The sequence below is a fragment of the Paenibacillus sp. B1-35 genome, from assembly GCF_050474385.1.
In the GTDB taxonomy this organism is placed as follows: domain Bacteria; phylum Bacillota; class Bacilli; order Paenibacillales; family Paenibacillaceae; genus Paenibacillus_B; species Paenibacillus_B alvei.
This window is the reverse complement of record NZ_JBCHVJ010000006.1, coordinates 1-115343: the sequence shown is the minus strand read 5'-3', so window position 1 is coordinate 115343 and position 115343 is coordinate 1. Positions and strand designations below refer to the sequence as shown.

The window sequence follows — 115343 nt, the reverse complement described above, 5'->3', positions numbered from 1 at the left end:
ACCATTTTATGTAACAGAAATTGAGCCGTGGGAGCGGGAAGAACGGTGTCAGATTACACCGGATGAGTGCATTATGGACGATGAATATTACTATATACACAGCAGATTGACCGTCCCGTTCCGCAATGGAAGAGGGCAAGTGAGTTGGGACGTATGGGTTCAAATTGAGCCGGAGCATGCGCAGCATTCTTCGTCCAGCAAGGTGCGCCATGTGAAGGGCCGCTTATCTTCCGCAATTCCTGGTTACCCAGACACGCTGACCTTGCCTGTGCAATTGACATTCCAAGGCTCATCGAACCTGCCAGAGGCGCATCTTGGCGAGACCGAGCATCCGCTCTATGATGAGCAGCGGGATGGTCTATCGTTCCAACGCTGGCTGGAATTGCGTCCGCTGCATAGCCAGTATCATCAACTGTCAGATGCCCGTTAGAGGAGCAGCAGCACAACAAGTAGAATGTCACTTACCTAACTGAAAACCTATACCGTGCATTCATACAACAAGGCACCTGATCTTTTGCTTTTGCAAATAAGATAAGGTGCCTTGCTGTCGTTTATATATAACAATTTGTTCGAAGCCAGCTTTATTGTTGTGGCTGCTGCTTTCCTAGCACGTAAGCTGCAATAAATCCGAGTATCATCGTAATAACGCTCACAGCCAACGTTCCAAGCGAGCCATTAAGCCCAGGATAGACCACGACTAACGAGCCGACCACCATCCCAATAATAATGGCATACATAATAGACGGGAATTTGGCAAGCAAGAATCGGATGAACTTGGTGCTGACAACAAATCCGACTATGACACCCGCACCAATAATGGCAATGAGCGGCAAGTTCAGCGTAGACAAGGCGTGAATAGCCGTCGGATATGCGCCAAGCAGAAGCAATACGAACGATCCGCTTACACCAGGCAGTATCATCGCCATGCTGCCAAGCCATCCAGCGAAAAATAGAAATATACCAGACGATGCAGTAAGCTCGATAATTGTGTTGTGATCGTCTGGTTTGAAAAATGCAGTACCCGCCACGGCCGCAGCTGCAATAAGCAGTAAAATATAGTGGATAGGCTTAAAGTTACGGGATCCATCAGCTTCTCTCCATAAAAACGGCAATATACCAACGATTAGTCCAAGGAAAAAGAAGAAGGTTGGCTGAGGATGTTCCGCCAAAAGCCATTTCATCACTTTGCTAAGCAGCAAAATAGCTGAACCAACACCGATACCAAGCGGGATAAGGAAGCCAAGATGCTTCTTCCATTCCCGGCTGAAGAACCCGCTGATCGAGGCGATCAGTTTCTCATAAAATCCGAGTACAACCGCAATTGTACCACCGCTTACTCCGGGAATTAGGTCACTTGCCCCTATTAGAATCCCGCGAATAATATTTTTCCACTCAAACACGTATCTATCTCCTTTTCTAGTACTTATCACTCCATTGTACATAAAAAGGACGCCGAGTCCAAACGAAGGGTGACTCCTATTAGAAAACTTTACTTGAGTTAATTTAAATACTTAGGTATATTTATTGTATTGCCGGCAAGAAAGGATTGAACTACCCGATGGGGATGACGAATATCCCGCTGAGAGAGCGGAAAAAAGCGAAAATTAAAGTCGCTCTATATGAAGCTTGTTTAGATATGAGCATAGAGCAATCATTTCGCGACATGAAGGTGGAAGAAATTTGCGCTCGAGCAGAAGTGTCGAAGGTTACCTTTTTTAAATGTTTTCCGAAAAAGGAAGATGTGCTTGTTTATTACATGTGTGTCTGGTTGACGAAGCGTTGGCTGGAAATTGATGAGCAAGGTCTTCAAGGATGGGAAGCAGCGAAGCATTTATTCGCCTGCGTAGCAGAAGATGACCGTCAAAGGCCAGGTATTATGCTTCGCTTAGTTGGACTGCTCGCTGAAGAGAAAATGCATCCATCTATGCCCCTTTTGTCGGATGCAGAGATATCTCTGCTTTTTCCGGAAAAAGAACAGCAGGCCCGGGAGATAGATCCGAATTTATATATTCTCATGAAGCGGATTGCGGAGGAGGCGATTTCAAAAGGAGAAGCCACGGAACGTTACAGTATCAAGCAGATGACGGAAATGTTGTTTACGATTTTTTATGGAGGGTATTTAACAGCCCATCTCATGATGAGGAGTCATGAGATTATGGCTTGTTATATGGAGCATTTAGAGGTTCTTGCTAAATAGGGGGGGAGAGAATATGGGGATTCATGTAGGTCGTTTTGCTGCAAGGATGGAAGGATCGTTCGTCGTATTCATTATTGGAATGCGGGTCAACCGCTGGTTTGCCATTCATAAATGGCTTCCGGTCATGCAAGCAATGCCGCGCATGATGAAGGAGCTGTATCAGGATAAGGAGCACGGATTTTTGCATGCTGAATATTTTATAGGTCGAAATGGTCCGATGCTGGTGCAGTACTGGCGATCCTTCGATCACTTGGAGCAGTATGCCAAAAAGGGATTCCATAAGGAAACATGGCGCAAATTCCATCAGACAGGCAAGGGTGGGAAGGTCGGTATTTTTCATGAAACCTATCGCATTGAACCTGGGCAGTACGAAGCGGTATACAATCATATGCCAGCATTTGGGCTAGGAAAGGCAGGCCAGCTTATACCAGCGGATGGGGAATATCATGGAGCTCGCCAGCGTATGAGCCAACCACGCGAAAAGAAATAAGTGCGTAAGAAAGACGCCGTATAAAATTTAGTATGAAATACATAATTGTTCCTCCTGTTCACATACTAACATCGTGCGCCGTGAAGATGAGAACGGCATGCGGATAAGATGAGAACGTATAGGAGGAATAGGCAAATGTCGAACGAATACTACTTGCGTCAGCCAGGTCAACAGCAATTTCGGGATTTGGAGCAGCAAGTGAACGCAAGAACGTCCAACCCGGTATCTTATACAAGCGATAGCAGCAACAGCTATGGTACGGGAACTACTTCGGGTTACGGAATGAGCAACTATGCGGGGACAGGAAACTATGGAACGTTAAGTGGTGGCGTGGCTAGAAATAGCTCACAACAGTCGACTGGATATGTACATAGTTATACTGCGCAAGATTCGCAACAAAGCGTGGTTCCAAATAATTTTCAAACAAGTGGTTATGTTGGCAGCATTACAGCGCAAACGCATGGGGCGCATCAAAATGTAGTGCCGAACAGCTTCCAGCCAACAGGCCAAGTGCAAAGCATTACAGCGCAAACGCATGGAGCGCATCAAAATGTAGTGCCGAACAGCTTCCAGCCAACAGGCCAAGTGCAAAGCATTACAGCGCAAACGCATGGAGCGCATCAAAATGTAGTGCCGAACAGCTTCCAGCCAACAGGTCAAGTGCAAAGCATTACAGCGCAAACGCATGGAGCGCATCAAAATGTAGTGCCAAACAGCTTCCAGCCAACAGGTCAAGTACAAAGTATTACAGCACAGACGCATGGAGCGCATCAAAATGTAGTGCCGAACAGCTTCCAGCCAACAGGTCAAGTGCAAAGCATTACAGCGCAAACGCATGGAGCGCATCAAAATGTAGTGCCAAACAGCTTCCAGCCAACAGGCCAAGTGCAAAGCATTACAGCGCAAACGCATGGAGCGCATCAAAATGTAGTGCCGAACAGCTTCCAGCCAACAGGTCAAGTGCAAAGCATTACAGCGCAAACGCATGGAGCGCATCAAAATGTAGTGCCGAACAGCTTCCAGCCAACAGGTCAAGTACAAAGCATTACAGCACAAACGCATGGAGCGCATCAAAATGTAGTGCCAAACAGCTTCCAGCCAACAGGCCAAGTGCAAAGCATTACAGCGCAAACGCATGGAGCGCATCAAAATGTAGTGCCGAATAGCTTCCAGCCAACAGGCCAAGTGCAAAGCATTACAGCGCAAACGCATGGAGCACAACAAAACGTGGTTCCGACTCAATACCAATCCAGAGGCCCAGTAGGCAGCATTACAGCTTCCACTCAGGAAGCTGCGAATGAGTATAGCTCATCGAGCATTGTCCAAAGCGTTTCCGATCAATCGTACACTTCGTAATAAGCAAGAAAGACGGTTCAGAAATGAGCCGTCTTTCTTTATGTAAATGTATGTATATGAAGTTATTTATATATAACTATTTACATTGACTGAGATGTTGTTATAATAGTTGTTATGACAAATTATTAGTTGTTGTAACAACTAATTCAAACGCAAGTGAATGGTTAGGAGGAACATAACATCATGATATTGCATTTGGAACGTAGGGTAGGGTATATGCTCGGTCAAACCCACAGAAGGCTATGTGCAGAGTTAGGGGCACGATTCCGTCCATATGATATGACGATTGAGCAGTGGGGAGTGCTGATCCGACTCATTGAAGAGGAAGGCATTACGCAAAAGAAATTAGCAGAACGATGCGGCAAAGATCAGCCGACTTTAACGCGAATTATACAGTTATTGATGCGCAAAGGCTGGGTAGAACGAGCGATCTGTAAGCAGGATCGACGTGCATATCGATTAGCAGCTACCCCTGCTGGCCGAAGTGTTGTGGAGCAGCTTGTGCCGATCGAGCAGGAATGCATCGCACAAGTAATGGCGGGGTTCACAAGTGAAGAGGAGCAGCGATTGCTGGAGTCTCTGCAGCGAATCCAGAATAACGCAGCATTGGCGGAGAAGGAACGCTTGACCGCTTCCAGTAACGAAAGCGGTGAGGATAGATGAGGGCAAATATTGAAAAATGTAATCCCCAGAGCGAGGAAAGGCAGCCCTTATGGACAAAGTCCTTTATTGTGTTAGCCGGATCGAATTTTCTAGTGTCGTTGAATCTGCTGATGATTACCCCAGCTCTTCCAGCTTATGTGAAGGAAGCTTATCAAGCAGACAGCATGACCGTAAGCTTCGTCGTGAGCTTATTTGCGTTATCGGCTATCGTAACCCGCTTGTTCGCAGGGCGATTTTTTGATCGATTCCAAGCAATGAGCATATTGATTGTAGGCCTGCTCATTTATGCGTTGTCGACGGGTGCCTATGCATTTGTTCCATCCTTAGCCTTGTTCATGTTAGTTCGCATGATTTACGGCGCTGGATTTGGCATTGCGAGCACCGCACTAGGAACGCTGGCCACTCGCATTATTCCGCCACGCCGAATAGGTGAAGGAATGGGTTACTATGGCCTATCCAATAGCCTATCGATGGCAATTGCTCCAATTATCGGCTTGTGGCTGCTGCAAAGCTTCGGGTATGAGTACTTAATTGGAACGACGTTTGTACTAATCATTATTATTTTTCCAATGCTGCCCTTGTTGAAGAACAGAAAAACAGCAAAGAGCCATGCAACGGTTCGAGCGACAGGTTCATGGATTGACCGAAGGGCATTGCTGCCGTGTATTCTTAACTTTCTAGTCACAATAACATACGGAGGCATATTGTCATTCATCACGATGTTCGGTCAAGAGAAGGGGATTGGCCATGTAAGTCTTTTCTTCTTATTCAATGCTATTTCGATATTGGTTGTTCGTACGTTTGCTGGCAAACTGTATGACAGTAAGGGCCATATTGCAGTGGTACCTGCGGGAGGAATTGTTTTGGCTGTCTCGCTTGTCGTTCTAGCTTACAGTACATCCACTTGGATGCTCTGTGCTGCCGCTATCCTATATGGACTTGGTTATGGAAGCCTTCAGCCGGCATTTCAAGCATGGGCTGTTCAGCGAGTGCCTGCCGATCGACATGCTGCTGCTACAGGGATGTTCTATAACTCCATCGACCTAGGTGTTGCGATTGGCTCATTAGCGCTCGGGGCAATTGCTTCTGTAACGACGTATAGCAACACATATCTGGTGTCTTCCATGTCCGCTGTAATCTTGCTTCTTATTTATATGTCCGTAGTGATACGTGATCGGGCTTCACAGTTTGGTGGAAAGGAAAGCACTGATGGTACCTCCATAAGTGCAGCAAAATAACAATTAAAGATTCTCAAATGGTTCATTGCTTTGGTCGTGAAAATAAATTTAACTCATTTACTTGACAAAAGTAAGTATGGAGTTTATTATACTTACATAAAGTAAGTAAATGTTATTAAATAGGCGGACAATGCTGAGTCAACATCAACAATTTGCCGCATGCTATGAGTTGTCTTATCGGAATGAGCATGTATCCGTAAGTTAACGAAACAAATCCATTTTGAGGTGAACTGATGAAAAAGGTACTTGTTATTAACTCCAATCCAAAACCAACTGAATTGTCTTTCGGTCTTCGTCTTGGTGAGCACTATTTGGCTGCTCTTCAAGCAGAAGCTAATGTTCAAGTCGAACGCGTAAATTTGTATGAAGAAAACATTCCATTGATCGACGGCACAGTATTGGATGCTTGGGGTAAAGCTGGAGCAGGCGAAGCTTTGTCTGCTGAACAAACAAACACATTGGGCCGCATGAATGAGATTTTGGAGCAATTTATTGCAGCAGATGTTGTTGTATTCATTACTCCAATGTGGAACTTGAGCTATCCGCCGCTTCTTAAAGCATATATCGATAACGTGATTATCGCTGGCCGTACATTCAAGTACACAGCAGAAGGCCCACAAGGCTTGCTCGGAGGCAAGAAAGTGGTACACATCGAAGCGCGCGGCGGCGTATACTCCGAAGGTCCTACAGTTGGTCTTCGCTTCGCAGACACTTATCTGCAAGCGATCATGGGCTTCATCGGCATTAGCGATTACGAAAATATCGTTGTAGAAGGCATGGCTGCGACACCTGATCGTGCAGAAGAAATTCTTGCTTCCGCGAAGCAACGTGCTGAGCAAAGCGCTAAAAGCTTGGCAGCATCTATGAAATAAATAAATTGTAACAAATGATGAAAGTTCGCACTTCACTATAAGTCGGCTCCAATTGGAGCCGGCTTATTTTTCGTTGTCACCAAATGGGCTCTTGCACATATGATGGTATCGAGTGACAGGAGGAAGGAGGTTGCAGATGGCGGTCATTAAGGTGAATTCAGAAGATGTCAGGCTCCTTGCACGCTTATGCGGGCTGAAGCAGAAGATGAGGGGGAGCCTGGCATGCTCACGGTAGGCAATGTCGGGTAAACCGAATCCGTGGGGACTGCTTAGATTTCCAGGATATTCGCTCAATGAGGGATATGGTATCAAAATCCAGGGGATTGAGGCTGCGCAGAAGGGTTATTCCGATCAGCGTGCCCGTGATGCCGATATTCGGTTGGCGCAGCGAGCGATTAATGGAAACGCACCTGGCCTGCTTCATAATGCACTATGTTCTTCAGACCAGTTGGAGATTGCCCGGATACGTGGTTCAATCAACAAAATTCAGGTCGCTATAGGGCACATAGTTTCTTTTCTCCATCTGGAGACGACTGTCCAGAAGTATACAGTGGGCAATGGTTAGTCATTATAAAATCAGTCCATGTAGAGACTGTAAAGGAGAGAGTGTTGCATGAATTACATGAGTTATGGTAATCCAACTCCAAACCAATCCGATTTTCATTCGATTTCTCCAATGAGCATGTCAAAAGGCGGGTCTTGCTGCGGCTCAACAGCTCCGACTAGCCCAACACCGACACCATATCCTGCTCCGTGGACGCAAGGTGTAACGATGCAGCATATGGCAATGCACCACCCTACTGCAAATCAGCCTATGGCGATGCAGCCGATGGGAATGCAGCCCATGTCAATGCAGCCTATGGCCATGCAACAGCCTATGTCAATGCAGCAGCCTATGGCGATGCAACAGCCTACGACAATGCAACAACCAATTGCTATGCAGCAAGCTACACCGCCTATGGTTTCCAGCGGAGATTTGATGACACCTTCCGGCACAATTACGGGGCTTCCTCAAGAGCAATCTTTCATCGAAAATATTTTACGTTTGAACATTGGCAAGGTCGGGACGTTCTATATGACATATGAGAACAACTCGGAATGGAACGCTAAGATATTCCGTGGAAAAATTGAGGCTGCTGGCCGTGACCATCTCATTATTAGCGATCCAAGAACAGGTCAGCGCATTATGCTGTTGATGGTTAACTTCGATTATGCCACATTTGATGAGCCTCTTAACTATCAGTATCCTTTCCGTGAGACTGAATCCACAGAAGAGCAATAATCAATGAATAGAAGGTAAATCCGCCAGCAAGCCGCCGCCTCTCAGAGGGACTGGGCGGCTCTTTGCTTTCTATTCACAAAACATCCAACTTCCGTTAAATCTCTGATGAGGATGAAGCGTTATAATCCGAAGGAAAGGAGAGAAAAATAAAATATCCGAAGGAAAGGAGGAAAAATAAAGAATGCAGAATGCTGCTTACAAGATCATGATCTTAACGTCCCGATTCGGGGAGGGGCATTGGATGGTTACACACGCACTCAAAGGTCAGTTGGAAAGGCTGGGGGCGCAGGTTATCGTTGTAGATTTAATGGCAGAGGCGCATCCGATGATGGATGCGATGTTTCGTTTTTTATTTGTGCAAAGTCAGACGTTGTCGCAATACGGCATTCATTATTATGGATGGAGCTACTATTCAACCCGTCGAATAGAACGAACACATCCTCTTGTACGAACTGGCTTTACGCTAGGCAAGCGAAAACTCAAGCAGCTTCTGGTGGAGCATCGGCCAGATGGCATTATTAGTACTTTTCCCTATTTTGATGTATCCTCTGTTGTCCGCAAAATGAACAAGCATATCCCTACGTTTACAGTAATAACTGATTATGATCTGCATCATCGCTGGATATTGTCCACAACGGATCGGTACTACGTCGCTACGGACGATCTAGCTGAACAAATGATTCTCTCAGGCATCTCTCCAGAGCTTGTGCATGTAAGTGGGATTCCCATTCGCGATGAATTTGAGATGCAGCCAGCAGCCTCGAACAAGCAGCATTTTCTTTGTTCTAGCCATTTGAAATCAGAAGCTATGTTCCGTAAATATGGATTAAATTCGAATCTTCGCACCACTTTAATCATGTCAGGTGGACTCGGAACTCAGGCGTTATCGAATCGATTTCTTCGCTTGCTTGAAAGAATACCGAATCATCAGACTGCGATCGTATGCGGCAGAAATGAACGCCGGGAATCAGAGCTTCGGGCGAAGTTTATCTATGCTGGGAATGTCCATATATTCGGCTATGTGACAGCAATTCACGAGCTTATGTCTTGCGCCGATGCGATGGTGACGAAGGCAGGAGGCGTTACGTTGACCGAAGCACTTGCCCTGCAGGTTCCGCTATTTATTGCACGTCCCCAACCGGGTCAAGAGCGAGAGAATGCTCGATATTTCGCCCGACATGGGGCAGCCCTTGTTGCGCGGCAAGATATAGAGCTGGCGATAAGATTGTGCGATGCGTACAATCAGCCTTCACTGCTAGAAACGATGAAACGCAGTATGGCGAGTCTAACGCACCCGCATGCTGCACAGCGGATCGCAGTTGACATCCTGGATACGATTACGACGGAACGGCCGTACTCATTCTTGTTTGCGGGCAAGCCAATGCTTAGCCGCAATGGTCAATAAAGCTACACATACAAGCAGCGAAGAAACGGCGAACGCGGCAGAAAATTGATATTCGTTATATAGAATTTCAATATGGAGCGGCATCGTGTTCGTCTCGCCTCGTATATGACCCGATACGACGGATACTGCTCCAAATTCCCCCATTGCCCTTGCATTGCAAATGATTATACCGTACAACAGCCCCCATTTTATGTTCGGCAACGTTACGCGCCAGAACATGCGCCATCCACTAGCTCCTAAGGTTGCGGCTGCCTCTTCTTCCTGTATGCCCTGCGTCTGCATAAGCGGGATGAGTTCTCTTGCCACGAAGGGAAATGTAACAAATAGAGTAGCTAGCACAATGCCAGGCAGCGCAAATACGATCCGAATGTTATGATCATCCAGCCATTCACCGAACCACCCGTTAGCGCCAAAGATCAGAATAAATAAAAAACCTGCAATGACAGGCGATATAGAGAAGGGGAGATCCATTAAGGTAATAAGCCATTGTTTGCCGCGAAAGGAGAACTTGGTTATGCACCAAGCTGCAGCTAGACCGAATAGGGCATTCAAGGGCACAGTAATTGCCGCAGTGAACAGCGTAAGCTGGATAGCTTGCAAGGCATCCGGATCAAGAAGTGCTGCCAAATAGACATCCGCACCTCGCTTGAAGGCTTGCACGTATACAGCCGCTAATGGGAGTAGCAGGACGAGACTAATAAAACCAAGTGCAATCACAATAAGTGTATATCGGACGACGGGTGATTCCGTGGTGCAGTTGTTAGTTTGAGAGGCTGACGGTAGGCGATGATTGCGATGCGACTCCAATTCCTGCAGGAGTTTGGGCTGAGACTTGGAATGGCCGTGCAGCAAGGGAATATGCGTCATTCAGATGTTCTCCTCCTTAGGAAATAGATTTATGAAATAAGACAGATCTGGGTAATTTGTTCTAGCTGAAAGTTCGAGCGCTCATCCGCCATTGAATCAGATTGATCAGGAAGAGGAGGATGAAGGAAATGACCAGTAAAATAAGCGCGATTGCAGTGGCTGCGGCATAGTCGTATTGTTCCAGCTTCGTCATAATGAGCAGCGGAGCAATCTCGGTCTTATACGGCATATTGCCGGATATGAATACGACAGAACCATATTCGCCAATTCCTCGCGCGAAGGCGAGCGCAAAGCCTGTCAGCAGCGGTGGAACCAACTCGGGAAGAATAATTTTCATAAATACGGAGGAGCGCTTGGCGCCTAATGTGGCAGCTGCTTCTTCGACTTCTGTACCCCATTGTTCCAGAACAGGCTGAACCGTGCGAACGACGAAGGGAAATCCAATAAAGGTAAGTGCTATCATAATGCCAAGCAGTGAATAAGCGCTGTGAATGCCGAGTGGGTACAGCAGTTGGCCAACCCAACCGTTCTCCGCGTAAATGGATGTAAGAGCAATGCCTGCTACTGCGGTAGGCAGCGCGAACGGCAGGTCAATCAGTCCGTCGATCCACCGTTTTCCGGGAAATGAATAGCGGACAAGCACCCAAGCGACGATGAGCCCAAATCCAACATTCAAGAGCCCCGCGGCAAAGGAAACGATAAAGCTGATTCGATAAGCAGCGATGACGCGCTCATCAAGAATCGTGTTCCAAAACTCATTCCAGCTCAGTTCCGATGTTTTCAAGACAATCGCTGATAATGGGATAAGCACAATAAGGGACATATACAGTAAAGTATAACCCAATGTAAAACGGAAGCCGGGAAGCACGGAGTAGGGGCGCTTCCGCGGCGGTTCTGGAGAGCGGCTCAGGGCGGTGGAGTGTGAGGTCATGATTACCGTGCTCCCTTCTACTTTTTATAGATTTGATCGAATAATGCTCCATCCGCGAAGTGCTTTTGATGTGCCTCTTCCCAACCGCCAAAGTCATCTTGCATGGTCAACAGCTTCAACTCTGGGAACTGAGACGTATGCTTGGCAGCAACAGCCTCAAGCCGTGGACGATAATAATGCTTCGCAGCGATCTCTTGTCCTTCCTCTGAATAGAGATACGTTAAGTATGCCTCTGCAACTTTACGTGTTCCTCGCTTATCGACGGTTTTGTCGACGACAGATACAGGCGGCTCTGCCAACACACTCAGCTTCGGCACCACGATTTCGAATTTGTCCTGCCCCAGCTCGTTCGTGGCCAGAAATGCTTCGTTTTCCCATGAGATGAGAACATCGCCAATCCCTCGTTCGACGAAGGTGGTTGTTGCCCCGCGCGCTCCCGAATCCAATACAGGGACATTGGCATATAGAGCTGAGAGAAATTGCTTCGCCTTTTTTTCATCCTGATTGTTCTCTGACAACGCATAGCCCCATGCAGCAAGATAGTTCCAACGTGCTCCTCCGGAAGTCTTGGGGTTCGGCGTGATTACTTGAATACCGGGCTTGATTAAATCATCCCAATCATGAATTTCCTTCGGATTGCCCTTACGCACCAGAAATACAATCGTGGAGTAATACGGGGCGCTATTATGCCCAAATTGGGACTGCCAGCCGTCCTGGATTAGGCCAGCCTTGCGAATTGCATCGATATCGTACGCGAGCGCCAAGGTTACGACATCGGCCTTTAAGCCGTCGATGACAGCACGAGCCTGCTTGCCGCTGCCGCCATGAGATTGCTTTATGACGACATTTTGTCCAGCGACCTCCTTCCAATGTGCAGCAAAAGCTTTATTGAAGTCTGCGTACAACTCGCGAGTCGGATCGTAGGATACGTTCTGCAGTTCAACCGTCTCCTCGGAGGCAGGCTGCTTGGCGCCTTCCGCTGCTTCCGGCTTGCCTGCTTCTGTTCGGCCGCAGGAGGCGAGAAAGGCTAGCGTCAATACGGACAGCATGATTACGAAGCGCACCGGCAATCGTTGTGTCTTCATCGAGAATGCCTCCTTCCCTTCGTACTTTCCAGCTCGAAGCGGGTGCGTTCTGTACGTTCCATTTGTACAATGTGGCCGTCATGAATCGTAATGGTCAGTGATCCGTAGTTTAAGCCTTTCAATTGTTCTGCGATGCGATCCAGCCATTTCGGATGGATGCTGTTCAATTCAAGCTGCGATGGTTGACTGTTCATGCATGTTCCTCCCTTATCGTTGTAATAAATACAAAAAACCGAAGACACCCCTAATCATGCAGTTAGGTATGCGTCTCCGGTGATCCGGTCGACTGAAATCATAAGTCGTCGTTGTTGGGAATTATTATATTTCCTATAAGATAACTGAGGTATTGGTGTTATGGCAGTATGTTATCAGCATCCGATTGGGAAGTCAATGCAGTAGTCTACTTATTTCCAAAGTTATATGAAGTTCTTCAGATGTGCCGGGTGCAACGATGTTGTACGCATTTGCCATATCTTTGTAAGGAGATCCGACATGATGGTTTGCACCAGACTGCGGTTTAATACTATACTAAAATGGATGAATCAATCTGCTTGGCGGTGCCTAGAGCGATTCAAGAAGATGGAGCGGATAGGTCGGATTAATGACCGAGTTCGTTACAGGGATGAAGGAGGCAATGAACATGCAAATTACGTTGAATAATGGCTTGAGCATGCCGCAGCTAGGACTTGGGGTATGGCGCGTAGAGGAAGGACAGCAGGTGAAGGATGCGGTGAAGACTGCATTGCAAACAGGCTATCGCTTGATTGATACGGCCGCTATCTACAAGAATGAAGCAGGCGTTGGCGAAGCGATTCAAGAGTCAGGCGTGAAGCGCGAAGATATATTCTTGACAACGAAGGTATGGAATTCTGATCAAGGATACGATGCTACCCTGAAGGCATTTGAAGAGAGCTTACATAAGTTGGGGACAGACTATCTTGATTTGTATTTGATTCATTGGCCAGTACCTTCTCAAGATTTGTATGTAGATACGTACAAAGCGTTGGAGAAGCTGTATGCAGACGGTCGCGTACGTTCGATCGGTGTATCCAACTTCCATGTTCCGCATTTGGAACGCCTCATGCAGGAGTGCAGCGTGAAGCCGGTTGTGAACCAGGTGGAATGCCATCCTCGCTTGGCTCAGAACGAACTCCGTGAATTTTGCCAACGCCATGATATCTATTTGGAGGCTTGGAGCCCTCTTATGCAGGGCGGAGACATTTTGCAGAACGAAAAAATCACAGCAATTGCTGCCGCACACGGCAAAACACCAGCTCAAGTCGTGATACGCTGGCACTTGCAGCACGGACATGTCGTGATTCCAAAATCAATTACACCGTCGCGCATCCGCGAGAACTTCGACGTATTTGATTTTGAGTTAAGCAGCACGGAGCTGAGCAGCATTGATGCACTGAATGAGGACAAGCGAGTGGGCCCGAATCCGGATGAGTTTGCAGTTTTGTAAAAGCTAAAAGCAATCACACTGAGACGGAATCATAGATATAACATTTAAATAAAACACGGTTTGCCCCATATGTTGGGACAAACCGTGTTTTATTTGTCTTCTTCGTCCTTATTCCAATTGGCAAGCGCTGCGAAAGGATTGTCTCGCTCTTCGTCGCCTGTATCGTCCCGGTATACGACATTGCTTTCATAGCTTGGATGCTCTTGAACTTCATTGCGAGTCAGTTGTATGTGTTCCTGCATGCGGATATATATGAGTGCCGTGTTGTAGGCATCATCCAGCGCCCGATGCTGATTACCGACGAACGGGACGTCCAATGCCTCCAGCGCAGACTTGAGTCCAATTTGCTGGTTATGCTCACGCTTCATAGCGGTCGATACTTGCTTCTGCAAATTGTTATGGTTGCGCAGCCAGTGCAAAGGAATCTTCTTCTGGCGGCATTCTTTAAGAAATTGTGTTTTGTCATCAGGGCCCCAGGAGCAGAGTGCATAGTCATCTGTATCGATCCATGCGATGAATTGATCCAGTACATCCTGCAGGGTTGATGCGTTTGTAATATCCTCTTGTGTAATACCTGTAAAATTAACCGTATCTTCCGTCAACTTTGGGGAAAGAGTCGGTTTGACGAAGGCTTGAAACGTATCGGCAATGACGAATTTATCGTCGCTCTCCGTTACCTTAACCGCTCCAATTTCAATGATTTCGGCAAACGCCCCTTTTTTACGCTTCACGGTCATTTCCAAATCATAAATAATTGCTAACATGATGCCGCTCCTATCCTTTTTGACAGCGTATGATGGTTCTATTGTAACACAAGTTGCGCCGGTCGTTGGAGGAACTACTTGGATTCCACTGTCGCCCGGAGGGGAAGCAATTGATTGACATCGTGAACGATGCTTACTACAATGGAGTTGCATAAATAGAACGGTATGCACCAAACTCTGTTCGCAGCCCCGGCAGCGGAGAGAGAGGCGAAATTTTGCAAAGGCGTGTGAATGGCCGCGTTCTCAGGTATAACGTACTGACTCGTAATGCCATAGCCCGATCCCTTTGGTTTCGTTCGCCCCCTGCCAATAGCGCAGGGGGCTTTTTTGCGTGCATATAGTGAGAGGAGCCTAACATCATTATGAAATTGCTTCAGTATGCACTTCTTGTATTCCTTGGTGCTTGCAGCTATGGAACCTTATCATCGATCATGAAGCTGGGAATCAGAGAAGGATTTACTGTTCCAGAAATTGTAGGGGGACAATATTTCTTTGGATGGCTAATGCTAGTTGGAATGGCATTACTTTTCTCACGGTATAAGCTTCGTTGGAAGCAAGCAGCGGTTTTGCTGGCTTGTGGTTTGTCTGTTAGCTGCACATCAATTACGTACGGTCTTGCCGTCGGGGAATTGCCAGCATCTATCGCTGTTGTATTTCTATTTCAATTTACATGGATTGGTGTATTGCTTGAGTCTATTGTTACGCGGACACGCCCTGAGCGCATGAAGGTCATTTCGGTTGTCATTTTGCTTGTGGGAACTGTCTTCGCGGGAGGTTTGGCTGATCATGGACTGTCTGGGCTGAGCTGGAAAGGGGCGATATTCGGAATGATTTCCGCGATCTCCTTTGCCGTTTATATTTTCGTAAGTGGAAGGGTTGCAACCGATGTACCAATTTTAACGAAAAGCCTGTCGATGATTACTGGAGCGATGCTGGTTGTATTCGTTATGTTTCCTCCAGCCTTCATTTTTGACGGCACCCTGAGCAGTGGCCTGTGGAAGTTCGGCCTGCCAATGGGCTTGCTCGGCATTATTATTCCGGTCATCTTTTTCGGAATCGGAGTTCCGAAGATTGGATCTGGACTAGGAACCATATTGGGAGCGGCTGAACTGCCTGCGGCGGTAATTATGTCTGTACTTGTTCTTAGGGAGCAGGTAACCGTATTGCAGTGGGCAGGGATCGTGCTTATTTTTGCAGGTATTTGTTTGCCGCAGTTGACGCTATTCCAACAGAAAAGATTGAATACCGAAGACGTGACAGAACGTGCAGGCGCATAATTAGGAAGTATATGGCATAACTTCGCAGCAATGTCAAGTAGAGTGAGAAGGGGAAAGGGGACACGCTGTCGAAATGAAAGCTAAGTAACTGAACAACATGTGGAAAAGGGAGAAATGCGAACATGCATCATGTGGTGTATCGGAAACAAAAAGCAGTTGCCCAATTGTTCATTGCACTTATTTGTATTCTATTTTCGGCAGGCCTCCTTACTCTGGCCATTCTCGATTTCAAATTGACGCTCAGCTTGCGGATTGCTCTTGCAGCTGCTGCATGCATTGGGTTTGCCTATTGCGGCAGCAATCTTGTTGTATCATTACGGGCATTGACTGCACGAAACAATAAGATATTGTCCTACGATGACGAGACTATATGGAATGAATATGGGCTTCGTGCCGCGTGGACTGATGTAGCAGATATTCGTATAGAGCAAGGACGTGTAGGAATTTTGTTCATACCCGTATTTCCTAAGTTCGTCGTCCTTTTCAAGGACGGTTCAAGCAAGAAAGTAGATACCTTCCACACATTGTCTGACCAAGAGATGATCGAATGGAGAATGCACATGAAGCGGCATCAAAAGTCGATTCAGGACAATTTGTAGACGGGGAGTCTTCTTGGAAAATGAAACGAGAGAAGATTAATGCAATTAATTAACTATATATCTAATGTTGGAACGTTAAAGAGGCTGGTGCATTCCTTACGAGCAGGAGAGCAGCAGCCTTTTTATTTGTCCATTATTTTTTGTTACAAGAGCAGATGTCTTAGCTTATCATTCTGTTTCGAGCCATAGCTCTACAGGGCGTTTCACTTCTGCATGGAACGGCAGCTCGATCTTGCGGCCTAATCTGGCGGATGCATAAGCCGCATAGATGATTTCGAGTACGGCTCGCCCGTCCTCTCCTGTCACGCAAGGCTCCAAATCATTTTGCACGCATGCAATGAAATGCTTCAGCTCCTGTGGATATCCTTGATTAAATGCTTCTTCATAGATCGTAAATGACCACCCCTGCGTGGAGCCAGCCTTCTCCATCGCATAGTCATATCCATGCTCACTGTAGGTCAGCGCAGAGTTGCCTTGAAACAAGTCTGCATAGCTAACCCCTTTCGTACCATATACCTCTATGTTGTCCGTCATGCCGCCAGGTTTCGCCCAGCTATCCTCCGCTATGGCCGTAACGCCATTCTCGAACTCCACTATCGTGATCGCATTATCTTCTCCCTTCGTTATCGCTCCATGCCGTACCGTAGACATTGTTGCATATACGCTTTTCACTTTGGCTCCGCCCAGCATCCAGCGGAACCACTGCAGTGCATGGCAGCCCAGATCCATGAGTACGCCGCCGCCTGATTGCTCGATATCATAGAACCAGTCGCTGTGCGGCCCCGAATGCTTTTCTGTTTGCTTCAGCATATAAACATCACCAACAGCGCCCAACTCAACCAGCTTGCGTACCCGCTCGAATTTCGGCGCGAAGCACAGTTCCTCCGCATACATAAGCTTTACCCCAGCGCTTCGGCAGGCATCGATCATATCATCGGCTTCTTCCAGGGTGACGCAGAGCGGCTTCTCCACAATGACATGCTTGCCGGCCTTTGCGGCTGAAATGCATGCGCGATGGTGAAGGAAATTCGGCAGACAAATATCGACCACATCACATTCGGAATGCGATAACAGTTCAGCTATAGCTGTATACACCTGCGGAATTCCATGCCGAGCTGCGAAGGCCTCTCCTTTTTCACGATTTCGGGCATATACAGCAACAACCTCTGCTTCTGGAACGAATCGAGCATAGGATTCCATATGTATATCTGCCACGAAGCCCGCTCCGAAAATCGCTACTTTTACTTTTGTACGATTCATTTTGTTCCTCTCCTTTCTAATGTAGCACCTTGCTGATGTGCAGCAGGTGCTGCTTCTTTCGACTTGAATAGCAGCAAGAACAACAGCGCTACGACGAGCGCAGCTCCAGCTGGATACAACCAGAATCCCTTCCATTGCTCGAGCGCCGCCGCTCCGTTGGTCGTCACGGTCTGATTGAACAGGCTTCCGGCAATGAGCGAACCGAAGTAGATTCCGATGCCCTGGGTGAAGAGGAGCAACAAGCTTTGCGCTTGGCCTTTTACTTTGTCGCCTGCTTGCTGCTCTGCATAAATAAAACCGGTTACAAAGAAAAAGTCATAACAAATGCCGTGAAGGGCAATGCCTATTATCATGAGCGGTGCAAGCTGATCAGGCGCGCCGAAGGCAAACAGTGCGTATCGGAGTGTCCAAGCAAGCATGCCTACCAAAAGCATCACTTTGATGCCGAAACGGAGAAAAAAGAAGGGAATGAGCAGCATGAAGGCGATCTCTGACATTTGGCCAATTGTCATGACACTGCCCACATTGGCGAATCCAGCGGCCTCTAAAAATGGGGAAGCGAATGAATAGTAGGCGGCCAGCGGGATGCAGATCAACATGGAACAGACGATAAAGATACAGTAGCTGCGATCCTTCAGCATATAGAGTGCATCCAGGCAAAGCAGATCGCGGGCAGACAAAGGCTTCCCTTTAGCAGGTGCGGGGGTGTGAGGCAGTGTAAAGCTAAATACGCCCTGAAGCACGGAAGCGATGGCGGAAATATAGAAGATGACGGAGCTGTCCGAATAGCCCAGTTGTCCAATTAAAATGCCTGCGACAATCCAGCCGATTGTGCCGAACACGCGGATCATAGGGAACGTCTTCGCAGCATCCGCAATATGGTGAAAAGCTACATTGTTGCTTAACGCGAGAGTGGGCATATAACACAGCATATACAAAAATAATATCCACAGCAGCGTCGTTCCGCTGCCAGCTTCGACTTGCTTGCCAACTACCCAGAGAAGCAGGCCTCCAACGCAATGAAGGAGCCCCATTACTTGCTCCGAGGCGAAAAAGCGGTCAACAATCATGCCAAGAAAGAATGGAGCAATAATGGATGCAATCGCACCAACGGAGTAAGCGGTTCCAATAATGGACGACAAGCCGTATTTGCTGAGCGCGAGGCCCGCGGTTGCGTACCATGCTCCCCACACAAAAAACTGCATGAACATCATGACGGATAAGCGTGGAATGACGAGCCTTTGCTGCATGTGTATCCTCCTCAACATGGTTTTCAAAGGATGAATGTCTAGGCTGTAACGCTATTAATATTCATATTCAGCATCATTGTCTACTAGGCATGAAACGTATAACTTGGCTTTGTAGGGGAGATAGCGGCAGTGTTGGACGCTGGCAGCAGCTTGTTATGAAGCAAAAAAAGATAAAAAATAAAAATACGAAATTTTAGGAAATTTACGATTGACAATTTGTAAGCGCATACAATAAACTATCTCCAACAAGACTTTGTTAATAATTTTAACTAACTTAGATGGGAGGGGGAGGGCTTTTTGATTGGCAGGGGCCAAACGGGAAACGCAAAATTGGTGAAGCATATTAACCGTGAGGGAATTCTTCATCAATTGCGAGATAACCCTCGAGTATCGCGAGCCGATTTGGCGAAGTTAACGGAATTAAGCCGGCCATGCGTATCCGCACTAGTGGATGAAATGATTATGGAAGGCTTGATCAGCGAAGTCGGCTACGGCGAATCGAAGGGCGGCAGAAAGCCGATTCTTCTGGAATATAACTTCGATGCATATGGTGTCATCGGCGCGGTATTTGAAGGCAGCACTTTGCAATTGGCGATTGCGAACTTAAAGGGGGAAATGCTCGTTTCGCGCACGACGAACTTACAGCATTCCATGAATGGCGAGACGGCAATTCAGAGCATTCGGCGGGGCCTAGACACACTGCTTGCCGCAAGCGGCTTTCCGAAGGAGCGTCTGCTTGGAATGGGACTTGGTCTGCCGGGAATTACCCAACGTACTGCCGGAACCGTCAGCTACGCCCCCAGTACAGGCTGGATGGGACTTCCGGTGCAGAAGGAGATCGAGGAAGCGCTGGGTCTGCCTGTTGTCATTGAGAATGACGTAAACTTGATGACACTGGGTGAATTTCATAAGGGGATCGGCGTAGGTCATTCCAATCTCATCTACATGTATGCAGGTACGGGAATCGGCGCTGGCATGATTATTGACGGACAGCTATATCGAGGAGCTAATGAGGCAAGCGGCGAGATTGGATACATGATGATCGGGCCCATTGGCAATCAAGTCAAAGGCGAGTATGGCGTGTTCGAGCGCAATTATTCGGTAAGGGCGATCTACGATAAAGCTATTAAGCTTCTCCCTTCTATGGAGACAGGAACAAGCATCATCAAGCAGATTGTTGATTTGTCCAATCAAGGAAACGAAGCAGCCCAATTGTTATTCGATGATGTCTGCCGGCATTGGACATATGGGATTGCGAATGTAACAAGTGTGATGGATCCGGCGCTGCTTATCTTAAGCGGTGAAATGCTGCATATTGGGGACGAAGGCATTCGCAAAATGCAACATTGGCTGAATGAATGGGTTCCTTCTGTTCCGATCATGAAGATGGCATTGCTTGGCGATCAGGCCGGCTTGATCGGGGCTATTCATTGCACGCTGGAGGCTTTCCCCTCTACGGCCAAATTTCAAAGATAAATGATGCGATATTTCCCGCACATATTGCTTTATGACATAGCTGGCTTCAGAATTTGTAAGAATCACACCTATCACATTGACATCAAGTCAACTCTACTTCTAGCGCAGAAATCCAACTTAGATGGATGCACTACTCACAAATGCAACTCTCCCTTTTATCAACGTAGAACGACTACTCATTTGATCGATATTCTACTTAGTCACTTTACCACCTTACGCATCTTACATATTTTACACATACACACACTTCGCATTTACTCACACCGACACTCATCATAGAGAAAAAGCAGATCATCCCTGTATTCCTGCAACAGCAAGGCGAATTCAATCGTGATTTTTTAGGGTGAAAAGGGATTGCCCGCATGACGAATAACAAGCACACATGGCTGTTTAGTTGGATAAATTCAGGCTATTGTATTGTGCATTCGCATAGCTTTTATCCATATTGCTTAGATTCATTTCGTCCATTGAAGATGAATTCATTCGATACAGTGCGAAACCAGAATCAAAAAAATGAATGGTAGGGGGAACGTCATGAAACATTCGAAGGGGAACGCAAAAACTTGGTTGATGAGCTCTGTGCTTGTCCTTGCAATGCTGGCACTTACGGCTTGCGGCGGCGGTTCCGGGACTGCATCTGAAGGCGGACAACAAGCGGGAGAAAAAGCATCATCAGGCAAAGAAAAGCTGGTTATCTACACAGCGAGAGACAAAAACGTCGTTGATGAAATTATCCCGAAGTTCGAAGCGAAATACCCGGATATGGAAGTAGAAGTGCTCACGATGGGTGCGCAGCAAATCTTGGAGCGCGTACGTGGGGAAAAGGCGAACCCGCAGGCGGATTTCTGGTGGGGCGGTACGCAATCGGCGCTGATGACCGCAGCAGGTGAAGACCTGCTGGAAAGCGTGAAGCCAAGCTTCGCTGACAGCATTCCTGCTTTGTACAAGGACAGCCAGGATCGCTGGTATGGAGAGATGCTGCTGCCTGAGGTCATTATGTACAATTCCCATGCCTTGAAAAAAGAAGACGCCCCAAAAGACTGGGACGATTTGCTCGATCCAAAATACAAGGACAAAATCATCATTCGCGGGGTGCTTGCCTCCGGCACGATGAGAACGATTTATTCGTCGATGATTTATAAGCAGGATGCCAATGACCCGGCGAAAGGCTTTGACTGGCTGAAAAAGCTGGATGCCAATACGAAGGAGTACGCTCAAGATCCGACTAATCTGTATTTGAAGTTGGCTCGCGAGGAAGGCACCCTGTCACTGTGGAATCTGCAGGACATTATGATTCAGAAGGAATTGCAGAATCAGCCGTTTGATTTTATTTATCCGGCTAGCGGAGCGCCAATTTTGGTTGACGGCGTCGGTGTGGTGAAGGGGGCCAAGAATAAAGAGGCAGCTATGAAGTTCTATGAATTCCTCTTTGACTCTAAATTGCGGGTAGAGCTGGCTGAGAAGTTGTTCCAGATTCCAACGCGTACAGATATCAGCAAGGATACGCTTCCCGCTTGGCTGAAGGACTTGGAATTGAAGCCGCTTGACATGGATTGGGCGGTAATGGCGCAGAAGGAAAAAGAATGGATGCAGCATTGGGACGAGAACATCAAGGGCAAAGGTTCAAAATAAAGTGTTCAGGCGGAGGATGGGCCCTTCGCCTGACCTTGATCAGTTTACCGACAGGAGGGAGCCAGCTTGATAGAGGTTGCACTAGAGCATGTAAGTAAGCAATTCGGGAACGTTAAGGGAGTTACGGACGTGAATATCCGAATTCAGCCGGGGGAATTTTTTACTTTCCTCGGACCGAGCGGCTGTGGCAAAACGACAACACTGCGCATGATTGCAGGATTTTATTTTCCGAGCGAGGGGCGAATCGCATTTGGCAATCAGGATGTGACAACGGTTCCGCCGAATAAGCGCAATACAGGAATGGTATTTCAAAATTACGCTTTATTTCCGCACATGACTGTGTTTGAAAATATTGCATTTGGCCTTCAGGTGCGAAAGGTTCCAAAATCAGAAGTCGTGGAGCGCGTGGAACGCGCGCAGCGGCAGGTTCATTTGGAGGGCTACGGCAATCGCCGCATCGACCAATTGTCCGGTGGACAGCAGCAGCGTGTTGCCTTGGCGCGAGCGCTGGTCATAGAACCGCAAATTTTGCTTCTTGATGAGCCGCTGTCCAATCTGGATGCGAAGCTCCGTGAAGAAACGAGAATCGAAATTAAGAGACTGCAATTAGAATTGGGGATCACGACTATCTACGTCACTCATGATCAGGCCGAGGCAATGGCAATGTCTGATCGCATTATGGTGATGCAGGGCGGGGTTGTGCAGCAGATAGGCAGTCCTGAAGAAATATATAATCGGCCTGTTAACCGATTCGTTGCCTCCTTTATTGGGGAGTCCAATCTGTGGGAAGGTACGGTAGAGCAGATTGAAAATGATGAGGCGGTCGTTCGCGTAGCACCCGGGCTGAGCTTGAGAGGGCTCGCAGCGAATGTATCTCCAGACTGCACGTTGGAAGCAGGCAGGAAGGTGACATTGTCGATTCGCCCAGAATCGATCCGCGAGGCGCGGCAAGATGACATCGGCGACAACATCGTAACGGGCAATGTGGTTATATCTGAATTCACTGGTGTTAGCGTGAACTATGTATCGCAGGTGGCGGATCAGCAGCTGAAGGCGATGTTCGTCAATCAAGGGCATCGGGTTCGCGGGCGTGGCGAAGCCATCTCCCTGCTCATTCCGAAAGAAAGCATTTACTTCTTAGGATAGAGAGGGGATGAATGATGATAACGAACACACCTAACGCGCCTCGTCCATCCAAGCCAAGAGTGGGCGTACTCCGCCGATCGGGCCCGATTACGCAATCGCCGTATTTTGTATATGTACTCGTAGCGCCGCTCTTTCTTGTTCTCTTGGCATATGTCGTCTATCCGCTATTTCAAACATTTGTACAAAGTATTCAAGTCGAGGACGCATTTTCGCTGGCGAACTACACGAGATTTTTCAGTCTGGAGCATACGTCTAATTTGGAAGCATTGTGGACCAGCATTTATATTTCGGTGTTAAGTGTGATTACGTGCGCGATTGTGGGTGTATCGATGGCATTTTTGCTGGAGCGGTATGAGTTTCCCGGCAGGAAGGTGCTGGCTGTGCTTGTGCTCGTTCCGATGGCGCTGCCGCCGCTTGTCGGCGTATTGTCATTTACGTTCTTATATGGGGAGAGCGGGATCATTCCGCGCGCACTTAAGGAACTGCTGCATCTCGACCAAGTTCCTTTCTATTTGAAAGGGATTTGGGGCGTGCTGGTGGTACATACGTTTACAATGTACACCTATTTTTACATGACGGCTTCATCTGCAATTCGAGGGCTCGATCCTTCGCTCGAAGAAGCGGCAGCAAGTCTTGGCGCTGGGAGATTGTATATTTGGCGGCGAGTAATCCTGCCGATGCTCACGCCGGCACTCGTTGCGTCATCGCTCCTTGTGTTCATGATCGCTATGGCATCATATACAGCGCCGCTCATTTTCGGCATTGAACGAACGATGACGATGCAGATTTATTTGTCCCGAACGAACGGCAATTTGGATATGGCTGCTGCGCAATCGACGATTCTTTCCGTTGTTTCCATCGTATTTCTGCTTGTCATGCGTTGGTATCAAGGATTGCGCAACTACCAGAACATGAGCAAGGGCATCAGTGTTCACCGTACTGAGGTGAAGAGTGCATTCGGCAAGTACATGGCGATGATTTTATCGATTATTGGTGTCATCATTTTGCTGCTTCCGATCTTTGTGCTGGTGCTGATCTCTTTATCAACGAATGGCACATGGACGACGCAAATATTACCGCCAGAATACACATTTGAGCATTATATGAAGCTGTTCACGGACAGTAAAACATGGAGACCAATAGCGAACAGCTTCCAGATGAGCTTCGTGGCGACGATCGGAAACGTCATTTTTGGCGTCGCAGCTGCATATGCGATGGTTCGCTTAAGGTTTAAAGGAAAGACGCTGCTGGATGTCTTGATTATGCTGCCATGGGCACTACCGGGTACCGTCGTCGCGGTCAACCTGATTGCGGCCTTTAGCGAGCCTACTGTATTCAGCTTTAATCAAGTCCTGATCGGAAGCTTCTGGATTTTGCCGCTGGCGTATTTCGTGCGTCACTTGCCGCTTGTGTTCCGTTCGACTTCGGCAATCTTGGTGCAAATGGATGCATCTGTCGAGGAAGCGGCGCGCAATTTGGGCGCATCGTGGTGGTACAGCTTCCGGAGAGTCGTGTTCCCAATGGCATTAAGCGGCATCTTGGCGGGAACGCTGCTCGCTTTCGTTCAGGGGATTGGGGAATTCGTTTCTTCCATCTTGCTCTTTACTGCCAAGAGCACGCCGCTTTCGGTCGAAATTTTCCAACGGATGTATTCATTCGAATTTGGCACGGCTTGTGCCTATGGTGTTCTGCAAATTACATTGATCATCATTGTGCTGTTCGTATCCCGCAAAATAACGGGCGACAACACGGCTATATAATCGATGGTCATTGCGTGGGAACCGCCTAGGGGTTCACTTTCCACGTTATGATATACAGCTGGGAAATGGCCATTTCCAGCAGAATAACTATTCCACCATTCGAGGAGGGATTTGATGATCAAAGGTAAGTCGGCCTCAACGTTCTGTTCCATCGTATTAAGCGTTGTATTGGGAAGCAGTGTGCTGCTGTCCACGCAAGCCGAGACCGTATCAGCGGATCGGGGGATTGTTGATTTATGGAAGTCGATCAAGCCGCTGACGACGATCGCAAGTGCGATGAACACGGGAGCTCACCCTGATGATGAGCACAGCGCGACCTTGGCGTACCTTTCCCTGGGAAGAGGAATCAATACGTCAAGTGTGATCGCTGTCAGAGGGGAAGGGGGACAGAACGAGATTGGAAGTGAGCTTGGACAGGGTCTTGGGGTTATACGAACTCGGGAACTGCAGGAGGCATCCAAGATCACGAATGTGACATTGGGAATGCTCGGCGAGCAACTGAATGATCCAATCTTCGACTTCGGGTTCTCGAAGAGTGTAGAGGAAACGCTGGAGAAATGGGGGGAATCAGTTGCGTACGAGCGCTTAATTCGCAAAATACGCGAGCTTCGCCCAGATGTCATCATTCCTGCATTCTTGAATGAAAACTCTACACATGGTCATCATCGGACGATTAACGTGCTTACGGTGCGTGCGTTCAAGGATGCAGCAAATCCTGACGTATATCCTGAGCATCTGAAGCAGGGGCTTCAGCCGTGGCAGATCAAGAAGCTGTATTTGCCTGCTAACGACAAAGATTATACCGTAAGAGCGCCAATTGGGGAGTACAACAACATCTATGGGGCCTCTTACCTGCAGCTCGGGGAAGAGTCGCGCTTCATGCACAAGAGCCAAGGAATGGGAAGGGTGTATGACGAGGGGGCCACTCAAGGGGATAGCTACTATAAGCTCGATTTGAGCACGGTGAAGACGAAGGAAAAGGAGCAAGATTTCTTCGACGGCATCGCATTTACCTTTGCAGATTTGGCGAAGGAAATTAGCATGAAGAGCAAGGACAATCAAATTGCGAAGGATTTGCAAGCTCTACAGCAGGATGCAGACAGGATTGTGGCGGCTTACCCAAGTTTCGCCAACGTCTTGAAGGAAGTCCACGGCATGAAGGCAGACGTGCAGACTGCGCTTGCTGATGTCAAGAAATCAAGCTTGGATGCAGTGACGAAGGAGGATTTGCTCCACCGCCTTCATGTGAAGGAAGAGCAGTTGAACAAGGCGAGTATGGAAGCGGCATCTGTTGTGGTGAAGGTTAAGCCAGATGCCAACGAACTTGTAGCTGGCCAGACGACGAAGGTCGTCGTCACAGCATTTAATGGCGGTTCTACCCAGTTGAACAGCTTAAAGCTCAGTTTGAACGTGCCCGCAGGCTGGACAGCAACGCCAGTCGGAACGACCAGCGTAGGGAAGCTTGGCTATAATGAGACAGCTTCAGCTGTATTCGAGGTCAAGGTTCCGGCAGATGCTCCATTATTCAAACCATACGAGGCTTCAGTGTTCCAAGGGAAGGTTGATTATGAAGCGTATAAGACGGCAACAACCTTGCAGGCAACACCGCAAAATGCAGTTGCGGTGCTGCCTCCATACTCAATGACACTCAGCCCAAGTGCTACGATTCTGAATACGCTGAAGCCGGGAGAGCCGATTCCTGTGAAAGTTACGGTACGCAATTATACGCCGGGTGCATCTAAGGCGACTGTCTCTCTAAATGTTCCAGCAGGCTGGACATCCGAGCCTGCCGCTGAGGAGCTAAGCTTTGCAGCGAAGGGAGAGACGAAGTCTGTTGCTTTCTCTGTTAAGGCAGCGTCGAATGTAAGACCAGGCAAGTTCACGGTTACAGCAACTGCAAAGAACGGCAATGTGCAGAGCACGCAAGGCACGCAGGTCATTCAATATCCGCATATCGGCAAGACCTATCTCGTGCAGCCCGCAGAGCTCCAAATTCAAGCCTTCGATTTGAAAACACCGGAGAAGTGGAAGGTAGGCTATGTATCCAGCGGCTTTGATAATATTGATCAATATTTGCGTCAAGTAGGCGTCAATGTGGTCAATTTGGATGCGAAGGATATTGAGTCTGGCGATCTCTCTCCATACAATGCGATTGTGCTTGGCATTCGCGCCTATGCCTTCCGTCCAGAGCTGATTCCGAGCAACCAGCGCTTATTGAATTATGTGAAAAATGGCGGAAATCTGGTCGTGCAATATCATAAGCCGGAGGATAAGTGGTCGCCGGATCTTGCACCGTACCCAATCAAGATCGGCTCGCCGCTCATTCAATGGCGGGTGACGGACGAGAATTCCAAGGTTACAACGCTTGCTTCGGAACATCCAATGTTCAGCGCTCCGAACAAAATCTCAGATCAGGATTGGAACAACTGGATTCAAGATCGCTCGGCCTATAATCCGTCGGAGTGGGGCAAGGAATACACGGAGCTTATTTCCAATGGCGATCCGGGCGAGAAGGAATTTACAGGTACATTTCTGACCGCGAACTATGGCAAAGGTGTATATACGTACAGTTCACTCGTGTGGTATCGCGAGATTCCGGCACTGGTTCCGGGCTCTATTCGCATGTTTGTGAACATGATTAGTCAGCACCAGTAATCGTGGTTCTTCACGAATCACTGGAATCGGATAGTAAATTGTCTCATTGAGCTTTATCCATCAGGATATCGGCAGGGAGATCCCATGGGCCGGGGCTACACGCGTACTACAATGGCTGGTACAACGGGAAGCGAAGCCGAGGCAGGGGTTCTCCCTGTACGATGCAGACGCAGAGGGGGAAGGAGCATATGGATGTAATATCGGAGTTCATGGGCCCATCACGAACGGTTGCAGAATCAGCAACTGGAGCCTATCCCGATGCCAGCTTCCTTCTGATCAACTAGTAGCAGATGGAAATTGTCGAATATACGCAGCGATGCGGACTGTTCAAAGGCCAGGCAGGAAGAGGATATGGCGGGCCGTATGAAATGTCTGCCGTGAAGGCGCTGCATCCGGAGATGGTAACCGTGAAGGAGTCGGACTTGGAATTAGATTCATGTCCTCCTTTATCTTCACTGCCTTATGTATTGGTAAAAGGAACCCCTCAAGGCTGGGATGGATATACCAGAAATATACATCAATGCTCTTTAGAGTCAGGCCAGCTTATTGCAGAAGAGGCTAACCGAAATATGAACCTGCTCATACGAGAGTGGCTCGATAGGAGAACTATGTTACAGATGAACAAGGAGGCTTATTAAGCGATGGGATACCGTGAGACATGGATGGAAACAGAAGGGACTGCTTTCCCGGGGAAAACATATACCGAGGTTGTGCTTGAACCAGCTTTTAATGAAGCAAAAGCTCACCTGCTTGATCCCATGATGGCGATCAATAAGGCGCATCTGATCATGCTGGAGAAGCAGCAGCTTATTACGCATGAGGAAGCGGAAGCCATTGCTCGGGCCATTCAGTCGATTGACCTTAAGGCGCTCCAGCAGGCCAGCTATACGGGACAATTCGAGGATTTATTTTTTCAGGTAGAGCATCAATTGCTTGAACATGCAGGCGATATCGCGGGCAACCTGCATTTGGCTCGCAGCCGCAATGATATGGGAATTGCAATTTATCGAATGGTGTTGCGCGAGAAGCTGATCGTCACATTATCTTCCGCGCTGCAGCTTAATGAACAGCTTCTTTTGTTTGCTAAGGAGCATCAGGATACGCTCATGATCGGCTATACGCATACACAGCAGGCGCAGCCAACGACGCTTGCTCACTATTTCATGGCTGTTGTCGATTCGCTCAATCGCGACATTCGACGAATGATTGCGGCATACAAGAATTGCAACCGAAGCAGTATGGGAGCGGCGGCGCTTACGACATCAGGCTTTGCGATCAGCAGAGAGCAGATGATGGAGTTGCTCGCCTTCGATGAGCTCATCGATAATTCATACGATGCGATCGGAGGCGCCGACTATTTGGGTGAAGTAGCGACTAGTGTTCAACTGGCAGCGATTAATTTAGGCCGTGTCGTTCAAGATATGCTGCTGTGGTGTACGCAGGAGTTCAGTACGCTGAAGGTGGCTGCCCCTTACGTACAGATCAGCTCCATTATGCCGCAGAAGCGCAACCCGGTGTCGTTCGAGCATATGCGCGCATTGCTGTCAAGCTGCGTAGGGAATGCGAATACGGTGCTGACGATGATTCACAATACCCCGTTCGGAGACATCGTCGATACGGAAGACGATATGCAGCCTTATGTGTGGAGAAGCCTGGCGATTATGGATAAAATGTACCGGCTATTCGCTGCTGTTATCGGTACGATGGATGTGAATAAAGAGGTGCTGCGCGAACGGACACGGGGCAGCTTCGCAACGGTAACAGAGCTGGCGGATACGCTAGTTCGGACTGATGGATTGTCCTTCCGCAAGGCTCATCATATCGTGAGTGATGTCGTTCAGCATTCCGTGGCGCAGGGCTTGGCAGCCAATGAAATTACATTGTCGATGGTCAATGAAAGTGCTCGTCATCATACCGGACGGGATACTGCACTAACGGATGAGACACTGCGCGAAGCACTCGATCCAGATCATTTTGTAAATATACGCTCCTTGCCAGGCGGGCCGAGTCCGAAGGAGATCAGCCGTATGATCGAGATTCGATGGAAGGATCATAGCGGTTATGCGAATTGGCTCGGTCAAGCGGAAGGAAGCATACAAGCAGCAATGAGCCATCTGGATCAAGTCATCATGAAGTGGAGTGGTTCTTGATGGAGACATACCGCATTCCTCTGCTGGCGGTAGATGGCGGAGGAACGAAATGTCTGGTGAGGCTGCTGGATCGAGAAGGGACTGTTCTTGGACAGGGCAAGGGAGGATCCTCGAACTATCAGGGAGTTGGCGGGGACGAAGTCATTCGCGCGTTGTCTCATGGTATTGAAGCAGCACTGCATGATTACTGCCGCAGGCATGAATACAGAATGTCGTACGAGGCTGTTGCGATCGATTGTGCCGTATTCGCCCTAGCTGGTCTGGACACTGAGCATGATCGCCAAATCATAACAGGCCTTGTGCAGAGCGTATTGAATAAGCTGTCCCTTGAAGCGGATCACGTTATTGTGGAGAATGACGGCTATGCAGCTCTTCTTGGCGCGACAGGCGGTGAGCCCGGTGTATTGGTCATTGCCGGGACAGGCTCGATTATTTTTGGCGTCAATGACGATGGGCAGACCGCTAGGGCAGGCGGCTGGGGTCATCGCGTCGGAGACGAGGGAAGCGGATATTGGATCGGCAAGGAAGCGATACGAACCATTTTGAAATCGTATGACGGTAGAGAAACAAGCACAGGGCTCGGAGAATGGATTCTTTTGCATTTGGGGGTGAACAACGAGGAGGAGCTGTTTAATTGGACGTACAGCAAGGAATATTCCGTTGACAAGGTAAGTGAACTAGCGGAAATTGTGAACCGAGCTGCGATTGCAGGCAATCGGGAGGCATCACAAATCCTTGTAGCGGCAGCAGATGAGCTATTTCAAGGTGCAGCAGCGGTAATAAACCACTTGTCCTTGTTGAATACTCGGTTTACAATGGTTTTACAGGGCGGCGTCCTTCGACATGAAGGACACGTTCGCAATCGACTCATGCATAAGATAGAAGCATATGTGCCGAAGGTATCCTTTCACGAAGCAAGCAGGGAGCCCATTGATGGCGTAACAGCCATGGGAATTTCCTATTTGCAGAAGAAGATGCCTGCTCGGTCATAAGGAAGATAAGAACAGCAAGGGGCTGAAGGAACATGAAGAAAAGATGGCTATTCGTTTTCGCCCATCCCGACGATGAGACCTTCGCAGCGGGTGGGACGATTGCCAAGCTTAGCAGTACAGGGCATGAAGTATATTTGGCATGTGCCACATCGGGATGTAAGGGGAAATCAGGCGAATTCCATTTTTCCTCCCGTGAAGAGCTCGCCCGATTTCGAGAACAAGAGATGCGCAGTGCCTGCTCGATTTTAGGCGTGGCCGATATTGCACTGTATCGTTATCCTGACGGCGAATTACAGTCTCTCGATATAAATGAATTGGCGCAGCGCATCACATCGACGATTATCGAGCTGCAGCCGGATGCGATTGTGACCTTCCCGCCAGATGGAGTGACCGGACATCTCGATCATATAGCAATTTCCAAAGCAACGGTGATGGCAGCACAGTTGGCGGAGGCCCATTTTCCGCAAAATAAGCAGCCGTCGCTATATTACACGTCAATCCCGCATTATTATGATTACTGCAAAGAATCGGGCCCGAAGGATAAGTGTCCAATCACGGCCAGAATCGATATTAGCGATTATCGCGAGCATAAGGGTAAGGCGCTTCAAGCATATCGAAGCCAGATTTACTCCGTGAATCGCGCCTACCCAGGCGTCATGGAGAACGATTATTCCGTCATTTGCAATTATGAATTTTATACGTTAGTCCGTGCGAACGGTCAGCCTAGACAGGAAAAGACAGCACTTCCGCTGGATGAGCTGCCGATGCTGGATTTGATGGATTGATGGATATAAAAATTCAATATTAGAGTTAATAAGAAACTGGTGCTTTCATTAGAGAAGCATCAGTTTTTTTGTTTTATCATCCTAATGTTCGATTTTGCATGTCAAGTGTAAGATAATACGTGGTACTATAGAACTAGAAAATAGTAGATTTCCATCATTAGGATGAGGTGAGCAACCATGAAGGCTTCGGAAACGAATTTCCTGAAGTTTTTGCAAGGAACGAAGCAATTTATCATCCCGATATACCAACGTAAATATAGTTGGACCCTCAATCAATGCAAACAATTGTGGAACGATATTCTGAGAGCTGCACACGACGAGAACATGAAAGGACATTTTATTGGCTCAGTTGTATATGTAGAAAAAGGAATATATCAAATCTCCTCCATCCCTCAGCTACTTGTTATCGATGGACAACAGCGGTTGACTACACTAACGATATTGCTGAGAGCATTTGCGAAGGTAATCGAAGAGCGGAATGAAGAATTCGAGATGACGAAAAAGAAGCTTATCAATTACTATTTGGTTAACAATGAAGAAGAGGGCAATTTGTATCATAAATTAGTATTGACTCAAACGGACAAAGAGACGTTAATTCGGCTCATTGGGGACAAAGAACTGCCGGCTTCCCCATCACAACGCATTATAGAGAATTATCAGTATTTTTTGGACGAGATAAGAAAAGTGAATATGAGCCTGAGCGTCTTATTCCGTGGGCTTACGAAATTAATTGTTGTCGATATTTCGCTTGATCGCGACCATGATAATCCTCAACTCATATTTGAAAGCTTGAATTCTACCGGACTTGATTTGTCACAGGCTGACTTGATTCGCAATTATGTGTTGATGGGATTGGAAGCTAAGGAGCAGAACGAACTTTACCAAAACTACTGGTATCCCATGGAGCAAGCTTTTGGAACGGCCGATACCGAAATGTTTGACCGTTTTATACGAGACTATTTAACCCTGAAGACAGGGCGTATTCCTAACAAAAACAACGTATATGCAGACTTCAAATCTTTTGTCTACAGCCAAGAGGGAAGAAGTCTTGATGAAATTGTAAAAGATATTTATCGATATTCTAAATATTTCGCCATTCTAAGCTTTCAACAGGACCCGGATAAAGAAGTCACCGAAGCGCTAATAGACATCAATGCATTACGGGTAGAGGTCTCTTATCCGTTTTTGCTTGAAGTGTATGATGATTATGCCGCAAATAAGATTGATAAACAAGAATTGATATCGATTCTTCGGTTAGTTGAATCCTACGTGTTCCGGCGAGCCATTTGCGGAGTTCCGCCCAGCTCATTAAATAAGACATTTGCAACGCTAAGCAAAGAAATCAATAAAGATCATTATTTGGAGAGCATACAGGCAGCGTTGTTGCTGAAAAATTCCTATAAACGAATGCCAAAAGACGAGGAGTTTACGCGAGAATTCGTTGTAAAGGATATCTATAATTTCCGAAATCGCAATTATTTGCTCCGCAAGCTGGAGAATGATAATCGGAAAGAGATTGTCAATATTGAGAGCTACACGATCGAACATATCATGCCTCAAAATGAGAACCTTTCGCCCGAGTGGAGACAAGAGCTTGGTTCCAACTGGGAAGAGGTACATAAAACATATCTACATACGATCGGTAATCTAACCTTAACACGCTATAATTCAGAATTAAGTGATAAGCTGTTTAAGATCAAGCGTGATCAAGCAGGAGGATTCGCCGATAGTCCGCTTCGTTTGAATCGTGAGTTGGCGCAATTCCATACCTGGAACGAAGCAGATATTCGTAAGCGCGCAATGTCATTGTCAGAGCAGGCACGCCATGTGTGGAAACTACCTCATCTAGATGCTGACGTATTGATGAAGTATACTAAAAAAGGAACTGAAAAAGATCAAATTTACTCGTTAGCCGATCATGCTGAATACCTTCAAGGGGACATGCTGAAGCTGTTTGAGCAATTGCGAACAAGAATTTGCAATTTGGATAGCTCAGTTCGGGAGGAATTCAAGAAACTGTACATTGCGTATAAAGCCACCACGAACTTTGTGGACATTGTTCCGCAGAAAAGCCGGTTGCGGTTAAGTTTGAATCTTGCGTTTCATGAAATTAATGATCCGCGTGGAATATGCAAGGATGTTACCAATCTTGGACGTTGGGGCAATGGAGATGTAGAGGTAGGGATTTCCTCTATCGAAGAGCTGGATTACATTATGTCCCTCATTGAACAAGCATTTAAGAAGCAAGTCGAAGACTGATATACATGTAAACAAGCCGAACAATCATATTCTACTGGAGGAATAACAACCGAATGAGCAAGTTGACACAACAAGAAAAGTAGTAGAACTGATCGTGAAGCTAATCAAACCTGAGGAAGACATGCGTGTATATGATCCAACTTGTGGTTCGGTTGGTATATTGATTCAATCGATTGATTACGTGAAGGAGCAGAACGTGGCAAGTCTAGTACTTCACTGATATACTGGTTCTGCATCTGTCTATTCCTTTGTTGTGGTTGGGAAATTACAACAATACAGGATTAGCAGATGTTTTTCCATTTTCATCCTTAGGTTATTTCTCGTCAGATATAAGTGTGATGATATATGTTTGGTACTTGATATAGTCGAAATTATTGAGCTAAAAAATAAAAAAATCAAGGGAGTATACGAAGTGATTACATCAGAAGAAATTAAACGCAGATTATGGGACGGGGCAAATGAACTGCGTGGTTCAATGGATGCCAGCCGATACAAAGATTATATGCTCGGGTTAATGTTCTACAAGTTTTTAAGTGATAAGACTTTAGAAACATTTAGAACGTCCAGTGGTTTAGGAAAAATGAATGAATTCGAATTAGTTGAGGAATACGCAAAGGCAAGAGCAGAATACGGCGAACAGCTAGATAAAATGATTCAAGGTATGTTAGGTTACTATGTTTCGCCTGAGTATCTCTATCAGACTTGGTTAAAAGACATCAATTCAGGAGATTTTGAAGTTCAAAAAGTAACGGATAGCCTTAATAACTTCGAACGTACAATTGCCGTGTCTAGAGATGCGGATGATTTCAAAGGCTTGTTCTCAAGTTCTGCGCTTGATTTAACGGATACTGCTTTAGGTAGCAGCTTAAATGAACGTAGCAAAAATATTAAGGCATTGATCTTGCTGTTTGCAGATTTGAACATGGTAGCCTTACAAAAAGGCGATGTTCTGGGTGATGCATATGAATACCTCATCGGTCAGTTTGCAATGGAGTCGGGGAAGAAAGCCGGTGAATTCTACACGCCACGACAAGTCAGTGAAGTTATGGCACAGATCGTAGCGAAAACATCTGACATCAAGTCCATCTACGACCCGACTGTCGGTTCTGGTTCACTACTATTGACGGTAAAGAAGCATTTAGATGCAGATGCACAGAAGGTTTTAAGCTATTACGGGCAAGAAAAGAATACAGCAACCTATAACTTAACTCGTATGAACTTGTTGCTTCATGGTGTTCGTCCTGAGAAGATGACCGTTAAAAACGGCGATACACTTTCTCAAGACTGGCCTGAAGATCCAGAGCGTCCAAATGAAGGCGTGCAATTTGATGCGGTGGTCATGAATCCACCCTATTCTGCCAAAAATTGGAATAAAGCAGGGTTGAAAGTCAGCGACCCTCGTTTTGAAATTGCAGGGGTGTTGCCACCAGACTCTAAAGGCGACTTTGCATTTCTTTTGCACGGATTATTCCACTTGGGTCAACACGGCACAATGGCAATTGTCTTGCCTCACGGGGTTCTATTCCGTGGTTCATCGGAAGGCGAAATTCGTGAACGATTGCTTGAGAAGAACTATATTGATACCATCATCGGCTTGCCAAATAATTTATTTACCAATACAGGCATACCAGTCGTTGTAATCATTTTGAAGAAGAATAGAAAAATCGGTGAACCTGTCTTACTCATTGATGCTTCTCGCAGCTATATGAAAGTAGGAAAACAAAACGTTCTAAGAGAAAAAGACATCGCTAAAATTGTGGATACGTATGTGGAACGTAGAGAAGAGAAAGGGTATAGCCATTTAGCAACTCGTGAGGAAATACTGAAAAATGAGTACAACATGAATATTCCTCGCTATATTGAGGCAATTGACGAAGAAATTCCTCATGATGTGGATGCTCACCTACTTGGTGGAATTCCTCGAACGAACATTGACGACTTGAAGATTTTGCAGTCTATAGTGCCAGATGTGTTAAGACAATCTGTGAGAGAAATTCGTGACGGCTATGTTGAACTTTTGAAACCAGTTGCTGAAATTTCTGTGGATATATTGAACGACTCGCGCATTGTTGAAAGATCAAAAGAAATCGAAAGCAAGGTAAAATCTTATATCGATAAATATTGGGATGTTTTACGAAAGGTAGACAAAAGCAGTCGTTTGACTCAGTTGATGGATGAAATGCTTGTTGAAATCAAGGTGATTTTATCAGCGTTCCAATATATTAATATCTATGACGGATATCAGGTTGTGGCTGAGATTTGGAAACATGCACTGACGCATGATACGGAAATCATCGCCTTAAGTGATTTCTATACAGCAGGACGCACTCGCGAGCCGAATATGGTAACGAAGGGAACGGGAAATAATAAACGTGTAGAGCAAGACGGCTGGGTTGGTAGTATTGTACCCAATGAGTTGATAGCGAGACGTCTATATAGTGATGAGTTAAAAGAAATCGAGTCAAAGAATATGCGCATTCAAGAGATGGAAACGGAGCTGTCAGACTTGGTTGAAGCTGCAAAAGTTGAAGACAGTGATGAAGCTAATGCTTTAGGTGAAAGCCTGAATGAAGCTGGTGAGGCTTTTGACAATAAATCAATCAAAGCTGAGTTAAAAAAGGCAAGCAAAGGAACAATTGAATATAACCTACTGAAAAAAGTGGAGAAGTTATTGGCTGATAAATCAGCGCTGAGCAAAGCCGTGAAAGCGGATGAAAAAGCGCTCAAGGAAGCCGTGCAAGAACACATCTTAACTCTGACAGACGAAGAAATAGACAACTTGATGTATGAAAAATGGTTCGGTAACACCGTGGACGCTATGGTTGGTTTAGTAGTGATACCGATAAAAACAGAGCTGAGCACGCTACAAATGTTGCACAATCGCTATGCCGATACGTTGTCAGCGATTGACGAAGAAACTCGTAGCTTGGAATCAGCGTTAGAAGCATTGATGAGTGACTTGGTGGTGGGATAATGACGGAACAAACAAATGCAGTGCCACAAAGGCGATTTAAGGAGTTTCAAAATACTCGTGCTTGGGAACAGCGTAAGTTGAGAACCATTACGGAGTTTAATCCGAAAGCAGAACTACCAGAAACATTTGAATATGTAGATTTGGAGTCAGTCGTAGGCACAGAAATGATTGCACATAGGGAGGAAAAAAAAGCCACTGCTCCATCAAGGGCACAGCGACTTGCACGCCAAGGCGATTTGTTTTATCAAACAGTTAGACCATATCAAAAGAATAACTATTTATTTGATAAACCGTGTAATAACTACGTTTTCTCAACAGGATATGCTCAAATGCGTCCTTATGGTGATGGATACTTTTTGCTGAGTCTGGTACAAAACGAACAGTTTGTCAGTGCGGTATTAGATAGATGTACTGGTACAAGTTATCCCGCAATCAATTCAAATGATCTGGCTGATATGAAAGTATCTGTCCCAGCGGAAGGAGACGAACAAGTACAAATTGGTAAGTTTTTTAAGTGTATTGACAACCTTATCGCCCTTCATCAGCGTAAGTTAGAAAAGATGAAAGCATTGAAATCTGCTTATCTTTCTGAAATGTTTCCCGTTGAAGGTGAACGTGAACCTAAACGGAGATTTGCAGGATTTACTCAAGCTTGGGAACAGCGTAAGTTAGGGGAATTAGCTGATATTGTACGTGGTGCGAGTCCTCGTCCAATTCAAGACCCGAAATGGTTTGATAATAAATCTGATATCGGATGGTTACGAATTGCTGATGTAACAGAGCAAGCCGGACGTATTCATTATCTTGAACAACGTATATCAAAAGCTGGGCAAGAAAAAACTCGTGTATTAACTGAACCACATTTATTATTGAGCATCGCTGCAACGGTTGGAAAACCTGTTGTGAACTACGTTAAGACTGGTGTACACGATGGATTCTTAATCTTCCAAAATCCAAAATTTGATCGTGAATTCATGTTCCAGTGGTTGGAGATGTTCCGCCCGAAATGGCAAAAATACGGACAGCCTGGTAGTCAAGTTAACTTGAATTCTGATTTAGTAAAAAATCAAGAGATTATGCTACCAAGTGAAGAAGAACAAAAGAAAATAGGTGACTTCTTTGCACAACTCGACAACCTCATCACCCTTCATCAGCGTAAGTTGCAAAAACTACAAAATATGAAAAAAGCATACCTACATGAGATGTTTGTATAGAGGGGGGCGTAAGTCATGAGCAATGTGCCGAAAAGCGCAGCGGAGAAAACGTTTCAAGAGAATTTTGTCAAAGAACTGCAAAAATATAAATGGGAAGCGCCTGACTCTCTTAACGGGAATATTCAAAAAGTAACCGTTGCTGATTTAGTCACTCACTGGCGCGGTGAACTCAACCGTATCAATGTCGATCAACTGGAAGGTATTGAATTGACAGATAACGAATTCCGTCAAGTTATGGCAAAAGTCAATCAAATCAGCAACAGCTACGAAGCCGCGAAGATATTAGCCATTGAAGAATCAAAAGGAAAAATTGACGGCATTTACCGTGATGACAATCCCAAAATCACAAGAAAACAAATCACGTTGACGATTTTCAAAAAAGCCGAAGTGCGAGGCGGGGACTCAAGCTATAGGATTGCAAGAGAAGTACAGACACCGAACAACAACCGTTTTGATATTGTCTTACTTATCAACGGCTTACCTTTAATCAATATTGAGCAAAAACGTACGGACAAAACGCTAGATGAGGCATTTGGACAGTTTATGCGCTACTATCGTGACGGCGAATATAGCAATAACTTTATGGCTTTTTCGCAGATGATGGTTATCACTTCTGAAATTGCCACTCGATATTTCGCGACTCCAAAAACAGAGGGAGACTTTAACCCTAGTTTTGTCTTTCATTGGGCGGACAAAGCAAATAATGTAGTAAACGATTGGGAAAACGTGATTAAGCAATTCTTGATGATTCCAATGGCACATCAGATGGTCGGAGATTACTTAGTCATTGACGAAGCGAAAGAAGAAGAAAACAGGCGTCATATGCTGATGCGCCCCTATCAAGTCCACGCTTTACAAGCGGTTGAAGGGGCAGCATTTGGATGGGATAATGATGAAAAAATCCCTCACGGCGGTTTTGTGTGGCATACTACTGGTTCGGGGAAAACGATTACGAGTTTTAAGACGGCTTTGTTTCTATCGACTAGAGCCGGATTTGATAAAGTCGTCTTCCTTGTTGATAGGCGCGAGCTAGACAATCGTACCAGTGAAAACTTCAAAGCATACGCTGCATACGAGTCCGTCTCCGTTGATGATACGAAGCACACCTACCAACTAAAAAAGATACTTAAGTCAGTTAAAAACGGAATAGTGGTAACGACAACATTCAAACTGAATTCTTTAGTGAAAGAACTGGAAGAAGCTCATGATGCTAGTTTAGCAGTTAAGAAAATCGTGTTTATCATCGATGAAGCCCACCGTACGACAATGGGGCAGATGATGGGAACCATTAAGCGCTATTTCAAGAAAAATGGGCTCTTCTTCGGCTTTACTGGTACCCCTTTATTTGATGAAAATAAGATCAAAGGAAAGGTTAATGAACAAAGCGAAGTCATCAATACGACTGAAAAGTTATTCGGACCTAAGTTACATCAATATACGATTGATGAGGCGATAGCGGATAAAAACGTATTAGGATTTCACGTTGACTATATCAACACTGGGGAATTCAAGAGTTATGATGATTTAAGAGAGCAGCTAGCTGAGAAAATGAAGGAAGAGCACCCTGAATTGACTGACAGAGAAATTGAACGCCAAGTTCAAGAATTGTCAGAAGCTGACCTTGAAAAGCAAGCTAAAAAACGAGAATTGTTTAAATACCAAGATGAAACACATATCCCGCGTGTAGTTGAAGAAATTCTGAGTAACTGGGAATCACAATCACAAGGTAGAGAATTTAATGCTATTTTGACAGTTGCCTATAAAAATCGTGTGATTGCTTATTATGAAGAGTTCAAGAAACAACTGACAGATCGTGGAGAAAAGTTAAACGTGGCGATGACGTTTAGTTTCGGTAACGAAAATGATCCTGCGCCACTAGACCCTAAAATTGTCAAAGGTATGTTTAAGGACTACGCTGCATTTACTGGCATTGAGTTTATTGTTGGTGATAAAAAGCATGGCGAGGATGCTTACTTTGAAGATGTCGTGGAGCGTGGTACTCGAGGCGGCAGCGGACGAAATCCTAAGAATATAGACCTAATAATTGTGGCGGATCAACTGCTGACAGGTTACGACTCTAAGCGTTTGAATACGCTTTATGTTGACCGTACACTTGAACTTCAAGGTTTGATTCAAGCCTATTCACGAACAAATCGTGTGTTTGGCTCAAATAAAGAGTTTGGAACAATTGTCAACTTCCAATACCCACGGCTTACCGAGCAACTCGTAAATCAAGCTTTGAAGCTGTATGGAAGCGGTGGTAAGAGCAGTAAGGCAATTGTTGATACCTATGAAACGGCTGTAAAGAAATTGGCAATAAAAGTTGCGGAAATGATTTCGACTTTACCTGATCCTACTGAATGGCAGACCATTGAACATGATGAGGAGAAAAAGGAAGCATTTATCCTTGCTTTTAAAGATGCTGCTGAGCAGTTGAATTTGGTAGAACAATACTATGAATTTAAGTGGAATGATATATTATTTGGTATTGATGAGCATACATGGTTGCAGTATGTTGGTGCGTATAAAAACTTAACGTGGAAGCCAGGAACTCCACCTCCACCAACACCGGTTAATACGCTTGTTGGGAAAACGAAGTTAGCGGGAACACAAGTAATCGACGCGAATCATATTCTTCGTTTAGTTGGTTCAAAAGTTACTTCACCGAACGGCGTGCAAACGGTAGATAGTGAAACACTCCGTATTATTTATGAACAAATTCAAGAGTTGAGTAACATGGGGGAATACGAGCAAGCACAGTTATTGAAGGAATTTGTGGATACTGAGCTTGTGCCTGGTCACTTATCGAGCGATTTAAACTTTGACGAGGCATTTGAAGTTTGGAAAGCAAGTAAGCTGCACAAAGCGGTTATTGATTTTGCTTCGGAGTGGGGGCTAGATAGAAAATTACTTGGCAAATCAGTGAATTCATATTCTATTTCACAGCCCGATGTTGTTCCTTACATAAATGAACTCATTAGCAGTGTTAATTTTAGTACGGCAACTAATCAAACGGCTGGCAATTTGTTAAAGCATAATATGACGCTAACTTCCAAACTTCCAGCGTGGATGGCTGAAATCAAGCAAAAATATAGTTAACTTGAAGATGGCTTTGAAGTGACTGAAAACGAAGAATAACCAGTAAAAACAGAATATGTTTGATTATAAGAGTGGGACTGACCCCATAACGTGAGACAAATCAAAACACCTTTAAGAGAAATATCCTTATATCGTAAGATAAGGGAGACAATCTTGGAGGTGTTTTTGCGTTGGCAACTAGAGTGAGTTACCCGGCGGAAGTGAAATTGAAAGCAATCGAAATGAGATTAGCTGGTATTCCTGTGAAAGAAGTAATGAACGAGCTAAACATCAAAAATGAGACTCAGTTAAAAGTCTGGATGAAATGGTATCGGGAAGGTGAACTCTATCGCCTGGAGCAGCCAGTAGGTAAGCAATACAGCTACGGCAAAGGCCCAGAATATCTATCAGAGCTTGAAAAAGTGAAAGCAGAGAATCGTTTTCTTAAGCAGCAGTTAGAGGTTCTAAAAAAGTACAAGGAGTTGGAAAGGAGGTGTCACCTGAAGTAGTCATCGCTTGGATGGAGTCCATTCGAGGAGAAATAAGTATTACTCAAGCCTGTGCATGGTTAGGGATTCCTCGATCTAATTATTATCGTTGGAAATCATCTTGCAGAGCTAAGCGTGTAGATAATGCCGTAGGGAAAATTCGAGAGCTCTGTACGGAACATAAATTCCGTTATGGGTACCGAAAGATCACGTCACTCCTTCGAATGGAACAACAAATTAATCACAAACGTGTACAGCGAATTATGCAACGTGAAGGACTACAATGCCGAGTTAAAGTGAAGAAACGCAAACCTACTGGACAGCCAGCACATGTCGCGGAACACCTGTTAAAGCGTCAATTTCAAGCAATTGCTCCGATGCAAAAACTCGTGACTGATATTACGTATTTGCCTTACGGCGGAAAAACACTATACTTATCAAGTATTTTAGACTTGTATAACGGAGAGATCGTGGCTTACAGTATAGCAGACAAGCAAGACACTTCTTTTGTTCTTGATACGCTGAATCAGTTTCCGCTACGTTCAGATATGATGCTTCACAGCGATCAAGGAAGTGTATATACGTCTCAGGTTTATCAAGAAGCAATAAAAGCAAAAGGCATTACCATGAGCATGTCCCGCAAGGGAACGCCCGCTGATAATGCCCCCATCGAATCGTTTCATTCCACACTAAAGTCTGAAACGTTCTATCTCGAAAAAATTACCTGTACAACGACCGCCATCGTTGAGCAGATCGTTCGAGATTACATTACTTACTATAACTCAATTCGCATTCAAACGAAACTAAATAACCAGTCGCCGATTAATTTTCGACGACTGGCTGCTTAAACTTGTAAGGTGTTTTGATCCCTGTCTCACAAACGGGGGTCAGTCCCAGTCGTGGAGATACACTCCTCGGCTCTTTTTAACTTGAGAATAGCATAAACTTGAGGATGTTGTGCAAATTACTATGGGTCAATCGCCAAACTTCGAAAACTATACAAACAATCCTAGCGACATTTGAGTTATCCTCCAAGTTGATTGGGACGGATCTTTATTCGTATATCCAGAAATCAAAACTCTTTGTCATTGTAAAGTAGCCAGTCCTCGAAAATAATCGGGAAAAACGGGGGATTTGTGGTTATCCAAGAAGAAGTTCCAGGCAACCAAGAAGAATTTAGAATGTTCAATCATACTACTGTCCCTGACTGGCCGGAAGAAGGATAAGCGCGGAATATATCGGTATGATCGGAAGAAAGGCAACGTGGAGCTGCTGGAGGAGCCGAAGATGGATGGAGCCATTAACACCTTTACGATCGTGGTGGAATAATGTCGGTAACCAACAAGACTGAGCAATGTTATCGCAGCCTGTACGAAGGTGGACCGAGAAATGATGTATTGGGTCTACGTCCTGCTGTTCAAACTTAAACCCGTAGAAGCCAACTTTAGGGAGTTGGCTTCTTCATTTATTAGCCGTAGTCATAATTTGAGAGGTGAACAATGAAATAAAAAAATACGGCTCAAAACCAAAATCAGTTCTTGATGAAATAATCTAAGGCTGAAGATGGAAAAACATCTGCTAATCCTGTATTGTTGTAATTCCCCAACCACAACAAAAAGGAATAGGAAAATTAAGAACCAGTATATCAGTGAATTATTGCCAGAACTTAAGATTCAACAGGACAACTGATTAAAGGGGATAGTGGAGCAGGAAAATGAAAAGACCAACCTTTAGCAAAAGCTTTTGGGTTGGTCTTCATTATACGTTCAGGAGAGTACCGTTCAATCGAAGCCATTCTTTTTCCTCTTCATAATCAGATAGAAGCATGCGAACCGTATCCCGAAATGATGTAAGTAAAGATTCATGTGGAAGATTACTCAGTACATCTTTCGAGCAACGAAAGATATTCAAAGGATAGATTTTATAAGGCTTCATGCGAGCTAGGGCTACTCAGCGTAGCTTGTCCACAGCACACGATACTTACGATTTGTCATGTAAGACCTCATCTAACAATTGAGCAAATTTTTCTTCGCCATCACTACAAGTTGAGATTCCTTTATGACGATCATCGTTGGCTTGTTTGAGTTGATAAAGCACATGCGGATTTTTGAAGATAACGATGTCAGCTTCTGTTTTTGTTCCTCTGAAAGGGGACGGTATCAACTTTTTTGCTTAGTGTTTCATGATAGCCAAAGTGATCTTCGATGAACTGTACGAGATCTTCGAGCTCTACGACAGATTTATGTTTAAAGTTTTGTTCCAAAGTACCTTTAGGGATAGACATATTAATTACCTGACTTAATTTCCGCAAGATCAAATAATTAAGCGGTGAATGCGATGAAAAGTTAGGCTCAGATTCAATTTTCCATTGAGATATTTGTTAAAAAGCTGGCCCCTTTAAGGAGGCCAGCTTCATTGACTTTTAAGGCTAAATAAACTTCCGTGACACCTTCTTGCCATCGTAGGTGAATACAACATGCTTGTCATCGACGGTCGTTTCTACGTGTACTGGCTTGCCCCACAGGGTAAACACATAAGGCAGCGTCCGCTCTACGTATTTCAAATCCAGCTCAACGCCTTCATATTGATGCATGAGATACAGCTCGCCGGAACGCTGGTAGTCTCCATCCTCAACTGTAATGTAGGGGAATCCCCCGTTGACGCGTGAATAGACGAGCTGATCACGAATATTTTCCCAGGACTTATCGGTTATTTTCCACTCTGGCCCCTTTTTCTCAAAGATGTACAGATCCAGTTCCTCGGTCAGCTTCTTCGTCAAATAATTGCGAAGGAACGATTGATCGGATTCGAGCTCACGCACCTCGAAGATTTTGGCGCGGCCTTGGCCGGGCTGACGGCCATACCGTTCCCGTTCTTCCTTGGTAGGATTATCCCAGCGCTTCTCTATATCCTCGAACAGCTTGATTCCCAAATAATAAGGGTTCAGGCTATGGCGCGACGGCTGTACGACGGAGCTGTTCAGCTTTGCATACTCAATCGTTTCTTCGCTGCTTAAATCAAGTTCGCGGATAATACGCTGATGCCAATACGAAGCCCAGCCTTCGTTCATGATCTTTGTCTCGATTTGCGGCCAGAAGTAGAGCATTTCATCGCGCAGCATGGACATCATATCGCGCTGCCAATCCTCCAGAACGGGCGAGAACTGCTGAATGAACCAGATGATGTCCTTCTCCGGCTCTGGAGGGAAAGGGCGGTTCGCAAACTCATGGAGATTTGACTTGGATGGTTTAGCAGCAGAGCCTCCATTGTCCAGCTCCCACAAGTCATCGTATCGGCCAGGCTTGCTTGGCTGTGCTTCCCGCAGCTCGCGCTGCTTCAGCTCCATATAACGCTCCTTATCGAGATTGCGCGGCTTGACGACATTCGGATCGATATGCTCCTGTATGCCGAGCACTGCGTCGATGAAGCTTTCCACCGCTTGCGTGCCATACTCCATCTCATATTGATTGATACGTTCAGCCGTAACGGACATGCTCTCTACCATATTACGGTTTGTATTCGAGAAGCGGGCGTTATTTTTGAAAAAATCGCAGTGAGCGAGCACATGCGCCACAATTAACTTGTTTTGGATGAGTGAATTGCCTTCTAGCAGGAAGGCGTAACACGGATTAGAATTAATGACGAGCTCGTAGATTTTGCTTAGCCCGAAGTCATATTGCATCTTCATTTTATGGAAGGATTTACCAAAACTCCAGTGACTAAACCGGGTAGGCATGCCGTAAGCCCCAAATGTATAAACGATTTCGGCCGGGCAAATTTCATAGCGCATCGGATAGAAATCGAGTCCGAAGCCCTCGGCGATTTCGGTAATTTCGTCGATGGCATACTCTAATTCCTGCATGTTATTTGCACTCATGTACGGCTCCCTCCCGGCTGTTTTTTAAAAAAGTGCTTCAGCGCCCGGTACACCTCTCCCTTTTCCTTAATGACATAGTGCATAAAATGGGGCAGTTGAATATTGCGGTAGGCAGACATGAGGGTGCTGCTGCGGTTGTATTGATTTACTTCGCCGTAGCCGAACATGTTGGCTCTCTTTAGGATTTGGCCGATCAGCTTCACACAGCGCTCGTTATCGCTCGTTAGGTTGTCACCGTCAGAGAAATGGAATGGATAAATATTGTAGCTGGCAGGCGGAAAACGTGAATCGATGATCTCCAGCGCCTTCACATAAGCGGATGAGCAGATCGTGCCGCCGCTCTCGCCACGTGTGAAGAACTCCTCTTCGGTTACTTCCTTGGCTTCGGTATGGTGGGCAATGAATACCAATTCGACCTTCTCATACTGCTTGCGCAAGAAGCGCGTCATCCAGAAGAAGAAGCTGCGCGCACAATACTTTTCGAAGCTGCCCATGGAACCAGAGGTGTCCATCATCGCAATAATGACGGCACTCGATTGCGGCTTAATGATTTCCTCCCACGTCTTGTAGCGCAGGTCGTCAGGGCTGATGTGGTGAATGCCAGGCTTGCCGGTTAGGGCATTGCGCCGCAAATTTTCTAAAATCGTACGCTTCTTGTCTATGTTGGACATAATGCCCTTCTTACGGATGTCATTGAATCGAATATCGGTAACCTCGACCTGTTCTTTGTCTTTCTGCTGAAGATTAGGCAGCTCCAATTCGTCGAACAGCATGGTTTCCAAGTCTTCGATACTGATCTCAGCCTCAATAACATCCGCACCGGCCTGATCGCCAGCCTGCTTTCCCTTTCCTTGCCCTTGAGATGAACTGTCCGTGCCGAGCACATCTCCAACCTCACTGTCACCGTCTCCCTGACCGACATGCTTCTTCTTGTTGAAGTTATAGACGAATCGGAATTCGTCCAGACTGCGAATAGGAACTTTAATGATTTGCTTGCCATCGGACATGATAATGTTCTCTTCGGTAACAAGATCGGGCAGGTTTTGCTTTATCGCTTCACGCACCCTCTGTTGATGGCGCGCTTGATCTTGATAGCCTTTGCGATGGAGCGACCAGTCCTCGCGGGACACAATGAACGTCCGTTCATTCAATGGCTGACACCTCCTGTTGGACGTATTAACTAATGCCTGTGCTGCTAGTTATGATCAATATATTCACGGGTTGCCGGGATAATGAAACGAGTGCTGTGCCAGCAGCGCGATCTCAGCATGCAGAGTGTCGTATGCGTACGATATTTACAAATGAGGTAGACGAACAGGTTGTGATACAATACAAGGTACTTGACAACCTATTTCAGAGTAAGATGTAAATGAAGAAAAGGAGGGACATAGGATGACTGTTGGTTCAGAAGAAGAAGTACAAGGATTGAAGGAAATCGGCAAAATTGTAGCGTTGACTATACAAGAAATGAAGAAAAGTGCAAGACCAGGGATGACGACCAAGGAGTTGGATGAAATCGGCGGTGAAATTCTGGCCCGCCATGGGGCAGTGTCTGCACCAATGAAAGATTATAACTTTCCCGGACATTCGTGCATCAGTGTAAATACAGAAGTTGCGCATGGAATACCTGGCAAGCGGGTTCTAAAACCTGGGGATTTAGTGAACGTGGATGTATGCGCGAAGAAGAATGGATTTGTGGCCGATTCGGGACAATCGTTTCAACTTGCGCCTCTAGATACGAAAATTACTGCATTGTGCCGATATACGCAAGAAACGATGATGAAGGTCATTTCTTCATTGAAACACGGGGTGAAAATAAACACAATTGGGAAAATGTTTGAGAAGGCTGCTGAACAAGGAGGATATACGGTCATTCAAAATTTGTGCAGTCATGGCGTAGGCAGAGCGGTGCATGAAGAGCCAAGCATTCTTCCGATCTATAATCGACTTGATACGAGGATCTTGAAGGAAGGCATGGTCATTACGATTGAGCCATTTTTATCAACAGGTGCGGATCATGCAGTACAGCAGGCTGACGGCTGGACATTATGCACACCGGATGGAAGTATTGCCGCACAATTCGAGCATACGATTATTATTACGAAGCAAAAGCCTATTATTGTCACGGTTGCATAGCGCTTCGCACGAGACTTCGAACGATCCAGACTTGCTTCATGTATAGAAGCAGCTCTGGGTCGATTCAGCTTAGCTTCCTTAAAGCTTGCAGAGTAACGAAAAATCTACATTTATAAAAGTGGGAGAGAATGCTAGGTTTGACATGAAACCATTTGGTATCCTATAATCATAACACCAATACGAAACCATTTGGTTCCGTAATAATGTACTTATCGTTGGTACATGCTGACAATACAATGATGAACTGGAGGACTGACATCCATGACAAATCAAGCATCTCAATCTCCACAAGATATCCGCAAAACGATTACATTGAACGCACCGATCCAGAAGGTGTGGGACGCAGTAGCCACATCGGAAGGAATAGCTGCCTGGTTTATGCCAAATGATTTTCGGCCTGAGCTAGGTTATGAATTTCATTTGAATGCAGGGCCGTTCGGGAATTCACCATGCAAGGTGACAGAGCTAGACCCGCCAAATCGTTTGTCATTCCGTTGGGGCAAAGACTGGACGCTGACGTTTGCCTTGGCCGAAATGAACGGGGCAACGGAATTTACCTTAATTCACTCTGGGTGGAGTCCAGAGGGAGTTACAGAGTTTGGCGAATCGCATGCGATCGTACGCGAGCGCATGAACAGTGGATGGGACGGTCTGGTTCAGAAGCTGCGGTCCTACATTGAGGCGTAACATGGGAGCATCTGCACCGAAGCATGATGTCTTTCAGGCGATAGCAGACCCTACAAGGCGCAAGCTGCTGGAACTGCTCGCAGATAACGAGCTTCCAGTTACAGTCATAAGCGGGCATTTCCCCATGACTCGAACTGCAGTGTCCAAGCACTTGCGAATTCTTGCAGAAGCGGGACTTGTGAAGGATCGAAAGATCGGCAGAGAGGTCAGATACCGGCTCGATCCGGATCCGCTGTTGGTATTGAAGCGATGGCTGGCCTATTATGACCGTTATTGGGATAATAAGCTGTCCATGCTTCAGCATTATGTAGAGAGTATAGGGAATCCGGAACGGACTGAGGAGAGTGCCGGCTTGCAGGAACTGATTAATAACAGCAATAGTAACAGTAACAATCGCAGCGACAGCGAGAAATAAACCGTGATGTAGCTGTTTACTAAAAGTTTCGACCAGTCAGTACAAGTAAGTACAACTTCGCAATCCGCCAATCCGCAGCAATCTGCTATAAGCAGGGCGTTGCGGATTTTTTTATATTGAACGGGAATGTCTATATGATGTCCACCTTCTTTCTCACCTTGCCAAACTGACTAAAATGATCTAACAAAAATTTGAAAAACAACCGATAAATAAGTAAATAGTTCTGAAGAGGACGTACATGTGAATTGTGCCGACAGCGCATCTGTAGATCACGATGGATCGAGGAATTGCTGTATGGACAACCCTTGTCCATACTTATGTTATCAATGTCATATGATGTGTTCCTCCAAATCGATATGATTACCTCATATATATAATGAAGCGAAATGTTGAGGTCGATCAAAATGACAAAACAACACCAACCACAAGAAAGCATGCCCCTGCCTCCAGTGCCGCATACAGCGCACGATAGCACCGAAGGGCCGAGAATACGGAGAGAAAAGCGGACTGTTCTATTGATGATTCGCATATATTGTCGTAATCATCATTTATCAGAAATGTCTCATTATGAAAATGGAGATCATGGGCATTGCAGTTTATGCCCCAACTGCAATGAATTGCTCGCCTATGCATGGAAGCGACTTACTCATTGCCGATTCGGTGAGAGCAAGACGACTTGTGAGCGTTGTACCGTGCATTGCTACAAGCCAGATAAGCGTGACGCCATTCAGCGTGTCATGCGTGAAGTAGGACCCAAAATGCTGTATAAACATCCGATTGTTGCTCTCCGGCATGCATGGGATCATTTCCGCCCATCTAAAAGAGGAAAATAAAACCACAGGCTGAGAACGCCTTGTCCCACTTGAATTGTTAGTGGAAAAACCACAGTAATTCAGATAATATAGTAACGTATCTAATATAGTTAAAAATTGCCGAAATGTGGCATGAAGGGGCGAACATCATGTTGCGACGCTATACAATTATAGGAAGTATAAATATGCTTTTATCTGTCGCTCTTGGGGCATTTGGGGCGCATGTCATGAAGGGGCTGCTGACGCCGGAGCGGATGGCGACTTTCGAGACAGCTGTTCAATACCATATGGCGCACGCGCTTGGATTGCTTTTTATTGCAATATTGGCAGATAAACTGGCTGATCAGAAAAAGGCTGCATGGTCAGCAAGGCTGATATTTATCGGTATCATTGTGTTCTCTGGCAGCTTGTATCTGCTTTGCTTTACGGGGATCAAAGTGCTAGGAGCGATTACACCGATTGGAGGAGTTGCATTCATCGCTGGTTGGTTGATGCTTGCTCTTGCTGCACGTCGATGATCGTTCGTATTGACTTCAACGCTGGAAGGAAGATACTTAGTGAGTGACCGTAAGGTACAGAATGAACGGCAATTGCAGAAGCGGGATCGCTCAATTCGATGTGCTTTAATTGTAATGGCTGTCTCTTTAATTACGGCAATCGTATGTACAGGGTTGGCTTTGCTTCAGCTGGAAGGAACGGCGCGATTGTGGATGCTTGTGCTATTAACAGCGATGCTTGGATATGCTGCAGCTGCGAAGCTTAAATCTTCTTACGACCAGGGGCTCAAACAGGCACATCATCCTTCAGATGCAAAGATTGCGCCGGATTCCTCCGAGCAGCCAACTTGGAAGTCTTATTACGATCATCTGCCTGTTCCGATGCTATTTGTTCGCCAAAATGGAGAGGTTGAGGGGATGAACCCTTCCTTTCAAGAGGTGACTGGATTTGATGTGCCACCCCGCTCGATTAGTCAATGGATGGAGGAACGGGATTGTACGAAGCTCCTTCGGGCAATGCCTCAGGCGATGAGCGGGCAAGAAGTGGAACTGGAAGTTGTTAGTTGTTCTAAGGATGGATTTCCTCAGGACTGGGTCATTCAAATGGCTCAGCTGCCTTTATTGTCACATTACTCCGAGCAGGATGTGATCTTTTCAGTAAGCCTTCGAGATCCAAGTCCGAATCGATATATGGAAGAACGCATTCGTTACATGGCTTATTATGATGATATGACAGGTTTACCGAATCGGCGCATGTTCATGCAGCGGTTGGAGGAAGCACTTGAAATGGCCGCTTATGCCTCATTTTCCGTTGCAGTGCTATACATGGATCTTGATAGGTTTAAGCGCATTAACGATACTTTTGGCACGGACTTCGGCGATATGCTTCTTATGCAAATTGCGGATAGATTGCTCAGGTCGATGACAGAAAATGACGTCATTGCCCGGATGGAGGGCGATGAATTCATCTGCTTCATGACGAATGCAGGCTCTGAGGACGAAGTAACTGAACGTATTCGTCTACTATTATCGGTGTTGGAGGAGCCGTTCGAATTGAACGATATCCCCGTTCACGTTACGATGAGCATTGGCGTGAAGCTTATCCATGAAGATATGCGCATTCATGATGCAGGTCTTGCCGTTCAGCAAGCGGATTATGCCTTGTCCCGGGTAAAGGAACTGGGGAAGAACGGATACCTTTTTTTCGTTCCAGGCATGAACGATCGTCCGCTTGAGCGCATTACATTAGAGCATGACATGCGCAAGGCACTCACAAGAGGCGAATTCGAGCTCTATTACCAGCCGCAGGTAGATATGTCTACTTGCCGCATTGTAGGGATGGAAGCTCTTGTACGCTGGAACCATCCTGAGCGTGGGCTTATTCCTCCGGGGGAATTTATTCCCTTGGCCGAGGAGAACGGCTTCATCGTATCACTAGGAACTTGGATCATGGAAGAAGCCTGCAGACAAAATAAGAAGTGGCAGGACAAAGGGCTTGAACGTATTCCAGTATCCGTCAATCTGTCGGTTAGACAATTTGAAATGAACAACTTAACGGAGACGGTTCAGGATGTACTGCGGCGCACCGGTTTGGAGCCGCAATATTTAGATTTGGAAATTACAGAAAGCATGACAATGGAAGTGTCTCGTGCATCTCAAACATTGCGCAAATTGAAGGATATGGGTGTGGCAATCAGTATTGATGATTTCGGGACAGGTTATAGTTCTCTTCACTATTTGAAAAATTTCCCGATTCATCGTTTGAAAATTGATCGATCCTTCGTCCGTGATTTGCAGCAGGATCCGAATGACGCTGCAATTGTATCCGCAATTATTGCCTTAGGGCACAATATGAACATGCAAGTGATTGCTGAGGGAGTAGAGACGAAGGAACAGCTGGTATTTTTACAAAATAACCACTGCGACAATATACAGGGCTATTATTTCAGTCCTCCATTGCCGCGAAGTAGCTTTGAATCGCTATTCCGCAAACATTCGCAGCATGCTGGGAACAGTACAATGCTGAATACATAAGTGAATCAACGAGAAATGCAACAGCCGCAATGGGAGTCGACTGATCTGACTTCATTGCGGCTGTTGTGCATTCATGAGCTATAGAATTAGGGCTGCATGTCTTCTATTTCATTCAGATTAAAAGCGTATACCTGCTTTTCATCGACATGGTATACGTTCAGCAGCTGATTCGAGGCGTCATAATTGAGGATTCGGCAGGGGAGACTCATCGTTATGCCTTTTCCTTTGTTAATGCGCAAGCGCAGTAAGCAATTCTGATCGATGTAGTTCCGAAGCTGCTTTTCAACATCCTGCAGGCGGGCATCATCGGCTTGTTGCTTGTTAGTCTGTTTAGGTTCATTGGCTGCGTTTTGTAATGCTTTGTCCGCTGTGGACCCGGAGCCTGTTGCATTTTTCTTGCTATGAGTCCGAGCTGCGGGGCTGTCCATCCGAGTATCAACAGTCGTGGAACTGGCCTGAGCTGCATGCGTCTGAGTCAGCTTGTCAAACGGTGATTGCTTCATATTATGCTGCTGCATAGCTTCGGCAAGCTCCAACAAAGAACCGAGCTCACTCCCAGATTGGACACGAGCATCCAGAATGTCAGGGTGCTGCTGCAGCAGTTGCAGCAAAGCTTCTAGCGCAGCCACGTTGGATTCGCCTTGTACAAGGATGTCTACATTGAACTTGAAGACGGATCGTTGAGATGAAGTAGGATAAAGCATGATCTGTAATTCCTCCAACCTGGACATTTTGCCTAGATGATTACATTATAATACGGGAGAAATTCCGACAAATATAGTTCATTAGTACTAAATATTGATTCTCGACTCATTCGTTCCAAAAATACGGTAAATGCATAAGATGATACCATCCTGTTATGACAAGAAGGAGGCATTTGGAGTGATACGGTTAATACCCATGCATATTGGCGAACAAACCGTGTTGGGCGTAGAAGTATTGTTGCCCAAAACGACACTATTGTCTATCTCTACAGATAAGGGGTACATCATGTGCGGGGCGCTTGATGTAGAGTTGTTGAATACGAAGCTGCAAGATCGAGGGATTATTGCAGGGCGCGCCGTTGGTGTGCGAACACTGGAGCAACTGCTCGAAGCTCCGCTTGAATCCATTACCCATGAAGCGGGAAATTTGGGCATATTTGTAGGCATGAAAGGCCGCGATGCGCTGCAACTGATGTTCTAATCTACATCTAAAACAAGGGTATGATCTATGCGCTAGGGACACATAATATTGGAGAATTTTCAATTTTGCGTGTATGAAGTGTCATAGCTGATTGGAAGAGCTTGCGTTACACTAATGGCCTCAAGTCCTTATGGGACGCCGTGTTGCGATGATTCATTTCACGTGGACACGGGTACATATATAGTAGCCGAGCAGTATCCTTGGTAAGGAAAAGATACAAGTTTCACCAGAAAATATTACCAAACAGGTTTGTGTAAGAAAGGCTTGAAAAATAGTTAATATTACTTTAGAATTATTATCAATAAGAAATTGATATCAATTAGGAGGCGTATCGATTATGGCAAATAACGAAAAACTTCAATCTCTGTTGAATCAACAAGTGGCAAACTTGAATGTATTGTATGTGAAGCTTCATAACTACCACTGGTATGTAAAAGGTCCATTGTTCTTCACCCTGCATGAGAAATTCGAAGAATTCTATAATGAAATTACGGCGAAGATGGATGATGTAGCTGAGCGCTTGCTTACAATTGGAGGCAGACCATACGCAACAGTGAAGCAATATTTGGAGCATACAACACTGCAAGAAGCGACAGGCAATGAAACAGGAGAAGAAATGGTAAAGCAGCTTATTAAAGACTTCAATCAATTGATTGCAGAATGCGGCGTAGCTCAAGAAGCGGCGCAAGCTGCTGGGGACGAGCCTACAAATGATTTATTCATCGGCATTCAATCCGATCTTGAAAAGCATGTATGGATGTTGAATGCACTTCTTGGGTAAGCAAGGCTGCATAATATAAATGACTAACCTTGATGATAAACATATAAGCGCATCCTGAGAAGGGTGCGCTTTTTACTGAAATTATATATAAAATTGGCAGGCGATGTGACTCTAGCAGATTGCGCGCTTTTGTAACGAATAAAGGAGTTATTTGGCGAAAGATAGAGGCAGCATGGGTGGGGCGCTGGTTGATTTATACAAATGATTGTTTTAAAATTATATTGAGAATCAATGATAATCATTTTATAATGATTACAATGTGATAAATCTTATAGCGTGGATAAAGATTTATTGTTCTTTCAGTATACATCTTTTCTACAAATCCATCAATCTGGAGGTTACAACACAATGTCAACTCAATTCGTCATTAATGGTTTAAAGGCGACCATTGAAGGTAAAGAGATTCTGAAAGGAATCAATCTGGAAATGAAGGGTGGCGAGGTACATGCTATCATGGGTCCTAACGGAACTGGTAAAAGTACACTCGCTTCTGCTTTGATGGGCCATCCTAAATATGAAGTAACAGAAGGTTCTGCTACAATTAACGGAGAAGATTTGCTTGAGATGGAAGTTGACGAGCGCGCTCGTGCGGGTCTGTTCCTTGCGATGCAATACCCAAGCGAAATCGCAGGTGTAACGAACTCCGACTTCTTGCGCAGCGCAATCAATGCTCGCCGCGGTGAAGGCAACGAAATCTCCTTGATCAAGTTCATTCGTCAAATGGAAGGCAAGATGAAAGAACTGGAGATGAATGAAGAATTCGCTCATCGCTACCTGAACGAAGGCTTCTCCGGCGGGGAGAAGAAGCGTAACGAAATCTTGCAAATGATGATGCTGGAACCGAAAATCGTAGTCTTGGACGAAATCGACTCCGGTTTGGATATCGACGCATTGAAAATCGTTGCAAATGGTGTAAATGCTATGCGCAGCGAAGATCGCGGATTCTTGGTTATTACGCACTATCAACGTTTGCTGAACTATGTGAAGCCTGACTTCGTACACGTTATGATGCAAGGTCGTATCGTGAAATCCGGCGGTCCTGAACTGGCTGAGCGTCTTGAGGCCGAAGGTTACGACTGGGTGAAGGAAGAACTCGGCATTACAGACGAAACAGTTGGACAAGGCGAGTAATTCATTCTAGCAAACGATTGACAGGAGGAGCGATAGACCGATGAGCACGAATACGACATTGCCAGTGAGCCGTGAAGCGGTCGCTGCGCTTTCGAGCCGCAAGAGTGAGCCTGCATGGCTTGCTGAATTGCGATTGCAAGCGTTGGATCAAGCAGCGGCACTGGATTATCCGATATTTGAAAAAACAAAAATTGAACGCTGGGATCTTCAAGCATATGGTGAGTATGTAGACAGCCAACAAGTTTCTGCTTTTGCTGATATTCCGAGAGAAGTTCGTACTATATTGACTGGGGATGAGTCTTCCGCACAGGTAGACAACGTACTGGTTCAGCACAATTCCGGGGTAGTATATCGTCAATTGCAAGCAGAACTGGCAGCGAAGGGCGTTATCTTTACAGACTTGGAAACGGCGGCTCGTGAGCATGAAGAGCTGGTGAAGCCGCATTTGATGCAAGCGCTGAAGGCTGACGAGCATCAGTTGGCAGCTTTGCATGCCGCAGTATGGAATGGCGGCGTATTCTTATACGTGCCGAAAAACGTAGAAGTAGATATTCCGCTTCAAGCATTGTTCTATACAGATAATGCAAAGGCTACATTCGCACCGCATGTATTGATTGTTGCGGATGTGAACAGCCGTGTAAACTATGTAGACAACTACGTATCTGGTGCTTCTACTGATGCTTATGTTCATAATGGTGTTGTTGAAGTGTTCGTGAAATCCGGAGCGAAGGTAACTTACGCATCTGTACATCATTTGGATGAGAAAGCAACGGATATTACGATTCGTCGCGCAGTAGTTGAAAATGACGGCCGCATTGAGTGGGTTGTAGGCGAAATGCACAACGGCTATGCAGCGTCTGAAACGAACTCCATTCTCGTAGGCAACGGTTCTACATCCGATACAAAAGTAATATGCGTAGGAAATGGCGATCAAAAGCTGAACATTACGACGAAAGCTGTTCACTTCGGTAAGAGCTCTGACAGCCAAATGATTACACGCGCAGTTATGCGCGAAAATGCTTCCGCAATCATCAACGGAATTACGAAGATTGAAAAGGGAGCAACCAAAGCAAATGGTGAGCAAACAGAGCGCGTACTTATGCTGAGCCCGAAAGCGCGTGGAGATGCGAATCCAATTTTGCTTATTGATGAGGACGATGTAACAGCGGGTCATGCTGCTTCTGCTGGTCAAGTGAACCAAGAACAGGTTTATTACATGATGTCGCGCGGTATTGCTCGTGAAGAGGCGGAGAACTTGATTATCCGCGGATTCTTGGCACCAGTTGTAGCTGAACTGCCAGGAGAGCATTTGCAGCAATTGCTGAAGCGTTACATCGAAAGGAAGCTGGGACAATGATTGGACGCGAGCTTCGTGAGCAATTCCCGATTTTAAATCAGGATGTTAATGGTCATCCGTTGGTGTATTTAGACAGTGCGGCAACCTCACAGAAGCCGAGATCCGTAATTGATGCGATACAAGCGTATTATGAAAAGGACAATTCCAACGTACACCGCGGCGTCCATACGCTCGGTTCCCGAGCGACAGACGCTTACGAAGGTGCGCGGGAGAAAGTTGCCCGGTTCATCAACGCGAATCGTACGGAAGAGATTGTATTCACTCGCGGTACGACAAGTGCGCTTAATCTTGTTGCATCTTCCTATGGACGCAGTGTATGCGGCGAGGGTGATGAAATTGTCATCACACAAATGGAACACCACAGCAATCTGATTCCGTGGCAGCAGGTCGCGAAAGCGACAGGGGCTACGTTGAAATATATCCCGATGCAGGAAGATGGCACGCTTTTGCTTGCAGATGTGGAGCAGACGATTACGGCTCGAACGAAGATTGTATCGATTGCGTATGCATCCAATGTGCTCGGAATCGTAAATCCAGTCAAACAAATTGCGGAGATCGCACATCGCTATGGGGCAGTTATCGTGGTAGATGGCGCGCAAAGTACGCCGCATATGCGGATCGATGTTCAGGAGCTGGATTGCGACTTCTATGCATTGTCAGGGCACAAAATGTGCGGACCAACTGGAATCGGGGCATTATATGGGAAGATGGCACTGCTCGAGAAAATGGAACCAATCGAGTTCGGCGGCGAAATGATTGACTTCGTTGATTTGTATGAATCAACGTGGAAAGATGTTCCTGCCCGATTTGAAGCGGGAACACCGATCATAGCAGGTGCTGTCGGACTAGGCGCTGCGATTGATTTCCTAAACGAAATAGGGCTGGACAACATTCATAAACATGAGATGCAGCTTGGCGCCTATGCGGTCGAGCGTTTGTCTGAGATTGATGGACTCTCGATCTATGGCCCTCGCCGCGAGCGGATCGGGCTCGTTACATTCAATTTGGATGATATCCATCCGCATGATGTAGCTACCGTTCTGGATGCGAAGGGGATTGCCGTACGTGCCGGACATCACTGCTGCCAGCCGCTGATGCGTTGGCTCAAGGTAAGTGCGTCGGCACGCGCAAGTTTCTATTTGTACAACACGGAAGCAGACATTGACCGGTTGGCGGAAGCCTTGCGGGAAACGAAGGAGTATTTCAGCGATGCAATTGGATGATCTGTATCGCCGAGTCATCATGGATCACTACAAAAAGCCGCGCAACCGCGGCACGTTCGAGGACGACACGGTTACCGTTGACCTGAACAATCCGACTTGTGGTGATCGCATATCTCTGCAGCTTAAGTTGAACGATGGCATTGTTGAGGATGCCAAATTCACAGGCGAGGGCTGCTCGATAAGCATGTCTAGTGCATCAATGATGACGGAAGCGGTCAAAGGTAAAACGTTGGAGCAAGCACATGAATTGGCTGAGCGCTTCTCTGCCTTGGTAAAAGGCGAGAACGCTACGTTTGATGAATATGAAGATATCGAGGCTCTATCTGGTGTAAACAAGTTCCCAGCCCGCATTAAATGTGCGACATTGGCTTGGAACGCGCTTCGCAAAGGGATCGATAAGCCTGAATAGGCGATCAAGTGCGACGTTCGCACAGAGGAGGTACAACAACTATGGCGAAAAAGATGCCTGAAATGGAAGAGTATAAATATGGCTTTCGCGATAATCACCAAGCAGTCTTCCAATCCGGTAAAGGGCTGACGCCGGAGATCGTTACTGAGATCTCCCGTATTAAGGGCGAGCCTGACTGGATGCTGGAATTCCGCTTGAAGTCGCTTGAGCAATTTAACAAAATGGCAATGCCTCGTTGGGGCGGCGATTTGGATGAGTTGGACTTCAACGACATTCAATATTATGTGCGTCCTTCTGAGAAGCAAGGTAAGACATGGGAAGAAGTTCCGACTGAGATCAAGGAAACATTCGATAAGCTCGGCATTCCAGAAGCGGAACAAAAGTTCCTTGCTGGTGTATCGGCTCAGTACGAATCTGAGGTTGTTTATCACAGCATGCAGAAGGATCTCGAAGAGCAAGGCGTTATCTTTATGGATACGGACACTGCACTTCGTGAGCATCCGGAGATCTTCCGCGAGCACTTCGCATCTGTCGTTCCTCCGGCGGACAACAAGTTCGCTGCATTGAACAGTGCAGTATGGTCGGGCGGAAGCTTTATCTATGTGCCAAAAGGCGTGAAGTGTGAAATTCCGCTTCAAGCATATTTCCGTATCAACTCCGAGAATATGGGTCAGTTTGAGCGTACGCTCATCATCGCAGATGAGGACAGCTTCGTACATTATGTTGAAGGTTGTACAGCGCCTATCTACAGCACGAACTCTCTTCATAGTGCGGTCGTTGAGATTATTGTGAAGAAAAATGCGCGTGTTCGTTATACAACAATCCAAAACTGGGCGCCGAACATTTACAACCTGGTTACAAAGCGTGCTGTTGCGGAAGAGAATGCGAACATGGAGTGGGTTGACGGCAACATCGGTTCCAAGCTGACTATGAAATATCCAGCAGTCGTATTGAAAGGCCGCGGAGCAAAAGGCTCTGTACTGTCAATTGCGGTAGCAGGTAAAGGTCAGCATCAGGATGCTGGTGCGAAGATGATTCACCTGGCTCCAGATACAACGTCGACCATTATTTCCAAATCGATCTCCAAGCATGGCGGTAAGGTTTCGTATCGCGGCTTGACATCGTTCGGTCGTGATTCTGACGGTGCAAAATCAAACGTAAAATGTGATACTTTGATTTTGGATAACGAATCTACGTCTGATACAATTCCGTACAACGAGATCCGCAACGACAATATTCAATTGGAGCATGAAGCTACTGTATCCAAGGTATCCGAGGATCAGCTCTTCTACCTGATGAGCCGCGGCTTAACTGAAGATGAGGCGACTCAAATGATCGTCATGGGCTTCATCGAGCCGTTCACGAAGGAACTGCCAATGGAATATGCGGTTGAGATGAATAGATTGATCAAATTCGAAATGGAAGGCTCTATCGGCTAAGGATTGCTTCGGCAAAGAGCCAATCAGCCTTGTTTCGTTGAAGGAAGATACGTGCCCTTTTTGCTTGATGTACGATGTGCATCAAGCAGAGGGCACGTATTTTTTTATAAAGAAGTTTTTGTTTTTCGCTCATTTTCTCCGTGTTTGTCCCCATTTTGCTTTTATCCGCATGGTACACCCCGAAATTGGCATACTAATCCTTATGCTGATGTTCAACTTGCTTACAGCGGGTTCGCATCTATGTTATCTCATCACGCAACAGGAGGATTGGAAATGGTTGACCCTATCCAACAGGAGCGAAAAATACGGCATATTTGCCGTAAGCACAGATTCTGTATCATGATGCTAATCGGATGTATGATTTTAAGTGTATTTGCACCAGTTAAGGCAAGTGCCATGTCCGTAGCGACACAAATAGACACACATCATGAGAGTGCGCCAGCTCGCAGAGATCGTGCCTATTATGAAGGACGAGGAGACATTGTGTGGGAAGTGCCGTCTGCTGGCAAGCGGATTGCACTCACTTTTGACGATGGCCCTGATCCAACCCGTACTCCGGTTATCTTAGACCTGTTAAAGCAGTATAATGCCAAGGCTACCTTCTTCGTCGTAGGATGGAGAGTAAAGTCGCACCAAGAATTAGTAAAGCGTACAGTTCGTGAGGGACATGAAATTGCGAATCATACGTACCACCATAAGTATTTTCGCAAAGGGGTAACGAAGGCAGAAATTGAAGAGGAAATCATGAAGGCGCATCGAGTCATTGAAGAGGTGACGGGCACGCCGCCCCAATTATTCCGACCGCCAGGCGGGTATTATAATGAACGGCTTGTAGAAATTGCACGGGAGAAGGGGTACCGCGTTATTTTATGGTCGTGGCATCAAGATACGAAGGATTGGCGTTCACCAGGAGTAGATCGAATTGTCAATAAGGTGCTGGGACATGCAAGAAACGGTGACATCGTACTAATGCACGACTTAGTAGAGGGAAGCACACAGACCATTCAGGCGCTGAAGAAAATACTGCCCGAATTGAAGCGGCGGGGTTATTCATTTGTCACCGTTTCTGAATTAATGGCACATCGGGTCAAAGCGAAAACATCCTGAGCGCGTCTTATAAATACGTTAATCATGACGCGCTTCACTTGAAAAAGCAGGCTGTAAACGAATAAATCTAGTACAGCAACTTACATGTATACCTTTTCAATATGCAGATTGCGGAATTGCGTTAAATCAATGAATTGATTATCAACTTGCACGAGCGGCCGGAAAAATTCAGTATGATGGTTCATGATGATTGTTCCGGTTCGCCCGTCGCTTAGGCGTGCCTGCTTATGAACGAAGTTAGGCAGCATGTGGCGAATGAAGGTATGGACGATTTTGGGATCAAGTCCAGTATAGCTCAACGTATGAAGCTCTTTCAGAACCGTAAATAAATCCTGCTTGCTCCGATAAATTCGTGTGCTTGTCATCGCACTATATATATCTGCAACGGCAATGATGCGAGCAACTGGATGAATCTCAAGATCAGAAGTGCCATAAGGGTAACCGCTTCCATCAATGCGTTCATGATGCTGGAGGGCAGCGACCGCAAGCCATTCATCATCATAAGCAGCACGAATAATCTCATATCCGAGAACAGTATGAGATTTCATTTGTTCGAATTCGGAAAATGTCAGCATCTCTGGTTTGTGTAACAGGTGTCGATCAATTTGGGACTTGCCGATATCATGCAAAAATCCAGCCTTGCAAATGCGAATCGCTTCTTCTTCCCCGTAATGCATCCACTTCGCAATATAGTAGGACAGCATACCGACTTGCACGGAATGCTGATACGTATAATCATCCTTTGAGTCCAGCAGAAGCAAGAGGGAGACAACATCATGCTGCTTCTCCATCTGTTGAATAAGCGGTGTGATGGATTCTTGAACAAGCTCATCTTGCACAAATCCATGTTGGACGACATCTTGAAATATTTTCTCGACATTGTGAATTGCCGTATTATAGCTGTTCTGCATCCCTTGATGGGCACTGTGATAGGTTTGCTGCCCTTCATTCGTAGAATAAGGGGACTCTACTGCAGGTTCTGTGCATGCTCTGCCCTCGATATTGATCATTTCCAAATGATGACGAATGAGAAGAGCAATGTCCCGCTGCTTCATGACGGTTCCTGCAGACAGCACCAACAGACCATTATCATTGAAAATATCCTTCGAGAGAATGTCCCCTTCTTGAATTTCTGTGACATGTATCCGCACGAAATGTCACACCTTTCTAGTCATATTGACCTACATGTATCTTTTATCATACCAAAGTCTGACAAAAGATAACAATAACATTTTCCAGAATATTGTGAAAAATTGGTGCTGAAATTCATCCGCTGCTCGTATACAAAGAACAAGATACTTTGTCCGATTTCGGAGTGCTCGCATTAGATGAACTCGAGTAACTTCGTATGAGGAGGAAAAGAGGGATTTATCCATGTTCTATGTCATCGTTGCAGTTGTTCTTGGCATTGTTGAAGGATTAACTGAATTCATACCTGTATCCTCGACAGGCCATATGATATTAACAACGAAGCTAATGGGGATTGAGGAGCAGGCTAGCTGGCTTAAAACGTTCGAGATCGTCATTCAGCTAGGCGCGACACTGGCCATGATGGTCGTATATTGGGATCGGATCATGGGGATGTTGGGCTTGCGCAAACGAACCGTTCAGCAAGGGAATGTCGTCTGTCAACGATTGAATCTGCTCCATGTCGCCATTGGAATAGCTCCCGCGTTAGGTGTGGCCTACCTAGCAAAAGATCATATTAAGCAGTTGTTTGACAGCACCTCAACGGTATTGTTGGCGCTTGTCGTCGGAGGCGCATTTATGTGGTTCGCCGAATGGTACGGTTCTCGCAGAGAGCCATCAGCGAAGACGATGGATGATATTAGCTATAAGCAAGCCTTTTCTATTGGTTTGTTTCAAATTCTGTCTGTGTTGTGGCCAGGCTTCTCCCGCTCAGGATCTACGATGTCGGGAGGTATGCTGAGCGGCGTTAGCTACCGAGCTTCTGCGGATTTTTCCTTTCTCATCGCGATCCCGATTATGTGTGCAGCGAGTGGATATGAGCTGCTTGACAATTATAAGATGTTTACCCTCGATATTCTCGCTTTTTTTGTGCTCGGTTTTTTAGTATCTTTTGTGGTAGCCTATGTAATTGTTGTTGCCTTCCTCAAGCATATTCAGCGGATTAAACTTCGCCATTTCGCAATTTATCGCTTCGTTTTGGCAGCGTTATTCTGGTATTTCATCATGTAGCTGCTGTTCCTGATTGACAGGGGCAGGACATTTTGAAAATTTCATATTTGGGAAAATTCAGAAGTATGCAAAAGATGTATACTTTTATTCATCCGAGATCCATGGATAATAGCGGAGATCGCCAGCGAATTCTGCCAATTTCCCAACTTAGATAAAGGAATGTATGGCAGCGACTCGCTAGTCTAGCGAGAATTTGATATGATTAATTCGATGCATTTTAAGTGAATGTAAATATCATAACTTCAGGGGTTGACTCTGCTTGCGATGGGTACCTATACAAGCGTGCCGAGCCGGCATGCGATTAGCAAAAGAAATATATAATGAAGAAGGTCTTGTGCTGCTCAAGGAGCAAGTCGAGCTTAGTACTGCGTATATTCAGCGCTTGGAAGCGATGGGCGTCTCCTATGTGTACGTGGAAGATGCGCGGACAGAAGGTATTCATGCACCGAATGTGTTGAGCGGGGATACGAGAAAACTTGCCAACGCGACGATTCGCAAGCAATTCAAACGATTGATTGAAGAAGCAATGACGCGTAAGCGTTCAGCTTCGCACACGACACTGAAGCGGGAGTTTTTTGAGGTGTTGGATGCCATAATAGGCGATTTGTATGGTCACCATAAAGCGATGGTTATGCTGAATGATATGCAGACGACAGATCATTATTTGTTTCGACATTCCCTGAACGTGTGTGTTTATACGACTTTGCTAGGGCTTCATCATGGGTATCCTCGAAATGAACTTCGGACATTGAGCATGGGTGCGCTCCTTCACGACATCGGCAAAACGCAAATTAATCTGAACATATTGAACAAGCCAGGTTCATTATCGAATGATGAGTTTGCACAGATGAAGAAGCATACAGAGATTGGATACTACATGTTGAAAAATGAGCCGAATATTCCGCTGCTGGCAGCTCATTGTGCTTACCAGCACCATGAGCGATTGAACGGTTCCGGATATCCACGCGGCATCAAATCGCCGGATATTCATGAATATGCGAAATGGGTTGGAATTACAGATTCTTATGATGCCTTGACAACGCATCGTGTGTATCGTAAAGCGATGCTTCCTCATGAGGCGCTGGAAATTCTTTATACCGGTTCAGGAACGCAATATGAGCAGCGTATGCTGGAGCTGTTTCGAGACCGTATGGCTGTTTATCCGATAGGGATGTCGATTCATTTGAATACAGGTGAGTCAGGTGTTATTGCCCGCATACATGCTGAATACCCACAGCGTCCTGTTGTAAGAATACTGTACGATGCTGAAGGCAATCCATTGAAGATCCCCCATGAAATTGATCTATCCAAGAAACTTCACGTTATGATCGTGGGCTATCACGCAACCGATTAAGCGCTTTGCGAACATCATATGCCGCGATGCTATTTAAGCTATTATTCATTATTATCATCCCTTCATTCAGTCTACTAGCGAGCAGGAGGTTCGTCACGTGAGGGAAGCAGCCAGACAAGGTTGGTTGTGGCATTGGGGAAAGTGGATGTATCGATGGCGTCATGCAGTATGGATCATCTGGACGATTTTGTTTGCATTGACCTCCATACTGGCCGTACAAGTGCCTTCCATGCTCAAGAATAATGGATTCACGCCGACTGGCAGTGAATCTTATACAGGTTATGAACTGCTGCGAGATGAGCTTGGCATTTCTTCCACGACGATGGATATTGTCTATGAGAGCAGGGACAGCAGCTCCTTGTCCACGAAAGATTCCATCCAGCAAATTGAGCGCTCACTTGCAGATCTGAAGCGGGATTCGGCCGTCGGAAACATTCAACTTCGGACACAGGATCGAACGGGCAAGCGGAGCGATGTTATTGCAGCTCATGTCCGTATCAATATGGACACGGATGAGGCGCTTGATCGATATCCCGATCTTCGCAAGCTTATAACGGATATTCCGATCGCTAAGGCCTATGTGACAGGCACTACGCCGGTCTACTATGATATTCAGACAGCGAGCAAGAACGATATTGTAAAGTCTGAACTGATCGGGCTTCCTATTGCGCTGCTCGTCCTTTTGTTCGTATTTGGAACATGGCTTGCAGGAGTGCTGCCGCTTATAATTGGGCTTTTTAGTGTTACGACGACACTGGGGATTATCTATGGAATTGCCCAAATCACTGACACGCTCAGTAACTTTTTGCCGAATATGGTGTCTATGCTGGGTCTAGCCGTTGGCATCGATTATGCGTTGTTTATCGTAAGCCGATTCCGTGAGGAGCTTGCCAAGCAATCTTCTGTAGAGCATGCGATTGCGATGACTGCGCAAACTGCGGGCCAGTCGATTGTATTTTCGGGTGTTGCGGTGCTGATTGGCTTAATTGCGATGCTTTTTATTGATTTATCTCTATTTCGTTCGCTGTGCATTGGCGGTGTCATTGTGGTCATGATGTCGGTCACAGCGGGAAATACACTTCTACTGTCACTATTGAGTCTACTTGGCCATAGGGTGAATCAATTCCCTGTCATTCCTGCACGATGGAGACGCAGCAAGAAGGCAGAGGGCAGTGAATTGTGGAGCCGCATTGCATATGGGGTTATGAGGCATCCTGTATTGATTGTGCTGCTGCTCACTGCAATCCTGGCTGCTTGTGCTTGGCCAATCGGCAGCATGAAGATTGGGATACCAGATGCAGAGATGCTTCCGCCCAAGTATGAATCGCGCTATGGTGCGGAATTGATGAAGGAAGCCTATGATGAGCAGGCATTGAATCCAATTCAGATCGTCGTGCAGACGGACAAGCCCTATTTTTCTGTGGATGCAATTCGATCGATAGAAGGTCTTTCGACCCGCATTCATAACCTAGATGGCGTCCAACGGGTCGACAGCTATGTGAGTGCATTGGCGCAATTGAATATACAGGGAGCTGAAGCGCAGGCTGCTGCGTTGTCTCATCCAGAGCTGCGCAGCCAGATGGAGTTGAAGCTGCCGCTTCGTGACAAGATGCTGGTTATCCAAGTCATTCCGAAGCCTCACACGAAGGGCGACGCTGCGTTCCAGTTAGTGGACGAGCTGCGTCAAATTGAATCTGGTTCGGGACTGAAGGGGAAACATGTAACCGGCGGCCCGGCAGTTCAACGGGATATCATAGAACGAATAACAGCTGCACTGCCGTTCGTAATCGCGTTTATTCTTGTCGTGACGTATGTGGTTCTCTTTGTCGCGTTTCGATCGATTCTTCTGCCACTGAAGGCGGTTATGATGAACATGCTGAGCTTGGGAGCAAGCCTTGGCATCGTCGTTCTTGTCTTCCAGCACGGTCATTTGGCTGACCTTTTGCAGGTCACCTCAACTGGTATGGTGGTGGCGATGCTTCCCATCATCATTTTTTGTGTCGTCTTCGGCATATCTATGGATTATGAGGTGTTTCTGTTGTCCCGAATTGCTGAGGAGTATGATCGCACGAAGGACAATGAACACAGTACCGCACAAGGGTTGATGAAGACAGGAAGTATTATTACAAGTGCGGCCTTCATTTTGATTGTTGTTGTGGGTGCTTTTATTTTCACCGATAATGAGATGATGAAGGCTATCGGGCTTGGGCTTGCGGTATCGGTATTTTTGGATGCGACGCTTATTCGGGTGCTGCTTGTTCCTGCATTTATGAAGCTGATGGGCCGTGCCAATTGGTGGGCGCCAAGAATGTTTCGACGCAAGGAGCGGCGAAGTATGCTATAAATATGTAAGCAATTATTTTTTCAACGAAGGCTGAAAGCAGGCAACTAGAAAGTTAGGTGGAATGAATCATGAATCAATTGCAAGCGGAGAAGATAGTGAACACGGAGCAAGGAGGGACAGCAGGACTAAGAACAATTAGTCCAGCCTACGATCCATGGGATCCGATTCGTTCTTTGCAGCAATATGGCCGTCATGTATTGACAAGTGTGGAGATGACTGTGGCGCAGGCGTGCAATATGCGCTGCGAACACTGTGCGGTTGGATACACACTGGTCGCAAATGAGCCTCCCAAGCTGTCGCTTGATCTGATGCTGCAGCGTCTCGAAGAGGTTGAGCATTTGGAGACGATAAGTATAACCGGCGGTGAGCCGATGTTCCATGAGAAGACGGTTAAGGAGTATATCGTTCCCCTGTTGCGATATGCGCGCGAGCGCGGGGTACGTTCCCAGATCAACTCCAACTTGACGATGGACATGCGCAGATATGAAATGGTAGCACCTTACTTGGATGTCATGCATATTTCGTTCAACTATACATGTATGGAGGATTTCCATGCGGTTGGATTCACGCATAGCAGCCATGAGGTGAAGTCCGGTGCGGCAGGCCGACTGTATGAGCGCATGATTGAAAATACACGCAAGTTGAGTGAAGCAGGCATGTATATTTCCGCTGAATCCATGGTCAATTATCGGACACACGACAAGCTGAGTGAAATTCATCGACTCATCGATGAAATGGGATGCAAGCGCCATGAGGTTCATCCGATGTACCCGAGCTCCTTTGCGGAGAACTTACCTGTGCTTCCAATTGAGCAGCTGCGCGCAGCTATTCATAAGCTGTTGGATACTCGCAATAAAGAGATGTGGATGCTGTTCGGCACGCTGCCTTTCTTCTCCTGCAATAGGAATGAAGAGGATCAGGCATTGCTGCAACGTCTTCATAAAGAACCAATGGTGACTGTTCGCAACGACCCGGATGGCCGTAACCGATTGAATGTCAACTTGTTTAGCGGGGATATCTATGTAACGGACTTCGCGGATATTCCGGCGTTCGGCAGCATCTATTCCGGCAAGCTCGATGACACATTCAATGCTTGGCTGAATGAACATCCGCTTTCCAGAACGGTGGATTGCCATTGTCCGCAGGCTTCCTGCTGCGGGCCGAATTTGCTCGTTGCCGATATGTATTATCGGGGAGTGAACTTCAAGGAGCGGACGGCTGTGCTGTCCTAGATCATTCATGAAGAGGCGGGTGGGTTGTTACCCACCCGCTGCTCTTAACGGGATTGCTGCTTCAAATGATCAGCAATTAATTTCCCATGATAGCGGCCAGACTCAATGAATATCTCGTTGGCATCTCGCCCTGATGAGATAACCCCAGCTACATATAATCCAGGCACATTCGTCTCCATTGTCTCCGGATTGAATACGGGCTTTTCGCGGTCGGTTTGCAGCTCAATTCCGCTTGCAGTCAGCATCGTGCGATCCGGTCTGAATCCGGTCAAGGCGAGAACGAAGTCGCTTGCGATGACTTCCGTGCCCCCCTCATTATGCTCAATATGTACCCGATCTGGTTCGATTCGAACGACTCGGGAATGATATTTCATTCCAATGACTCCCTTTGCGATCATGCTGTCAAAGATCGGACGAACCCAAGGTTTGATATGAGCAGTCAACTCATCACCGCGGTAGACAACCGTAACTTTAGCTCCGACTCGCATTAACTCAAGTGCAGCATCAACAGCTGAATTGTTTCCGCCAATAATCACGACATTCATGCCCGCATAAGGATGGGCTTCTTGGAAATAGTGAGATACGTGCGGCAGGGACTCTCCCGGGATGCCAAGCATGTTCGGATGATCAAAATAACCTGTAGCGATGACTACATAACGCGCACGATGTGTGATGGATGAGCCGCTGCGTGCTGTAGAATGAATTGTAAACGTTCCGTCTTCTTCTTTGTGAATAAACTTTACCTCTTCATAAGAACGAATGCGGAGCTGGTATCGTTCTGCTACCTTGCGGTAATAGACGAGTGCTTCATCTCGGTATGGTTTGTCGTGTGGGCTGGCAAATGGCATGCCGCCGATTTCGAGCATTTCCGGCGTACTGAAAAATTGCAGATGGGTAGGATACCGATATATTGAGTTCACGAGACAGTGCTTCTCAATGATGAGCGGATTCATACCAATCCGTTGTAATTCTATAGCAGCAGATAGTCCGCATGGACCTGCTCCGATAATGATCGCCTGTTCCAATTGATTCGCCTCCGTATGACAAGTTGTTTGCTGTGTAATTCGATAATCTAGTCTCTAGTATATTCCACATACTTATCATATCGAACGGGAATGGAATTGGCTATCCTCATCCTTACATATGGATTACAAAACATTTACAATATTGCTAATGAATCATGGATTGATGTTGTGTACAATGATGTATAGTCTGTGCAATGACAACTATAGAATTGGAGGGAAAGGAATGACTACTTCTGATGTATCTCGTTCCACTGGCACGTTGAAGCGCCCGGAGGCGATGATTTTTGATATGGATGGTACGTTGTTCAAGACGGAGACGCTGTTGATTCCAGCGTATCATCGTACGTTTGATCAGCTTCGAAATGAGGGCTTATTCGAAGGGCCAACCCCGCCGGAGGAGCGCATATTAAGCTCTCTTGGCATGCTGCTTGCAGATATATGGAAGCGAGTAATGCCGGAGTCCAGCGAGGAAGCAAGACTGCGTGCGGATGATCTGCTGCTCGAATATGAACTGAAAGGCTTGCAGGAAGGGGAAACGGAACTGTATCCGCAGGTTAAGGAAACACTTGCCAATTTGCGCGAATCTGGTGTAAAGTTGTTTGTAGCCAGCAATGGATTGGAAGAATATGTGCAAGGTGTGTCCGATGCGCACGGATTGACTGAACTGTTCACGGAGCTGTATAGTGCCGGAGGGCGCCAGACTTCGACGAAGGTGGAGCTTGTAGAGCTTCTGTTGAAGGAACACGGCATTTCCTCGGCGTGGATGGTTGGTGATCGCTCTTCGGACGTGGAGGCCGGCAAAGAAAATGGACAAACGGTTATCGGTTGTCAGTATGCTGGTTTCGGTGCGGATGAGGAATTGAAGGGTTCGGACGTTCTGATCCATAACTTCGATGAGCTGCTGGATTTGTATGCTTCATCGCAATAATAACAATCTTGAAGGGAAGACAGTAATGAAGAAGTAACGTCGAATTGTATCGTGGTGGGCCAGGCCGCCTCCATTGCTTCTAGTAGTTGAGACAAATGCGTACGCGCGTAACTACTTAAACAATATGGAGGCTGATTCGAATGAGTAAACCTGAAATGAATGTTGCTATTGTGTGTGGACCGGATTGTGATATGGAGACGCAAGCGCTTCGAGCTACTTTGGAGTACTTTGGAGCTCGGGTGTTCATGTATTGGGTGGGAAGACCAAACGATTTTACTGACGTTCTGTCTGGCAAGGATTTGTTCCCCGACACCGATCTTGTCATCTTAAATTTCCATGGCGACGAGGGACGCTTCGTGATGCCTGAGATTGGAGACGATGTGTATGATGACGGGGAGCCGCGCGGCGATTTCGGCAGCGAGGAAGTTCGGAAATTCGCCAAGCTCGATGGCCGGACAGTAATCGCCAACGGCTGTGATCTGGGCCATAAGGAAATGGCCGAGGCATTCTTGGACAGTGGCTGCCAAACGTATATTGCACCTAACGATTATCCATACGGGAACAGTACGTTAATGTTTGTTACCCGTTTCTGTTATGAGCTGATCCAGAACCAACGAAGCATTCAGCAGGCTTATGATCTCGCTCGTGCCGCTGACGAGGATACATTGATGTATCAACTGTATACGAAGTAAGGAAAGCCGACACCGCAAATCAATGCGGTGTCGGTTTTTTTTATGTATGGAAAATATAGGATTGACCCCTAGTTGCATCAGGAATAAAATTAATGGAAATTTAGGAGGTATTTATATGCTTAAGCCAAAGCGACTGCAACGTGGCTCTAAAATTGCAATCATTTCCCCTTCGAGCGGCCTTCCTTACTTATTTCCGGATACCTATGAGCTTGGTCTGCGCAATTTACGTGAACTGTTCGGTCTTGAAATTATAGAAATGCCGACTGCTAGAATGGAGCCGACGGAGCTGTATCGCCACCCTGAGCTGCGCGCGCAGGATATGAATGAAGCCTTTGCTGATCCGAGCATTGACGGCATTATTTGTTCCATTGGAGGATATGAATCGATTCGGATCTTGCCCTTTTTGGATATTGAACGGATCAAGAATAATCCGAAAATGATCATGGGCTTTTCGGATGCGACAACCTTTTTATCTTATTTGAATCAGCTTGGCATGATCACTTTTTATGGTCCTTCGATATTGGCAGGAATCGCGCAGCTGAAGCATTTGCCCGATGCGTACACCGCTCATCTGGATGCACTATTGTTTTCAAATGATTATCCATATGCCTATGCGCCATACATGAAATGGACGAATGGATATCAGGATTGGGGCAACCTTGATACGCTAGGTCAATGCCAGGAGTTCATCTCGAATGAGAAGGGATGGATCTTTCTGCAAGGGGAAGCCGTCCAACAAGGGGATTTATGGGGCGGATGTATTGAGGTGTTGGAGTTTATGAAGTCGACTCCATATTGGCCGGAAGCTTCGTTCTGGGCGAATAAAATTCTCTTTTTTGAAACCTCAGAAGAGAAGCCGTCGCCAATGCAAGTTGGCTACATGCTGCGCAATTACGGGATGCAGGGTGTATACGCGAAGGCAAAGGGGCTGATTTTTGGCCGGGCGAAGGACTACAGTGAGGAAGAGACGCGGCGGCTGTATGATCTTATTGTCGACATCGTCAAAGGGGAGTTCGGCGCCGGGGAATTGCCGATTGTGGTCAATTTTGACTTCGGTCATACAGATCCGAAGCTTATACTGCCGCTCGGTGGTCAAGTTGAGCTTCGACCAAGTACGAATGAAGTTGTGTTACTTGAAAGTCCATTTAAGGACTAACTGTAAAAGGAAGCACCACCGTGTCCGCATTGCGAGGATTACGGTGGTGTCTTGCAGAACTTGAATCGATAAGCTGTTTACCGTCGTCACGATTGCGGTCTAGGCACTTGAATCTATTTACTCTGAAGTTGAAGGATCGGTTTCTTCTACGATTGATATTGTCACATCCCCATGACGTTTGCCTTTTTGGCGATGCAGCCAGGCTGCGTATTCAATTGGCCGGGAGATAGCGGCCCGATACGTCTCCCGATCTCCAATCCGACTGAATACTTCCCGTGCAGGTTTTGGGTTCACCTCAAGCAGCCATATGTGGCCCTTGCGATCAATGGCGAGATCCAGCGCCAATTCACATAGAGCGCCATATTTTTCTTCAAGATATTGAGCAATTTCAAGGCTGATTCTTTCTGCTTCTTCCTTCACTTCGGTAATGCGCTGCTCGTCACCAATCCATTTTTTAAGCAGCTCATCCATACGTACGGCTTTCCCGCCTCCGTGGAGATTCGAAGTGATGCTCCGATTGGCCCCCACTCTACCCGCACAGCCGGTCACTTCCCACTTCCCGTTACCGTTCTTCTGCACGAGCATGCGATAATCGTGTACGCGCCCATTCGACAGCTTCAAGGATATCCCTTGCTGCACCAAGTAACGATCCACGGCTCTCCATGCAGCCAGCTTCGTGGCCAGTTGGTTAAGGGTCAGTTTCTGTGGCTGTATAATTCGCCGTTGATGATCGCGGCCTTGAACGAATACGGTGGAGGGACTGCTCAGCGAACGTTCAATACGCAGGATGCCCCTTCCTCCAGTCCCGTTGATAGGTTTCAGGTAAATTAGGGAGTTTGTGCGCAGCATGCTTTGCAAGTCTTGAATTGAACGGTATAAGCGAGTGTTGGGGAGGTGTGGCTTAATGGAAGCTACCCCTGACAAGACTTGATGGATCGTCCACTTGTTGCGTAAAGGGCGATTCAAGAACAGAAGATGTTTGTATTTGTTGCGAAAGCGGCAAAGCTGCTTAAAGCGATAGCTATTTTGGATGCGGCACCTGTCGAATATCATGTGGGGAAATCGAGTCCATTTTCGAGTCCAGCGTCCTGTCTCTGGATTGTAGCACATCGCGTTGATGCGGCGCTGCTGTTCATCAACATCCTGTGGAGTGAACACATATACCTCGAGTCCCACTTTTTTGCCAGCTGCAATCATCTTCTGATACACGGGCCGTTCTTCGAGATGACGCCGTTCATTCAAATACAATGTCAATATACCTAGTGTAGGTTGACTCAAGCGTACTCACCTTCTTCCTGTCCATCATCCGCTCTGCTTTGCAAGATATTGGCAGTATTGAAATATGCGCTCAAGCGAACGATGCCGAATATGAGGCTCATCGAACTTCATTGGCTTTGCGTTTGCCTCGAAGAACCAGATGCTGCCGCTTGCATCGACACCTAAGTCCATTGACATCTCGCCATGTAAATGACCTGAGGCGCGCTCAATCTGCCTTGCAATAATAAGTGCAGCATGTCTGGCTCGAGTCATGATGCGCTTGGACTGTCCAGTACCGAACACGGAAATAAGGAGCTTTTCTGGATCGTCTATGCTTCCGCCGCGCGGTACATGTGTCGTAATACTAGATGAACCGGCGACACGCGCGCCAACGCCTGTAATTTCCCAATGTCCCCGTCCATTTTTCTGAATAAGGACTCGAAGATCGAAGGGACGTCGATTGCTGGCGGCTAGTGGAATGCCTTGTTGCACGATATAGTCATGCATTCCTGCCTGCTTCTGTATCCGACTCCACAGCTTCGTAATCGTTGCACACTTGTAGGATAGACTTTTCTTTTTATCCTGAATCTTAAGGCGGTATTTCAGTGCTTTGGTATGGTTCACGCGGAGGGTCATAATGCCGGCACCCGCCTTGCCGGATTCCGGCTTCAGGAACAAATATGGATGCTTATGCAACATTTTTCCTAACGTACTGGATGTTTTTAGCCGCTTCGTTGATGGAATATACTTTTTCGTGATCTTGGATTTTTTCAACCATTCAAATAAATTCCATTTATTGAAAAAATAAGGGTTAAATATGCGTATAGTTGGATGGGCGAGCACTTCCTTGATTTTGCTGCTCACTGCAGGCAGACTTTCATCTTCCCGAAGAGGAATGCGATTGTAAATGACATGCGGAAGCGGGAACCACTCCTGCTTCCACATATTGTTGTCGTTAATCGTATATCCGATGACCCGCTTGGCATTAAGCTTCAAGTCTTTTACGGTAAGGAGATAGACGATAAATCCCATGCCTCTTCCAGTTTGAATGATGTCGGCAAAATTATCGCGATTGCCGCGGAAATGCTCTTTGGCATCATCCATTGTTAATATGGCGACGACCGGCGTAGGTGTTGCTTTCTCTTTGCCGCTCACACGATCTCCCCCCTGCGGAATTTACTTAGGTACAGGCAGTGATCCAATATGTGTTCAATCGATGCTTGCCCTTCATTCTTAAGGGAAGGGTGCTTAAAAATGGAGCGTCCAGGTTTGGCGTTTGCTTCGAACATCCAGACATGCTCGTCACGATCAATGCCGATATCGAATCCGAGCTCTCCCAGCAAATGTGGATGATTGCGTTCAATGGCTTCTGCCAAAATAATGGCAATCTTTTTCGCCTTCTCAAGGACTTCGTCTGAGCGGTTCCCGAAGGCGCGTTGAAGTGCCTGCGAAGGGGTCATCAGTTTGCCGCCATTTTTAACATGTGTGGTTACACTGCCCTTGCCTGCCTTTTTGGCACCGATGCCGACAACCGCCCATTTATCGTCTCCGTTCTTATGCATATGGAAACGGAAATCAATCGGACATCCGTCAATTTCAATTAAGCGAACACCTTGCTGAATCACATAATTGCGAAGGTTGCGGCCATGTCTTGCTTCCAGCATGCGCATCAGGCTGGCAAAGGTTCGAAAGCGGAGCAGTACGTTTTTTCCATTTGTTGTATAGCGTGCAAAATACCCTTTCTTAGGCAGGTAGGTAAGTCGATAAATGCCGATTCCAAGGCTGCCACCGGATGGCTTATAATAGGCAAATTGATGACGTTCCAGCATCGAGCGTATTGTATCGGTTGAGGGATTCATAACGGATTCCGGGACATATCGATTCGCTTCTATTTCATCCTTCAGCAAGGCATACACATCTGATTTATTGAAGAAGCTCCAATTGAAAAAAGGTATCTTCTTACGGGTAAAGCGTTCCCGAATCATATTGTAAGAGCCAGAGGTTTCGGCTCGCCTGCTTGGCAAGCGGTTGTATACGACGTCGGGGAGCGGGACGGTTCGCCTTACCCAGCCTCCAGAAGGACCTAGGAAGTAGCCAAGCACGGTTTCGTTTTGCCAATTGATATCGCGTGGGGCAAAAGCGAACACATAAGCTTTTTTATTGCCTGTTCGCAATATTTGTCTAATGAATCCTGTTCGGTTACCGAATGGAGCCACAGGAGATCTTGAAGCTCCGTCTGACATAATGCCTATAAGGGGGCCGAGCTGCAGATCACCCTCTGTTTCACTAAACAAAAGCACGGATCCTGACTTAGGGACGCGAATTGAAGAACGCAATCCAGCTGTAACGTAGAGATGCTTGCCGGGCCTACGGATCGGTTTGACCAATGCTGGAGTGACTGATTTGCCGAGTCTAAGCCTTACCGATCGTTTGCCTGTAAGCTTAAGTTCTTTCAATAGCGAGTTAGAGACATATAAAAATTTACCGGAATTTGGCGTCAAATGGACGTTGCATACCGTCAAACTCATGAACTGACCCTCCTAAGGTACCGAACCAACATGTGGCGTGCGTACAAAATCGGATTTTCCACTGATTTTAAAGCGGCTTCGTGCTCACCCGTTTGTCTGAAGACAGATCTGCCAGGTTTGGAGTTGACTTCAAGCAGCCAGAGGCGAGCATCGAGGTCGATACCGAAGTCGAGGCCAATCTCGCTTATTCGCCCATACTGAGCCTCCAGAAGCGGTGGAATGTACTTGCTATATTGACGTAGCTGTTTGATAAGCCGCTGTCCGTGATTCGGTTCAAATTGGCTTGCCAAGAACGGAATGACCGGGACGGCTCGACCGCCCCCGTGCAGGTTCGAAGTGACGCTGTTAGGCTGGCCTATTCGTGCAGCCATACCCGTGAAATCCCAGCGCCCATTTTCGTCTTTTTGCATGAGAACGCGTATGTCGAACGGCTCTCCCTCTTGGGTGGCCAATGATAAATAGGGTTGAATGATAAACTTTCGATTGCCTACAAACCGTTCAATCCAGGCGAATCCCTCTTGAGGATAAGGGAAAAGATGATGGATCGCCTCGTTGTTGTCATCTCGTCCTCGCAGTTCCAGCGGAGAGGATATGAGTTTCGAACCTGTCTCCTCCTCGCTGTTGCGGTGGAGGTGAATATGGAGTGTAGATTTCCCGTGAGTTCCACCATGCGGCTTCAGAAATAGTCCTTCTTGAAAACGACTCAACTGATCAACGAGGTTGGCGACGCCTGTGAACAGCCGAGTAGGGGGCAGTATGGGAGATAGGTAGGAGTCATTATGCAAGGAACGATAGATCTCCCATTTGCCTCGTAAGCCGACACCTAGCAGCCTTACATTTGCTTGCTCCATCATGCGAGCTATCGCTGCCCGTGTTTTTCTGTATTGGCGGTTATCGGTGTAGGTGCACCTGTCGTAAGCGAGCGCAGGCAGGGGGAGATTTTGGCGTTCCCACCCCGATTTGGTATATACAAATGCATGTACGGTATGGTTATTCCAATGGATCCATAGCGGGGAGAACACCATAACATGAATGCCGTGCTTGCGTCCGGCTATGGATAATCTGCGGCAATACGCTGCCTCCGTGAATGGCAGCACGCCTTTCGCTTCGCATTGCAGAACGCCAAGTGTCGGATATGAAGCTTCTGAAGCGTTCATTGCTGCCACCTCCTTAGATTCCGGTCAGAAAGCGAGCGTAGTCAACGATTTTACGTACAGACGGACGGATCTTGTTATCGCTTAATGGGGTGTTGTCGTTTTTGGATGGCTTAGAATTGACTTCAAGCAACCATACTTTACCAGAATTATCAACAGCGAGATCAATCCCTAGCTCGCCGAAATGAGCGGGGATGTGTGTATCTATTCCTTGGGCGATGTCAAGTGCTGCCCGCTTTAGCCGCGCACTTACATCGCTTTTCACCGAAGTAGGCAAATTGGAACGATGAATCGCTTCCCTTACGGTGCTAAGCGAACCGCCGCGTGCCAGATTAGATACAAAGTGTTGATTACTTGCGATGCGTGCGACGATGGAGGTGATGGTCCATTTTCCAGATGCATTTTTCTGTACGAGTGCGCGGAAATCGACGGGTCGCTTGCTATGATCAATAAGGGTCAGACCCTGTTGAATTTGATAGCGATTCGACTTGATCTTGCCGGATAGGCTGGAATATATCTTTACCAAACTGCTGAATTGCTGGCGCTTTGTTCCGTTCAAGGTGGTATACAAGGCTTGATAGCTGTGGTCTGGCATGCGGGTAATGCGAATTATTCCTTTCCCGAGGCTGCCGCGAGCTGGTTTTAAGAATACCGTTGAGTAACGGCTGCACATGTTTTTTAAGGTAGAGTAGCTGCGGAGTGAATAAGATTCTGGTAAATATTTTGCAAACTCGGGGTGAGGCCGTAACGCCTCGAACACTTCTGTTTTATCCAGAAATTTTTCGTTAAAGACGACAGACTGATAACGTGATTTTACTTCTTTCATAAAATGCTGTACGCTAGGTTTGTTCTCCAGCTTGCGGGATGTCAATCGGTTGTTAATAATGTCTGGAATTGGCATCGTTACTCGCTGCCAGCTGCCATTGCTATGAACCCACGCTCTTACGTTGTGGAGATCTTGAATATGATCGGGTGTGAAGAAGCACACCCACGCCCCTTGTAGCTGGCATGCATCGACCAACTCTTTGCAAAAGGATGTTATTGACCCGAATGGCTTATCAGGCATACTAGGATGATCGCGGCTTATTAATACACCAATTAGCGGTCCAAGGCTCAGGGTTTGGTTAGACGTTTTGTAGGCGGCACGCAATGACAGGCCGTTAATAAGTCCCATCTTCCGTGCAAGAGAATGACTCATTCTCAGCCCATCGAAGCGGGTGGCGGATATTACTGTTATGCGCTGCCTAAAGGAACCGAACTTTACCGTCAACGGCTGATTGACAGGAACCTTCCACAGCTTGGCGTAGGCCTCTCCCAACACGAGCACATCGTCTTGCAAGATGCTGGAACTGATCAACTGGAGCGTCGCTTTTGATTTAGACATGGAGGTTCTCCTTCCAACAACAACTTGCAGTCATTCATACGATTCCATCTGCATGGGTCGATACAGATAGAACGTATACGTTAATTCATCATATGAGGACATATTTCCCTTGGTGATTGACCTAGAGAAGGAAAAAACAGGAGGGGATGAGTATGCCGGTTTGGCTATTTATTAGTTTTAGTGTTGCCGTCGCAGCAATCGTAGGCGGGGTAACGAACCATTTTGCGATTAAAATGCTCTTTCATCCACGGAATGCTATATATATTGGACGCTGGCGAGTTCCATTCACGCCAGGGTTGATTCCGAAAAGGAAGGATGATATTGCGGCTTCCTTTGGCGAGGTCGTATCCGAATACTTGGTGACAAGTGACGGTCTTCGTACGATGTTGAATCGTCCAGAAGCCCGCGAGAATGCCGTTCAAGCGGTGCTTCGGATGACACGTAATTGGTCTGAAGACAGCAGAACGGTAAAAGAGTGGGCAGCACAATTGTTCCCGGACAAGGAGTGGGATGAGATTCGGGATTATTCTGCGAGTCGATTGAATGAATGGACGAGCAATGGGGTTAAGAAGTGGCTGGAGAGGAAAGGCTGGGATGAGCGGCCTCTTGTGGAATGGTTGCCGGCAGGCTGGGAGCAATCTTCTGCAAAATGGGCGGATAAAGCAGCTGCTGCGATGCTGTCTTCATTCGAGAAGGAGTTAACATCGTTTCAGGGACAGCTGCTCATGACGAAGCTGGCTAAGGAGGTTATTGATCGCGCTTCCGGATTTTTTGGCGCGATGGCAGCGATATTCGTGGATGAGGATAAGCTGGTAACGAAAATGACGCCTATTCTTGTTGAGCAGCTGCGTTCTCCGAAGGTCCGTGCAGCTGTTGCAAGTTTCATGTTGACCAAACTTAATGAATGGCTTCAAGAAACGCCTTCCCAACTCGTACGCTCTTGGGCAGAGCTTCCAGAAGAGGCGAATTCGCTTGATTATATCGTAGGTCATGCTGCTGAATTCATTCAGTGGCCTAAGCAAATTGAGCGCCTCGGTGCAGTTCAACCAGGCCAATTAGTCGGAAAATATGAATCCGTATGGAAGGAATATGTCCCCAGTGTGGTGAAGGCTGCCTTTGGCTTGCTTGATCGTAATCTGGATTCTATCGTGCGGGCAGCACATCTAGAGGATGTCGTGCGTTCACAAGTGGAACAGTTCCCAATTGAACGTCTGGAGACGATTATTTTAAGCGTGTCAGGCAAGGAATTCCGGGCCATTACATGGTTAGGGGCGCTGCTTGGTGGTATTATCGGGTTAGTGCAGTCCTTTGTTTTATTAGCTGTCGGATAAACGCCATATTTGGACGAGGACAGCAGTGAGGAACTATGTTATGCTGAAGATTGTATTTTTTTGCGGGAGGTAATGGATGATGAGCGTATATGACAAAGCGCACGACTTGGCTCGTGCATTGCAGGCTTCTGAGGAGGCCAAGGCAGTAGAAGAGGCAATGAAGGCAGTGGAAGCGAATCCTGAAGGCAAGCAGATGCTGGATGATTTCCGCGCGCGCCAAATGGAATTGCAGCAAAAGATGATGACGGGTGAAATGCCAGAGCAGGATGAAATGGAAAAAATGGAAAAGTTATTCCAAGTGATTAGCATGAATACTGATATCGCTAAGCTTTTCGATGCAGAACGTCGACTTGCTGTCGTCATTCAAGATGTGAACAAGATCGTCTCCGAATCGCTTGGACACCTTTATCAATAGGACAAGAAAGAAGTCATGGGATTCATATAACCGGCATACGCTCTAGTATAGGACAAGATTAGAGATGGTCTACCGAATGGCGGCTCATCTCAAGTAAGGAGCGTAACGGAATGAAAACGGAACAAAATAAGGCAACTGCGAAACCACGGAACAACTGGAAACACGTAATATCCATCATACTTGTTGTAGCTATGCTGATTTATGTACTGCCTACGTTGAACTTTAAGGAGGGCTGGACGCCTTCCTCTACGTTTGGAGTAGTATGGATTGCGTTTGCCTTGCTGATCGTGGCTGCTCATCTGCATCGCTTGCTGCGTGTGGACGAGGAAATGGAGCAGCGTCTGCGGGAAATCAAGCGCGAGAAGTATAATCGCCTTGAGGCGCGTTTGAAAGGTCAGCCTGCCAGATTGAAATAATCGTACTTGCTTGGGAATAGGGCCCTCCACTAGGAGAGGCTCTATTTTTTATGTTCTGAAATCCAGTGGACACACATAATTGTGTCAAGATAGGGTTGCTTTTAATCGGTTGTTTGACTGTTTCTAAAGGCGGAACAGACGTGTTTCATTGGTAGGTTGTTTTCTTGTATAGTAGGTTGGATTGGTGTAATAATTGGAAATTGAAATACTCAAAATGGTGGGTTATAATACTCGCATCTGTCAGATGAGAACCATATTAATAATTTGGTCAGTCGGTCAATAAGGAGGTGACAGCGTGAAAAGTATTCGTTTTTTTTGGTCGGAATTCGTCGCGAATATCCGAACCAAAGAGGTGCTTGTACCTGTTCTGGGTCTGCTTATCATCCCGCTGCTGTACTGCGGTGTATATTTGGTTGCGAATTGGGATCCGTATAGCAATGTCAAGCATCTGCCTGTCGCTGTCGTCAATGAAGATCGACCGGTGATGTACGAAGGAAAGGAGATTGCGATTGGTCGGGAATTGATCGAGAAGCTTCATGATAATGACAAGGTTGCCTTTCATTTCGTAAGCAGGCAGGAAGGGGAACGGGGGTTGAGTGAGAACAAGTTCTACTTGATGATTCGCATACCAGAACAAATGTCTCATAATGCAACGACGATCCTTGATCCACATCCGCAACCGATGAATCTGATTTATACAGAGAACAGCAGCTATAATTTTATTTCTGGTCAAATTGCAGATAAAGTTGTACAGAATATAAAGGCTGAATTGTCGCAAAAGGTTACGGAAACCTATGTAGAGCAAATGTTCAACGCACTTGACAAAGTAGCGGATGGGCTATATGCGGCAAGTGAAGGTGCAAATCAAATCGAGCAGGGGCTAGGCAAGCTTGGGGAAGGTATTGAGAAGTTCAGAGATGAACTGAATGCTAAGGTGGATTCCAAAACTTCGCAGGCTGGAACATTGGTCGAACGCGCTCTGGAAGATAACAAAGAAAAGCTTGATAAGATGATTCATAAAGAGATCGATGCAGCGATCCGTAACAACAAGCCGAAGATGATGGATAAGATTCATCGGGAAATTGATGCACAATCGGATAAATACTACGATATTGTACACGATTCGCTACATACCAAAATTGATGAACTCATACGTTCGAAATCGATGCCGGCGAAGGAAAAAGTGCATCAACAAATCGACGAGCAGGCTGAGCAGTATGGCGAGCAAATTCGAGAGAACATGCATCGGGAAATTGATCAGGCTTACGATGCAAATTTAAACAAGGTGCTCGGAAAGATAAGCACTGAGCTAAATGATTCGCTTACGGAGATGGAGCCTGCAGCCCGTGCCAAGATGCATACTATCATCGACAATGAATACAGCAAGCTGGACAGTACCATTCGTTCCTCTATTCACCGGTATATCAATGAGAAGGTTGATGCTATTTTTGACGGTGCAATTCAGCGGGGCAAGGATGAAATGAACAAGATCCAAGAGGATCTGAAAATGCTTGAAGAGAAGCTCAAGCCATTTGAAGATCAAATCCCGCCTAACATGAAAGCACCTTGGGATGAGCTCAAGAAAAAGCTTGTGGATGTGCGAACGAAGGTGGAGAACCGGCTGAACGGTGAACAATTGTTGGCGTTGAAGGAGAAGGTGAAGCAGGATCTTACCGAGCTTGCAGATCGAGAGCTAAACAAGGTAGGGAGCTCGCTCGTTAAGAAGCTGCACGAGGCAGCAGATCAGAAGTTTAGTGAGGTCTTTCCTCAAATTCGTGCATTGGCCAATCGTATGGTGCTGACGAAGGCGAATGAGCTGGCTCCTCAACTGCGGGATAAGGCGCATGAGCTAGCGGACAATATGTACCAGCAGAAATCGAAGCAGCTTGTGGATAAGCTGCATACACTGGTCGACGAAAAGTGGAAGCAATACGAGCCAAAAGTTGTGAACGGCATTCATCACAAAGTAAATGAGGAGCTAAACCGCTTGGCTCCGGAAATTACGAAGAAGCTGCATACGGCGGCAGATGACAAAGTAAATTCGCTAGAGCCAATGGCACGCGACATGCTGCATAATTTGGCTGATATGAAGCTGGATGAGGCAGGGGGGCATATACAGAAGATCATGTTCCAGAAGATGAGCGATATGCTGAATCAAGTGGATAAGGCGAAGGCCTCCATCAACAATGGATTTGCAATGCTTTTGGATGGTCAACAGCGATTGATGAACGGCGGGGCTGAATTGCGCGACAAGCTTCGAGAGGGAGCGCAAAAGGCGACTCAAAACCCTACCGACAAAACGTACGAGATGATATCATCGCCGGTTGGCAGCGACAAGCTGCAGAATCATGATGTGACTACCTATGGAGTCGGAATGGCGCCTTATTTCCTGTCGCTTGGCTTCTTTGTGGGTGCGCTTATGTTCTCTATGGTTTATCCGTTGAAAGAAACAAGCGCGAGACCACCGTCCGGAATGGCGTGGATGGTCAGTAAATTTGGTTTCATGACCGTCGAGAGCATGCTACAAGTGATTATTTGCGGTACAGTCGTTCTGACGGTCATTAAGCTGCCTGTAACGAATCTTCCAATGTTCTTTCTAGTATGCTTGACGACCAGCTTGACCTTCTTTGCTCTGATTCAATTTTTCATAACGACATTTGGCAATGTAGGCCGGTTTATTATTATCATCCTGCTTGTCCTACAGTTGTCATCAACGGCTGGTACTTTCCCGATTGAATTGACGCCGCCATTTTTCCAAATGCTTCACCCATGGCTGCCGATGACCTACACGATCCGGGCCTTCCGCGGTGTAATCTCATTAGGAGATATGAGCTATGTTTGGATGAATGTTGGATTCCTATCGGTATATATTGCATTGGCGCTGACAGCGAGCAGCGTATCGTTCCAATTATTCTATCGCAAGCTGGTGAAAAAAGAAAAAACAGCCGTCGCATCTAATGTAGCTTCAGGATGACATTTGATAGCTGCTCCTTCCTCTGCTCATATAGAAACATCACAAGTTGGTATTTGCAAAGTCAAATGCCAACTTGTTTTTTTTTGCAGTTTATTATAAATATATGGTAAACTAAGCACAGAATACAACAGTTCGGAATATAGGGGTGTAACAGATGGATGGCCATGATGCGACGCTAACAAAGCATGAACAATTGCTTCAGCATATTGAGAGCTTGAAGCCAGGGACTAAAATATCGGTTCGTAAGCTGGCAAAGGAAATGGGAGTTAGTGAGGGAACCGCCTATCGTGCCGTGAAGGAAGCGGAGAGCATCGGGATTGTCGTTACGAAAGAGCGGATCGGCACAGTTCGGGTAGAGAAGAAGCCGCGCAATATGTCCGAGCAGCTTACGTTTGGCGAAGTTGTTGATATATTAGGCGGGCATGTACTTGGCGGTAGCCGCGGTTTAATGAAGACGCTGAACAAGTATGTAATCGGAGCGATGAAGCTGGATGCTATGGCTCGTTATATTGACGCTGGGAGCCTGCTTATCGTCGGGAACCGTGAGGATGCCCATCGACTTGCGCTTCAACATGGTGCAGGTGTACTTATTACGGGGGGATTCGGGACAAGCCGAGAGGTGAAGCTTCTTGCAGATGCGCTGGATTTGCCAATCATCTCATCGAAGTACGATACCTTTACGGTTGGTTCTATGATTAACCGTGCGTTGTTCGACCGATTAATTAAGAAGAAAATCATGATTGTAGAGGATATTGTCACCGCAAAAGACAAAATGTTCGTTCTGCGACCATCCAGCACAGTAGATGACTTCCAGCGACTGCGTGAAGAAACAAACCACACGCGGTTCCCAGTAGTAGATGAATGGTATCGGGTAATTGGAATGATCACATACAAGGATGTGCTGGGAGCTGAATCGGGTACGAGCATCGATAAGCTCTATACGAGGAGCCCGATAACGGCAACGCTTCAGACAACACTAGCTTCGGCTGCCCATACTATGGTATGGGAGGGGGTCGAATTACTTCCGATCGTTGATCGCAATCGCAAGCTGATCGCAGTAGTAACAAGACGACAGGTGCTGCAGGCGATGCGTGATGCCCGCAAGGAGCCGCAGCTTGGGGAAACCTTTGATGACCTCATTTGGCATGGGTTTGAAGAAGAGCGAGATGATAAGGGACAGCTTTATTTCCGTGGCGTTATCACACCGCAGATGGTGAATGGATTCGGCTCTGTATCAGAGGGGATTTTATCCACAATTATGACGCAGGGCGCTTTGAGGGCAGTAAAGGACGTTCGCAGCTACGACCACGTTATGGAAAATATGACGACCTATTTCGTTCGCCCTCTTCAAATTGAGGATATCGTTACCATGCACCCAGAATTTATCGAAATGAGCCGCAAATTTTGCAAGCTGGAGATGTCTATTCGCCACGGCGAACACCTCGTAGCCAAAGCCATGATGACTGCGCAGTCGATTGATCACGACTAACCGCCTGACCAATATTATGAAGTTATAAAAATAGCTTCATACAAACTTCAAGAAGGCGGGAAGCGTGTGTCGTCGTGAGAGATTAACATATTAACCATAACCTATAGCGGGTTTTGATAAAATCTAATGAAATTGATAAAAAAGGGATCGCTTTTCTACCGTTACGCGGTGGAGAAGTTGCAATCCCTTTTTGTTGTTGATGTAGTGATTATTTTTTACCTGCTGAATAAATGGCTTGATAATGACTGTGGTTCCGTATTCCTGCGAATAAATTGAACAGTCCGATTACGAGCAATACAGCCCCTACAATAACTCTTACGGTCGATGCTGTGAACATGAAAATTTGAATTGATGCGATAAACAACAACATAAATCCCATACAAATATTCATTTTAGCCGCATACAAGCCACGAAGTGCCGTAGCCTGCTCACGTCTTGAACGAAAGCTGAAATACACAGACAATCCTGATGTCATACAAATCAAGATAATCAGCACCCATTGGATAGTTTCCATCGATTAAGCAACTCTCCTTCTACGACAATAGGGAAACAAAACAACACTAAAGCTCCTTTATATTACCATATTCAAAGGGACAGTCCTACAAGATTTAACAATCCAATATAGGAAAAGACCTATTAGCTTAGTGCCATTACTCGAAGATTGCTATTCAAAGATTGCTGCTCAAACATCGCTACTCAAACATCGCTACAAAATCATCGTTATTCAAATATCGTTGCTCAAATGTCATTACCCAACCCAAGTGTCTTCAGACTTATTGTTGTTTTGCAAAAACAGCCTCTTTCAATCACCCCAATTTCTAGGTTCTTTTTTGCCCTTTTCACCACTATCCCATTGGGTCAGTTATCGTTTCGTAATCAAATTTAAAAGCAAGACAAAGCATTAACGGTTAAAGGCCTTGTTGTTGACGCGAGCAGAAGGATAAATGAGTCATAAATAACATCGAAGAATGGACATAAGAAAAGCACAGCGAAATTTAGTGTTTCGCATGCTTAGAACATCTAAATATAAAAACGTGTAGTAAATGCTGCAATAGCCTTTATAAATCTGTACAGCAATGTCTGAAAACGTAAAAGTAATAGCAGTAAAAGGCGCTACAAAAGCAGTAAGCAGTAAAGAAAGAAGAAAGGCAGTAAAAGCAGTAAAAGCAGTAAAAGCAGTAAAAGCAGTAAAAGCAGTAAAAGAAAGAAGTAAAAGAAGTAAGGCTGTTAAAACAGTAAATGCTGCAAAGACTGCAAAGACTGCAAAGACTGAAAAGACTGTAAAACATATAAAATCCTATAAAAAATGTAGCAGCAACCAAGTAGAGTGAACGAATCGGGAGACAAAATGTGTATTAATAAACTATGAGCTGGGTATAAAATGGTCAAGGGTTTGGTGAAAACAAATTAAAACAAATTAAAACAAATTAAAGCATACCAAAAGATACAAGTAAATAATAGATATGAGTCTAGTCGAATATTTGATAGGAAAGGGTGTAGAATTCGAGCATTGGTTACCCTTCGTAATGAACCTGATTTAAGCACAACGTTTCAGCTTGGGGATTGATATTGAACTCGATGTGAAAAGAGGCCTACAGAATTGGCAGAACAACTCCGAAGCAGATTTATACATATACGAAATATTATAACGAAAACAATACTCGTCCAAATATAGCTGTAGATATTTTGAGCCAATTCCGTGAAACGTTTCATTCAGCCAACGCCAAACTTGTTTAGACGATTGATACAAACGATCCTTTCGTTTAATTCTATAAAAATATCGATTAATAGTAGGTTCCATAGAAGAAGCAGCAACATGTGTATTAATAAATGCTTGGTGTTCAACATAGGAGAGTATTTTGTGATCTGGTCGAGCAAGACTAGTCATTTTCATTTTAAGTGCACTTGTGGAATCATTTGGGGTGACGGAATGCGCAACAATTACAGGGTGCTGTCGCTCTTTGAATGGACTGATCGGATGATATCCGTAAAAAGCCAGCAGGCCTCGTACATCACCGTGTAAAGGGCGAGCATTATCCGCACGGTTAATAGCGGTTCGTATTTTATGCAGCATTGACCAGGCTGTTTTATACGTAACTTGGATGATCGCGCTGAGCTGCACGGCGTTCAGGCTGCAATGAGGACGCGAAAGGTGCCATAATGCAGTAAACCATTTCTGCAGGGGTGTTCGACTACCTTCCATAACGGTACCAACGGTTAAGGAAGCCTGATAATGACAAGCCCGGCATTCATATAAAGGAAGCCTGCGTGTTGAAATGGTACATGCTTGTTGGTGCTGGCAGCGCGGACATACAAAGCCTTTTGGCCATTTCAATGTATATAAAAAAGAAGTGCAGGCGTCTTCATTATGCAATAACTTCTTGAGATGAGAGCACGAAGGATCTATAAGGTTTGTTCTCATAGCGATTCTCCTAAGATATAGACAAAAATGATGCATGAGATGATGATTATTTTAATTAGGTGAAATGAATTTTTGATCTATGTATATTGATAATATTTAGAGAGATTATATATGGGAACTAATGTTCCTGTATTGATTATATGGAATATATGTTCTTATTTCAATAGTTGAAATATAAATTTTAAGATTAAATCAGTGTACTTGATCGGTAGTAATGAAATGTACATGAGTAATTTTAGGGAAAAGCGCATTTGGGCACTGAGTCGAAGGGATAGTGGAGCAATATTGTTAGAAACACATACGGGGAGAATGGTTGTTAATGAAATATGCAAGTAAAGATATAAAGTAGGGAGTGAAAAGACAAATAATAGTTACACGTAAAGATGACGCACAAATAGAAACGACATGAACGAAATATGGAATGAAATTTCGAAAAAATTTGAAAATGTTTGGGTTTAGAAGAGGTGCATATGTATAAGGTTGTTGGCTGTAGAATTTTTTACAATTATGGTGATGTTGGAATGTAGGGATGGACGTCAATCCAGACGTGGAGCACACCTTCTGTGACGAGCATTGTTCTCAATTGAACTGCATAGTCTTTGTCATTGATGTCAGGATATATTTTGCGGGATAGCAGCCCTTCAACGAGTTTGCTGTATTCGTCAATTTGGAATACATTCCGGCCCTTTAGTACGGTTAGTTCTTTTAGTAATCGGCGACGAAGCTCCATTTCGTCAGCTTGTGGGATATTTACTCCGTTCTGCTGCTTGTAAATGTGCAGGTCGATGCTTTTAATAATGGTTTTCCGATTTTTGTAGCGAAGCAAATCCTCCGTTTCTGCTTTGTAATGTGCAAGACGATCGCGCAGGTCGATGTTCATCATCATGACTTCATTGAATTGGTGCAAGTAGACTGCGTGATAAACGCCGGCACCTATAACGCTGCCGACTATGATCAGTGAAAGATTACTAAGCCACAATGGAGTTTTGCGTTGGCGCATCGTCTGTGTTCTCCTTCCTTGTGTTCTCCGCATGTAACCAACCGTTCGAAAGGCTCAGAACAGTTGTAGCATAACGTTTACGAAAAGTTATAGACGGCTGCGGCATATCCAGTGGATGAGCTCTGTGCTGAAGTGAGCCCCCAGAAATGATACGAAGATATACAAGAGCTGCTTGAATACGGGATTCAAGTTACCCATCCAAAAGTTGCTTTCAATGACACGAATCGGATCGATTGTACCGCCAACAGCAGCGACAACTGCCCATATTTTGAGGTGTTCTGCAATATGGCGCATCGTATCCGCAGGAGGTTGAAGAGCGATTACGGATCCGATACCTGCTAATATGGCACCTCCGAGCACAATGCCGAAGGCGATAAAGAAGTCGAGCAGCGCTTTGGAAAGAAAAGAACCCATTGTTTAGCCCCTTTTCACATAGAATAACCCTTTGTACATGTATAGGACTTGCTGGCGGAATTATGATACAATAAGAAACGAAAATATGTTCGCATGATGTATCAGAGTAGGGAGTGAATGGTATGGAGCAGTTCGTGCATCTGCACGTGCATAGTGAATACAGCTTGCTCGACGGAGCAGCGCGTATTGAAGCGCTTGCTGCACGGGCAGCCGCATGCGGGATGAAGGCGTTAGCTCTCACAGATCATGGGGTGATGTACGGGATCATTCCTTTTTATAAAGCATGTAAGTCTCATGGCATTAAGCCAATTATTGGCGTGGAAGCGTATGTGACGACAGGAGGGCTTCATGAGAAGGTATCGCGCAAGGAACAGCCAATCTATCATTTGATATTGTTGGCGAAGAATGAGCAGGGATACCGGAATCTAATGAAGATTTGCTCCGTTGGCCATTTGGAAGGGTTCCACTATAAACCTCGTGTCGATATGGATACGCTTCGTAAGTATGCGGATGGGATTATTGCGCTTAGCGCCTGTCTTGGTGGCGAGGTGTCGCAGCATGTGCTTCATGGCAATGAAGAGGCTGCACGCAAAGCAGTTGAACGATATAAGGATATTTTTCATGATGGATTTTATATTGAGTTGCAGGATCACGGCCTTCCGGATCAAAAGAAGGTTAACATTGGCCTTATAGCATTAAGTGAGCAGACAGGAGTACCGCTTGTGGCAACGAACGATGTCCATTATTTACAGCGGGAAGATGCAGCGATGCAAGATGTCCTCATTTGCATTGGTACAGGGAAAACCGTTGACGATGAGGGTCGGATGCGTATGCATACGGATCAGATGTATTTTAAGTCTCAGGATGAAATGAGGGCATTGTACCGTCATGTTCCGGAAGCAATTACGAATACGGCTCGGATTGCGGATGAATGTAATGTGATACTTGATTTCGGCGGGCATGTGCTTCCTGCCTATCATCCGCTCCCCGAAGGCATGAATGCGGGACAGTATGTACGTCAGTTGTGCGAAGAAGGATTGGAGAGCAGGTATGGGTCGCTGCCGGAATGGCAGGATGAAGCCTTTCAACGCGAGGCGAAGGAGAGACTTGCTTATGAGCTGAATACCATTGAGAATATGGGTTTCTCTGATTACTTCTTAATTGTATGGGATTTCATTCGCTTTGCACATGAAAAAGGTATTATGACAGGCCCTGGACGGGGATCATCAGCCGGCAGTCTTGTAGCATACTGTTTGCGGATTACGAATGTTGATCCGCTCAAGTATCATTTATTGTTTGAGCGTTTTTTGAATCCGGAGCGGATTACGATGCCGGATATTGATATCGACTTTAATGATGAGCGCCGTGATGAGGTCATTGCCTACGTTGCGAATAAGTATGGCCCCGATCGGGTGGCGCAGATTATTACGTTCGGTACGATGGCTGCACGAGCGGCAGTGCGAGATGTTGGCAGGGCTCTGAATGTGCCCTATAACGAAACGGATCGGGTAGCTAAGCTCATACCGAACCAACTGGGAGTGACACTTGAGAAGGCATTGCGGACGAGCAATGAACTAAGCAACTGGAGAGAGCGGGAAGCACGCATTCGCGAGCTTATCGATATGGCGTCGAAAGTAGAAGGAATGCCGCGGCATGCTTCAACCCATGCAGCAGGGGTTGTAATCAGTGAAGAGCCGCTGACTCATTATGTTCCCTTGCAGGCAGGGACCGAGAATATTGCGCTCACGCAGTACTCTATGGAGAATTTGGAATCGATCGGCCTACTGAAAATGGATTTTCTTGGTCTGCGGACATTGTCGATTATTGAACGGACACTAGAATGGGTGAACCATCGAACAGAGAAGCCACTGGATCTAGGAACGATCGACGATACAGATAAAAAGACTTATGAACTGTTGTGCCGGGGAGATACAACGGGATTGTTCCAGCTGGAGTCAGCTGGTGTTCGTCGTGTACTGCGGGAATTGAAGCCGTCTGTCTTTGAAGATATCGTGTCTGTGCTTGCCCTGTACCGTCCAGGTCCAATGGAGTTCATACCAAACTATATTCAAAGTAAGCATGGGTTAAAGGCTGTCGAATATCCGCACCCTGATTTAAAACCGATTTTGCAAGACACGTATGGCATCATTGTTTATCAAGAGCAGATTATGCATATTGCCTCCAGAATGGCGGGATTCTCGCTTGGAGAAGCAGACCTGTTACGGCGTGCGGTATCGAAGAAGAAGCGGGAGGTGCTTGATCAAGAGCGCCGTCACTTCGTAGAAGGCAGCTTGAAGCAGGGCTATACAGAAGAAGAAGCTAATCGGGTCTATGATATGATTGTTCGCTTCGCTGATTATGGATTCCCGCGGGCGCACGCTGCTGCTTATGGTGTGCTTGCTTTCCAAACTGCTTACTTGAAGGCTCATTATCCGACAGAATTTATGGCCTCTATGCTGACAGCGAACATGGGCAGCCATCGGAAGATAGCAGAATACATTGAGGATTGTCGAAGATTGGGTATTGTCGTGTCGCCTCCAGATGTAAATGAAAGCTATGTACGCTTTACGCCTGTTGATGGCGCGATTCGTTTCGGCCTTGGCGCCATTAAGAATGTTGGTACGCTTGCCATCGAAAGTATATTGAAACAGCGAAAGGAGAAGCCGTTTGCGGATTTGCTCGATTTCTGTCAGCGGGTAGACCTTCGAGTATGCAATCGGAGAGTCATTGAATCGCTTATCCAAGCAGGGGCGTTCGATTCATTGCCAGGTCATCGTGCTCAATTGCTGGCTATGCTGGACGAGGCATTGGAAGCTGCTGCAAAATGGCGCAAAGAAAGGGATGATCTCCAAATCCAATTATTCGGCTTCGTTGAAGTGAACAATTGGACGATCGATTATCCAAATATTCCGCCATTCGCCATGACAGAGCAGCTCGAACTGGAGCGAGAATTGTTGGGATTGTATTTATCCGGTCACCCGTTGGATGACCATGCGGAGTTACTGGCATCTTCGGAAACGGATCGGCTAGTTGATTTGCACGAAGTGCCGGACGATAGTGAATGCACAGTTGCCGGAATGGTTATATCGCTTCGTTCGATTATGACGAAGAAAGGAAAGCCGATGGCATTTATTGAAATTGAAGATCGGATAGAACGGGCTGAAGTGGTGCTATTCCCAGAGGTATGGCGTCGAGCGGAGTCTTTAATCGAGAAGGGGGCGTTGATCGCCATACGGGCGAAAGTTCAGCACCAGGATGAAGGTTATAAGCTGCTTGCTGACGAGGTCGTACCGCTCGAATCACGCGCAATTGCTGCGCTTACGAAGCGTGCTGCACATCGTAAGCGCGCGCCAGAGAATCAGGGGGGCCATATGCGTCAGCGCGCAGCTATCGACAATAAACGTGGAGCCGGGGCGGCTATTGATACGAATCTCCACGCAGGCGTCGTGTCGGATGGTTCTGGGTCATCCGCTGTGCATGTGCGAAACGAGGCTCCAGTTGGGGTAAATGAAGGAAGGGCGGATGCTGTACCTGCCTCCAGATCGAGTTCGCGCCTCCCGCACCAGCAGCGTGTATATATCAAGATTACAGCTGATCATGAGCGCCCTGATTTACTACAGCAATTGAAGCAGCTCTTGAAATCACAGCCAGGCCCATTGCCGACTGTGCTGTTCTATGAGCGCGATCAGCAATTGCTGGCGCTTAGCGAAGCCTATGCGCTGAAGCCCTCGCCTGAACTGTTCAAGAAGATTGAATCCATGTTCGGAGCTGGAACGGTACGCGTGAAATGAAAATAGTCGTGGCTAGATCCTCTCTCGCAAGTAGCACAATTCCCCTCCCACCTGCATAGAGTGGTCATACACCCTATTCGCAACAAGACGAGATCGAAGGGGTGAAGGGAGGGGACGCCATGACCTTCAATATGGCGGAGCAATGGTTAGTTAAACGAGGTGTATCACTCGAATCCATCGCGGAGATTGTGCTCCATCTACAGCAGCCATACAATGCAGCATTGACGCTGGAGGACTGTTTGGACAGCGTACGAGCCGTAACTCGCAAGCGTGAGGTGCAATATACGCTTATTACCGGCATCGCATTAGATATGCTTGCGGAGCAGAAGCTGCTGCCGGAGCCGCTCCAAGCGATTATGGAAACGGATGAATCCCTTTATGGCGTAGATGAAACACTTGCGCTTGGCATCACTAGCGTTTACGGAATGATCGGCCTCACCAGCTTTGGGTACTTGGATAAAGCCAAGCTGGGAATCATTCATCATCTCAATTCGGACACCACGCAGATTCATGTGTTTCTAGATGATATTGTTGCGGGATTAGCAGCTGCGGCATCTGCAAGAATTGCACATCACAACAAGCGTGCGCAGCAGTACGGCGAGGGTGGAGCTTGCGGATCCGACGATGAGAATGCAAATTCTTAAAGAAGTCGCCAAGCCGAGATAGGGTAAGGCTTGACAGCCGTTCTACTCTGTTTAATGAGCTGCTCATTCCAGCAAGTCTGTTGGAATTTGTTGCGGTGAAATTGACAATTATGATATCATAATGGCATTATATGAGCCGTTTCTGGAACGTTAGGGGGGTCAATCGCGCGTGTGGACTGTTATCTACATCGCACCGACTGCCAATTTAGCAGATAAAATTCAGCGCAAGCTGACAGAGGAAGGATTTCTCATTCAGATCCGTCCGATTCATCTGTCTAAACAACAGTTTGAAATTCTAGTGCCTTCCGGAGAAGTTGAAGAAATTCAGGAAGTGCTTAATTCGATCTTGCATGCATGATGCGGCTGATGAATGAACGATATTCGTTCAAACAGCCGATTTTTGTTGTCTATGGTTAGGACAATCTCTAATTTGAAGCAATAGGATTCTGTCCTATTTTTCAACTGGAGAAATCACGCCTAAAGAGGTGTATCGGGTGTTTAAAGACTTATTTCAAAAGAAAAAGTACGCAACGGTGCCGTCCGGATCTGTACACGATGACCGTCCCAAACGCGAGATACCCGAAGGTTTGATGAATAAATGTCCAAAATGTGGCTCGATTCAGTATCATAAAGAGCTGGATAAAAACCTGAAGGTATGTACGCAATGCGGATATCATTTGCGCTTGAGTGCAAGAGAGCGCATCGAGATGACATTGGATGAAGGCCGATTTTTTGAATATGATGCGGATGTCGTATCCGCGGATCCGCTTGATTTTCCAGAATATAAGGACAAGCTGGAGCAGCAAAAGGCTAAATCTGGCTTGGATGAAGCTGTTATTACGGGCGAGGGGACAATCGGAGGATTTCCTGTCGTCGTAGCGGTAATGAGCTTTGATTTCTTCACAGGCAGCATGGGATCGGCAACAGGAGAAAAAATAACACGAGCTATTGAAACTGCAATGCAGAAGCAATATCCGTTAATCATCTTCTCTACATCTGGCGGCGCAAGAATGCAGGAAAGCATCTTGAGTCTGATGCAGATGGCCAAGACGAGCGCAGCGCTTGGAAAATTCCACGAAGCAGGCGGATTCTATATTTCAGTATTCACGGATCCGACTATGGGCGGAGTATCTGCAAGCTTCGCCATGCTTGGCGACATCATTATAGCTGAGCCTGGGGCAAGAGTCGGCTTTGCCGGCCGTCTCGTAATTGAGCAGACGATTCGTCAGAAGCTTCCGGAAGAATTCCAAACGGCTGAATTCAACCAGAAGCATGGACAAATCGACCTGGTCGTGCAGCGTAAGGACATGAAGTCCACGTTGGCGAAACTTATCGATCTGCATACGGTGAAAGGGGATGTAGCTCATGGCGAATGAACTTCCGTTCGAGCAGCCTTTGGTGGAGTTGAAGCAGAAGATTGCTGAATTGAAACGGTTCGGCGACGAGAAGCAAATTGACTTTACTGAAGAAATCGCCCGCTTGGAGGAGCGTTACGCCAAGTTAGCTGCAGAAATTTATGCTAGCATCTCCCCATCGCAGAAGATGCACTTGGCAAGACACCAACAGCGACCGACCACACTTGATTTTGTTCAGCATATTTTCACTGATTTCATTGAACTCCATGGTGACCGATTGTTCGGCAACGATCTTGCTATTGTGGGCGGATTGGCGCGTCTGAACGGGGTGCCGGTAACGGTAATCGGACATCAAAGAGGCAAGGATACAAAAGACAATATTGCAAGATTTTTCGGCAGCCCGCATCCAGAAGGCTTCCGTAAGGCGCTTAGGCTCATGCAACAAGCGGACAAGTTTGGTCGTCCAATCATTACTTTCATCGATACGAAGGGCGCATACCCGGGCAATACAGCTGAGGAACGAGGACAATCGGAAGCAATTGCACGCAATTTGCGAGATATGGCCCTGTTCGGTGTGCCGATTATTTGCGTCGTAATTGGTGAAGGCGGAAGCGGCGGTGCGCTTGCGCTCGGCGTTGGCAACCGAGTCCTGATGTTGGAGAATGCGATCTATTCATGCATTTCACCGAATGGTGCTGCGTCGATCCTATGGAAGGATGCGTCCAAAGCCGACCAAGCGGCAGAAGCAATGAAGATTACAGCTTCTGACCTGAAGGAACTCAATGTGATCGAAGAGATCATTCCGGAGCCTCAAGGCGGTGCTCATAAGGACGTTGCAGTGGCTTCTGCCAACTTGAAAGATGCGATTTGGCGTCATTTGACCGAGCTGATGGGGATGACCCCAGAGCAGCTGCGGGAAGATAGATATGACAAATTTCGCAATATTGGCGAGTTCGCCGTTCTGCAGCACGGTTAAGTTCAGTGGCGTCTGTGTCGCAGATCCACGTCCTGACTGGTATGGCGCGGTTTTCTTGAGTTCATTGACTTAAAATCCTGTCTGCTGGTAAAACTTATCAATATGATTATCTTCATATACAAATTTTCTTGAATGTAGTAAATTAGATAGTTGAGAGCCTTGTTTTTTAGCAATGCCATATAGAGATACTTAGAGAGACACACATAATTGGAGGAAGCCATATGCGTAAAACTAAAATCGTCTGTACTATCGGTCCTTCCAGCGAATCTTTAGAGAACACTAAAAAATTGATTACGGCTGGCATGAACGTTGCTCGTCTTAATTTTTCACATGGTGATTTTGAAGAGCACGGCAACCGAATCAAAAACATTCGTCAAGCATCCCAAGAATTGAACAAAACGGTTGCAATTCTCCTTGATACGAAAGGCCCAGAAATTCGTACGGGTAAGCTTGCTGTTGACTCCGTTGATCTCGTTGAAGACGAGTTCATCACATTGACAACAGAAGAGATCCTTGGTGATAAAGACCGCATTTCCGTAACTTACGAGAACTTGCCTCGTGACGTAGAAGTCGGTTCCACAATCTTGATCGATGACGGCCTCGTTGGTTTGACGGTTGTTGAGATTCAAGGTACAGAAATCAAATGTAAAATCGTTAACGGCGGCACAATCAAGAGCAAAAAAGGCGTTAACGTTCCTGGGGTGAAAATTTCCCTTCCAGGTATTACAGAAAAAGATGCGAACGACATCCGCTTCGGTATCGAGCAAGGCGTTGATTTCATCGCTGCTTCCTTCGTTCGTAAAGCACAAGACGTTTTGGAAATCCGTGAATTGCTTGAAAAGCATAATGCAACTCATATCCAAATTATTTCCAAAATTGAAAACCAAGAAGGCGTGGACAACCTGGATGCAATCTTGGAAGTGTCTGACGGCTTGATGGTTGCTCGTGGTGACCTTGGCGTTGAAATTCCAGCTGAAGAAGTACCACTCGTTCAGAAGCGTATGATCGAGAAGTGTAATCTGGCTGGCAAACCAGTTATCACAGCTACACAAATGCTTGATTCCATGCAACGCAACCCGCGTCCTACACGTGCGGAAGCAAGTGACGTAGCGAATGCAATCTTCGATGGTACGGATGCAATCATGTTGTCCGGTGAAACAGCTGCAGGGAAATACCCAGTTGAATCCGTAATGACAATGTCCCGTATCGCAGAAAAAGCTGAATCCGCGCTTGAATACCGTGAAATCTTGGTAAAACAAAGCTTGAGACAGCAAACAACAGTTACGGATGCAATCAGCCAAGCAGTTGCTAACACAGCTCTTGACCTGAACGCTAAAGCAATCATCAGCTCTACACAAACTGGCTACACAGCGCGTATGGTATCCAAATACCGTCCGAAAGCTCCAATCATCGCTGTGACTCCTTCTGAGCAAGTAATGCGCGGTTTGTCCTTGACTTGGGGTGTTACTCCAGTTAAAGGCGATCAAGCTACTTCTACTGATGAAATGTTCGACGTTGCTGTTGCAGGCGGCGTGAAAACAGGCATCGTTGCAGAAGGCGATCTGGTTGTTATTACAGCTGGTGTTCCAATGAGCTGCGCAGGTTCCACGAACCTTGTGAAAGTAAGCCAAATCGGACAAGGCCGTTATTCCTAAGAACAGGCTTATCCAATTGAATATATAAGCGACAGCAGACAAGAGCAATGGACGAACCATTGCTCTTGCTGTATTTGTGAACGTACTCTCGAATGCGCTACAATGGAGGAGGAATGGTGATGTCCCCTGACGTAAAGGAAGAAGATCAATCCGTATGGTTTGGTTATCCGCTGCGCGTGCGTTATCAAGAAACGGATCGAATGAATGTTGTATTCCATGGCAACTATATAACCTGGTTTGAGGTCGGAAGAACCGAATGGATACGTTCCTTAGGTATTAGCTATCGGGATCTTGAGGAGCGCGGACTTCTACTTCCTGTAGTCGACCTTCAGGTGAAGTTCAAGCGGCCGGCCTTGTATGATGATCAAGTTGTCGTATATACGCGCCTCCAGCAATTGTCGCCGCTGCGAGTTACATTTGCTACACAGGTTTGCAGAGTAACTGAACATTTGTTATCTAGTCTGCCTGAATCAGGCTGGGTATCCCATCCTGCCGGAGAACTGCTGGTGGAGGGGACGACGACGCTTGCTTGGTTGAATGCAAAATGGCGGCCGATTCGCCTTGAACGGGAAGCGAAGGATGTATGGACGTTGCTTGAGAAAATGTGCTCAACAGACTGATTCATTTCCATGTAGGCTGTATTATAGTGCATGATGCAACGCAAATGTCATGATGCAAGGGAGGGAATGTCTTATGAATCCGATGGTATGGGTGCTCATTGTGCTGACATTGATTCCTGCGTTAGAGGTGTATGGCTTCGTACTGATGAGTAACTGGGTAGGCGGATGGAATACGTTCCTGTTGATATTGCTAACCGGTGTCATTGGTGCAGTCATTGCCCGCTACGAGGCGAATCAAGTATGGGCAGATGCCCAGAAGCAAATGCAGGCAGGGCAAATTCCGGGTAGAAAGGCTGTAGAGGGCTTGTGTATTCTAGCAGGCGGGATTTTGCTCCTTACGCCGGGATTCTTTACCGATATTATTGGCTTTACACTTGTATTTCCACTGACACGACCGATTTACAGATACTACTTACTAAAATGGTTAGAGAAAAAGATGAAGGACGGCAACTTTATTTACTTTCGCCGTTTCTAATCCAACAATAAACACGCCCGCTATATGGTGTAGAACCATGTTGACGGGCGTGTTTTGCATATGTTCTCCACAATTGAGTCAGATCGCTTCCCGCTTGCCGGGGCGCAGCACGGCTGAACCAATGCCAAGCCGTACAATGCCGAACAAAATCAGTACGCCAATATGCAGCAGGATTGTAGTCCACGTTCCTCCGGCAGCCAGCAGCTCCATTGCATCCATCCAGCTTCCAAGGAATTCCCCATTCAACGCCCAACAGCCAGTGAGTCAAAACAATGATGCTCGCTGCTTACAAATGAGTGCGAAAAGGGTATTGTTCGCCAATTTTTCCGCGATATACTGATAGGACGTACTAGTGTTGAAGCATTGGTCGAAGGTGTGGATCTGTTTATCCGACATAGTATTCGTAGGATCATCCCCTTGCGAGTTGGGGCAGACAAATGCAGTGACAAGCTCACACAGGAGAGAAAGCAGATGATTCACTTTCTTATTGTAGATGATGATCCCTTTATTCGAGAGAGCTTGATGCTTTCGTCGGCTATGGGTAATTATCCTAACTACCTTCGATGATGATGAGTACATTGCGGAAGCGATGCAGTATAGGGCAAGCGGATAAGTGTTTGCTTAGTTTTTTCCGTTCATGATGAATGTTCGTAAATCCTGAAAGACGTTCGCCCGCTTCATCGCAGACAGCAGCACAAGGGCAACAGGACCTACAATAAGTCCAAGAAAGCCGAATAACTGCATGCCGACAAACATCGCAACCAGCAAAAGAAGCGGGTCAAGTCCCACCGTTGAAGCGAGAACTTTAGGCTCCATAATCTGCCTTGTGAACAGAACGATGCCATACACAATGCTTAATCCAATTCCGAGGGAAGTTTGGTCAATTGCAAAGCAGTATATAATCCACGGAATCATCACAGCGCCGACGCCGAGATACGGCAGCAGATCGACAATGCCAATAAGAAGTCCAATTGTGATGGCATAGTCAACTCGCAACACAATTAGTCCTGCCGTAATAATGAACATCGTAATCGAGATTAGAAATAACTGGGCGCGCAAATATCCGAACAGAGCCTGCTTCAAATCACTCCAGATCGTACGCAATGGCTGACAGATGGAGTCGGGCATTGCTTTTGCGGGGATGTTCATCCAGCGTGTCCAGTCTTTGCTTATAAAAAAGGCGGATAACAGGATGATGATGGAGATGGACGCCACATTCGGCAGACTGGACAGCAGGCGAACGATCGCATCCAGAAATGACGTGATGAGATTGGTGACTACCGTTGTTATTTTCTCGGCTGTGCTTGATAGGTTGCTGTTGATTGAGCCCTGAAGGTTAGGGTTATCCTTGTATAAGGAACCGAGCGTATCCAAAAAGATACGAACCTTATCATTTTCGAACAGCCGTATAAAGAATTCCCGCCACAATTGCAGAAAATGATCCATGGAGACCGACAAATTATAGATTTCCCGCACGATACGCGTCACCGCCGCTGCCGCGACAGTTAGCATCGAAGTGATGAACAAGGTTAAACAAATCGTGACGCTCAGCCAACGCGGCATCCGGAACTGTTCAGACATCCATTGAACAACCGGATTAAGCATGAGGGCGATCATCCAGGCAATGAGAAACGGATAAATCAGTGGGATAAGGATATAGCAGGATAAGATCATGAGTAGACCAATGGTCAATACCCACCCCCCACGAAGAATACGCTTAATGATGTGCTGCTCCATGTTCCCGCTCACCTCCATGATCTCTCCATAAATTTTTCACATACGAGCACGTCCGATTGAGAAGGACGACCCTCTCCTTATATGCTATGCACAATACGTCCGTTCCTTGTTTTTTTCTTTTCTAAATCCCCAATTCACAGGACTTTAAAAAACGTTTATACCTCTGATAAAGCATTTCTATCCATATTTTTCTACTGAAACCGTTCACATTTCCGACATTATCCATTATCATCTTTATAGAAAAACTTGCCTTTTTTTCCGAGGCGGGTCACATCATGAGATTACAGGGAAAAGAAAGTTGGGATGGTATTAGGTTACATTGCAAAGGAGAGAGGACAGATGACAGCAACGAAAGGATTGGAAGGCATAGTTGCAACGACTTCTTCTATTAGCTCAATCATCGATGGTGTGCTGACATACCGCGGTTATAATATCGACGATTTGGCCGAGCATTCGACATTCGAGGAAGTTGTTCATTTGTTGTGGTTCGGCAAGCTGCCAAATCAAGAGGAACTTTCGGAGTTACACACGCGCCTGGAGAAGAACGCTGCAATTCCTTCAGCCGTTGTTGAACAAATGAAATTGTATCCGTCTGATGCGAATACGATGGCTGTTCTCCGTACTGCGATTTCCGCATTAGCTTTATATGATGAGCATGCGAATGACACGGGGCATGATGCGAATGTTAACAAGGCTATAGCGTTGCAAGCGCAACTGCCAACTGTGGTCGCGGCTTTTGCCCGCATTCGTGCAGGGAAGGAGCCAGTTCCTCCAAAAGCGGGTCATTCCATAGCCTATAATTTCCTATATATGTTGACTGGTGAAGAGCCTTCTGCCAGCGCGGTATCCGCAATGGATAAGGCGCTCGTCCTACATGCGGATCATGAGCTGAATGCTTCGACGTTCGCTGCACGGGTTACAGTTGCTACCTTGTCGGATATGTATTCAGGCATTGTATCGGCGATTGGCGCACTGAAGGGTCCGCTGCATGGCGGAGCAAATGAAGCTGTTATGATGATGTTGGAGGAGATTGCTGATCTGGATCATGTGGATGATTACATCCAGAGTAAGCTTGACAACAAGGAGAAAATCATGGGCTTCGGACACCGTGTATATAAGAATGGAGATCCGCGTGCGAAGCATCTGCAGAAGATGTCACGTGAACTGGGTGAAGCAAGCGATAACCTGAAGCTGTATGACATGTCCACTCGCATCGAAGCGCTCGTTACGGGCCAGAAGGGGCTTAAACCGAATGTTGATTTCTATTCGGCTTCGGTTTATACGATGCTGGGCATTCCAAGAGATTTGTTCACGCCTATCTTTGCAATCAGCCGCGTATCCGGCTGGACAGCTCATATTTTGGAGCAGTTGGACAATAACCGTATTATTCGCCCACGTGCGGAATATACAGGACCGTCGAATCAACTTTTTATCCCGATCCAAGCAAGGTAATTTTGCACTCATTTGAGATATATGTAGAAGTTTTTGAAAACTTAGGTTGTCTTACAAATTGACGGGTTGCTACAATAGAGGAGTAGCTCCCGTTAGCTGTTTGTGTGACAATGACATTGAAGGAGGAACATCTGTGATTCAATTGGACAAATTTGCACCACCGACCGAAGGCGAGAAAATTAACATTGTGGATGGCAAGCTTCAAGTGCCTGCTCATCCAATTATCCCATTCATTGAAGGGGATGGTACAGGCCGTGATATTTGGCGCGCGTCCAAGCGTGTATTGGATGCAGCTGTTGAGAAGGCATACAACGGTGAACGCAAGCTTGCTTGGTACGAGGTATTCGCTGGAGAAAAGGCATTCAACGAATATGGTGAATGGCTGCCAAATGATACGCTGGAATCGATTCGCGAGTATATTGTGGCGATTAAGGGTCCATTGACGACGCCAATCGGCGGCGGCATCCGCTCCCTGAACGTTGCACTTCGCCAAGAGCTTGATCTGTACGTGTGCTTGCGTCCAGTACGTTATTTCGATGGTGTTCCTTCCCCTGTTAAGCATCCGGAACTGGTGGATATGGTTATTTTCCGCGAGAACACGGAGGATATCTACGCAGGTATCGAGTATGCTTCTGGCTCGGAAGATGTGAAGAAAGTAATTCAATTCCTTCAAGAAGAAATGGGCGTGAAGAAGATCCGCTTCCCTGAGACATCTGGTATCGGCATTAAGCCTGTATCGTCTGACGGATCCAAGCGTCTTGTTCGTGCCGCAATCGAATATGCGATCAAGCATAAGCGCAAGAGCGTGACGCTCGTACACAAAGGGAACATCATGAAGTTCACTGAGGGTGCGTTCAAGAACTGGGGCTATGAAGTGGCTGAACAAGAATTCCCAGCGCACACATTCACATGGGGGCAATACGACCGCATCAAAGAAGCTGAAGGAACAGAAGCTGCGAACAAGGCGCAAGCGGAAGCAGAAGCGGCCGGTAAGGTTATTATCAAGGATGCGATTGCAGACATCGCGTTGCAGCAAGTATTGACGCGTCCGAAGGAATTTGATGTCATTGCGACATTGAACCTGAACGGCGATTACTTGTCTGATGCGTTGGCTGCCCAAGTTGGCGGCATCGGTATCGCACCTGGTGCGAACATCAACTACGTGACTGGACATGCAATCTTCGAAGCTACTCACGGTACAGCTCCGAAATATGCGGATAAAGACGTTGTTAACCCAGGCTCTGTGATCTTGTCCGGTGTTATGATGCTTGAGCATTTGGGCTGGCAGGAAGCAGCAGACTTAATCTATAAAGGAATGGAAGCCGCCATCAACAACAAGACGGTTACTTATGATTTCGCGCGCCTTATGGAAAATGCGACAGAAGTTAAATGCTCGCAGTTTGCCGACCACATCATCAATCACATGAACTAGGAGGTCGAATCCGAATGGCTATTCGACGCAATAAGATCACAGTCGTTGGTGCTGGTTTCACTGGGGCGACAACTGCTCTCATGTTGGCTCAAAAGGAACTTGGAGATGTTGTATTAGTTGATATTCCTCAGTTGGAGAATCCGACAAAGGGCAAGGCGCTTGATATGCTTGAGGCTGGTCCGGTTCAAGGGTTTGACAGCCGCATTATAGGAACGTCCAACTATGAAGACACGCAAGATTCCGATATCGTCATCATTACTGCAGGTGTGGCTCGCAAGCCTGGTATGAGCCGTGATGATTTGGTAAATACGAACGCAAGCATTGTGAAGTCGGTATGTGAGAACGTAAAAGCTTATTGCCCGAATGCTTACGTGATTCTTTTGAGCAATCCGGTAGATGCGATGACCTATGCTGCATTTGAAACACTCGGATTTCCTAGAAATCGCGTAATCGGCCAATCCGGCGTTCTGGATACGGCTCGTTACTGCACTTTTATTGCAGAAGAACTGAACGTATCTGTGGAAGATGTGCGCGGTGTCGTGCTTGGCGGTCATGGAGATGATATGGTGCCGCTCGTTCGTTATACGAGTGTGGGCGGAGTACCGATTGAAAGTCTCCTTCCGCAAGAACGCATTGCGGAAATTGTACAGCGTACGCGTGTAGGCGGCGGCGAAATTGTCAATTTGCTTGGCAACGGAAGTGCTTACTATGCGCCAGCGGCTTCGATCGTGCAAATGGCGGAAGCCATATTGAAAGACAAGAAGCGGTTTCTTCCGGTCATTGCTTATCTGGAAGGCGAATACGGGTATGACGGCTTATTTATGGGTGTGCTGGCTGTACTCGGTGGAGACGGAATCGAGAGAGTGATCGAGATTGAATTGACTCCAGAGGAGAAGGCTGCATTGGATAAGTCAGCCGAATCGGTACGCAGCGTCATTCAGGTAGTTACTGGAGAACACGTGTAACACAATAATGCAATTATTTTATAATGTATCAACATTGTGACAAATGTCATTGAGATAACAAGAAAGACGCCGAATTTTTCGGTGTCTTTCTTTGTGTTAGCAAGAAAATTTTAGTATAATGGAACGAAGAATGATACATATCATGGCTATGGAGGGAATGTATTTATATGTACAGTGCCTTTAATCTTTTGCACATTTTAGGTGCGGTAGCAATGGGGTTCTATGCCATTGTTCCATTTGTCGTAGGGAATTTGAACAAGCTGTCTACAGCAGGCCAAGAGGGGCTGCTCGTGGGCGTGGGAACGGCGAATCGTTTATCTCAGTATTTCTTGATCGTTCAGTTCATTACAGGCGGTTATCTCATGAGCCAAGCGAAGTACAGCGTGCTCTGGATGGTACTGACGACGGTTGTCTTCCTTGCGATTGCAGCATTTAGCGGCATCATGGGCAAGCAAATCAAGCTTGCAGCTCAATCCGCAAAGAGCGGTCAAGCAAATGATACAGCTACCGGCAAGGTTCGCACATTCAGTACGCTTATTTTCGTATTGTTCATTGTCATTGTGCTTCTGATGGTATACAGCTATAAGTTTATTACTGTACCGACTGCATAATAGAATCGCCTGGTCAGACTAATGTCTAGCCGGGCGATTTTTTTAGTAGATTATGATTCAAGATTGTTTCAGTTGGGGAGGAGCTCCCGTTCTGCGAAACCCTCATGAAGAATCAAGTCGGTTGTTTAATCAATGAGCGATACAGCAGCTTGGTCCTCCTCATTGCTGAAGAAGGAGCCGGTCATAATATAGCGCCATACATCGCGGAACACATGTGCCTTCTCTAGTGCTGTAAGTACGACAAGGGACAAAATTCCGATGATAATGCCAGGCACGCCGAACAGCTTCAATCCGGCATACAGGAAGAAGAGCAGCATGAGCGGGTTTAGTCCAATGCTGTCCCCATATACTTTAGGTTCAAAAGCATGTCGTGTAACAAGGATGATCGGCCACATGATGAGCAGCCCCGTCCCTAAAAAAACATTTCCCTCCACATAGGCGAATATAGCCCATGGCACTACGATGGCAGGTATGCCGACCAACGGAATTAAATCTACAAGACCGCCAATCAGTGCAATGGTGAAGGCATATTCAACACCTAGCACAAGCAAGCCTAGGAAGAAGACGAGTGCAGTAATACTGGACAGAATAATATGTCCCTTAATATAACCGAACACAGCATTCTGCAGATCGCTTGTGACGACTCCAAGAGAGCGGCGTACACGTTCAGGAATCATAGCCGTGCCCTTGGAAGAAATCATGTTCCATTGTTTGCTGATCAGGAATGTAGCGACCAAGACGATGACCGTAATAACTGCAAGCTTAGGCAGGAACAAGACAGTAGCTTTTAAGAAATTAAATAGGTAGGCGACAATTAAGGTGCCCCCGCTAGCAATCGTTCCTGTATATTTTGATAGTGAAGACTTCAAATCTGCAAAATTGAATGTGTCATTCAAATCAGACAGAAGATGCTGGAACTCAGCCGAATAGAAATAGGCCTCGGCCTGTGCTCTCCACTCCATAATTTGATTTTGTACGATCCCCATAATATGCCACGATTCGGATATGATCTTCGTTGTGAAGATATATAGAACACCTGCAATGATGGCTGCAAAGAGCAATAAGGCCGTCATAACGGCAAATCCGCGGCGGAACTTCCAGCGATTCTCCAAAAAGCGGACGATTGGATTCATCATGTAGGCTAACAGCCAAGCGATCAGGAAGGGGCAAATGATCGAAAACCCGAAATAGAATACCGCAGCAACGGCAGCAACAAGGATTAGCACCCATGCTGCACGGAAGATGCGATGAACGAGGGTGGTATTAAAAATAGGCATCCATGACTTCCTTTCTACAAAAATAATTTTGAATGTGGAGTATGTGAGTGAGTAGGCAGCCGTTCGGGTTGTTCTTTTCATTATTGTAACAAAAGAATCAATTCATACTCATCTACATGCATGTCGCTAGGACATAGGATCCTCGGCATGCTCCTCTTCATCTGATAGAGAAATTTCATCCAACGTCATGTTAAAGCTTGGTGCAAGTGCAGTCAGGAAATAGTGCACCTCTGGCATATCCAACTGCTTTAATTTTTGCTCTGTTTGGCGTTTGGCGATTTCGAATTCGCGGTTGCCGGCAGCCAGTTCACTAATACACTTTACATACGCATCAAGCAGATCAGCAGCTTTCACATAACTACGCAGCTCATGATCGCCCTGCGGATCAATAAGGGGTGAATATACGCGTTGCAGTTCGGCAGGAATCATTCCGACCAATCGTTCGGCTGCAAGCTGTTCAATTTCACGAAAATTGTTCAATAACCGGCTGTTATGATGCTTGACGGGAGTTGGAATATCGCCAGTAAATACCTCGGTTGCATCATGGAACAAGGCGAGTGCAACAGCTTGCCCGGTATCTACCTTCTTATGGAACACTTCATTGGCAATGGTGCACAGCATATGTGTGGTCATCGCAACATGAAACGTATGCTCGGCAACATTCTCTTTGTCTGTATTTCGCATAAGGCTCCAGCGCTCGATATGCTTGAGCCGGTACATATAAGCGAGAAAATGATGGGGTTTGGCAGTTGAATTCTCAGATGTACTCATAGGTCTCTTCCTTTCACAGTAATATCATGACATTCTTTTCATTAAGAAAGAATGATTGTGTGTTGTTTGTATCCGCATGGCATGGAAAATGGTTCGATAAGGTGCATGCCATATGATATTATAATAGCATGGAACTTATTTGACGAAATTGAAACATAAAACTACTTCCCGATGCTTCCGAGATCTGCATCAAGAACGCTCATTTCCCGGGATGGTAAGAGATGAGAGGAGCAAGTTCATGATGACATCATTTTTGCAAAGTGTGTATGAATTAATTGTGGAAACGTCTACAAATTTACCTGGAGATGTGAGACGGGCGATTCAGCAGGCGCAAGCTCGTGAGGATGCGGCAACGCGTTCAGGCTTGTCCTTAAGCACGATCGCTCGCAATATTAACATGGCTGAGAAAAACGTGTCGCCAATTTGTCAGGATACAGGCATGCCAACCTTTATTGTACATACACCAGTTGGGGCGAATCAAATCAAAATGAAGCAGGACATTCACGAAGCAATCAGCCGGGCTACGAAAGAAGGCAAGCTTCGTACCAATTCTGTCGATTCCTTAACGGGGGCGAACAGCGGCGATAACTTGGGACCGGGTACGCCTGTCATTCATTTCGAGCAGTGGGAACGCGATGAGGTGGAAGTTAAGCTTATTCTGAAAGGCGGCGGCTGCGAGAACAAAAACATACAGTATAGTCTGCCTACAGAGTTGGAAGGGCTGGGCAAGGCTGGCCGTGATTTGGACGGAATACGCAAGTGTATTCTGCATGCTGTCTATCAGGCTCAAGGTCAGGGATGCAGTGCAGGCTTCATCGGTGTTGGCATCGGGGGAGATCGTACGACAGGATATGAGCTTGCGAAGCATCAACTGTTCCGCAAGGCGGATGACATGAATTCTCATCCGGATCTGGCGCGGCTCGAGCAGTATGTTATGGAGAAGGCAAATGAGCTGGGGATCGGCACAATGGGCTTCGGCGGTGAGGTCACATTGCTGGGTTGTAAAATTGGCGTTATGAATCGATTGCCGGCGAGCTTCTTCGTATCCGTCGCGTACAATTGTTGGGCATTCCGCCGTCAAGGTGTTCTTCTTGACAGTGATACAGGGGCGATCCGCGAATGGATCTACGAACGCGGTACAGAGGTTGCCATGGCGATACCGCAGGACACGGAACGCAAAGAGCAAGTCGCGGCTGCTTCTGAGCAAGGGTCAAGCCGTCAAGTGGTGCTTACGACTCCGATTACGGAAGAGGCAATTCGTTCATTGCGCGTCGGTGATGTTGTTATAATTAATGGAGAAATGCACACAGGCCGTGATGCACTCCATAAGCATTTAATGGATCACGATGCGCCATTAGATTTGAATGGGGCGGTCATTTACCATTGCGGTCCGGTCATGCTGAAGGATGAGGCAGGCTGGCATGTGAAGGCGGCTGGTCCGACAACAAGTATTCGTGAAGAGCCTTATCAAGGCGATATTATGAAGAAGTTCGGCATCCGTGCTGTTATCGGCAAGGGCGGCATGGGGGCGAAGACGCTGGCTGCACTGCAGGAGCATGGCGGAGTATATTTGAATGCGATCGGCGGCGCTGCGCAATATTATGCAGAGTGCATCAAACAAGTCAACGGTGTTGACTATATGAACTTCGGCATCCCAGAGGCGATGTGGCATCTGGAGGTGGAAGGCTTTGCAGCGATTGTAACGATGGATTCCCATGGGAATAGTCTGCATGCAGATGTGGATCGGAGCTCGCTTGAGAAGCTGGCCCAGTTCAAGGATCCGGTATTTTAACGAGTTAGAATAACAAGTTCGAGCGCAATGTCGGTCTGATGATAAACATTGGTTCGAACTGTATATGATGTATTTGCTTATCCCCAGTTGCTTGTTGCTGGGGGTTCTTTGTAGTGAGGCGCTTCTTCCGTTTGTACGTATGTCCTATGGATGTTCGGGCTTGCAGCCTTTGTTGATGGGACTGGACTAGGGTGCGGATGGTCTGATGTGAGGGGGAGCTACATGGGGATTTGCTTCAGGCATGCTCAATATTCCCCTCGGCTTGGTGCTTGCAATGAGGTATTTCGGTCAGAAACAGCGATTGCATTTATGCTTGCGATCCTGGTTCAGCAGCCTGATGCGACGGTAATTACGCAAATTTACAAAAGCTTAATAAACTTTCTGCTAGTCAAATGGAAACGGGATAAGTAGGATTAATACGTAGACCGTACAATGAACGAAAAGCAGAAAGAAGGAGTAGAACCATGTCACGTTTTCGCACAAGGTTGACCTTTGTGTTTGTCTTGCTTATCGGTATTTCCGTGCTCACGGCGGGCATATATATGGCATCTACATTCAAGACGAGTCATATTCGACAGCTTGAGCAAAATATGTCCCGGGAAATTATGCTTATCGAACAGACGCTGGTTTGGAAGCAGAGCACGCAATTTGAAGAACTGACAACCTATTATTCAGGCTGGGCACAGAAGCTGCACGACAGTGCAGATGCGAGGGTTACGTTCATTTTGGCGGATGGAACCGTAGTAGGAGATTCCGATCGCTCTGTGACGGGAATGGATAACCACTTGAATCGAGAGGAGATCGCAGCCGCCAAGGAACATGGACTCGGATCCAATATTCGCTATAGCGACACCCTTCGGCAAAACATGCTGTACGTTGCCACTCCTGTTCATACCCAGAACTTTGATGGGTATGTCCGACTCGCAATGAGCTTGGCTGATGTAGAGAGCAGTGTTCGCGAACTATGGGCTTATTTAGCGATTGGTCTTGCGATCCTCTTTTTTGTAGCTGCTATCGTCAGCTATCGCATCGCCTTCAACATGACTCGGCCTATTGAAAATATGACCCGGGTAGCGATGCGCATCGCCCAAATGGACTATCGGGCACGAACGCAATCTGTCGGAAAGGATGAGATTGGGCAGCTCGGATCTGCGATTAATGCGATGGCGGACAGCCTGCAGGTTCAAATGTCGGAAATCCGTGAGAAAGAAAGCCGGCTTCAGGCAGTATTGGAGCATATGATCAACGGCATAGTGATGATTGATGCGAAAGGGCATGTCGGTTTGCTGAATCGGAAGGCAGAGCATATTTTGGGCATTAAGAGCACAGAGTGGATCGGGCGGGCTTTCGAGGATGTGCATGCTCCGCTTGAGATGCAGCAGATGGCCGCAGAGGTGCTGGAGCGGAAAATTTCGAGCCATGATGAAATTACCCTGTACTATCCGGAAGAACGTTTGCTCGATGTAAGTGTCGTCCCTGTCTATTTTACAGACAATGAATGGGCGGGAGCGCTGCTTGTCATGCAGGATGTCTCGGCAATCCGCCGCCTTGAACGAATGAGAAGCGAGTTTGTCGCGAATGTATCTCATGAGTTAAAGACACCGATTGCTGCGGTGAAGGGATTCGCGGAAACACTCATGAATGGCGCGATGAATGATCCCGAAATTGCATCGTCATTCCTGCAAATTATTCATGATGAGAGTGAGCGCTTGAATCGTCTTATTGGCGATATATTAGAGCTTTCTAAGATCGAATCGAAGCGGGTTCCGCTGCAATATTCTCCGGTTCAGGTAGATCTGTTCCTTGAGAGGACCGTGGAGATGCTCTCGAAGGAAGCAGAGAAGAAGCGGATTGAAGTGATGTTAAGTTCGGAGCAGGATCTGTATGTGGAGGCCGATGAGGATCGCTTCCGGCAAATTGTCCTTAATTTATTGTCGAATGCGATCAACTATACGCCAGAAGGCGGACAGGTGAAGATTGTTGCAGTGCCGATTGAGCATGGAGAAGATGGAGAGGCGGAGTGGATTAGGCTGACCATTTCCGACACGGGTATTGGCATTCCGAAGAAAGACTTGCCGCGCATTTTCGAACGATTCTATCGTGTCGATAAGGCTCGATCCCGAAGCTCCGGCGGGACTGGTCTTGGCTTGTCCATCGTGAAGCATCTTGTTGATGCGCATCATGGCCTCATTCGTGTAGACAGCGAACTAGGGGTAGGTACGACGTTTACGATCGAGCTGCCTGTCGTACAGGATATTCAGATGCTTTCAAATCGTGTGAAGCAAGGTTAATGAAGAGGTCGGCAGCTTTCCATTTATTTTCAACATTTTTGAAAAATGCTTGGTCAATCGGACAGGATCTATGTTACGATAATGTTGAGATATGGTGAAGAAAGACGATTGCGTATAATCGATTCGACTTTCGGAGGAAGATTATGTCAGAAATTAAAGTATTGGTAGTGGAAGACGAACCTACACTAGCGCGATTGCTGTCCTACAACCTGACCTTGGAAGGGTATGAGACAACGGTTGTCGATCATGGGACGCAAGGGCTGCAGATGGCGCTTCATCGCAAATTTGATTTAATCGTGCTAGATATTATGCTTCCGGGAATGAATGGATTCGAAATATTGTCGCGAGTAAGGCAGGCAGGAATCCGCACCCCAGTCATTATTTTAACGGCTCGAAATGCGGAAGAAGAGGTCGTCCAAGGCTTGAAGTGTGGCGCTGACGACTATATTACGAAGCCGTTCGGTGTTGCTGAACTATTAGCAAGAGTGGGGGCGGTACTGAGACGAACCTCCAGCGACGGAACGGGCTTGCCATCATCGGAGGAGTCGGATGACAAGCTGATCGCACTGGGTGATCTCCGGATCTATCCAGAGAAATATGAAGTTACGCTTCATAATGATCTTATTCCGCTGCGTCCTAAGGAATTTGAAGTTCTGCTGTATCTTGTACAGCGGCCTGGAACGGTTGTTACACGGGACGACCTGATGAATGCCGTATGGGGATTCGACTATATTGGCGGTCAACGCACAGTAGATGTTCATGTCAGTTCCCTGCGCAAGAAGCTGGAAATGAATCAGCAATCCGTACAGATCGATTCGATTCGTGGCGTTGGCTACAAGCTTGTCGTTCACAAGAAGCAAGGCGTGCTTCCGTCTTAGGAAATAATAAGTGGCACAATCATATATGTTAAATATAGAAGGGTTGTCCCTGTCACTTTAGAGTGACTTTTGGGACAGCCCTTTTTTACTTTTATGTACCATTTCAAATTCCTTTATTTACATTCTCAACAAGATGGGTTATGCTTAACCTATGTTACTAGTAACCTAATGAGGTGCTTTTTATGTCAATCAAATATGCCATATTGGGACTTCTGAGCTGGAAGCCTGCTTCAGGATATGAACTGAAAAAAATTTTTGAAGACTCTACAACGATGTACTGGTCAGGCAATAACAATCAAATTTACAAATCGCTTGTACAACTATTGAATGAGGGGTTGGTCACGAATGAAGTTCAACATCAGGACAATTCCCCTTCCAAGAAAATCTACAGCATTACAGATGAAGGGCTGGCGAGATTAAAGGAATGGGTTCTGAATGAACCGGAGCTTCCAGAGTTCAAGAGCACGTTCCTCATTCAATTGGCGTGGGCGAATCAACTGAGCAACGAGGAATTAGATGAACTGCTGGATCGATATGAGGGCAGAATTCATATGCAAATTGCCTACCAGCAGGAAAAAATGAAGCGCGGGGTTCAAGCGCCGAATCGTAACGATCGGGAAGTCTTTTTGTGGGATAAAATCTCAGAAAATCTGCTGTCCTGCTATCACAATGAGTTGAAATGGGTGCAGGGTATTCGCGAGGAGCTCAAAGACAAAAACAAAGATAAAAATCGAATGGAGGAGAGTACGACCATGAACTATAAAATAATAGAGACCGGAACGAAGAGGTATATGGAATTGCTATCGAGTCAGACCCCGTTAAGCACAGAGCAGGATGCTGTGGATCTGGTAGCCTTGTGCGGAGAAAACGATGCTGACTTGCTTCTGGTGCATGGGGATGCGCTTGTAGAGGATTTTTATAGTTTGCGAACGGGTGTAGCGGGAAGAATGATACAGAAATTTACGAACTACGGCGTCAAAACGGCGGTCATCATTCCCGATCAAGCGTTGAACAAAGGCCGGTTTACTGAAATGGTGGTCGAATCCAATCGCAGTAATCATTTTGGAGTTTTTGAAACGCGTGAGGATGCTGAAAGCTGGCTTATTCGATAAAATAGCCGGGGGGATAGGGTAGGTAGGTATAGGCAATGAAGAATGAAGCTTCGATCCAACTATGGATAAATATACGAGGGCTGTTTCCAGGTAGTTGATCACTACTTCGGAAACAGCTCTTTTTGTTATGCAGATAAGCATTCATTCAAAATCCCACGGAAAAAAGTTTCCTCAAAACTCAAAATAGTCAAATCAAGGAAAAATAGGATATTATTATTTTATGTCCTAGAATAATGAAGGAGGAAGAGCGGTTGTTCGAATAAGTGGGACGGTCATCTATTTCAGAAAGGCAGGGCGAAACATGAGGTGTGCAATTGTGTTCGTAGTGCTGTCATTGTTGACGTTTTCCGCAGCTAGCGTTAGTGCTTATGAATCGGAGTATCGTTATGACAAGAATGGGAATCTAACGGTGATCACGCAAGATGAAAAGGAAATTGTCTATCAGGCAGATAACAATGGAAACATGACAAGCAGAAGTGTAAGAGAGAAGACGTATATGAATACGTTGACAAACGGCGATTTTCAAGAAGTAGACAATGGCGGCAAAGTGGTAGGCTGGTCATATATGACGGACAACAGGGCTGTATCCAGCTTCAATATTCAAAAAATAGGGTCAAGAAATCATCAGCAGATTCAAGCCAGTAATATTCCACTGGGAGGTTTCATTGGGGTCAAGCAAACACTGTCGATTCCAAAGGAATCCAGCCGGAAGTTCGATGTGAAAGCTTCTTTGAAGATTGAACACTTACATAATGCAGAAGCTGTAATGATGGTCGATTTTGTAGATAACACAGGAAAGGTCATTCGCAAAAAGAGCCAAAAAAGCACGTTGCAGAGCGATTTCTTCTTCACGATGAGTCTCAGAGAGAGTGTTCCCCAAAAAGCAGAAAGAGCGATTGTGCAAATCGCGATCCATTCAACTGGCGACAATGCGGCCGGCACGATAGTAATTAAGGGCGTCGATGTCACCTATGGTTTAGATTATTATTTTAATATGCTCATGAATCATGATTTTCAGGGCAGAGAAATTCAAGCCGCGGAGGGAACAATTCCAGATTACTGGGGAATTTCAGGGGATAAGGACTCCGTCAGGTTCAGATTGAAGACTACTAATGAATATAAGAAAAGGCAGATAATTTCCAATAATTCAGAAGGCACTAGTAAGGAAACCTATCTGATACAGCATCTATTAATTGATGAATCGAGAAATTATCAAATGAGAGGGATATTTCGTCGAATTGGAGGCACTGCAAACACAAAAACTCATTTAAAAATCTTGTTTTTTAATGAGAAGGGGACATTGATGGGAACGAATTATACCACATCAAATAGTTTATCTGACCAGACGGCATCACTAAGAGGGAGTATTCCAAAAGGCGCAGTCTATGCAAACGTATACGCAGGGGCGCATTTTAGTGGGAAAAGCGACAGCGACGTTGATATTGCGCATGTTTCATTCGAGTATAGTACAGAACCGCAGGCATTATGGAACTCGTTATTTACGTTGTTTGATCAAAATAGCGATATCGCTCAGGGCTGGACTAAATGGACAAATATTGCAGGAGCTGTTTTTGGGAAAAGCAGTAACAATGGAGGACAATATATTGCTGTACCCTATGGAACATGGGGGAATAATTCCGCTGAAATCCGCCAGTCGATGAAAATGGTACCGGATACGATGAGAGGAAAGTTCTCTTTGCACGGGGAAATCTCCATTCTTGACAGCAATAATGCAAAATTGGAGGTTAAAGTATTTCTATCCAGAGGATTTGGTGATCAACATAAAAGTTATAAAGAAACCTATACGTTACAAAATGAAAGACAGGTAATACATTTACAAGAAGATATTCTACCAAATACTTGGGCAATAATAGTGTCTGTTCGTTTATTGCCGATTGATCCCAACAAAGCGTGGGCAGAAAAAGTCGTGGTTCATAATTTGCGATTTAACCCGAACTACAACCCTTCAGCACCAGTAGAAATGTCCCTTCCGGAAGAGATGGAATGAATGAAGTATGGTAACCGTTTATATTTATAGGAGGAGGAAGTAGCTTTGAAAAAATGGTTGTCAATGATTCTTGCATGTACGCTATTGTTCACAAGTATACCTATTACATCAGCACAAGACTCTCCTAAGTCTGCGAACCGATCATCCAATATGACCGTCACCTCTAGCGTATACGGCGCAAATGAAACCTTATCGGACTCCGATGAGCTAATCACCGTCACCTCGATTACGGAAATGTTTGGCGTAGCAAGGGATTGGGTGGTCAATGAAATCGTGAAAGGCTACCCGCTTCATCATATTTATCAAGGGCTGCTTCTTCAAAAGCAGGGCGGATCGTATGAGCAATTTATGGAACAGCAGTACCCCTCGCTAGTTACGGATCCCCTACATGCTCATAATGCAAGTGTAACTGCTGCCGTATATGGCCCCACCTCTGTGACGGATCAAGTATATGGAGGAGAAGATCCATTATCGGTTACCGATCTAGTATACAATACCCTGCGTCGAGCGAAGAGATCGCTGAGCGACGATAGCCCATACGACAAGGTCGCGCTGCAGCGTGCACCGATTCGTTTGGATCAAGCTCCTTATGCAGTCGGTTCGGAAAGCGACCATATTTCGACCGTGGACGCTTCCTTGCGCGTGGAGACAACGGATCTGGTCATGCCTGGATACAACGGTTTAGATTTTGCGCTGCGACGCGTATACGACAGCTCTCGAGCAAAGAACGATATTACTTTCAACCCGGAAAGTTATAAGGAGAATATCACGAAACAATCAACTGATGAAGAGGGCAGATTCAAGCTCGGAAAAGGGTGGATTTGGGATATATCCTATTTCAAAAGAGTAGACGGACAGATGTACCTTTATATTTCCGGCTTGGGCACTTATCGAATAGATGGATCTAATATTGTGGGGTATCCTTTTCATGATCTAAACTTTTCCGAGTCAGAGAATGTAAAGATAGGAAATGAAAAGTCTGCGTATGAGCTTGCCAATTATAAAACAGGGGTACGGCAATATTTTAATGCCGTGGGCGACTTAATTCTAATAAAGGATAAAGACGGGAATTATATTCAATTCATCT

At 46.2% G+C, this 115343-nt stretch carries 97 protein-coding genes and 3 pseudogenes (1 of these 100 running past the window's edge); 74 read left to right on the top strand and 26 right to left on the bottom strand.

What is annotated here, in order from left to right; all coding sequences use genetic code 11:
• Window positions 1-430: the 3' portion of a DUF2199 domain-containing protein gene (locus ACQ5BJ_RS19745; RefSeq protein ID WP_268623034.1), read on the top strand. 113 nt of this gene lie to the left of the window's left edge; 430 of the gene's 543 nt are visible here — the last part of the coding sequence; the start codon falls outside the window, past its left edge; its stop codon occupies window positions 428-430.
• 151 nt (window positions 431-581) lie between these two features.
• Here the strand turns inward: ACQ5BJ_RS19745 and ACQ5BJ_RS19740 are convergent, their stop codons facing one another.
• Window positions 582-1442 (bottom strand): DUF368 domain-containing protein, encoded by an 861-nt coding sequence (locus tag ACQ5BJ_RS19740; protein ID WP_268623033.1) that lies wholly within the window; start codon window positions 1440-1442, stop codon window positions 582-584.
• Between the two features lie 116 nt (window positions 1443-1558).
• Between ACQ5BJ_RS19740 and ACQ5BJ_RS19735 the strand changes: the two genes are divergently transcribed.
• The 9 genes and pseudogenes from ACQ5BJ_RS19735 to ACQ5BJ_RS19695 all read left to right on the top strand — a co-directional run bounded on the left by ACQ5BJ_RS19735 (window position 1559) and on the right by ACQ5BJ_RS19695 (window position 9503).
• The gene (locus ACQ5BJ_RS19735; RefSeq protein ID WP_430112056.1) at window positions 1559-2197 is read left to right on the top strand and encodes a TetR/AcrR family transcriptional regulator; all 639 of its coding nucleotides are present in this window, start codon (window positions 1559-1561) and stop codon (window positions 2195-2197) included.
• Window positions 2198-2210: 13 nt separating this feature from the next.
• Window positions 2211-2687, top strand: coding sequence for a DUF4188 domain-containing protein (locus ACQ5BJ_RS19730; RefSeq protein WP_005551464.1), 477 nt, complete (start codon window positions 2211-2213; stop codon window positions 2685-2687).
• A gap of 135 nt (window positions 2688-2822) precedes the next feature.
• Window positions 2823-4043: a hypothetical protein gene (locus ACQ5BJ_RS19725; protein ID WP_430112055.1), complete on the top strand. Its 1221-nt coding sequence runs from the start codon at window positions 2823-2825 to the stop codon at window positions 4041-4043.
• A gap of 183 nt (window positions 4044-4226) precedes the next feature.
• Window positions 4227-4706 carry a MarR family winged helix-turn-helix transcriptional regulator gene (locus tag ACQ5BJ_RS19720; protein ID WP_430112053.1) on the top strand — a complete coding sequence of 160 codons (480 nt, stop codon included), beginning with the start codon at window positions 4227-4229 and terminating at the stop codon, window positions 4704-4706.
• Window positions 4707-4798: 92 nt separating this feature from the next.
• Window positions 4799-5944: an MFS transporter gene (locus ACQ5BJ_RS19715; RefSeq protein ID WP_430112051.1), complete on the top strand. Its 1146-nt coding sequence runs from the start codon at window positions 4799-4801 to the stop codon at window positions 5942-5944.
• Window positions 5945-6177: 233 nt separating this feature from the next.
• The gene (locus ACQ5BJ_RS19710) at window positions 6178-6816 is read left to right on the top strand and encodes an FMN-dependent NADH-azoreductase (RefSeq protein WP_430112049.1); all 639 of its coding nucleotides are present in this window, start codon (window positions 6178-6180) and stop codon (window positions 6814-6816) included.
• Between the two features lie 136 nt (window positions 6817-6952).
• A pseudogene (locus ACQ5BJ_RS19705) lies at window positions 6953-7365 on the top strand (cell wall hydrolase); the annotation flags it as partial.
• 346 nt (window positions 7366-7711) lie between these two features.
• A complete protein-coding gene (gene gerQ, locus ACQ5BJ_RS19700; protein WP_238555937.1) occupies window positions 7712-8098 on the top strand; it encodes a spore coat protein GerQ in 387 nt (128 codons plus the stop codon).
• Window positions 8099-8279: 181 nt separating this feature from the next.
• Complete coding sequence (locus ACQ5BJ_RS19695) at window positions 8280-9503, top strand: MGDG synthase family glycosyltransferase (RefSeq protein WP_268621725.1); 1224 nt, start codon at window positions 8280-8282, stop codon at window positions 9501-9503.
• Here ACQ5BJ_RS19695 and cysW read toward each other — a convergent pair.
• From cysW to ACQ5BJ_RS19675, 4 genes are all read right to left on the bottom strand, one after another.
• Window positions 9456-10370, bottom strand: a complete 915-nt coding sequence (gene cysW / locus ACQ5BJ_RS19690; RefSeq protein WP_430112047.1) for a sulfate ABC transporter permease subunit CysW — start codon at window positions 10368-10370, stop codon at window positions 9456-9458. The genes ACQ5BJ_RS19695 and cysW overlap by 48 nt on opposite strands.
• A 61-nt stretch (window positions 10371-10431) precedes the next feature.
• The gene (gene cysT, locus ACQ5BJ_RS19685; RefSeq protein ID WP_005551450.1) at window positions 10432-11301 is read right to left on the bottom strand and encodes a sulfate ABC transporter permease subunit CysT; all 870 of its coding nucleotides are present in this window, start codon (window positions 11299-11301) and stop codon (window positions 10432-10434) included.
• A 17-nt stretch (window positions 11302-11318) separates the two neighbouring features.
• The gene (locus tag ACQ5BJ_RS19680) at window positions 11319-12386 is read right to left on the bottom strand and encodes a sulfate ABC transporter substrate-binding protein (protein WP_268621727.1); all 1068 of its coding nucleotides are present in this window, start codon (window positions 12384-12386) and stop codon (window positions 11319-11321) included.
• Entirely contained in the window at window positions 12383-12580 is a 198-nt protein-coding gene (locus tag ACQ5BJ_RS19675) for a YezD family protein (protein ID WP_005551446.1), read from the bottom strand. The genes ACQ5BJ_RS19680 and ACQ5BJ_RS19675 overlap by 4 nt, the downstream gene beginning before the upstream one ends.
• Before the next feature lie 446 nt (window positions 12581-13026).
• Here ACQ5BJ_RS19675 and ACQ5BJ_RS19670 point away from each other — a divergent pair, with 446 nt between their 5' ends.
• Window positions 13027-13851: an aldo/keto reductase gene (locus tag ACQ5BJ_RS19670; RefSeq protein WP_005551442.1), complete on the top strand. Its 825-nt coding sequence runs from the start codon at window positions 13027-13029 to the stop codon at window positions 13849-13851.
• 89 nt (window positions 13852-13940) lie between these two features.
• Here the strand turns inward: ACQ5BJ_RS19670 and ACQ5BJ_RS19665 are convergent, their stop codons facing one another.
• Window positions 13941-14615: a 3'-5' exonuclease gene (locus ACQ5BJ_RS19665; RefSeq protein ID WP_163979642.1), complete on the bottom strand. Its 675-nt coding sequence runs from the start codon at window positions 14613-14615 to the stop codon at window positions 13941-13943.
• A gap of 362 nt (window positions 14616-14977) precedes the next feature.
• On the opposite strand from ACQ5BJ_RS19665, the gene ACQ5BJ_RS19660 reads away from it, so the two are divergent.
• On the top strand, window positions 14978-15892 hold the full coding sequence (locus tag ACQ5BJ_RS19660) for a DMT family transporter (RefSeq protein WP_367667595.1): 915 nt from the start codon (window positions 14978-14980) through the stop codon (window positions 15890-15892).
• Between the two features lie 122 nt (window positions 15893-16014).
• Complete coding sequence (locus ACQ5BJ_RS19655) at window positions 16015-16491, top strand: hypothetical protein (protein ID WP_268621732.1); 477 nt, start codon at window positions 16015-16017, stop codon at window positions 16489-16491.
• Window positions 16492-16659: 168 nt separating this feature from the next.
• On the opposite strand, the gene ACQ5BJ_RS19650 is transcribed toward ACQ5BJ_RS19655, so the two are convergent.
• Complete coding sequence (locus ACQ5BJ_RS19650; RefSeq protein WP_268621734.1) at window positions 16660-17751, bottom strand: Gfo/Idh/MocA family protein; 1092 nt, start codon at window positions 17749-17751, stop codon at window positions 16660-16662.
• On the bottom strand, window positions 17748-19001 hold the full coding sequence (locus ACQ5BJ_RS19645; RefSeq protein ID WP_268621736.1) for an MFS transporter: 1254 nt from the start codon (window positions 18999-19001) through the stop codon (window positions 17748-17750). Before ACQ5BJ_RS19645 ends, ACQ5BJ_RS19650 begins: the two co-directional genes overlap by 4 nt.
• A gap of 297 nt (window positions 19002-19298) precedes the next feature.
• Here ACQ5BJ_RS19645 and ACQ5BJ_RS19640 point away from each other — a divergent pair, with 297 nt between their 5' ends.
• The 16 genes and pseudogenes from ACQ5BJ_RS19640 to ACQ5BJ_RS19565 all read left to right on the top strand — a co-directional run bounded on the left by ACQ5BJ_RS19640 (window position 19299) and on the right by ACQ5BJ_RS19565 (window position 42939).
• A complete protein-coding gene (locus ACQ5BJ_RS19640) occupies window positions 19299-20477 on the top strand; it encodes an ROK family transcriptional regulator (protein ID WP_268621738.1) in 1179 nt (392 codons plus the stop codon).
• A gap of 534 nt (window positions 20478-21011) precedes the next feature.
• On the top strand, window positions 21012-22109 hold the full coding sequence (locus tag ACQ5BJ_RS19635; RefSeq protein WP_430112042.1) for an extracellular solute-binding protein: 1098 nt from the start codon (window positions 21012-21014) through the stop codon (window positions 22107-22109).
• 66 nt (window positions 22110-22175) lie between these two features.
• On the top strand, window positions 22176-23255 hold the full coding sequence (locus ACQ5BJ_RS19630) for an ABC transporter ATP-binding protein (RefSeq protein WP_005551429.1): 1080 nt from the start codon (window positions 22176-22178) through the stop codon (window positions 23253-23255).
• 14 nt (window positions 23256-23269) lie between these two features.
• Window positions 23270-25015: an ABC transporter permease gene (locus ACQ5BJ_RS19625; protein WP_051135237.1), complete on the top strand. Its 1746-nt coding sequence runs from the start codon at window positions 23270-23272 to the stop codon at window positions 25013-25015.
• A 114-nt stretch (window positions 25016-25129) separates the two neighbouring features.
• The gene (locus tag ACQ5BJ_RS19620) at window positions 25130-27670 is read left to right on the top strand and encodes an NEW3 domain-containing protein (RefSeq protein WP_367667237.1); all 2541 of its coding nucleotides are present in this window, start codon (window positions 25130-25132) and stop codon (window positions 27668-27670) included.
• A gap of 290 nt (window positions 27671-27960) precedes the next feature.
• Complete coding sequence (locus tag ACQ5BJ_RS19615; protein WP_430112041.1) at window positions 27961-28308, top strand: hypothetical protein; 348 nt, start codon at window positions 27961-27963, stop codon at window positions 28306-28308.
• Window positions 28309-28311: 3 nt separating this feature from the next.
• A complete protein-coding gene (gene argH, locus ACQ5BJ_RS19610; RefSeq protein WP_367667236.1) occupies window positions 28312-29820 on the top strand; it encodes an argininosuccinate lyase in 1509 nt (502 codons plus the stop codon).
• Entirely contained in the window at window positions 29820-30812 is a 993-nt protein-coding gene (locus tag ACQ5BJ_RS19605) for an N-acetylglucosamine kinase (RefSeq protein WP_367667235.1), read from the top strand. The genes argH and ACQ5BJ_RS19605 overlap by 1 nt, the downstream gene beginning before the upstream one ends.
• A gap of 32 nt (window positions 30813-30844) precedes the next feature.
• Window positions 30845-31597 (top strand): PIG-L deacetylase family protein, encoded by a 753-nt coding sequence (locus tag ACQ5BJ_RS19600; protein WP_005551421.1) that lies wholly within the window; start codon window positions 30845-30847, stop codon window positions 31595-31597.
• Window positions 31598-31774: 177 nt separating this feature from the next.
• On the top strand, window positions 31775-33856 hold the full coding sequence (locus ACQ5BJ_RS19595; RefSeq protein WP_430112040.1) for a GmrSD restriction endonuclease domain-containing protein: 2082 nt from the start codon (window positions 31775-31777) through the stop codon (window positions 33854-33856).
• Window positions 33857-33923: 67 nt separating this feature from the next.
• Window positions 33924-34073 (top strand): annotated as a pseudogene (locus ACQ5BJ_RS19590) (N-6 DNA methylase); the annotation flags it as partial.
• Between the two features lie 195 nt (window positions 34074-34268).
• Window positions 34269-36830 (top strand): type I restriction-modification system subunit M, encoded by a 2562-nt coding sequence (locus ACQ5BJ_RS19585; protein ID WP_430112039.1) that lies wholly within the window; start codon window positions 34269-34271, stop codon window positions 36828-36830.
• The gene (locus ACQ5BJ_RS19580) at window positions 36830-38044 is read left to right on the top strand and encodes a restriction endonuclease subunit S (protein ID WP_430112038.1); all 1215 of its coding nucleotides are present in this window, start codon (window positions 36830-36832) and stop codon (window positions 38042-38044) included. Before ACQ5BJ_RS19585 ends, ACQ5BJ_RS19580 begins: the two co-directional genes overlap by 1 nt.
• 15 nt (window positions 38045-38059) lie before the next feature.
• Window positions 38060-41143 (top strand): type I restriction endonuclease subunit R, EcoR124 family, encoded by a 3084-nt coding sequence (locus tag ACQ5BJ_RS19575; protein WP_430112036.1) that lies wholly within the window; start codon window positions 38060-38062, stop codon window positions 41141-41143.
• 170 nt (window positions 41144-41313) lie between these two features.
• A protein-coding gene (locus ACQ5BJ_RS19570; protein WP_430112034.1) for an IS3 family transposase occupies window positions 41314-42458 on the top strand; the annotation gives its coding sequence in 2 pieces (ribosomal slippage) (window positions 41314-41587 and window positions 41587-42458; 1146 coding nt in all).
• Window positions 42459-42744: 286 nt separating this feature from the next.
• Window positions 42745-42939 (top strand): hypothetical protein, encoded by a 195-nt coding sequence (locus ACQ5BJ_RS19565; RefSeq protein ID WP_430112033.1) that lies wholly within the window; start codon window positions 42745-42747, stop codon window positions 42937-42939.
• A gap of 1099 nt (window positions 42940-44038) precedes the next feature.
• Here the strand turns inward: ACQ5BJ_RS19565 and ACQ5BJ_RS19560 are convergent.
• Complete coding sequence (locus tag ACQ5BJ_RS19560) at window positions 44039-45487, bottom strand: SpoVR family protein (protein ID WP_268621751.1); 1449 nt, start codon at window positions 45485-45487, stop codon at window positions 44039-44041.
• Entirely contained in the window at window positions 45484-46638 is a 1155-nt protein-coding gene (yhbH, locus tag ACQ5BJ_RS19555; protein WP_005551281.1) for a sporulation protein YhbH, read from the bottom strand. Before yhbH ends, ACQ5BJ_RS19560 begins: the two co-directional genes overlap by 4 nt.
• Window positions 46639-46879: 241 nt before the next feature.
• On the opposite strand from yhbH, the gene map reads away from it, so the two are divergent.
• The 6 genes from map to ACQ5BJ_RS19525 all read left to right on the top strand — a co-directional run bounded on the left by map (window position 46880) and on the right by ACQ5BJ_RS19525 (window position 52068).
• Window positions 46880-47623 carry a type I methionyl aminopeptidase gene (gene map / locus ACQ5BJ_RS19550; protein WP_430112031.1) on the top strand — a complete coding sequence of 248 codons (744 nt, stop codon included), beginning with the start codon at window positions 46880-46882 and terminating at the stop codon, window positions 47621-47623.
• A gap of 261 nt (window positions 47624-47884) precedes the next feature.
• On the top strand, window positions 47885-48310 hold the full coding sequence (locus ACQ5BJ_RS19545; protein ID WP_430112029.1) for an SRPBCC family protein: 426 nt from the start codon (window positions 47885-47887) through the stop codon (window positions 48308-48310).
• A gap of 1 nt (window position 48311) precedes the next feature.
• Window positions 48312-48725 (top strand): ArsR/SmtB family transcription factor, encoded by a 414-nt coding sequence (locus ACQ5BJ_RS19540; RefSeq protein WP_430112028.1) that lies wholly within the window; start codon window positions 48312-48314, stop codon window positions 48723-48725.
• A 386-nt stretch (window positions 48726-49111) separates the two neighbouring features.
• A complete protein-coding gene (locus ACQ5BJ_RS19535; RefSeq protein ID WP_430112027.1) occupies window positions 49112-49558 on the top strand; it encodes a nitrous oxide-stimulated promoter family protein in 447 nt (148 codons plus the stop codon).
• Window positions 49559-49686: 128 nt separating this feature from the next.
• A complete protein-coding gene (locus tag ACQ5BJ_RS19530; protein WP_040737014.1) occupies window positions 49687-50055 on the top strand; it encodes a DUF423 domain-containing protein in 369 nt (122 codons plus the stop codon).
• Window positions 50056-50094: 39 nt separating this feature from the next.
• Window positions 50095-52068: a putative bifunctional diguanylate cyclase/phosphodiesterase gene (locus ACQ5BJ_RS19525; RefSeq protein WP_430112025.1), complete on the top strand. Its 1974-nt coding sequence runs from the start codon at window positions 50095-50097 to the stop codon at window positions 52066-52068.
• A gap of 86 nt (window positions 52069-52154) precedes the next feature.
• Here the strand turns inward: ACQ5BJ_RS19525 and ACQ5BJ_RS19520 are convergent, their stop codons facing one another.
• Complete coding sequence (locus ACQ5BJ_RS19520) at window positions 52155-52772, bottom strand: hypothetical protein (protein ID WP_005551274.1); 618 nt, start codon at window positions 52770-52772, stop codon at window positions 52155-52157.
• A 178-nt stretch (window positions 52773-52950) separates the two neighbouring features.
• On the opposite strand from ACQ5BJ_RS19520, the gene ACQ5BJ_RS19515 reads away from it, so the two are divergent.
• The 8 genes from ACQ5BJ_RS19515 to ACQ5BJ_RS19480 all read left to right on the top strand — a co-directional run bounded on the left by ACQ5BJ_RS19515 (window position 52951) and on the right by ACQ5BJ_RS19480 (window position 60700).
• Entirely contained in the window at window positions 52951-53253 is a 303-nt protein-coding gene (locus ACQ5BJ_RS19515) for a YunC family protein (RefSeq protein ID WP_005551272.1), read from the top strand.
• 337 nt (window positions 53254-53590) lie between these two features.
• Window positions 53591-54034 (top strand): Dps family protein, encoded by a 444-nt coding sequence (locus ACQ5BJ_RS19510; RefSeq protein ID WP_005551270.1) that lies wholly within the window; start codon window positions 53591-53593, stop codon window positions 54032-54034.
• A 348-nt stretch (window positions 54035-54382) separates the two neighbouring features.
• Window positions 54383-55165, top strand: coding sequence for a Fe-S cluster assembly ATPase SufC (gene sufC, locus ACQ5BJ_RS19505; RefSeq protein ID WP_005551268.1), 783 nt, complete (start codon window positions 54383-54385; stop codon window positions 55163-55165).
• Window positions 55166-55205: 40 nt separating this feature from the next.
• Window positions 55206-56522, top strand: a complete 1317-nt coding sequence (gene sufD, locus ACQ5BJ_RS19500) for a Fe-S cluster assembly protein SufD (RefSeq protein ID WP_430112023.1) — start codon at window positions 55206-55208, stop codon at window positions 56520-56522.
• Window positions 56519-57745, top strand: coding sequence for a cysteine desulfurase (locus tag ACQ5BJ_RS19495; RefSeq protein ID WP_005551262.1), 1227 nt, complete (start codon window positions 56519-56521; stop codon window positions 57743-57745). Before sufD ends, ACQ5BJ_RS19495 begins: the two co-directional genes overlap by 4 nt.
• Entirely contained in the window at window positions 57732-58154 is a 423-nt protein-coding gene (gene sufU, locus ACQ5BJ_RS19490; RefSeq protein WP_005551261.1) for a Fe-S cluster assembly sulfur transfer protein SufU, read from the top strand. Before ACQ5BJ_RS19495 ends, sufU begins: the two co-directional genes overlap by 14 nt.
• A gap of 41 nt (window positions 58155-58195) precedes the next feature.
• Window positions 58196-59593 carry a Fe-S cluster assembly protein SufB gene (sufB, locus tag ACQ5BJ_RS19485; RefSeq protein ID WP_005551259.1) on the top strand — a complete coding sequence of 466 codons (1398 nt, stop codon included), beginning with the start codon at window positions 58196-58198 and terminating at the stop codon, window positions 59591-59593.
• Between the two features lie 273 nt (window positions 59594-59866).
• Window positions 59867-60700 (top strand): polysaccharide deacetylase family protein, encoded by an 834-nt coding sequence (locus tag ACQ5BJ_RS19480; protein WP_005551723.1) that lies wholly within the window; start codon window positions 59867-59869, stop codon window positions 60698-60700.
• Window positions 60701-60780: 80 nt separating this feature from the next.
• Here the strand turns inward: ACQ5BJ_RS19480 and ACQ5BJ_RS19475 are convergent, their stop codons facing one another.
• Window positions 60781-61851 (bottom strand): HD-GYP domain-containing protein, encoded by a 1071-nt coding sequence (locus tag ACQ5BJ_RS19475; RefSeq protein WP_005551721.1) that lies wholly within the window; start codon window positions 61849-61851, stop codon window positions 60781-60783.
• Between the two features lie 223 nt (window positions 61852-62074).
• Between ACQ5BJ_RS19475 and ACQ5BJ_RS19470 the strand changes: the two genes are divergently transcribed.
• From ACQ5BJ_RS19470 to yfkAB, 4 genes are all read left to right on the top strand, one after another.
• Complete coding sequence (locus tag ACQ5BJ_RS19470; protein WP_268621761.1) at window positions 62075-62899, top strand: undecaprenyl-diphosphate phosphatase; 825 nt, start codon at window positions 62075-62077, stop codon at window positions 62897-62899.
• A gap of 259 nt (window positions 62900-63158) precedes the next feature.
• Window positions 63159-64253, top strand: coding sequence for an HD-GYP domain-containing protein (locus ACQ5BJ_RS19465; RefSeq protein ID WP_040737116.1), 1095 nt, complete (start codon window positions 63159-63161; stop codon window positions 64251-64253).
• 97 nt (window positions 64254-64350) lie between these two features.
• Entirely contained in the window at window positions 64351-66597 is a 2247-nt protein-coding gene (locus tag ACQ5BJ_RS19460) for an MMPL family transporter (RefSeq protein WP_268621764.1), read from the top strand.
• A gap of 68 nt (window positions 66598-66665) precedes the next feature.
• Window positions 66666-67829: a radical SAM/CxCxxxxC motif protein YfkAB gene (gene yfkAB / locus ACQ5BJ_RS19455; protein WP_171419144.1), complete on the top strand. Its 1164-nt coding sequence runs from the start codon at window positions 66666-66668 to the stop codon at window positions 67827-67829.
• Between the two features lie 44 nt (window positions 67830-67873).
• Here yfkAB and ACQ5BJ_RS19450 read toward each other — a convergent pair whose 3' ends face one another.
• On the bottom strand, window positions 67874-68854 hold the full coding sequence (locus tag ACQ5BJ_RS19450) for a YpdA family putative bacillithiol disulfide reductase (protein ID WP_171419146.1): 981 nt from the start codon (window positions 68852-68854) through the stop codon (window positions 67874-67876).
• 223 nt (window positions 68855-69077) lie between these two features.
• Here ACQ5BJ_RS19450 and ACQ5BJ_RS19445 point away from each other — a divergent pair, with 223 nt between their 5' ends.
• The 3 genes from ACQ5BJ_RS19445 to ACQ5BJ_RS19435 all read left to right on the top strand — a co-directional run bounded on the left by ACQ5BJ_RS19445 (window position 69078) and on the right by ACQ5BJ_RS19435 (window position 71630).
• On the top strand, window positions 69078-69782 hold the full coding sequence (locus ACQ5BJ_RS19445) for an HAD family hydrolase (RefSeq protein WP_289356080.1): 705 nt from the start codon (window positions 69078-69080) through the stop codon (window positions 69780-69782).
• A gap of 140 nt (window positions 69783-69922) precedes the next feature.
• Entirely contained in the window at window positions 69923-70474 is a 552-nt protein-coding gene (locus ACQ5BJ_RS19440) for a delta-aminolevulinic acid dehydratase (RefSeq protein ID WP_430112019.1), read from the top strand.
• Window positions 70475-70589: 115 nt separating this feature from the next.
• A complete protein-coding gene (locus tag ACQ5BJ_RS19435; protein ID WP_268621773.1) occupies window positions 70590-71630 on the top strand; it encodes a S66 family peptidase in 1041 nt (346 codons plus the stop codon).
• Window positions 71631-71747: 117 nt separating this feature from the next.
• Here the strand turns inward: ACQ5BJ_RS19435 and ACQ5BJ_RS19430 are convergent, their stop codons facing one another.
• The 5 genes from ACQ5BJ_RS19430 to ACQ5BJ_RS19410 are packed head-to-tail and all read right to left on the bottom strand — an operon-like array spanning window position 71748 to window position 77953.
• Window positions 71748-72908, bottom strand: a complete 1161-nt coding sequence (locus ACQ5BJ_RS19430; RefSeq protein ID WP_289356076.1) for a YheC/YheD family protein — start codon at window positions 72906-72908, stop codon at window positions 71748-71750.
• A 24-nt stretch (window positions 72909-72932) separates the two neighbouring features.
• Window positions 72933-74042 (bottom strand): YheC/YheD family protein, encoded by a 1110-nt coding sequence (locus ACQ5BJ_RS19425; RefSeq protein ID WP_268621776.1) that lies wholly within the window; start codon window positions 74040-74042, stop codon window positions 72933-72935.
• Entirely contained in the window at window positions 74039-75415 is a 1377-nt protein-coding gene (locus ACQ5BJ_RS19420) for a YheC/YheD family protein (protein ID WP_268621778.1), read from the bottom strand. Before ACQ5BJ_RS19420 ends, ACQ5BJ_RS19425 begins: the two co-directional genes overlap by 4 nt.
• Window positions 75412-76572 carry a YheC/YheD family protein gene (locus ACQ5BJ_RS19415; RefSeq protein WP_289356074.1) on the bottom strand — a complete coding sequence of 387 codons (1161 nt, stop codon included), beginning with the start codon at window positions 76570-76572 and terminating at the stop codon, window positions 75412-75414. The genes ACQ5BJ_RS19420 and ACQ5BJ_RS19415 overlap by 4 nt, the downstream gene beginning before the upstream one ends.
• A gap of 13 nt (window positions 76573-76585) precedes the next feature.
• Entirely contained in the window at window positions 76586-77953 is a 1368-nt protein-coding gene (locus ACQ5BJ_RS19410) for a YheC/YheD family protein (RefSeq protein ID WP_268621783.1), read from the bottom strand.
• 152 nt (window positions 77954-78105) lie between these two features.
• On the opposite strand from ACQ5BJ_RS19410, the gene ACQ5BJ_RS19405 reads away from it, so the two are divergent.
• From ACQ5BJ_RS19405 to ACQ5BJ_RS19385, 5 genes are all read left to right on the top strand, one after another.
• Window positions 78106-79284: a DUF445 domain-containing protein gene (locus tag ACQ5BJ_RS19405; RefSeq protein WP_430112016.1), complete on the top strand. Its 1179-nt coding sequence runs from the start codon at window positions 78106-78108 to the stop codon at window positions 79282-79284.
• A gap of 79 nt (window positions 79285-79363) precedes the next feature.
• The gene (locus ACQ5BJ_RS19400) at window positions 79364-79699 is read left to right on the top strand and encodes a YlbF family regulator (protein WP_005551702.1); all 336 of its coding nucleotides are present in this window, start codon (window positions 79364-79366) and stop codon (window positions 79697-79699) included.
• Window positions 79700-79809: 110 nt separating this feature from the next.
• Complete coding sequence (locus ACQ5BJ_RS19395; protein ID WP_005551700.1) at window positions 79810-80115, top strand: hypothetical protein; 306 nt, start codon at window positions 79810-79812, stop codon at window positions 80113-80115.
• Window positions 80116-80410: 295 nt separating this feature from the next.
• Window positions 80411-83089, top strand: coding sequence for a YhgE/Pip family protein (locus tag ACQ5BJ_RS19390; RefSeq protein WP_430112014.1), 2679 nt, complete (start codon window positions 80411-80413; stop codon window positions 83087-83089).
• Window positions 83090-83243: 154 nt separating this feature from the next.
• Window positions 83244-84578: a DRTGG domain-containing protein gene (locus ACQ5BJ_RS19385; RefSeq protein ID WP_005551697.1), complete on the top strand. Its 1335-nt coding sequence runs from the start codon at window positions 83244-83246 to the stop codon at window positions 84576-84578.
• Between the two features lie 208 nt (window positions 84579-84786).
• Here ACQ5BJ_RS19385 and ACQ5BJ_RS19380 read toward each other — a convergent pair whose 3' ends face one another.
• On the bottom strand, window positions 84787-85092 hold the full coding sequence (locus tag ACQ5BJ_RS19380; protein ID WP_005551696.1) for a YtpI family protein: 306 nt from the start codon (window positions 85090-85092) through the stop codon (window positions 84787-84789).
• A 562-nt stretch (window positions 85093-85654) separates the two neighbouring features.
• Here ACQ5BJ_RS19380 and ACQ5BJ_RS19375 point away from each other — a divergent pair.
• The gene (locus ACQ5BJ_RS19375; protein WP_430112012.1) at window positions 85655-85909 is read left to right on the top strand and encodes a hypothetical protein; all 255 of its coding nucleotides are present in this window, start codon (window positions 85655-85657) and stop codon (window positions 85907-85909) included.
• A gap of 206 nt (window positions 85910-86115) precedes the next feature.
• Here ACQ5BJ_RS19375 and ACQ5BJ_RS19370 read toward each other — a convergent pair whose 3' ends face one another.
• The 3 genes from ACQ5BJ_RS19370 to ACQ5BJ_RS19360 all read right to left on the bottom strand — a co-directional run bounded on the left by ACQ5BJ_RS19370 (window position 86116) and on the right by ACQ5BJ_RS19360 (window position 88414).
• The gene (locus tag ACQ5BJ_RS19370; RefSeq protein ID WP_430112011.1) at window positions 86116-87000 is read right to left on the bottom strand and encodes a transposase; all 885 of its coding nucleotides are present in this window, start codon (window positions 86998-87000) and stop codon (window positions 86116-86118) included.
• A gap of 505 nt (window positions 87001-87505) precedes the next feature.
• Window positions 87506-88000: a hypothetical protein gene (locus tag ACQ5BJ_RS19365; protein WP_005551694.1), complete on the bottom strand. Its 495-nt coding sequence runs from the start codon at window positions 87998-88000 to the stop codon at window positions 87506-87508.
• Window positions 88001-88087: 87 nt separating this feature from the next.
• Complete coding sequence (locus tag ACQ5BJ_RS19360; RefSeq protein ID WP_005551693.1) at window positions 88088-88414, bottom strand: YtrH family sporulation protein; 327 nt, start codon at window positions 88412-88414, stop codon at window positions 88088-88090.
• A 122-nt stretch (window positions 88415-88536) separates the two neighbouring features.
• Between ACQ5BJ_RS19360 and ACQ5BJ_RS19355 the strand changes: the two genes are divergently transcribed.
• The 8 genes from ACQ5BJ_RS19355 to ACQ5BJ_RS19320 all read left to right on the top strand — a co-directional run bounded on the left by ACQ5BJ_RS19355 (window position 88537) and on the right by ACQ5BJ_RS19320 (window position 97930).
• A complete protein-coding gene (locus ACQ5BJ_RS19355; RefSeq protein WP_430112009.1) occupies window positions 88537-92205 on the top strand; it encodes a DNA polymerase III subunit alpha in 3669 nt (1222 codons plus the stop codon).
• A 119-nt stretch (window positions 92206-92324) separates the two neighbouring features.
• Window positions 92325-92849 carry a phosphatidylglycerophosphatase A family protein gene (locus ACQ5BJ_RS19350; RefSeq protein ID WP_005551691.1) on the top strand — a complete coding sequence of 175 codons (525 nt, stop codon included), beginning with the start codon at window positions 92325-92327 and terminating at the stop codon, window positions 92847-92849.
• Between the two features lie 169 nt (window positions 92850-93018).
• Window positions 93019-93207, top strand: a complete 189-nt coding sequence (locus ACQ5BJ_RS19345) for a hypothetical protein (protein ID WP_005551689.1) — start codon at window positions 93019-93021, stop codon at window positions 93205-93207.
• 136 nt (window positions 93208-93343) lie between these two features.
• Complete coding sequence (gene accD / locus ACQ5BJ_RS19340; protein WP_171418897.1) at window positions 93344-94225, top strand: acetyl-CoA carboxylase, carboxyltransferase subunit beta; 882 nt, start codon at window positions 93344-93346, stop codon at window positions 94223-94225.
• Window positions 94215-95180 carry an acetyl-CoA carboxylase carboxyltransferase subunit alpha gene (locus tag ACQ5BJ_RS19335; protein WP_005551686.1) on the top strand — a complete coding sequence of 322 codons (966 nt, stop codon included), beginning with the start codon at window positions 94215-94217 and terminating at the stop codon, window positions 95178-95180. Before accD ends, ACQ5BJ_RS19335 begins: the two co-directional genes overlap by 11 nt.
• Before the next feature lie 221 nt (window positions 95181-95401).
• Window positions 95402-96835 carry a pyruvate kinase gene (gene pyk, locus ACQ5BJ_RS19330; RefSeq protein WP_005551685.1) on the top strand — a complete coding sequence of 478 codons (1434 nt, stop codon included), beginning with the start codon at window positions 95402-95404 and terminating at the stop codon, window positions 96833-96835.
• Between the two features lie 119 nt (window positions 96836-96954).
• On the top strand, window positions 96955-97455 hold the full coding sequence (locus ACQ5BJ_RS19325; protein ID WP_289356067.1) for an acyl-CoA thioesterase: 501 nt from the start codon (window positions 96955-96957) through the stop codon (window positions 97453-97455).
• 73 nt (window positions 97456-97528) lie between these two features.
• A complete protein-coding gene (locus ACQ5BJ_RS19320; RefSeq protein WP_005551683.1) occupies window positions 97529-97930 on the top strand; it encodes an FxsA family protein in 402 nt (133 codons plus the stop codon).
• A 78-nt stretch (window positions 97931-98008) separates the two neighbouring features.
• Here ACQ5BJ_RS19320 and ACQ5BJ_RS19315 read toward each other — a convergent pair whose 3' ends face one another.
• The gene (locus ACQ5BJ_RS19315; protein ID WP_289356066.1) at window positions 98009-98176 is read right to left on the bottom strand and encodes a hypothetical protein; all 168 of its coding nucleotides are present in this window, start codon (window positions 98174-98176) and stop codon (window positions 98009-98011) included.
• 375 nt (window positions 98177-98551) lie between these two features.
• The gene (gene ytvI / locus ACQ5BJ_RS19310; RefSeq protein WP_005551681.1) at window positions 98552-99667 is read right to left on the bottom strand and encodes a sporulation integral membrane protein YtvI; all 1116 of its coding nucleotides are present in this window, start codon (window positions 99665-99667) and stop codon (window positions 98552-98554) included.
• A gap of 339 nt (window positions 99668-100006) precedes the next feature.
• Here ytvI (ACQ5BJ_RS19310) and citZ point away from each other — a divergent pair, with 339 nt between their 5' ends.
• From citZ to ACQ5BJ_RS19290, 4 genes are all read left to right on the top strand, one after another.
• The gene (gene citZ, locus ACQ5BJ_RS19305; protein WP_005551680.1) at window positions 100007-101119 is read left to right on the top strand and encodes a citrate synthase; all 1113 of its coding nucleotides are present in this window, start codon (window positions 100007-100009) and stop codon (window positions 101117-101119) included.
• Between the two features lie 133 nt (window positions 101120-101252).
• The gene (gene icd / locus ACQ5BJ_RS19300) at window positions 101253-102551 is read left to right on the top strand and encodes an NADP-dependent isocitrate dehydrogenase (RefSeq protein ID WP_005551679.1); all 1299 of its coding nucleotides are present in this window, start codon (window positions 101253-101255) and stop codon (window positions 102549-102551) included.
• Window positions 102552-102565: 14 nt separating this feature from the next.
• Window positions 102566-103516, top strand: coding sequence for a malate dehydrogenase (gene mdh, locus ACQ5BJ_RS19295; protein ID WP_430112005.1), 951 nt, complete (start codon window positions 102566-102568; stop codon window positions 103514-103516).
• 212 nt (window positions 103517-103728) lie between these two features.
• Window positions 103729-104127: a hypothetical protein gene (locus ACQ5BJ_RS19290; RefSeq protein ID WP_430112003.1), complete on the top strand. Its 399-nt coding sequence runs from the start codon at window positions 103729-103731 to the stop codon at window positions 104125-104127.
• 125 nt (window positions 104128-104252) lie between these two features.
• Here ACQ5BJ_RS19290 and ytvI (ACQ5BJ_RS19285) read toward each other — a convergent pair whose 3' ends face one another.
• Window positions 104253-105404 (bottom strand): sporulation integral membrane protein YtvI, encoded by a 1152-nt coding sequence (gene ytvI / locus ACQ5BJ_RS19285; protein ID WP_005551675.1) that lies wholly within the window; start codon window positions 105402-105404, stop codon window positions 104253-104255.
• A gap of 126 nt (window positions 105405-105530) precedes the next feature.
• Window positions 105531-106175, bottom strand: a complete 645-nt coding sequence (gene yfbR / locus ACQ5BJ_RS19280; protein WP_005551674.1) for a 5'-deoxynucleotidase — start codon at window positions 106173-106175, stop codon at window positions 105531-105533.
• A 241-nt stretch (window positions 106176-106416) separates the two neighbouring features.
• On the opposite strand from yfbR, the gene ACQ5BJ_RS19275 reads away from it, so the two are divergent.
• From ACQ5BJ_RS19275 to ACQ5BJ_RS19250, 6 genes and pseudogenes are all read left to right on the top strand, one after another.
• A complete protein-coding gene (locus tag ACQ5BJ_RS19275; protein WP_268600463.1) occupies window positions 106417-107967 on the top strand; it encodes a fumarate hydratase in 1551 nt (516 codons plus the stop codon).
• A 464-nt stretch (window positions 107968-108431) separates the two neighbouring features.
• On the top strand, window positions 108432-110258 hold the full coding sequence (gene pnpS / locus ACQ5BJ_RS19270; protein ID WP_005551672.1) for a two-component system histidine kinase PnpS: 1827 nt from the start codon (window positions 108432-108434) through the stop codon (window positions 110256-110258).
• Between the two features lie 143 nt (window positions 110259-110401).
• A complete protein-coding gene (locus tag ACQ5BJ_RS19265) occupies window positions 110402-111136 on the top strand; it encodes a response regulator transcription factor (RefSeq protein ID WP_163978328.1) in 735 nt (244 codons plus the stop codon).
• 182 nt (window positions 111137-111318) lie between these two features.
• Window positions 111319-112248, top strand: a complete 930-nt coding sequence (locus ACQ5BJ_RS19260; protein WP_268621833.1) for a DUF4180 domain-containing protein — start codon at window positions 111319-111321, stop codon at window positions 112246-112248.
• A gap of 316 nt (window positions 112249-112564) precedes the next feature.
• Window positions 112565-114256, top strand: a complete 1692-nt coding sequence (locus ACQ5BJ_RS19255; protein WP_430111999.1) for a hypothetical protein — start codon at window positions 112565-112567, stop codon at window positions 114254-114256.
• 45 nt (window positions 114257-114301) lie between these two features.
• Window positions 114302-115343, top strand: a pseudogene (locus ACQ5BJ_RS19250) (polymorphic toxin-type HINT domain-containing protein); the annotation flags it as partial.

Coding starts and splice junctions, on each gene's coding strand:
- ACQ5BJ_RS19740 (WP_268623033.1), bottom strand. CDS start 1,442: ATGTACAATGGAGTGATAAGTACTAGAAAAGGAGATAGATACGTGTTT.
- ACQ5BJ_RS19735 (WP_430112056.1), top strand. CDS start 1,559: ATGGGGATGACGAATATCCCGCTGAGAGAGCGGAAAAAAGCGAAAATT.
- ACQ5BJ_RS19730 (WP_005551464.1), top strand. CDS start 2,211: ATGGGGATTCATGTAGGTCGTTTTGCTGCAAGGATGGAAGGATCGTTC.
- ACQ5BJ_RS19725 (WP_430112055.1), top strand. CDS start 2,823: ATGTCGAACGAATACTACTTGCGTCAGCCAGGTCAACAGCAATTTCGG.
- ACQ5BJ_RS19720 (WP_430112053.1), top strand. CDS start 4,227: ATGATATTGCATTTGGAACGTAGGGTAGGGTATATGCTCGGTCAAACC.
- ACQ5BJ_RS19710 (WP_430112049.1), top strand. CDS start 6,178: ATGAAAAAGGTACTTGTTATTAACTCCAATCCAAAACCAACTGAATTG.
- gerQ (WP_238555937.1), top strand. CDS start 7,712: ATGGCGATGCAACAGCCTACGACAATGCAACAACCAATTGCTATGCAG.
- ACQ5BJ_RS19695 (WP_268621725.1), top strand. CDS start 8,280: ATGCAGAATGCTGCTTACAAGATCATGATCTTAACGTCCCGATTCGGG.
- cysW (WP_430112047.1), bottom strand. CDS start 10,370: ATGACGCATATTCCCTTGCTGCACGGCCATTCCAAGTCTCAGCCCAAA.
- cysT (WP_005551450.1), bottom strand. CDS start 11,301: ATGACCTCACACTCCACCGCCCTGAGCCGCTCTCCAGAACCGCCGCGG.
- ACQ5BJ_RS19680 (WP_268621727.1), bottom strand. CDS start 12,386: ATGAAGACACAACGATTGCCGGTGCGCTTCGTAATCATGCTGTCCGTA.
- ACQ5BJ_RS19675 (WP_005551446.1), bottom strand. CDS start 12,580: ATGAACAGTCAACCATCGCAGCTTGAATTGAACAGCATCCATCCGAAA.
- ACQ5BJ_RS19670 (WP_005551442.1), top strand. CDS start 13,027: ATGCAAATTACGTTGAATAATGGCTTGAGCATGCCGCAGCTAGGACTT.
- ACQ5BJ_RS19665 (WP_163979642.1), bottom strand. CDS start 14,615: ATGTTAGCAATTATTTATGATTTGGAAATGACCGTGAAGCGTAAAAAA.
- ACQ5BJ_RS19660 (WP_367667595.1), top strand. CDS start 14,978: ATGAAATTGCTTCAGTATGCACTTCTTGTATTCCTTGGTGCTTGCAGC.
- ACQ5BJ_RS19655 (WP_268621732.1), top strand. CDS start 16,015: ATGCATCATGTGGTGTATCGGAAACAAAAAGCAGTTGCCCAATTGTTC.
- ACQ5BJ_RS19650 (WP_268621734.1), bottom strand. CDS start 17,751: ATGAATCGTACAAAAGTAAAAGTAGCGATTTTCGGAGCGGGCTTCGTG.
- ACQ5BJ_RS19645 (WP_268621736.1), bottom strand. CDS start 19,001: ATGCAGCAAAGGCTCGTCATTCCACGCTTATCCGTCATGATGTTCATG.
- ACQ5BJ_RS19635 (WP_430112042.1), top strand. CDS start 21,012: ATGAAACATTCGAAGGGGAACGCAAAAACTTGGTTGATGAGCTCTGTG.
- ACQ5BJ_RS19625 (WP_051135237.1), top strand. CDS start 23,270: ATGATAACGAACACACCTAACGCGCCTCGTCCATCCAAGCCAAGAGTG.
- ACQ5BJ_RS19620 (WP_367667237.1), top strand. CDS start 25,130: ATGATCAAAGGTAAGTCGGCCTCAACGTTCTGTTCCATCGTATTAAGC.
- ACQ5BJ_RS19615 (WP_430112041.1), top strand. CDS start 27,961: ATGGAAATTGTCGAATATACGCAGCGATGCGGACTGTTCAAAGGCCAG.
- argH (WP_367667236.1), top strand. CDS start 28,312: ATGGGATACCGTGAGACATGGATGGAAACAGAAGGGACTGCTTTCCCG.
- ACQ5BJ_RS19605 (WP_367667235.1), top strand. CDS start 29,820: ATGGAGACATACCGCATTCCTCTGCTGGCGGTAGATGGCGGAGGAACG.
- ACQ5BJ_RS19600 (WP_005551421.1), top strand. CDS start 30,845: ATGAAGAAAAGATGGCTATTCGTTTTCGCCCATCCCGACGATGAGACC.
- ACQ5BJ_RS19595 (WP_430112040.1), top strand. CDS start 31,775: ATGAAGGCTTCGGAAACGAATTTCCTGAAGTTTTTGCAAGGAACGAAG.
- ACQ5BJ_RS19580 (WP_430112038.1), top strand. CDS start 36,830: ATGACGGAACAAACAAATGCAGTGCCACAAAGGCGATTTAAGGAGTTT.
- ACQ5BJ_RS19575 (WP_430112036.1), top strand. CDS start 38,060: ATGAGCAATGTGCCGAAAAGCGCAGCGGAGAAAACGTTTCAAGAGAAT.
- ACQ5BJ_RS19560 (WP_268621751.1), bottom strand. CDS start 45,487: ATGAGTGCAAATAACATGCAGGAATTAGAGTATGCCATCGACGAAATT.
- map (WP_430112031.1), top strand. CDS start 46,880: ATGACTGTTGGTTCAGAAGAAGAAGTACAAGGATTGAAGGAAATCGGC.
- ACQ5BJ_RS19545 (WP_430112029.1), top strand. CDS start 47,885: ATGACAAATCAAGCATCTCAATCTCCACAAGATATCCGCAAAACGATT.
- ACQ5BJ_RS19540 (WP_430112028.1), top strand. CDS start 48,312: ATGGGAGCATCTGCACCGAAGCATGATGTCTTTCAGGCGATAGCAGAC.
- ACQ5BJ_RS19535 (WP_430112027.1), top strand. CDS start 49,112: ATGTTGAGGTCGATCAAAATGACAAAACAACACCAACCACAAGAAAGC.
- ACQ5BJ_RS19530 (WP_040737014.1), top strand. CDS start 49,687: ATGTTGCGACGCTATACAATTATAGGAAGTATAAATATGCTTTTATCT.
- ACQ5BJ_RS19520 (WP_005551274.1), bottom strand. CDS start 52,772: ATGCTTTATCCTACTTCATCTCAACGATCCGTCTTCAAGTTCAATGTA.
- ACQ5BJ_RS19510 (WP_005551270.1), top strand. CDS start 53,591: ATGGCAAATAACGAAAAACTTCAATCTCTGTTGAATCAACAAGTGGCA.
- sufC (WP_005551268.1), top strand. CDS start 54,383: ATGTCAACTCAATTCGTCATTAATGGTTTAAAGGCGACCATTGAAGGT.
- sufD (WP_430112023.1), top strand. CDS start 55,206: ATGAGCACGAATACGACATTGCCAGTGAGCCGTGAAGCGGTCGCTGCG.
- ACQ5BJ_RS19495 (WP_005551262.1), top strand. CDS start 56,519: ATGATTGGACGCGAGCTTCGTGAGCAATTCCCGATTTTAAATCAGGAT.
- sufU (WP_005551261.1), top strand. CDS start 57,732: ATGCAATTGGATGATCTGTATCGCCGAGTCATCATGGATCACTACAAA.
- sufB (WP_005551259.1), top strand. CDS start 58,196: ATGGCGAAAAAGATGCCTGAAATGGAAGAGTATAAATATGGCTTTCGC.
- ACQ5BJ_RS19480 (WP_005551723.1), top strand. CDS start 59,867: ATGGTTGACCCTATCCAACAGGAGCGAAAAATACGGCATATTTGCCGT.
- ACQ5BJ_RS19470 (WP_268621761.1), top strand. CDS start 62,075: ATGTTCTATGTCATCGTTGCAGTTGTTCTTGGCATTGTTGAAGGATTA.
- yfkAB (WP_171419144.1), top strand. CDS start 66,666: ATGAATCAATTGCAAGCGGAGAAGATAGTGAACACGGAGCAAGGAGGG.
- ACQ5BJ_RS19445 (WP_289356080.1), top strand. CDS start 69,078: ATGACTACTTCTGATGTATCTCGTTCCACTGGCACGTTGAAGCGCCCG.
- ACQ5BJ_RS19440 (WP_430112019.1), top strand. CDS start 69,923: ATGAGTAAACCTGAAATGAATGTTGCTATTGTGTGTGGACCGGATTGT.
- ACQ5BJ_RS19435 (WP_268621773.1), top strand. CDS start 70,590: ATGCTTAAGCCAAAGCGACTGCAACGTGGCTCTAAAATTGCAATCATT.
- ACQ5BJ_RS19420 (WP_268621778.1), bottom strand. CDS start 75,415: ATGAGTTTGACGGTATGCAACGTCCATTTGACGCCAAATTCCGGTAAA.
- ACQ5BJ_RS19415 (WP_289356074.1), bottom strand. CDS start 76,572: ATGAACGCTTCAGAAGCTTCATATCCGACACTTGGCGTTCTGCAATGC.
- ACQ5BJ_RS19410 (WP_268621783.1), bottom strand. CDS start 77,953: ATGTCTAAATCAAAAGCGACGCTCCAGTTGATCAGTTCCAGCATCTTG.
- ACQ5BJ_RS19405 (WP_430112016.1), top strand. CDS start 78,106: ATGCCGGTTTGGCTATTTATTAGTTTTAGTGTTGCCGTCGCAGCAATC.
- ACQ5BJ_RS19400 (WP_005551702.1), top strand. CDS start 79,364: ATGAGCGTATATGACAAAGCGCACGACTTGGCTCGTGCATTGCAGGCT.
- ACQ5BJ_RS19395 (WP_005551700.1), top strand. CDS start 79,810: ATGAAAACGGAACAAAATAAGGCAACTGCGAAACCACGGAACAACTGG.
- ACQ5BJ_RS19385 (WP_005551697.1), top strand. CDS start 83,244: ATGGATGGCCATGATGCGACGCTAACAAAGCATGAACAATTGCTTCAG.
- ACQ5BJ_RS19380 (WP_005551696.1), bottom strand. CDS start 85,092: ATGGAAACTATCCAATGGGTGCTGATTATCTTGATTTGTATGACATCA.
- ACQ5BJ_RS19375 (WP_430112012.1), top strand. CDS start 85,655: ATGTCTGAAAACGTAAAAGTAATAGCAGTAAAAGGCGCTACAAAAGCA.
- ACQ5BJ_RS19370 (WP_430112011.1), bottom strand. CDS start 87,000: ATGAGAACAAACCTTATAGATCCTTCGTGCTCTCATCTCAAGAAGTTA.
- ACQ5BJ_RS19365 (WP_005551694.1), bottom strand. CDS start 88,000: ATGCGCCAACGCAAAACTCCATTGTGGCTTAGTAATCTTTCACTGATC.
- ACQ5BJ_RS19360 (WP_005551693.1), bottom strand. CDS start 88,414: ATGGGTTCTTTTCTTTCCAAAGCGCTGCTCGACTTCTTTATCGCCTTC.
- ACQ5BJ_RS19355 (WP_430112009.1), top strand. CDS start 88,537: ATGGAGCAGTTCGTGCATCTGCACGTGCATAGTGAATACAGCTTGCTC.
- ACQ5BJ_RS19350 (WP_005551691.1), top strand. CDS start 92,325: ATGACCTTCAATATGGCGGAGCAATGGTTAGTTAAACGAGGTGTATCA.
- ACQ5BJ_RS19335 (WP_005551686.1), top strand. CDS start 94,215: ATGGCGAATGAACTTCCGTTCGAGCAGCCTTTGGTGGAGTTGAAGCAG.
- pyk (WP_005551685.1), top strand. CDS start 95,402: ATGCGTAAAACTAAAATCGTCTGTACTATCGGTCCTTCCAGCGAATCT.
- ACQ5BJ_RS19325 (WP_289356067.1), top strand. CDS start 96,955: ATGTCCCCTGACGTAAAGGAAGAAGATCAATCCGTATGGTTTGGTTAT.
- ACQ5BJ_RS19320 (WP_005551683.1), top strand. CDS start 97,529: ATGAATCCGATGGTATGGGTGCTCATTGTGCTGACATTGATTCCTGCG.
- ytvI (WP_005551681.1), bottom strand. CDS start 99,667: ATGGAGCAGCACATCATTAAGCGTATTCTTCGTGGGGGGTGGGTATTG.
- citZ (WP_005551680.1), top strand. CDS start 100,007: ATGACAGCAACGAAAGGATTGGAAGGCATAGTTGCAACGACTTCTTCT.
- mdh (WP_430112005.1), top strand. CDS start 102,566: ATGGCTATTCGACGCAATAAGATCACAGTCGTTGGTGCTGGTTTCACT.
- ACQ5BJ_RS19290 (WP_430112003.1), top strand. CDS start 103,729: ATGGGGTTCTATGCCATTGTTCCATTTGTCGTAGGGAATTTGAACAAG.
- ytvI (WP_005551675.1), bottom strand. CDS start 105,404: ATGCCTATTTTTAATACCACCCTCGTTCATCGCATCTTCCGTGCAGCA.
- yfbR (WP_005551674.1), bottom strand. CDS start 106,175: ATGAGTACATCTGAGAATTCAACTGCCAAACCCCATCATTTTCTCGCT.
- ACQ5BJ_RS19275 (WP_268600463.1), top strand. CDS start 106,417: ATGACATCATTTTTGCAAAGTGTGTATGAATTAATTGTGGAAACGTCT.
- pnpS (WP_005551672.1), top strand. CDS start 108,432: ATGTCACGTTTTCGCACAAGGTTGACCTTTGTGTTTGTCTTGCTTATC.
- ACQ5BJ_RS19265 (WP_163978328.1), top strand. CDS start 110,402: ATGTCAGAAATTAAAGTATTGGTAGTGGAAGACGAACCTACACTAGCG.
- ACQ5BJ_RS19260 (WP_268621833.1), top strand. CDS start 111,319: ATGTCAATCAAATATGCCATATTGGGACTTCTGAGCTGGAAGCCTGCT.